105 protein-coding genes, 2 tRNA genes and 4 pseudogenes (1 of these 111 cut by a window edge) are annotated in these 112,846 nt (G+C 70.4%); 28 read left to right on the top strand and 83 right to left on the bottom strand.

The annotated features are described in order from the left end of the window. Positions 1–860, bottom strand: partial view of a cation:proton antiporter gene (locus ACWDUZ_RS09900; RefSeq protein WP_451631304.1) — the 5' portion only. It extends 361 nt beyond the left edge of the window; only the first 860 of its 1,221 coding nucleotides appear in the window; it begins with the start codon at positions 858–860; its stop codon lies off the left edge, out of view. Positions 861–1,540: 680 nt separating this feature from the next. Further along, positions 1,541–2,092: a MarR family winged helix-turn-helix transcriptional regulator gene (locus ACWDUZ_RS09895; protein WP_451631433.1), complete on the bottom strand. Its 552-nt coding sequence runs from the start codon at positions 2,090–2,092 to the stop codon at positions 1,541–1,543. Between the two features lie 13 nt (positions 2,093–2,105). On the opposite strand from ACWDUZ_RS09895, the gene ACWDUZ_RS09890 reads away from it, so the two are divergent. Beyond that, on the top strand, positions 2,106–2,615 hold the full coding sequence (locus ACWDUZ_RS09890; protein ID WP_451631303.1) for a carboxymuconolactone decarboxylase family protein: 510 nt from the start codon (positions 2,106–2,108) through the stop codon (positions 2,613–2,615). A 31-nt stretch (positions 2,616–2,646) separates the two neighbouring features. Here ACWDUZ_RS09890 and ACWDUZ_RS09885 read toward each other — a convergent pair whose 3' ends face one another. The 3 genes from ACWDUZ_RS09885 to ACWDUZ_RS09875 form a co-directional block, all read right to left on the bottom strand. Then, positions 2,647–3,204: a DoxX family membrane protein gene (locus tag ACWDUZ_RS09885; RefSeq protein ID WP_451631302.1), complete on the bottom strand. Its 558-nt coding sequence runs from the start codon at positions 3,202–3,204 to the stop codon at positions 2,647–2,649. A 211-nt stretch (positions 3,205–3,415) separates the two neighbouring features. After that, positions 3,416–3,646, bottom strand: coding sequence for a hypothetical protein (locus ACWDUZ_RS09880; protein ID WP_451631301.1), 231 nt, complete (start codon positions 3,644–3,646; stop codon positions 3,416–3,418). A 529-nt stretch (positions 3,647–4,175) separates the two neighbouring features. Continuing rightward, the gene (locus tag ACWDUZ_RS09875) at positions 4,176–4,346 is read right to left on the bottom strand and encodes a hypothetical protein (protein ID WP_451631300.1); all 171 of its coding nucleotides are present in this window, start codon (positions 4,344–4,346) and stop codon (positions 4,176–4,178) included. A gap of 54 nt (positions 4,347–4,400) precedes the next feature. Between ACWDUZ_RS09875 and ACWDUZ_RS09870 the strand changes: the two genes are divergently transcribed. Both ACWDUZ_RS09870 and ACWDUZ_RS09865 read left to right on the top strand, forming a co-directional pair. Next, positions 4,401–6,398 carry an ABC transporter ATP-binding protein gene (locus tag ACWDUZ_RS09870; protein ID WP_451631299.1) on the top strand — a complete coding sequence of 666 codons (1,998 nt, stop codon included), beginning with the start codon at positions 4,401–4,403 and terminating at the stop codon, positions 6,396–6,398. Next, positions 6,395–7,294: a serine/threonine-protein kinase gene (locus tag ACWDUZ_RS09865; protein ID WP_451631298.1), complete on the top strand. Its 900-nt coding sequence runs from the start codon at positions 6,395–6,397 to the stop codon at positions 7,292–7,294. The genes ACWDUZ_RS09870 and ACWDUZ_RS09865 overlap by 4 nt, the downstream gene beginning before the upstream one ends. 108 nt (positions 7,295–7,402) lie before the next feature. Here ACWDUZ_RS09865 and ACWDUZ_RS09860 read toward each other — a convergent pair whose 3' ends face one another. The 3 genes from ACWDUZ_RS09860 to ACWDUZ_RS09850 all read right to left on the bottom strand — a co-directional run bounded on the left by ACWDUZ_RS09860 (position 7,403) and on the right by ACWDUZ_RS09850 (position 9,745). Continuing rightward, on the bottom strand, positions 7,403–8,173 hold the full coding sequence (locus tag ACWDUZ_RS09860; protein ID WP_451631297.1) for a hypothetical protein: 771 nt from the start codon (positions 8,171–8,173) through the stop codon (positions 7,403–7,405). Next, positions 8,163–8,753 carry an RNA polymerase sigma factor gene (locus ACWDUZ_RS09855; RefSeq protein WP_451631296.1) on the bottom strand — a complete coding sequence of 197 codons (591 nt, stop codon included), beginning with the start codon at positions 8,751–8,753 and terminating at the stop codon, positions 8,163–8,165. Before ACWDUZ_RS09855 ends, ACWDUZ_RS09860 begins: the two co-directional genes overlap by 11 nt. A 146-nt stretch (positions 8,754–8,899) precedes the next feature. Next, positions 8,900–9,745 carry an LLM class flavin-dependent oxidoreductase gene (locus ACWDUZ_RS09850; protein WP_451631295.1) on the bottom strand — a complete coding sequence of 282 codons (846 nt, stop codon included), beginning with the start codon at positions 9,743–9,745 and terminating at the stop codon, positions 8,900–8,902. Positions 9,746–10,113: 368 nt separating this feature from the next. Between ACWDUZ_RS09850 and ACWDUZ_RS09845 the strand changes: the two genes are divergently transcribed. Beyond that, positions 10,114–12,084, top strand: a complete 1,971-nt coding sequence (locus ACWDUZ_RS09845; protein WP_451631294.1) for an NAD-binding protein — start codon at positions 10,114–10,116, stop codon at positions 12,082–12,084. Positions 12,085–12,327: 243 nt separating this feature from the next. On the opposite strand, the gene ACWDUZ_RS09840 is transcribed toward ACWDUZ_RS09845, so the two are convergent. Then, the gene (locus tag ACWDUZ_RS09840) at positions 12,328–14,190 is read right to left on the bottom strand and encodes a prolyl oligopeptidase family serine peptidase (protein ID WP_451631293.1); all 1,863 of its coding nucleotides are present in this window, start codon (positions 14,188–14,190) and stop codon (positions 12,328–12,330) included. Between the two features lie 155 nt (positions 14,191–14,345). Here ACWDUZ_RS09840 and ACWDUZ_RS09835 point away from each other — a divergent pair, with 155 nt between their 5' ends. Then, complete coding sequence (locus ACWDUZ_RS09835) at positions 14,346–15,137, top strand: SURF1 family protein (RefSeq protein WP_451631292.1); 792 nt, start codon at positions 14,346–14,348, stop codon at positions 15,135–15,137. 42 nt (positions 15,138–15,179) lie between these two features. On the opposite strand, the gene ACWDUZ_RS09830 is transcribed toward ACWDUZ_RS09835, so the two are convergent. The 7 genes from ACWDUZ_RS09830 to ACWDUZ_RS09800 all read right to left on the bottom strand — a co-directional run bounded on the left by ACWDUZ_RS09830 (position 15,180) and on the right by ACWDUZ_RS09800 (position 21,797). Then, positions 15,180–16,364 carry a hypothetical protein gene (locus ACWDUZ_RS09830; RefSeq protein ID WP_451631291.1) on the bottom strand — a complete coding sequence of 395 codons (1,185 nt, stop codon included), beginning with the start codon at positions 16,362–16,364 and terminating at the stop codon, positions 15,180–15,182. Beyond that, the gene (locus ACWDUZ_RS09825; RefSeq protein ID WP_451631432.1) at positions 16,361–16,936 is read right to left on the bottom strand and encodes a SigE family RNA polymerase sigma factor; all 576 of its coding nucleotides are present in this window, start codon (positions 16,934–16,936) and stop codon (positions 16,361–16,363) included. Before ACWDUZ_RS09825 ends, ACWDUZ_RS09830 begins: the two co-directional genes overlap by 4 nt. A 500-nt stretch (positions 16,937–17,436) precedes the next feature. After that, a complete protein-coding gene (locus tag ACWDUZ_RS09820) occupies positions 17,437–18,489 on the bottom strand; it encodes an aspartate-semialdehyde dehydrogenase (RefSeq protein ID WP_451631290.1) in 1,053 nt (350 codons plus the stop codon). Between the two features lie 70 nt (positions 18,490–18,559). Further along, complete coding sequence (locus ACWDUZ_RS09815) at positions 18,560–19,837, bottom strand: aspartate kinase (RefSeq protein WP_451631289.1); 1,278 nt, start codon at positions 19,835–19,837, stop codon at positions 18,560–18,562. A 279-nt stretch (positions 19,838–20,116) separates the two neighbouring features. Continuing rightward, entirely contained in the window at positions 20,117–20,776 is a 660-nt protein-coding gene (locus ACWDUZ_RS09810; RefSeq protein WP_451631288.1) for a DUF5063 domain-containing protein, read from the bottom strand. Next, entirely contained in the window at positions 20,769–21,368 is a 600-nt protein-coding gene (gene recR / locus ACWDUZ_RS09805) for a recombination mediator RecR (RefSeq protein ID WP_451631287.1), read from the bottom strand. Before recR ends, ACWDUZ_RS09810 begins: the two co-directional genes overlap by 8 nt. 84 nt (positions 21,369–21,452) lie before the next feature. Then, positions 21,453–21,797, bottom strand: a complete 345-nt coding sequence (locus tag ACWDUZ_RS09800) for a YbaB/EbfC family nucleoid-associated protein (RefSeq protein ID WP_451631286.1) — start codon at positions 21,795–21,797, stop codon at positions 21,453–21,455. 252 nt (positions 21,798–22,049) lie between these two features. Between ACWDUZ_RS09800 and ACWDUZ_RS09795 the strand changes: the two genes are divergently transcribed. Further along, on the top strand, positions 22,050–22,799 hold the full coding sequence (locus ACWDUZ_RS09795; protein WP_451631285.1) for an SLATT domain-containing protein: 750 nt from the start codon (positions 22,050–22,052) through the stop codon (positions 22,797–22,799). A gap of 39 nt (positions 22,800–22,838) precedes the next feature. On the opposite strand, the gene ACWDUZ_RS09790 is transcribed toward ACWDUZ_RS09795, so the two are convergent. Beyond that, a complete protein-coding gene (locus ACWDUZ_RS09790; protein WP_451631284.1) occupies positions 22,839–25,283 on the bottom strand; it encodes a serine/threonine-protein kinase in 2,445 nt (814 codons plus the stop codon). 320 nt (positions 25,284–25,603) lie between these two features. Here ACWDUZ_RS09790 and ACWDUZ_RS09785 point away from each other — a divergent pair, with 320 nt between their 5' ends. The 4 genes from ACWDUZ_RS09785 (at position 25,604) to ACWDUZ_RS09770 (ending at position 31,054) form a co-directional block, all read left to right on the top strand. Further along, positions 25,604–26,959, top strand: a complete 1,356-nt coding sequence (locus tag ACWDUZ_RS09785; protein ID WP_451631431.1) for an aminotransferase class III-fold pyridoxal phosphate-dependent enzyme — start codon at positions 25,604–25,606, stop codon at positions 26,957–26,959. 163 nt (positions 26,960–27,122) lie between these two features. Next, positions 27,123–27,824, top strand: coding sequence for a GntR family transcriptional regulator (locus ACWDUZ_RS09780; protein ID WP_451631283.1), 702 nt, complete (start codon positions 27,123–27,125; stop codon positions 27,822–27,824). Next, complete coding sequence (locus tag ACWDUZ_RS09775; RefSeq protein WP_451631282.1) at positions 27,821–30,322, top strand: dolichyl-phosphate beta-glucosyltransferase; 2,502 nt, start codon at positions 27,821–27,823, stop codon at positions 30,320–30,322. The genes ACWDUZ_RS09780 and ACWDUZ_RS09775 overlap by 4 nt, the downstream gene beginning before the upstream one ends. Positions 30,323–30,403: 81 nt before the next feature. Then, complete coding sequence (locus ACWDUZ_RS09770; protein WP_451631281.1) at positions 30,404–31,054, top strand: hypothetical protein; 651 nt, start codon at positions 30,404–30,406, stop codon at positions 31,052–31,054. Positions 31,055–31,120: 66 nt separating this feature from the next. Here ACWDUZ_RS09770 and ACWDUZ_RS09765 read toward each other — a convergent pair whose 3' ends face one another. The 3 genes from ACWDUZ_RS09765 to ACWDUZ_RS09755 all read right to left on the bottom strand — a co-directional run bounded on the left by ACWDUZ_RS09765 (position 31,121) and on the right by ACWDUZ_RS09755 (position 34,334). Then, positions 31,121–31,297, bottom strand: coding sequence for a hypothetical protein (locus tag ACWDUZ_RS09765; protein ID WP_451631280.1), 177 nt, complete (start codon positions 31,295–31,297; stop codon positions 31,121–31,123). Between the two features lie 401 nt (positions 31,298–31,698). Then, a complete protein-coding gene (locus tag ACWDUZ_RS09760; protein ID WP_451631279.1) occupies positions 31,699–32,799 on the bottom strand; it encodes a hypothetical protein in 1,101 nt (366 codons plus the stop codon). Positions 32,800–33,050: 251 nt separating this feature from the next. Beyond that, positions 33,051–34,334, bottom strand: a complete 1,284-nt coding sequence (locus ACWDUZ_RS09755) for an adenylosuccinate synthase (RefSeq protein ID WP_451631278.1) — start codon at positions 34,332–34,334, stop codon at positions 33,051–33,053. Positions 34,335–34,530: 196 nt separating this feature from the next. Here ACWDUZ_RS09755 and ACWDUZ_RS09750 point away from each other — a divergent pair, with 196 nt between their 5' ends. Continuing rightward, the gene (locus tag ACWDUZ_RS09750) at positions 34,531–35,400 is read left to right on the top strand and encodes a diacylglycerol kinase family protein (protein WP_451631277.1); all 870 of its coding nucleotides are present in this window, start codon (positions 34,531–34,533) and stop codon (positions 35,398–35,400) included. 1 nt (position 35,401) lies between these two features. Here the strand turns inward: ACWDUZ_RS09750 and ACWDUZ_RS09745 are convergent, their stop codons facing one another. Together ACWDUZ_RS09745 and ACWDUZ_RS09740 are read right to left on the bottom strand one after the other, a co-directional pair. Next, positions 35,402–35,986 carry a Uma2 family endonuclease gene (locus ACWDUZ_RS09745; RefSeq protein ID WP_451631276.1) on the bottom strand — a complete coding sequence of 195 codons (585 nt, stop codon included), beginning with the start codon at positions 35,984–35,986 and terminating at the stop codon, positions 35,402–35,404. Between the two features lie 99 nt (positions 35,987–36,085). After that, complete coding sequence (locus tag ACWDUZ_RS09740) at positions 36,086–36,583, bottom strand: GbsR/MarR family transcriptional regulator (protein ID WP_451631275.1); 498 nt, start codon at positions 36,581–36,583, stop codon at positions 36,086–36,088. 92 nt (positions 36,584–36,675) lie between these two features. Between ACWDUZ_RS09740 and ACWDUZ_RS09735 the strand changes: the two genes are divergently transcribed. Both ACWDUZ_RS09735 and ACWDUZ_RS09730 read left to right on the top strand, forming a co-directional pair. Then, positions 36,676–37,578, top strand: coding sequence for an ABC transporter ATP-binding protein (locus ACWDUZ_RS09735; RefSeq protein ID WP_451631274.1), 903 nt, complete (start codon positions 36,676–36,678; stop codon positions 37,576–37,578). Beyond that, positions 37,575–39,176, top strand: coding sequence for an ABC transporter permease (locus ACWDUZ_RS09730; protein WP_451631273.1), 1,602 nt, complete (start codon positions 37,575–37,577; stop codon positions 39,174–39,176). The genes ACWDUZ_RS09735 and ACWDUZ_RS09730 overlap by 4 nt, the downstream gene beginning before the upstream one ends. Before the next feature lie 57 nt (positions 39,177–39,233). Here ACWDUZ_RS09730 and ACWDUZ_RS09725 read toward each other — a convergent pair whose 3' ends face one another. From ACWDUZ_RS09725 to ACWDUZ_RS09710, 4 genes are all read right to left on the bottom strand, one after another. Further along, on the bottom strand, positions 39,234–40,472 hold the full coding sequence (locus ACWDUZ_RS09725) for a cytochrome P450 (protein WP_451631272.1): 1,239 nt from the start codon (positions 40,470–40,472) through the stop codon (positions 39,234–39,236). Between the two features lie 106 nt (positions 40,473–40,578). Beyond that, positions 40,579–41,244, bottom strand: a complete 666-nt coding sequence (locus ACWDUZ_RS09720) for a response regulator (RefSeq protein ID WP_451631271.1) — start codon at positions 41,242–41,244, stop codon at positions 40,579–40,581. Next, positions 41,241–42,587 (bottom strand): sensor histidine kinase, encoded by a 1,347-nt coding sequence (locus ACWDUZ_RS09715; protein ID WP_451631270.1) that lies wholly within the window; start codon positions 42,585–42,587, stop codon positions 41,241–41,243. Before ACWDUZ_RS09715 ends, ACWDUZ_RS09720 begins: the two co-directional genes overlap by 4 nt. Positions 42,588–42,729: 142 nt before the next feature. After that, positions 42,730–43,404 (bottom strand): response regulator, encoded by a 675-nt coding sequence (locus ACWDUZ_RS09710; protein ID WP_451631269.1) that lies wholly within the window; start codon positions 43,402–43,404, stop codon positions 42,730–42,732. A gap of 154 nt (positions 43,405–43,558) precedes the next feature. Between ACWDUZ_RS09710 and ACWDUZ_RS09705 the strand changes: the two genes are divergently transcribed. Further along, positions 43,559–44,755 carry an RNA-guided endonuclease InsQ/TnpB family protein gene (locus ACWDUZ_RS09705; protein ID WP_451631268.1) on the top strand — a complete coding sequence of 399 codons (1,197 nt, stop codon included), beginning with the start codon at positions 43,559–43,561 and terminating at the stop codon, positions 44,753–44,755. Positions 44,756–44,785: 30 nt separating this feature from the next. Here the strand turns inward: ACWDUZ_RS09705 and ACWDUZ_RS09700 are convergent, their stop codons facing one another. From ACWDUZ_RS09700 to ACWDUZ_RS09620, 17 genes and pseudogenes are all read right to left on the bottom strand, one after another. Continuing rightward, positions 44,786–46,276, bottom strand: coding sequence for a sensor histidine kinase (locus ACWDUZ_RS09700; RefSeq protein WP_451631267.1), 1,491 nt, complete (start codon positions 46,274–46,276; stop codon positions 44,786–44,788). Beyond that, a complete protein-coding gene (locus ACWDUZ_RS09695; RefSeq protein WP_451631266.1) occupies positions 46,276–47,481 on the bottom strand; it encodes an acyltransferase family protein in 1,206 nt (401 codons plus the stop codon). The genes ACWDUZ_RS09700 and ACWDUZ_RS09695 overlap by 1 nt, the downstream gene beginning before the upstream one ends. Beyond that, positions 47,474–48,601 carry an alpha/beta hydrolase gene (locus ACWDUZ_RS09690; RefSeq protein ID WP_451631265.1) on the bottom strand — a complete coding sequence of 376 codons (1,128 nt, stop codon included), beginning with the start codon at positions 48,599–48,601 and terminating at the stop codon, positions 47,474–47,476. Before ACWDUZ_RS09690 ends, ACWDUZ_RS09695 begins: the two co-directional genes overlap by 8 nt. Positions 48,602–48,750: 149 nt before the next feature. Beyond that, complete coding sequence (locus ACWDUZ_RS09685; RefSeq protein ID WP_451631264.1) at positions 48,751–49,626, bottom strand: alpha/beta hydrolase; 876 nt, start codon at positions 49,624–49,626, stop codon at positions 48,751–48,753. 165 nt (positions 49,627–49,791) lie between these two features. Further along, positions 49,792–50,982 carry a kynureninase gene (gene kynU, locus ACWDUZ_RS09680; RefSeq protein WP_451631263.1) on the bottom strand — a complete coding sequence of 397 codons (1,191 nt, stop codon included), beginning with the start codon at positions 50,980–50,982 and terminating at the stop codon, positions 49,792–49,794. Continuing rightward, the gene (locus ACWDUZ_RS09675; RefSeq protein ID WP_451631262.1) at positions 50,975–51,832 is read right to left on the bottom strand and encodes a tryptophan 2,3-dioxygenase family protein; all 858 of its coding nucleotides are present in this window, start codon (positions 51,830–51,832) and stop codon (positions 50,975–50,977) included. Before ACWDUZ_RS09675 ends, kynU begins: the two co-directional genes overlap by 8 nt. Positions 51,833–52,077: 245 nt before the next feature. Beyond that, positions 52,078–52,491, bottom strand: coding sequence for a DUF3151 domain-containing protein (locus ACWDUZ_RS09670; RefSeq protein WP_451631261.1), 414 nt, complete (start codon positions 52,489–52,491; stop codon positions 52,078–52,080). Between the two features lie 56 nt (positions 52,492–52,547). Next, positions 52,548–54,050, bottom strand: a complete 1,503-nt coding sequence (locus tag ACWDUZ_RS09665; protein ID WP_451631260.1) for an MFS transporter — start codon at positions 54,048–54,050, stop codon at positions 52,548–52,550. Between the two features lie 119 nt (positions 54,051–54,169). Continuing rightward, positions 54,170–55,201 carry a class II fructose-bisphosphate aldolase gene (gene fbaA / locus ACWDUZ_RS09660; RefSeq protein WP_451631259.1) on the bottom strand — a complete coding sequence of 344 codons (1,032 nt, stop codon included), beginning with the start codon at positions 55,199–55,201 and terminating at the stop codon, positions 54,170–54,172. A gap of 204 nt (positions 55,202–55,405) precedes the next feature. Then, positions 55,406–55,954, bottom strand: a complete 549-nt coding sequence (gene pyrE, locus ACWDUZ_RS09655; RefSeq protein ID WP_451631258.1) for an orotate phosphoribosyltransferase — start codon at positions 55,952–55,954, stop codon at positions 55,406–55,408. Positions 55,955–55,964: 10 nt separating this feature from the next. Continuing rightward, positions 55,965–56,762: an aldose epimerase family protein gene (locus ACWDUZ_RS09650; protein WP_451631257.1), complete on the bottom strand. Its 798-nt coding sequence runs from the start codon at positions 56,760–56,762 to the stop codon at positions 55,965–55,967. Between the two features lie 73 nt (positions 56,763–56,835). Further along, positions 56,836–57,870: an SRPBCC domain-containing protein gene (locus ACWDUZ_RS09645; RefSeq protein ID WP_451631256.1), complete on the bottom strand. Its 1,035-nt coding sequence runs from the start codon at positions 57,868–57,870 to the stop codon at positions 56,836–56,838. Between the two features lie 155 nt (positions 57,871–58,025). Continuing rightward, positions 58,026–58,703, bottom strand: coding sequence for a response regulator (locus ACWDUZ_RS09640; protein ID WP_451631255.1), 678 nt, complete (start codon positions 58,701–58,703; stop codon positions 58,026–58,028). Further along, the gene (locus ACWDUZ_RS09635; RefSeq protein WP_451631254.1) at positions 58,700–59,887 is read right to left on the bottom strand and encodes a sensor histidine kinase; all 1,188 of its coding nucleotides are present in this window, start codon (positions 59,885–59,887) and stop codon (positions 58,700–58,702) included. The genes ACWDUZ_RS09640 and ACWDUZ_RS09635 overlap by 4 nt, the downstream gene beginning before the upstream one ends. A gap of 323 nt (positions 59,888–60,210) precedes the next feature. Continuing rightward, a complete protein-coding gene (locus tag ACWDUZ_RS09630) occupies positions 60,211–61,866 on the bottom strand; it encodes a polyamine aminopropyltransferase (protein ID WP_451631253.1) in 1,656 nt (551 codons plus the stop codon). Positions 61,867–62,104: 238 nt separating this feature from the next. Next, positions 62,105–62,632, bottom strand: coding sequence for a DUF2617 family protein (locus ACWDUZ_RS09625; RefSeq protein ID WP_451631252.1), 528 nt, complete (start codon positions 62,630–62,632; stop codon positions 62,105–62,107). A 949-nt stretch (positions 62,633–63,581) separates the two neighbouring features. Then, positions 63,582–63,977: pseudogene (locus tag ACWDUZ_RS09620) on the bottom strand (tyrosine-type recombinase/integrase); the annotation flags it as partial. A gap of 549 nt (positions 63,978–64,526) precedes the next feature. On the opposite strand from ACWDUZ_RS09620, the gene ACWDUZ_RS09615 reads away from it, so the two are divergent. Together ACWDUZ_RS09615 and ACWDUZ_RS09610 are read left to right on the top strand one after the other, a co-directional pair. Continuing rightward, on the top strand, positions 64,527–64,748 hold the full coding sequence (locus tag ACWDUZ_RS09615; protein ID WP_451631251.1) for a hypothetical protein: 222 nt from the start codon (positions 64,527–64,529) through the stop codon (positions 64,746–64,748). A gap of 654 nt (positions 64,749–65,402) precedes the next feature. Continuing rightward, the gene (locus ACWDUZ_RS09610; RefSeq protein ID WP_451631250.1) at positions 65,403–66,605 is read left to right on the top strand and encodes a pyridoxal phosphate-dependent aminotransferase; all 1,203 of its coding nucleotides are present in this window, start codon (positions 65,403–65,405) and stop codon (positions 66,603–66,605) included. Positions 66,606–66,728: 123 nt separating this feature from the next. Here ACWDUZ_RS09610 and ACWDUZ_RS09605 read toward each other — a convergent pair whose 3' ends face one another. Continuing rightward, positions 66,729–67,274, bottom strand: a complete 546-nt coding sequence (locus tag ACWDUZ_RS09605; protein WP_451631249.1) for a YbjN domain-containing protein — start codon at positions 67,272–67,274, stop codon at positions 66,729–66,731. Positions 67,275–67,411: 137 nt separating this feature from the next. On the opposite strand from ACWDUZ_RS09605, the gene ACWDUZ_RS09600 reads away from it, so the two are divergent. Beyond that, positions 67,412–67,933, top strand: a complete 522-nt coding sequence (locus tag ACWDUZ_RS09600) for a hypothetical protein (RefSeq protein WP_451631248.1) — start codon at positions 67,412–67,414, stop codon at positions 67,931–67,933. Positions 67,934–67,988: 55 nt separating this feature from the next. Here ACWDUZ_RS09600 and clpB read toward each other — a convergent pair whose 3' ends face one another. Beyond that, positions 67,989–70,586, bottom strand: coding sequence for an ATP-dependent chaperone ClpB (gene clpB, locus ACWDUZ_RS09595; RefSeq protein ID WP_451631247.1), 2,598 nt, complete (start codon positions 70,584–70,586; stop codon positions 67,989–67,991). A 147-nt stretch (positions 70,587–70,733) separates the two neighbouring features. On the opposite strand from clpB, the gene ACWDUZ_RS09590 reads away from it, so the two are divergent. Further along, a complete protein-coding gene (locus ACWDUZ_RS09590) occupies positions 70,734–71,150 on the top strand; it encodes a pyridoxamine 5'-phosphate oxidase family protein (protein WP_451631246.1) in 417 nt (138 codons plus the stop codon). 196 nt (positions 71,151–71,346) lie between these two features. Here ACWDUZ_RS09590 and ACWDUZ_RS09585 read toward each other — a convergent pair whose 3' ends face one another. Continuing rightward, complete coding sequence (locus tag ACWDUZ_RS09585) at positions 71,347–71,682, bottom strand: hypothetical protein (RefSeq protein WP_451631245.1); 336 nt, start codon at positions 71,680–71,682, stop codon at positions 71,347–71,349. Between the two features lie 297 nt (positions 71,683–71,979). On the opposite strand from ACWDUZ_RS09585, the gene ACWDUZ_RS09580 reads away from it, so the two are divergent. After that, positions 71,980–72,993, top strand: coding sequence for a helix-turn-helix transcriptional regulator (locus ACWDUZ_RS09580; protein ID WP_451631244.1), 1,014 nt, complete (start codon positions 71,980–71,982; stop codon positions 72,991–72,993). A gap of 270 nt (positions 72,994–73,263) precedes the next feature. On the opposite strand, the gene ACWDUZ_RS09575 is transcribed toward ACWDUZ_RS09580, so the two are convergent. The 7 genes from ACWDUZ_RS09575 to ACWDUZ_RS09545 all read right to left on the bottom strand — a co-directional run bounded on the left by ACWDUZ_RS09575 (position 73,264) and on the right by ACWDUZ_RS09545 (position 81,915). Further along, complete coding sequence (locus tag ACWDUZ_RS09575) at positions 73,264–74,307, bottom strand: LuxR C-terminal-related transcriptional regulator (protein ID WP_451631243.1); 1,044 nt, start codon at positions 74,305–74,307, stop codon at positions 73,264–73,266. Positions 74,308–74,488: 181 nt separating this feature from the next. Further along, positions 74,489–75,595: a sugar ABC transporter substrate-binding protein gene (locus tag ACWDUZ_RS09570; RefSeq protein WP_451631430.1), complete on the bottom strand. Its 1,107-nt coding sequence runs from the start codon at positions 75,593–75,595 to the stop codon at positions 74,489–74,491. Between the two features lie 463 nt (positions 75,596–76,058). Next, entirely contained in the window at positions 76,059–76,508 is a 450-nt protein-coding gene (locus tag ACWDUZ_RS09565; RefSeq protein ID WP_451631429.1) for a heat shock protein transcriptional repressor HspR, read from the bottom strand. Between the two features lie 5 nt (positions 76,509–76,513). Next, positions 76,514–77,686 carry a molecular chaperone DnaJ gene (gene dnaJ / locus ACWDUZ_RS09560; RefSeq protein WP_451631242.1) on the bottom strand — a complete coding sequence of 391 codons (1,173 nt, stop codon included), beginning with the start codon at positions 77,684–77,686 and terminating at the stop codon, positions 76,514–76,516. Between the two features lie 93 nt (positions 77,687–77,779). Next, positions 77,780–78,484, bottom strand: coding sequence for a nucleotide exchange factor GrpE (grpE, locus tag ACWDUZ_RS09555; RefSeq protein WP_451631241.1), 705 nt, complete (start codon positions 78,482–78,484; stop codon positions 77,780–77,782). After that, positions 78,481–80,328: a molecular chaperone DnaK gene (gene dnaK, locus ACWDUZ_RS09550; protein WP_451631240.1), complete on the bottom strand. Its 1,848-nt coding sequence runs from the start codon at positions 80,326–80,328 to the stop codon at positions 78,481–78,483. Before dnaK ends, grpE begins: the two co-directional genes overlap by 4 nt. A gap of 93 nt (positions 80,329–80,421) precedes the next feature. After that, the gene (locus ACWDUZ_RS09545; protein ID WP_451631239.1) at positions 80,422–81,915 is read right to left on the bottom strand and encodes an undecaprenyl/decaprenyl-phosphate alpha-N-acetylglucosaminyl 1-phosphate transferase; all 1,494 of its coding nucleotides are present in this window, start codon (positions 81,913–81,915) and stop codon (positions 80,422–80,424) included. A gap of 205 nt (positions 81,916–82,120) precedes the next feature. Here ACWDUZ_RS09545 and ACWDUZ_RS09540 point away from each other — a divergent pair, with 205 nt between their 5' ends. After that, positions 82,121–84,403: a (Fe-S)-binding protein gene (locus tag ACWDUZ_RS09540; protein WP_451631238.1), complete on the top strand. Its 2,283-nt coding sequence runs from the start codon at positions 82,121–82,123 to the stop codon at positions 84,401–84,403. 124 nt (positions 84,404–84,527) lie between these two features. Here the strand turns inward: ACWDUZ_RS09540 and ACWDUZ_RS09535 are convergent, their stop codons facing one another. Next, the gene (locus ACWDUZ_RS09535) at positions 84,528–84,857 is read right to left on the bottom strand and encodes an antibiotic biosynthesis monooxygenase family protein (RefSeq protein WP_451631237.1); all 330 of its coding nucleotides are present in this window, start codon (positions 84,855–84,857) and stop codon (positions 84,528–84,530) included. 156 nt (positions 84,858–85,013) lie between these two features. Between ACWDUZ_RS09535 and ACWDUZ_RS09530 the strand changes: the two genes are divergently transcribed. Continuing rightward, complete coding sequence (locus tag ACWDUZ_RS09530) at positions 85,014–86,009, top strand: YIP1 family protein (protein WP_451631236.1); 996 nt, start codon at positions 85,014–85,016, stop codon at positions 86,007–86,009. 133 nt (positions 86,010–86,142) lie between these two features. Here the strand turns inward: ACWDUZ_RS09530 and ACWDUZ_RS09525 are convergent, their stop codons facing one another. The 4 genes from ACWDUZ_RS09525 to dcd all read right to left on the bottom strand — a co-directional run bounded on the left by ACWDUZ_RS09525 (position 86,143) and on the right by dcd (position 88,208). Beyond that, entirely contained in the window at positions 86,143–86,331 is a 189-nt protein-coding gene (locus ACWDUZ_RS09525; RefSeq protein ID WP_451631235.1) for a hypothetical protein, read from the bottom strand. Between the two features lie 39 nt (positions 86,332–86,370). Next, on the bottom strand, positions 86,371–86,667 hold the full coding sequence (locus ACWDUZ_RS09520) for a hypothetical protein (protein WP_451631234.1): 297 nt from the start codon (positions 86,665–86,667) through the stop codon (positions 86,371–86,373). A gap of 441 nt (positions 86,668–87,108) precedes the next feature. Further along, positions 87,109–87,618 carry a phosphoribosyltransferase gene (locus tag ACWDUZ_RS09515; protein ID WP_451631233.1) on the bottom strand — a complete coding sequence of 170 codons (510 nt, stop codon included), beginning with the start codon at positions 87,616–87,618 and terminating at the stop codon, positions 87,109–87,111. Positions 87,619–87,632: 14 nt separating this feature from the next. Then, positions 87,633–88,208 (bottom strand): dCTP deaminase, encoded by a 576-nt coding sequence (gene dcd, locus ACWDUZ_RS09510; RefSeq protein ID WP_451631232.1) that lies wholly within the window; start codon positions 88,206–88,208, stop codon positions 87,633–87,635. A gap of 528 nt (positions 88,209–88,736) precedes the next feature. On the opposite strand from dcd, the gene ACWDUZ_RS09505 reads away from it, so the two are divergent. Next, positions 88,737–88,810: transfer RNA gene (locus ACWDUZ_RS09505), tRNA-Gly, on the top strand. A gap of 49 nt (positions 88,811–88,859) precedes the next feature. Here the strand turns inward: ACWDUZ_RS09505 and ACWDUZ_RS09500 are convergent. The 14 genes from ACWDUZ_RS09500 to ACWDUZ_RS09435 form a co-directional block, all read right to left on the bottom strand. Continuing rightward, complete coding sequence (locus ACWDUZ_RS09500) at positions 88,860–90,029, bottom strand: tyrosine-type recombinase/integrase (RefSeq protein WP_451631231.1); 1,170 nt, start codon at positions 90,027–90,029, stop codon at positions 88,860–88,862. Then, positions 90,029–90,241 (bottom strand): excisionase family DNA-binding protein, encoded by a 213-nt coding sequence (locus ACWDUZ_RS09495; RefSeq protein ID WP_451631230.1) that lies wholly within the window; start codon positions 90,239–90,241, stop codon positions 90,029–90,031. The genes ACWDUZ_RS09500 and ACWDUZ_RS09495 overlap by 1 nt, the downstream gene beginning before the upstream one ends. Next, positions 90,238–91,539, bottom strand: a complete 1,302-nt coding sequence (locus ACWDUZ_RS09490; protein ID WP_451631229.1) for a replication initiator — start codon at positions 91,537–91,539, stop codon at positions 90,238–90,240. Before ACWDUZ_RS09490 ends, ACWDUZ_RS09495 begins: the two co-directional genes overlap by 4 nt. Before the next feature lie 131 nt (positions 91,540–91,670). Continuing rightward, positions 91,671–91,928 (bottom strand): SpdD protein, encoded by a 258-nt coding sequence (locus ACWDUZ_RS09485; RefSeq protein WP_451631228.1) that lies wholly within the window; start codon positions 91,926–91,928, stop codon positions 91,671–91,673. 14 nt (positions 91,929–91,942) lie between these two features. After that, a complete protein-coding gene (locus tag ACWDUZ_RS09480) occupies positions 91,943–92,137 on the bottom strand; it encodes a hypothetical protein (protein WP_451631227.1) in 195 nt (64 codons plus the stop codon). Between the two features lie 10 nt (positions 92,138–92,147). Further along, positions 92,148–92,339 (bottom strand): mobile element transfer protein, encoded by a 192-nt coding sequence (locus ACWDUZ_RS09475; RefSeq protein ID WP_451631226.1) that lies wholly within the window; start codon positions 92,337–92,339, stop codon positions 92,148–92,150. Then, positions 92,339–92,530 (bottom strand): hypothetical protein, encoded by a 192-nt coding sequence (locus ACWDUZ_RS09470; RefSeq protein ID WP_451631225.1) that lies wholly within the window; start codon positions 92,528–92,530, stop codon positions 92,339–92,341. Before ACWDUZ_RS09470 ends, ACWDUZ_RS09475 begins: the two co-directional genes overlap by 1 nt. A gap of 20 nt (positions 92,531–92,550) precedes the next feature. After that, positions 92,551–93,168, bottom strand: a complete 618-nt coding sequence (locus ACWDUZ_RS09465; RefSeq protein WP_451631224.1) for a DUF2637 domain-containing protein — start codon at positions 93,166–93,168, stop codon at positions 92,551–92,553. Further along, complete coding sequence (locus tag ACWDUZ_RS09460) at positions 93,165–93,425, bottom strand: hypothetical protein (RefSeq protein ID WP_451631223.1); 261 nt, start codon at positions 93,423–93,425, stop codon at positions 93,165–93,167. The genes ACWDUZ_RS09465 and ACWDUZ_RS09460 overlap by 4 nt, the downstream gene beginning before the upstream one ends. 83 nt (positions 93,426–93,508) lie before the next feature. Continuing rightward, positions 93,509–94,888 (bottom strand): FtsK/SpoIIIE domain-containing protein, encoded by a 1,380-nt coding sequence (locus tag ACWDUZ_RS09455; RefSeq protein WP_451631222.1) that lies wholly within the window; start codon positions 94,886–94,888, stop codon positions 93,509–93,511. A gap of 5 nt (positions 94,889–94,893) precedes the next feature. Then, positions 94,894–95,244 carry an SCO3933 family regulatory protein gene (locus ACWDUZ_RS09450; RefSeq protein ID WP_451631221.1) on the bottom strand — a complete coding sequence of 117 codons (351 nt, stop codon included), beginning with the start codon at positions 95,242–95,244 and terminating at the stop codon, positions 94,894–94,896. A 125-nt stretch (positions 95,245–95,369) separates the two neighbouring features. Next, on the bottom strand, positions 95,370–96,098 hold the full coding sequence (locus ACWDUZ_RS09445; protein ID WP_451631220.1) for a GntR family transcriptional regulator: 729 nt from the start codon (positions 96,096–96,098) through the stop codon (positions 95,370–95,372). 86 nt (positions 96,099–96,184) lie between these two features. Continuing rightward, a complete protein-coding gene (locus tag ACWDUZ_RS09440; RefSeq protein ID WP_451631219.1) occupies positions 96,185–96,622 on the bottom strand; it encodes an ATP-binding protein in 438 nt (145 codons plus the stop codon). A 276-nt stretch (positions 96,623–96,898) separates the two neighbouring features. Beyond that, positions 96,899–97,639 carry a GntR family transcriptional regulator gene (locus ACWDUZ_RS09435; protein WP_451631218.1) on the bottom strand — a complete coding sequence of 247 codons (741 nt, stop codon included), beginning with the start codon at positions 97,637–97,639 and terminating at the stop codon, positions 96,899–96,901. An 80-nt stretch (positions 97,640–97,719) separates the two neighbouring features. Here ACWDUZ_RS09435 and ACWDUZ_RS09430 point away from each other — a divergent pair, with 80 nt between their 5' ends. Beyond that, positions 97,720–98,814 (top strand): DUF1152 domain-containing protein, encoded by a 1,095-nt coding sequence (locus tag ACWDUZ_RS09430; protein ID WP_451631217.1) that lies wholly within the window; start codon positions 97,720–97,722, stop codon positions 98,812–98,814. 447 nt (positions 98,815–99,261) lie between these two features. After that, positions 99,262–99,708 carry a hypothetical protein gene (locus ACWDUZ_RS09425; RefSeq protein WP_451631216.1) on the top strand — a complete coding sequence of 149 codons (447 nt, stop codon included), beginning with the start codon at positions 99,262–99,264 and terminating at the stop codon, positions 99,706–99,708. Here ACWDUZ_RS09425 and ACWDUZ_RS09420 read toward each other — a convergent pair. Further along, positions 99,698–100,132 (bottom strand): HIT family protein, encoded by a 435-nt coding sequence (locus tag ACWDUZ_RS09420; RefSeq protein WP_451631215.1) that lies wholly within the window; start codon positions 100,130–100,132, stop codon positions 99,698–99,700. The two genes, ACWDUZ_RS09425 and ACWDUZ_RS09420, sit on opposite strands and share 11 nt — an antisense overlap. Next, positions 100,119–100,559 (bottom strand): TIR domain-containing protein, encoded by a 441-nt coding sequence (locus tag ACWDUZ_RS09415; protein WP_451631214.1) that lies wholly within the window; start codon positions 100,557–100,559, stop codon positions 100,119–100,121. Before ACWDUZ_RS09415 ends, ACWDUZ_RS09420 begins: the two co-directional genes overlap by 14 nt. Positions 100,560–101,094: 535 nt before the next feature. Here ACWDUZ_RS09415 and ACWDUZ_RS09410 point away from each other — a divergent pair. Beyond that, entirely contained in the window at positions 101,095–104,064 is a 2,970-nt protein-coding gene (locus ACWDUZ_RS09410) for a TIR domain-containing protein (protein WP_451631213.1), read from the top strand. A gap of 758 nt (positions 104,065–104,822) precedes the next feature. Here ACWDUZ_RS09410 and ACWDUZ_RS09405 read toward each other — a convergent pair. Beyond that, a pseudogene (locus ACWDUZ_RS09405) lies at positions 104,823–105,392 on the bottom strand (helix-turn-helix domain-containing protein); the annotation flags it as partial. A 308-nt stretch (positions 105,393–105,700) separates the two neighbouring features. Between ACWDUZ_RS09405 and ACWDUZ_RS09400 the strand changes: the two are divergent. Further along, the gene (locus ACWDUZ_RS09400) at positions 105,701–106,423 is read left to right on the top strand and encodes an SMI1/KNR4 family protein (RefSeq protein WP_451631212.1); all 723 of its coding nucleotides are present in this window, start codon (positions 105,701–105,703) and stop codon (positions 106,421–106,423) included. Positions 106,424–106,852: 429 nt separating this feature from the next. Here ACWDUZ_RS09400 and ACWDUZ_RS09395 read toward each other — a convergent pair whose 3' ends face one another. Both ACWDUZ_RS09395 and ACWDUZ_RS09390 read right to left on the bottom strand, forming a co-directional pair. Continuing rightward, entirely contained in the window at positions 106,853–107,386 is a 534-nt protein-coding gene (locus ACWDUZ_RS09395; protein ID WP_451631211.1) for a hypothetical protein, read from the bottom strand. Positions 107,387–107,394: 8 nt separating this feature from the next. Then, positions 107,395–108,198 (bottom strand): Hachiman antiphage defense system protein HamA, encoded by an 804-nt coding sequence (locus ACWDUZ_RS09390; RefSeq protein WP_451631210.1) that lies wholly within the window; start codon positions 108,196–108,198, stop codon positions 107,395–107,397. A 525-nt stretch (positions 108,199–108,723) separates the two neighbouring features. On the opposite strand from ACWDUZ_RS09390, the gene ACWDUZ_RS09385 reads away from it, so the two are divergent. Then, positions 108,724–109,050, top strand: a complete 327-nt coding sequence (locus ACWDUZ_RS09385) for a hypothetical protein (protein WP_451631209.1) — start codon at positions 108,724–108,726, stop codon at positions 109,048–109,050. Positions 109,051–109,210: 160 nt separating this feature from the next. On the opposite strand, the gene ACWDUZ_RS09380 is transcribed toward ACWDUZ_RS09385, so the two are convergent. The 4 genes and pseudogenes from ACWDUZ_RS09380 to ACWDUZ_RS09365 all read right to left on the bottom strand — a co-directional run bounded on the left by ACWDUZ_RS09380 (position 109,211) and on the right by ACWDUZ_RS09365 (position 111,267). Next, positions 109,211–109,516 carry a hypothetical protein gene (locus ACWDUZ_RS09380; RefSeq protein ID WP_451631208.1) on the bottom strand — a complete coding sequence of 102 codons (306 nt, stop codon included), beginning with the start codon at positions 109,514–109,516 and terminating at the stop codon, positions 109,211–109,213. Further along, positions 109,513–110,243, bottom strand: a pseudogene (locus ACWDUZ_RS09375) (GntR family transcriptional regulator). Before ACWDUZ_RS09375 ends, ACWDUZ_RS09380 begins: the two are co-directional and overlap by 4 nt. Then, positions 110,212–110,508: a hypothetical protein gene (locus ACWDUZ_RS09370; protein ID WP_451631207.1), complete on the bottom strand. Its 297-nt coding sequence runs from the start codon at positions 110,506–110,508 to the stop codon at positions 110,212–110,214. Before ACWDUZ_RS09370 ends, ACWDUZ_RS09375 begins: the two are co-directional and overlap by 32 nt. Positions 110,509–110,989: 481 nt before the next feature. Further along, positions 110,990–111,267, bottom strand: a pseudogene (locus tag ACWDUZ_RS09365) (hypothetical protein). 80 nt (positions 111,268–111,347) lie between these two features. Here ACWDUZ_RS09365 and ACWDUZ_RS09360 point away from each other — a divergent pair. After that, a complete protein-coding gene (locus ACWDUZ_RS09360; RefSeq protein WP_451631206.1) occupies positions 111,348–112,103 on the top strand; it encodes a GntR family transcriptional regulator in 756 nt (251 codons plus the stop codon). A gap of 132 nt (positions 112,104–112,235) precedes the next feature. Here the strand turns inward: ACWDUZ_RS09360 and ACWDUZ_RS09355 are convergent. Further along, positions 112,236–112,323, bottom strand: a tRNA-OTHER gene (locus tag ACWDUZ_RS09355). A gap of 13 nt (positions 112,324–112,336) precedes the next feature. Next, the gene (locus tag ACWDUZ_RS09350) at positions 112,337–112,708 is read right to left on the bottom strand and encodes a hypothetical protein (RefSeq protein WP_451631205.1); all 372 of its coding nucleotides are present in this window, start codon (positions 112,706–112,708) and stop codon (positions 112,337–112,339) included. Positions 112,709–112,846 lie beyond the last annotated feature (138 nt).

Raw genomic sequence — 112,846 nt, 5'->3', positions numbered from 1 at the left:
ATGTCCGAGGGGTCGGTGGACAGGCCGAAGAAGACGAAGAAGACGGCGGCGAACAGGTCCCGCAGCGGGGTGAGGAGGTTGCTGGCGCCTTCGGCGACCTCGCCGGACAGGGCGATCCCGACGAGGAAGGCGCCGACGGCCGCGGAGACCTGGAGTTCCTGAGCGATGCCGGCGATGAGGAGGGTGAGCCCGAGGACGACCAGCAGGAGCATTTCGGCGCTCTCGGAGGAGACGGCGCGGCTGATCAGCCGTCCGTGGCGCAGGGCCAGGTAGAGGACGGCGCCGACCGTGCCCAGGGAGATCAGCAGGGTGACGCCGCCGCCGGCCAGGCCGACGCCGGCGAGCAGAGCCGTGAGGATCGGCAGGTAGACGGCCATGGCGAGGTCCTCGATGACGAGGACGCCGAGGACGACGGGGGTTTCGCGGTTGCCGAGCCGGCGCAGGTCTCCGAGGACCTTGGCGATGACGCCGGAGGAGGAGATCCAGGTGACGCCGGCCAGCGCGACGGCGGCCACCGGGCCCCAGCCCAGAAGGAGTGCGGCGACGGCACCGGGTACGGAGTTGAGGACGAAGTCGACCGCACCGGAGGGGTATTGGGTCTTGAGGTTGGTGACGAGTTCGGAGGCGCTGTACTCCAGGCCGAGCAGGAGCAGCAGGAGGATGACGCCGATCTCGGCGCCGGTGGCGGTGAACTCCTCGCTGGCTTGCAGGGGGAGGATGCCGCCCTGGCCGAAGGCGAGTCCGGCCAGGAGGTAGAGGGGTATGGGAGAGAAGCCCACTCGTCCGGCGAGGCGGCCCAGCAGGCCCAGGGCGAGGATGATGGCCCCGAGTTCGATGAGCATGGCGGTGGTGTCGTGCACGGGCGTCTGTCCTCCCGTTCGGTTCGGCGACGGCGTCGAGTGCCTTCTTGGCTGGGGCGGCGCGCGGGCGCTGCCGGTGGGGTCGGCGACACGGCCCGGCACAGGCGGTGCCGGTCGGGCCGAGTGGGCGTGCCCGGCCGGGGCTTGGCGTACTGGTGCGCCTCGGGACACAAGCAGGTCGGTGTCCGACCGGTCGGCGGTCCGCGCACGGTCGCGCGACACCTGGTGCGGGCGTCGGACCGCGGGATCAGACGCCGAGAACGACGCGGCCCGGTTCAGGCACGCTGTCACGAGCGGTTGCGGGCACTTCAACGGCCCGGACGACTCGATCCATGTCACGCCCCCCGCCGCATCTAGATCCAGAAGTTCTGGATGACAACTCCTCTGAATGAGCGGACTGCCACTCAACGGAGCGTCAAGGCTCGGTAAAGAAGCATACCGTACGACAAATTACGCATAGTCGAACATTCATTGACGTACCATCCGCAAAGGGGCGGAGATCGAGGCGATCGACCGAGCGTCGTACGGTCCGTGCCGCGGTGACGGCTGACACGCACCGCGTACACGCCCTGTCCCGGCTCGGCCGGTGCGTGTGACGTACGAGGCCGGTTTATGGGGGCTGACCATGCGGCGGGCCACGGCCCCAGGTGGTCAGCCACGCGGAGCACCCGCCGGTTGCTTCAGGACGTGCCGCCCATCCAGCCCGCCGCGTCCAGTCGGAACGCGCCCGGCGCCACCACGGTGCTCAGGTCGTCCTCGATGGCGCTCAGGCGGTCCTCGCCCAGCCGGGCCGCCCACTCGGTGCGTAGCCGCTCGAAGATCGCGGCCGAGCGGGACAGGACGTCGAAGCCGCGTGCGGTCAGGCGCACCACCTTGCGGCGGGCGTCGGTGGGATCCTCCGCGCGCTCGGCGTAACCGAGGGCGACCAGGCGGTCGACGGTTTTACCGGCGGCCTGTTTGGAGATGCCCAGGCGGCGTGCGATGTCGCTGGCGGCGCTGCCCTGCGGGCCGATCGCCTGGAGGGCGAACCCGTACGCCGGGCGCACCTGCGGGTGTCCCTGCTCGGCGAGTTCGGTGTGCAGCGCGTCGATGAGCGTCCGGAAGCCGGCGAACAGCAGCAGCGGCAGCTCGTAGCCGGCCCTCGGCCGGTCCGCGTCGCCGCCGTGTGCTTCCGCACCCTTTCCTGAACGGACAACCTGGTTTACCATCTCATCGTCAACCATGTTGACCATCTTAGGAGGTGCCATGTTCACCGCACACACCATGGAGAGCGCCCCGCAGGCGTCGCGACCGGCGATGCGGTCCGTCGCCGACCGCTTCGGAGGGACGCTGCCGGACGCCGTGGCCCGGCTGGCCACGTCCCCCGAACTGCTCGACGGGTTCCTGTCGCTGAGCGCCAGTTTCGAGCGCTGCACCCTGGACCCGCTCGCCAGGGAGGCCGTCATCATGACCGTCGCCGTCCGCAACCGGTGCCACGTCTGCATCGCCCTGCACACCGGCGAGCTCCGCAAGCTCGGCGCGGACCCCGAACTCGTCGCCGCCCTGCGCGAGGGGCACGCCCCGACCGACGAACGGCTCGCCGCGATCCGTACGTTCACCCTCGACGTCCTGACCCGTGCGGGCGCGGTGGACGACGACGCGGTCGAGGCGCTGTTGGCCCACGGCTACACGGAGCGCAACGCCCTGGAAGTCGTCCTCGGCATCGGCGCCTACACGATGTCGACCTTCGCCAACCGCCTCGTCCGGGCGGCATAGGTCCGGGGCCCGGCCGCGGAGGACCGGACCCTCAGGCGATGAGGCTGATCGCGGCCCCGATGCCGCCCAGGACGAGGGCGACGGCCGCTTCGGGCCAGCCGCCCGAGCCCCAGCGGAAGAACCGGTCGACGGCCAGCCGGCCCGGGCCGATGGCGGCGACGGCCAGGGCGACCACGGCGATGCAGACGTTGTACTCGACCCCTTGTTCCGTGATCCACAGGCCGTTCGCGCCACCGACCGTCACCATGGCGTTGATCATCACGCCGATGAGTGCGGCGGCGGCCAAGGGGGTGAGCAGGCCGAGAGCCAGGCCGATGCCTCCGAGGAGCTCGGAGGCACCACCGATCACCGCGAAGACCGTTCCCGGGCGGTAGCCGAGGCTCTCGAGATAGCGGCCGGTCCCCGTCAGGCCGTTGCCCCCGAAGAGACCGAACAGCTTCTGTGCGCCGTGCCCGGCCATCAGCAGTCCGAAGGTCAGCCTGAGGAGCAGCAGGCCCGCGTCGGCCGCGGACGTGACAGGGGCGGCGGCGCCGGGCGCGGCCGTGTCCGTGGGGCGCGCGGGACGGGCCAGGATGCGCTTGGTAACCATGAGACGCTCCGGACGGTCCGGATTCCCCGATGCTTCCGATACCCGGGGATGTCCAGGTTTTCGATGCCCGGACATCCCGGGTGCTTCCGGTTCTTGGTTGCTTCCGATCCTTGCGCAGCCGGCAGCGTCGTGCATCTGGGGCGCGGCACGAAGGGCCGGCCCGGAGGGTTTCCTCCCGGGCCGGCCCTTCGGCCGTCCGAAGCCGCGCGGATCAGAACGAGACGGCCACCCCGACCTGGCGGTACTGGCCGAGGGTGCCCAGTGCGGTGCCGAGCGCTCCGGCCGTGACGTCCTGGGCCTGGCCCAAGACGTCGGAGTCGCTGATCGCGGTGGGGCCGGCGACGACACCGGCGTGCGGGCTCAGACCGCCCAGACCACCGGAGACGTCGTCGAGTTCGGCGTCGGAGATCTCGGTGGTCCGGATCCGGGGAGCGGAGTTCATGGGGGACTTCCCTTCGCATGGGGTGGGGCACCTGGGGCGGTCCCGCTGGGGACGGCGAGCCGCCGCGGCCGCAGGCGTGCGGCATCCGTTCCCGGACGCCCTCGCGTCACCGGCGGCGCAACGGATCAAACCACGGACCGCGCCGCGCATCTACGCAACGGCCCTGCGCGCCGGGCACGTGGAACGCTCCGGTCACGCATCTGTGCACACGCCGCGACGACGCGGGAGCGGCTTCTCCACATGCTCCACGACATGGTCGTCGAATCCTGGCGCGAGAAGTGTTGCCGGTGTGGGTCTGAACGGGACACGCCGCACCGTCCGGCACGCTCCCGCGCTCTCGCGCCGCCTCCCGTGCCGCCGTTGCGCGATCGCCGTGAAGATTCGCGGCAGCCGGGTCCGCGGCCCCCCGGCGGACCCCGCGGCCCGCAACCCAGCGAACACCATCGGACACAGAAACAGGAAACTTCATGATTTTACGGACAACAGCCATCCCATTCGCGTCCTGCACCGTATCCAGTGAAAGACCCGCTCAAAGAAGAGCGGACAGGAGAGGAAGCACGCTATGGCGATCTTCAAGGATCTCTTCCCGGCCAGGGGTCACGGCGGTCATGGAGGCCACGGTGGCCATGGCGGTCACGGTGGCCACGGCGGCCACGGCGGCAGTGGCCGCGGGTACGGACACGGACACGGATCCGGTCACGGCCGCTCCTGGGGCGGACGCGGGCGCGGTTCGGGTCACGGCCACTACTGATACATGAGGTTCACCACCACTGACAAAGGGCCGAAAGGCCCGAGCGGACCGGCTCGTGAAGGAGCCGGTCCGCTCCGTCGGCATGCCCGGCGACATGCCGGACGGCGACTGCTCCAGGCACGCGAGCTGCTGCGCGGGCGCCGACTGCTGCGCGGTCTGCTGTCGGTCGACGCGGACCCGGACGCCGTGGTCGCGGCCGCCCCGCCGCTGTCCGTGCGCGAGGTGTTCCGGCGGTTCTGGCCGTACACCCGCGGCCGGCGTGGACGCCTGGTGCCGCTGGCGCTGTTCAGCGTGCTCGAACCGCTCGTCGAGGGCGGGGAGCTGTGGCTGTTCAAGACGGTGGTGGACGAGGTCCTCGTCCCGAGGGACCTGGCGCCGTTCCTCTGGATCGCACCCGCCTACCTGGGGCTCATGGTCGTCTCCGGGATTCTGCAGTGCGTCGACGACGTGCTGTCGGCCTACGTCAGCGAGAGTTTTCTGCGGGCACTGCGCTCCGATGTCTTCCGGCACGTCCAGGGGCTGTCGCTGGGGTTCTTCGAACGGCGGCGGCTCGGGGACCTGCTGTCCCGGGTCACCGGCGACGTGGACGCCGTCGAGACGTTCCTGCTGTCCGGTGTGGCGGACGTGCTGTACTACGTCATCCAGCTGGGCGTCTTCCTCGGTCTGCTGTTCTATCTGAGCTGGGACCTCACCCTCCTCGCCCTCGTCATCGTGCCGCTGTTCTGGGGCGCCGCCCGGCACTTCTCCCGGCTGGTCAAGGACGCGTCCCGGGAGCGCAGGCGGCGCAGCGGCTCGCTCACCGCGGTCGCCGAGGAGTCGCTGGGCAATGTGGCCCTGGTCCAGGCGTACAACCGGCAGGCCTGGGAGGGCCACCGCTTCGAGCGTGAGAACCTGGGCAAGTTCCACGCCGCGATGGCCTCGGCGCGGATCCGCGCCGTCTACCGGCCGCTGGTCGAGCTCATCGAGGTGTGCGGCGCCCTCGCCGTCATCGGTCTCGGCACCTGGAAGCTGGCCCAGGGGCAGCTCACGCTGGGCGGCCTGCTGGTCTTCCTGGCACTGATCAGCAAGCTCTACGGCCCGGTCCGCGACCTCTCCCGGCTCGGCACCACCTTCTTCGCCGCCTCCGCCTCCGCGGAACGGATCGCCGAACTGCTCGACCAGCGGCCCGAGGTCACCCAGGCCCCCGACGTCCGGCGGATCCGGCGGGCGCGCGGCGAGATCGAGTTCGACGCGGTCTCCTTCCGCTACCCCGGCACCACCCGCCCCGCCCTGTCCGACGTCTCCTTCCACGTCTCCCCCGGCGAGACGCTGGCACTGGTCGGCGCCAGCGGGGCCGGCAAGTCCACCGTCGCCAAGCTGCAACTGCGCTTCTACGACCCCGACCTGGGCGCCGTCCGCCTCGACGGGACCGATCTGCGCCGCCTCGACCTGACCGACGTGCGCGAGAGCGTCGCGGTCGTCCTCCAGGAGACGCTCGTCCTGCACGGCACGGTCCGGGAGAACATCGCCTACGGCCGGCCCGACGCCACCGAGGCCGAGATCGTGGCGGCGGCACGCGCCGCCGACGCCGACGACTTCATCCGGCTGCTGCCGGACGGGTACGACACGGTGGTCGGTCAGCGCGGCCGGACACTGTCCGGTGGGCAGCGCCAGCGCCTGGCGATCGCCCGCGCGATGATCAGGGACGCGCCCGTGCTGCTCCTGGACGAGCCCACCACCGGCCTCGACGCCCAGTCCGGCCATCGGATCATGGATCCGCTGCGCCGCCTCATGGCCGGCCGTACGACCGTCGTCATCTCGCACAACCTGCTCACCGTCCGCGACGCCACCCGGGTGGTGGTCCTCGACCACGGCCGGGTCGTCGAGTCCGGCAACCACGACGAGTTGTTCCTCCGCGACGGCGCCTACGCCCACCTCCACCGGCTGCACGCCGCGACGAGCGGCCCGGCGGGCACCATGACCGGCCCCCAGGGCAACGGATCGGGGAGGATGCGGCCGTGACCGGGACCCAGGTGCGCGCCCCGGCCGCCCCCGCTCCGCCGCTGCCACCGGGCACCCGGCCGGTCCCCGGATACGTGCTCCTCGCGCATCTCACGCGCACCGGATGGCTGGACCTGTACGACTCCTGGAGCGAGGAACGCGACTGCCGGTGCGTCGTCAAGGTGGTGCGCCCGGACCGCCGCGGCGAGCCGGACCTGACCGAACGGCTGCTGCGCGAGGGGCGGTGGCTGCTCGACTTCACCCACCCGCACCTGGTCCGCGCCTACGAGTTCTTCGTGGAGCCCGAGCCGCTCGTCGTCCTGGAGACACTGAGCGGGGAGACCCTGTCCCACCTCGTCCACCGGCTGAAGCGGCGGCCGGCCGCCACCGACGTGGCCGTGCTCGGTGCACAGATGTGCTCCGCGGCCCACTACCTGCATGGCCAGGGCCTGCTGCACCTGGACCTCAAGCCCGCGAACATCGTGGTGGAACGCGGCCACGTCAAGGTGCTGGACCTGAGCCTGGCCCGCCCGCCGGGCCTGGCCCCGCCCGGGATCGGCACCTTCGCCTATCTCGCTCCCGAGCAGGCGCGCGGCGAGCCGCTCACGGCCGCGACCGACGTGTGGGGCATCGGCGTCACGCTGTACGAGACGGCCTGCGGAAGCCTTCCCTTCCTGCCGCCCGGCGACCACTGCGCGAGCTCGTACGGCTACGGCTCCGGCTCCGGCTTTGAGGACGAGCGATACCCGCAGCTGGAGGAGACCGCCCCGCCGGTCGCGGCACGGCGGCGGCTGCCGCGCGAGTTCGCCGCGCTCATCGACGGCTGTCTGCGGGCCAAACCGCGGGAACGGCCCACGGTCCCGGACCTGGCGACGGCCCTGCGCGCGCTGTTCCCCGCCCCCGGGACACGCGAGTGAGCGGCTTCGGCCCGGACGGCGGGACGCGGCACGGGTGGGAACCGCGGCGGGCGGGTGTGCCGCGGCGCACGCGGGCAACCCTCGCGCGGGCACGCGGGCGGGGAGGCCTCAGGTCTCCGCGCCCGTGGCGAAGTGGGTGGTGGCCAACACCGTGCCGTCGAGTGCCGTCAGCCGCAGGCCGCTGAGCCCGTCGCGGTCGGCACCGGCCGGAGTGGGGGCTCCCCACGAGCCCTGACCCTTGTGAAGGCTGAAGGTGCCGACCCGGACGGTACTGCCGTCCTTGTGCACCAGCAGGCAGGAGACCCGGCCGCTGTAGGGGGTGCCCGCTCCGGCGAGGTCGACGGTCATGAAGATCCAGCCGGGGGTGCCCGCGTGCGCGTAGACCTCCCCGGCCGGCTTTCCCGCCTGGGCCTGGGCGGACATCAGCCCGCCCCACAGCATGTCCGTGTCGCGGTTGGCGGTGGGCTGTGCGGGGCGGGCCACGGTGCCCTGGATGGCCGTGCCGACCGACCAGCCCCCGAACCCGACGGCCAGGACGAGCAGCGTGGCGACGGCGGCGACCCCCGGGCGTATCCGCCGGGCGAACCGGGCCGACCGGGGCGGGGCGAGCGTCCGTCCCTCGTGCGCCGCCGCGCCCGACGCCGCGTCCTGCGTCAGCATCTGCGCAACCCGGGTCTCGAACCCGACCGGCGGCTCGCTGCCCGGCAGCAGCCCGATCAGCCGGTCGCCGACCTGGGTCAGCTGCCGGATGAGCTCGCGGCAGTCGGCGCACCGCTCGAGATGTGCGACGGCGCCGGCCCGCTCACGGCCGGGCAGCACACCGAGAGCGAGCTCGGCGCCGATCTCGCGCAGCCTGTCGCACATCACGTCATTGGGCATGGTCGTCGCCTCGGCACTCGGACGCGAGGGTGGTCCGCAGCTTGCCCATGGCCGCCCGGACCCGGGTCTTGGCCGTGCCCAGCGGGATCTGCTCCCGGTCGGCGATCTGCTGGGCGGTCATGCCGTAGATGCCCGCCATCACCAGCGCCCGGCCCTGCTCGCGTGGCAGTTCCGCGACGGCCGCCCGGAGCCGGGTCGACGCCTCGTCGGCCAGGGCGTGCTGCTCCGGGGTCTCGCTGACGACTCCCAGGACGGCGTCCAGGTCCTCGGGCGGCACCGGCTCCGTTCTGCGGGACCGGACGGCGTCGATGGCGAGGTTGTGGGCGATGGTGGTCAGCCAGGTCGTCACGGACCCGCGCCGCGAGTCGTAGATCTGCGCGTGCCGCCACGCCCGCTCGAACGTCTGCTGGGCGATGTCCTCGGCGAGTTGCGGGTCTCCGGTGACGGCGATCGCGACACCGAAGACGCGATGCTGGAACCTCCTCACGAAACTCACCGCGAGCTCCGGGTCACCAAGGGCCAGCCCGGACAGCAGAGCCTCGTCCGGCAGGCGGCCCACGGTCAACCGGAACCTTGACATATCCCTATATACGGGCCGAAAGCGCCAAGGGATCTCCCGACCGATATGGAATCCCATATTCCGATTCTCCTCCGGGCCGGCCCGCCCGCATGTTCTCCGACGGACCGGCCCGGCACGGCTGCCCTGCCGCCCGGGGGCCGGGTCGGTCAGAGCGCGTCGGCCAGGCGGTCGACCTGATCGGGGTCGAGGCCGTAGCAGTAGAGCATGACCTCGTCGGCGCCCAGGTCTCCGTAGGCGGCGACGGCCTCCCGGACGGCCCGCGCGGTCGTGAGCATGCCGGAGACCATGCGGTCGGGCATGCCGGTGAAGGCGTAGTACGCGTACATGGCGGACCGCGCGTCCTCGACGACCCGCTCCGGACCCAGCGCCACGTTCACCTGCGCCACCAGGCGCGGGGCGCCCTCGCGGCCGTGCTCCTTCCACTGGCCGCGCACCGTGTCGAACAGGCCGCCCGCCCCAGACGGCGGCGCGGCCGCGAGGAAGCCGTCGCCCCAGCGGGCCACGCGCTCCAGCGCGACGGGCTTGAAGCCGCCGAAGAGCACCTCGGGACCGCCGGGGCGGAACGCGGCCGGGCCGACGGGACCCACGCCGTCGCCGTACGGTTCACCGGACCACAGGCGGCGCAGCACCGGCATCTGTTCGTCCAGGCGGCGGCCCCGGGTGCGGATGTCGACGCCCGCGGCCCGGTGGTCGTCCTCGCGGCCGCCGATGCCGAGACCGAGGACCAGGCGGCCGCCGGTCATCCGGTCCAGGGTGGCCGCCTGCTTGGCGAGCAGGACGGTGTCCCGCAGCGGGGCCAGCAGCACCTCGGTCTGGACGCGGATCCTCGAGGTGGCCCCGGCGAGGACGGCGAGGGCCACCAGCGGTTCGGGGTTGTCGTGGACCAGCCGGTCGAGCAGGCCGAGGGTGGTGAAGGGGCCCGCCTCGGCGCGCCGGGCCCAGGTGAGCAGGGCGGCGGGGTCGCCGATGGGAAGACCGATTCCGACGTTCATGAAGAGCCTCCGTGGAGAGGAAACGCGCGACAGGGAGAAGGACGGGTCGACAAGGACAGCTGCCGCCCTCTCCTGCGCCTCGGCCGATGTCTCGGGGAGGCGGGGCGCTCCCGCTCTGCGGCGTACTTCCGGGGAGGTCTCTTCGAAGTGCCGCCAGTCTAGGCGGCGTCCGGCCACGCGAGCCACCGCGTTTCTCACCGGTCCCGTGTCTCGTCGTACGGGCCGTGCGGGTCGTACGGGGCCCGGCGGAGCGGACCGGTCGGGCGGTGTCCGCCGGTGGAACCACCCGTCCCGGTGCGGCAGTCTGTCCTCTCGTGGGGAGCGTTCCGAATCAGGGTGGTGCGCCCGGTGACGCGGGCGGTGCGCACATGGTGGTCTGTGGTGACGACGGCCTGGCGTACCGGCTGGCCACCGAGCTGCGCGGTGTGTACGGCGAGCAGGTGACGCTGGTCGTGCCGCCCTCCGGGCGCTCGGTACGGCCGCCGGTGGTGGGCCGCGTCCGCGTGGCCTCGGCACTGCTGGACCGCGTGGTGAGCGCGGCCGTGAGCCGGGCCGGCGGCGGCAACGGCAACCGGGACGGCGACACCGGCCAGGACGGTCAAGGGCTCGCCGCCGACCGGGTGTTGGAGGCAGCCGAGCCGACCGAGGCCGTGTTCGCGGAGGCGGGCGTGGACCGGGCGACCGCGATGGCGCTGGTGTACGACGACGACGAGACCAACATCCGTGCCGCGCTGACCGTGCGCCGGCTCAACCCGCGGCTGCGGCTCGTGCTGCGCCTGTACAACCGGCGGCTGGGGCAGCACATCGAGGAACTCCTCGACCAGGCGGCGGCGTTGGCGACCGGCGACGACGGCACCTGGCTGGGCGCCGACGCCTCCACGACCGTGCTGTCCGACGCCGACACCGCCGCGCCCGCGCTCGCCGCCAGCGCGGCCGTGGGCACCACCAAGGTGGTGCAGACGGACGGGTTGCTGCTGCGCGCGGTGGAGCGGCCGCAGCCCGCGCCGGGACAGGTCGCCGATCCCGGACTGTGCACGCTCGCGCTGCTGTCGGCGTCCAACGGTGATCCGGCGGGCGCGGACGGGTCCGAGGGCGGCGACCAGCCGCCCCACCTGCTGCCGGACGAGACGGCGGTACGGGAGGCCGCCGGCCGCGGAACCGTGGTGCTGGAGCAGGTGTCGTACTCCGCCGGCCGGGGAGCCGCCGGGCGTGGGGTGGGGGTCGGGATCGTTCCGCCGCTGACCTCGCTGTTCTCACGGCGGCTGCGCTGGTCGCTGGCGGGGCTGGTGGCGTGTGTGTTCGCGCTCGCGGTGGCGCTGTGGCTGGTGACCGGCATCCATCCGCTCGGCGCGCTCTATCTGACGCTGCTGGACCTGTTCGCCATCGACGATCCGGCGATCGGGGCGCCGACCGGGCGGCAGGTGCTGCAACTGCTGTCGGGGCTGGTCGGGTTGCTGCTGCTGCCGGTGCTGCTGGCGGCGGTGCTGGAGGCGCTGGGCACGTTCCGGTCGGCGTCCGCGCTGCGCAAGCCGCCGCGCGGGCTCGGCGGGCATGTGGTGCTGCTGGGACTGGGCAAGATCGGCACCCGGGTGTTGACGCGCCTGCGGGAACTGGGCGTACCGGTGGTGTGCGTGGAGTCGGACCCCGAGGCGCGGGGGATGGCGACGGCACGGCGGCTGCGGGTCCCGGTGGTGCTCGGGGACGTCACGCAGGAGGGGGTGCTGGAGGCCGCGAAGATCCACCGCGCCAAGGCGCTGCTCGCGGTGACCAGCGCGGACACCACGAACCTGGAGGCCGTGCTGTACGCCCGGTCGGTGCGGTCAGATCTGCGGGTGGTGCTGCGGCTGTACGACGACGACTTCGCTACCGCGGTGTACCGCACCCTGCGGGCCGCGCACCCGCACGCGCAGACGCGAAGCCGGAGCGTGTCGCACCTGGCGGCGCCCTCGTTCGCCGGGGCGATGTTCGGTCGGCAGATCCTGGGCGCGATTCCGGTCGAGCGGCGGGTGCTGCTGTTCGCGGCGGTGGACGTCGACGGGCATCCGCAGCTGGAGGGCAGGACGGTCGCGGAGGCCTTCCGAGCCGGGTACTGGCGGGTGCTGGCGCTGGACGCGGACGCCGCCGCGGCCGCGGACGCGGGGCCGGGGGCGGCGGCGCAGGACCGCCGTGAGCCGGCCGCCCAGCAGGCGGCCGAGGACGTGCGACGCACCTCGGGCCTGGTCTGGAACCTGCCCGCCACGTACGTCCTCCGCAAGGAGGACCGCGTGGTGCTCGCCGCGACGCGACGCGGCCTCGCGGAACTCCTCGGCCGCCGGTCCCGGGCACGAGCGGGGACGTAGCGGGGGTGCCGGGGGCCCGGGGTGCGCGGCGTGCGCGGACCTCGGGTTCCGTCCCGTCGCCCCCGCCCGTCCCTTTCTGGCCCCGCTCCGTCGTCCCCGCCAGTCGTTCCGCCCTGGGCCCCGGGCAGGCCCGCTCCCCCGGGTCCGGGGACAGCGGACGGCCGCGCGGGAGGAGGCGCGTGGCCCGCGCCTCCTCCCCGGCGCGTCGGCGTCTCCACCCCGCGCCCGCGCAGGCCCCTCGCGCTACCGCGGCAGGTGACGCTCGGCGAAGTCGAGTTCCAGGCGGAGCTGCTTGATGCGTTCGTCCACGACGAGGGATCCGTGGCCGGCGTCATAGCGGTAGACCTCGTGGACGGCGCCGCGGGCCTGGAGACGATTGACGTAGTTCTCGATCTGGCGGATGGGGCAGCGGGGGTCGTTGACGCCGGCGGAGATGTAGACCGGGGCCTTGACCTGGTCCACGTAGGTGAGCGGGGAGGACGCCTCGAAGCGTTCGGGGACCTCCTCGGGGGTGCCGCCCAGCAGGGTGCGGTCCATGGCCTTCAGGGCTTCCATCTCGTCGTGGTACGCCGTCACGTAGTCGGCGACCGGTACCGCCGCGATGCCCAGCGTCCAGGCCTCCGGCTGGGTGCCCAGGCCCAGCAGCGTGAGGTAGCCGCCCCAGGAGCCGCCGGTGAGGATCAGCCGCTCGGGGTCGGCCAGGCCCGAGTCGATCGCCCACTGCCGGACCGCCGCGATGTCCTCCAGCTCGATCAGGCCGACCCGGTGCTTCAGGGCGTCCGTCCAGGCACGGCCGTAGCCCGTGGAGCCGCGGTAGTTGACGCGGACCACCGCGTAGCCGTGGTCCACCCAGGCGGCCGGGCCCGCGGCGAAGGAGTCGCTGTCGTGCCAGGTGGGGCCGCCGTGGATGTCGAAGACCGTGGGCAGCGGGCCCGTCACGCCCGCCGGCCGTTGGACCAGGGCGTGGATGCGGCCGCCGGGGCCGTCCACCCAGACGTCCTCCACCGGGACCGAGCCCGGGGACTTCATCCCGGGCGGATCCAGGACCACCCCGCCGTCCGTGGAGCGGACGGCGGACGGCTCGGCCGCCGACGACCACAGGTACTCCACACTGCCGTCCGGACGGGCCGTCGCCCCCGAGACCGTGCCCGGCAGGGTGGGGATCCGCGTCAGTTCGCGGCCCGCCAGGTCGTAGCGGAACAGCTCGCTGCGGGCCTCGAAGCTGTGCGCGACGAGCAGCCCGCTGCCGTCCGGGTACCACTCGGCGCTCACGTCGCCGGGCAGGTCCAGCTCCAGGTCCGTCTCCTCGCCCGTCGCCACGTCCCACACCAGCGGCTCCCAGCGGCCCCGCCGCTGGTGACCGACGAGCAGCCGGGTGTCGCCGTCGACGGGCGCGAAGCCCAGCACCTCGAGGCCGAGCTCCAGCGTCCCGCCCTTGGTGTCGTCCAGCTCGGCCACCTGCGTGCCGTCCGGGCGCAGCACGCGCAGCGCCGAGTGCATGGCGTCGCCGTGCTCGGTGTGCTCGACCGCGATCAGCGAGCCGTCGTGGGACAGGTCCCCGACACCCGCGGACTCCCGGTGCCGGTAGATCTCCACCGGGTCCTCGCCGGAGCCCGGGCGCGCGAGGTGGATCGTCGTACCGTCCTCGTCCGTCGAGCGGCCCACGACCGCCGTACGCCCGTCCCGGCCGAGCGCGAGGCCCGCGGGGTAGGACGGCTCCAGCGCGGGCACGGCCGCCTCGTCGGGACCGCCGCTGAACGGCTGGCGGCGCCAGACGCCGAACTCGTCGCCGTCCTTGTCGTCGAACCACCAGATCCACTCGCCGTCCGGGGACAGCACGCCCTCCGTGGTGCCGTTCGGCCGGTCCGTCGCCTGGCGCTGCTCGCCGCTCCCGCGATCCCAGGCGTACAGCTCGTACGTCCCCGTCGCGTTCGACACGAACAGGGAACGGTCCGGCGCGTCCTCCGCCCAGTCGGGCAGCGAGACCCGGGGCGCCCGGAAGCGCTTCTCCCAGTCCGGCATCCGCTCCTGCCGGTCCCGCCCGGCCGCAGCCTGGCCCTGATCGTCCCGCTGGTCACGCACCGCGGACCCGTTGCTCTCAGTCATGGCCCCATAGTGCCTGGCCGGACCGACAGTGCGCCGCCCCCGCTCCCCAGCCTGTGGACAACGGGCCCGTCCGGCCCCACGCAGCCTGTGGAAAACCTCGCACCACCCCGACCCCGCGACCGGTCCGCCCGGCCGGGGGCCGTACCGTTGAGGGCGTGTACCGGTTCCTGCTGACGCCCCGCTGGTGGGGCATCAACCTCTTCGTGCTGCTGGCCGTCCCCTTCTGCGTCTTCATGGGGTCCTGGCAGCTGAGCCGGTTCGACGCGCGGGTGCAGGAGCACCGGACCGCGTCCGCGCAGGCCGCGTCGGACCGCGCGGAGGCCCCCCGCCCGCTGGCCCGGCTGCTACCCGTCGACAAGCGGACCTCCGGCATGCGGGCCACCGCGACCGGCCGGTACGGCGAGCAGCTGCTGGTCCCCGGCCGTGAGCTGGACGGCAAGCGCGGCTTCTACGTGCTGACGCTGCTGCGCACCCACTCCGGCAAGGCGCTCCCGGTCGTCCGGGGCTGGCTGCCGGGCGACGCGAACGCGGCCAAGGCCCCCGCGCCCCCCGCGGGCGAGGTCACGGTCACCGGTGCGCTCCAGGCGTCCGAGACGCCCGGTGACAACGGGGTCAGCGCACGGGGTGGCCTGCCGGCCGGACAGACCTCGGTGATCAGCGCCGCCTCGCTGGTCAACCTCGTGCCGTACGACGTGTACGACGCATGGGTGACACTCGACAAGGCGGACTCCGGGATGAAGGCGGTGCCGGCCAAGGCCCCCGACAACACCGGGCTGGACCTGAAGGCCTTCCAGAACCTCGGCTACACCGGCGAGTGGTTCGTCTTCGCCGGGTTCGTGGTCTTCATGTGGTTCCGGCTCGTACGGCGCGAGGTGGAGACCGTGCGGGACGCGGAGCTGGGGCTGGTGCCGGAGGAGCGGAAGGGCGAGCAGGCCGCCGCCGTGTGACCGCTCGCGGTCGGCGCGCCTGCGCGGGCCCGCCGCCGCGCCCTACGACGCGGCCAGCACCCCCGTGTGGTAGACGGTGCCCGCGCACGCTTTCGGCACCGTCGCCGAGACCGCCGGTGAGCCCGCCTCCGGCGTGTGGGTGACCACGACGCTGCCGTCGGCCGTGCCGCCGTCCTCCGTCATCAGCTGGGTCTTGGTGTCGGGGACGGTGCCCGTGCCGGTGGACGTGCCACCCGTCGCGCCGGAGTCCGGGCTGGAGGACGGATCGGGTGAGGGCGCGCCGGTCGGCGTGCCGCCGCTGCCGGCGCCGCCGCTGGTGGTGGGGCAGGTCTCGGAGGGCACCCAGGCGAACTTCATCTCGTACGCCGAGCCCGGCGTCAGTACCAGCCCGGCGACCTCGGTGGAGGGGTTGGGCAGGGCGGTGGCCGGATCGCCGGCGATGTGCTGCGTGACGGTGATCTTGCTGGTGTCGGCGGCGCCCTGCGCGAGCGTGGTCACCGTGCCGGGCCCGCCGACGGTACAGCTGCCCTTGGAGACGTTGGTGACGCGGAAGGTGCCGTAGACGGCGCCCGAGGTGTCGGGCGCGCCGATCGTCGCGGTGGCGGAGCCCAGCTGGGGCGCCTTGCACACGGGGGCCTCGGTGTCGGCGGAGGCCGAGGGACCTCCCGTGTCGGCGCCCGCGTTTCCGCCGCCAGGAGTGGCGCTCTTGCCGTCGCCCCTGTGGTCGTCGGGCCTTCCGCTGCTGCCCTTGCCGGGGGTCCGGCCGGAGGCGCCGCTCGCGGTGCCGTCGCCGCCGTCCGGGTCCTTGCCCTGACCGGTGCCGCCCTGGGCCTGGGAAGCCTGGCCGGCGATGGCCGGGTCGACGCCGGAGCCGCCGGCGTCGGAGACGTGCACGAGTGCGGGGATGGCAGTGCCGATGAACAGGGCGGCGGCGGCCATCCCGACGGCGGCCTGCCGCTTGCGGGCGCGTCGTGCCGGAACCGCGTGCCGGAGGTGGTCCAGCGCGCCCTCACGCGGCTCGACCTCCTGGACCGCCTGGTGCAGCATCCTGCGCAGCGCCAGCTCGTCCGGGTCGAGCCCCTCGGGGTCCGTTTCGTCGGGGCTGTGCTTCACGTGTCCGTTCCCAGCGTGCGATTGCGTGTCGTCCTGCGCCGGCCGCGTCGGCTCGTGCCACGCGTACGGCTCGTGGCGCTCGTGCGACTCGCGTCCCTCGGCGTTCTCGCTCATGCCCGCGCCTCCATGGCGATCCTGAGCGCCGCGATGCCGCGTGAGCCGTACGCCTTGACCGAGCCGAGCGATATCCCGAGGGTCTCGGCGACCTGCGCCTCGGTCATGTCCGCGAAGTAGCGCAGCACCAGCACCTCGCGCTGGCGGCGCTGGAGGCCCTTCATGGCCTTGATAAGGGAGTCGCGCTCCAACTGGTCGTAGGCGCCCTCCTCGGCGCTCGCCATGTCCGGCATCGGCTTGGAGAGCAGCTTCAGACCGAGGATGCGGCGGCGCAGGGCCGAGCGCGAGAGATTGACGACGGTCTGCCGCAGGTAGGCGAGCGTCTTCTCGGGGTCGCGGACCCGCTTGCGGGCGGAGTGGACGCGGATGAAGGCCTCCTGGACGACGTCCTCGCAGGAGGCGGTGTCGTCGAGGAGGAGCGCGGCCAGGCCCAGCAGCGAGCGGTAGTGGGCGCGGTAGGTCTCGGTGAGATGGTCGACGGTGGTGCCGGCCGCCACGGTCTCCTCGGCGCCGTCACGCTGGTTCGGTATGCGGGCGGGCCGCGCTGCGGGCATGGGGGCGATCACCGGCAGGCCACCGGACGAGCCGGACATTCCAGGCGTGAGCGGTCGGAGCGCCGCACCGCCCGGCCGCAGGCCGCCGCGGGTCGCCGCTTGGAAGTCGAGTACCTCTGCCACGCCAGTTGGACACGCCGCCCCCCTCGGGGGTTGTACGTGCCGAGCGTCACTTTCGCACCGAGTGTGCCGAGCGACGCGGCCGACCACGTTCTCGCGTCAGGCAGCACCCCGTCCGGTGCCCCACATGCCCTCATGCGTCCCGCTCTTCCCTCTGTGTCAGATGACGAGAGCGCCCCACGCCCTCGCGGCGTCCCCACGCCCCCGTAGGGCGATCGCAAAGACGCTCCCCGCCCTGCGCGCGGTTGCGGAGGGCGGGGAGGGAAATCTTCGGACGCCGAGGCAGCACGGTTCAAGCGGTACGGATCATTGATCCGACCACATTTCTTACACCGATCCTACGCAGGTGCGGAGCCGTGGCCGGGTGTTTCCCCCGGGTAACAGGTGCCGGTGCGGCCTCAGTCGGCCTCGGCCGCCACCAACTCCGCGATCTGCGCCGTGTTCAGCGCGGCGCCCTTGCGCAGATTGTCACCGCAGACGAAGAGCTCCAGCGCGGTCGGATCGTCCAGCGCCCGCCGCACCCGGCCCACCCACGTCGGGTCGGTGCCCACCACGTCGGCCGGCGTCGGGAACTCGCCCGCGGCCGGGTCGTCGCACAACACCACACCGGGTGCCGTGGCCATGATCTCCCGCGCCTTGCCCACGGTGACCTCGCCCTCGAAACGGGCGTGCACGGTGAGGGAGTGGGTGGTGACCACCGGGACGCGCACACAGGTCACGGCGACCGGCAGGTGCGGCAGCCCGAGGATCTTGCGGGTCTCGTCCCGCACCTTCATCTCCTCCGACGACCAGCCGTCGTCGCACAGCGACCCGGCCCACGGCACCACGTTCAGCGCCACCGGCTCCGGGAACGGACCGGTGTCGTCGCCCACGGCGCGCCGTACGTCGCCGGGGCTGGTCCCCAGTTCCGTGCCCGCCACCAGGGACAGCTGACGACGCAGCGTCTCCACGCCCGCGCGGCCGGCCCCGCTCACCGCCTGGTACGAGGAGACCACCAGCTCGCGCAGCCCGAACTCGGCGTGCAGCGCGCCCAGCGCCACGATCATGGTCAGGGTGGTGCAGTTGGGGCTGGAGACGATCCCGCGCGGGCGCCGCCGTGCCGCGTGCGGATTCACCTCGGGCACGACCAGCGGCACGTCCGGGTCCGCGCGGAAGGCCCCGGAGTTGTCCACCACGACCGCGCCCTTGGCGGCGGCGACCGGCGCCCACCGGGCGGCGACCTCGTCGGGGACGTCGAACAGGGCGATGTCCACCCCGTCGAAGGCCTCCTCGGCGAGCGCGGCCACCTCGACCTCCTCGCCGCGCACGGCCAGCTTGCGGCCGGCCGAGCGCGGCGAGGCGACCAGGCGGATGTCGCCCCAGATGTCCGCGCGCTGGGACAGGATCCGGAGCAGGACCGAGCCGACGGCTCCGGTCGCTCCCACGACCGCGAGCGTCGGTCGACCGGTCATCGTCGTACGCCTCCGTCGCGTCCGTGAAACGACTCGCGCCCCTGCGGCGGAACGGCGGCCGGGAGGACGGTCATCGCCCGGTGCCGCCGTAGACGACGGCCTCGTCGCTGTCGGAGTCGAGTCCGAAGGCGGTGTGCACGGCGCGCACGGCCTCCGGAACGTCGTCCTTGCGGGTGACGACCGAGATGCGGATCTCGGATGTCGAGATGAGCTCGATGTTCACGCCCGCGTCGGACAGCGCGGTGAAGAAGTCCGCGGTGACCCCGGGGTTGGTCTTCATACCCGCGCCGACCAGGGAGATCTTGCCGATCTGGTCGTCGTAGCGCAGGGAGTCGAAGCCGATGCCGGCGCGGTTCTTCTCCAGCGCGTCGATGGCCTTGCGGCCCTCCGCCTTCGGCAGCGTGAAGGAGATGTCCGTCAGACCGGTCGAGGCGGCCGACACGTTCTGCACGACCATGTCGATGTTGATCTCGGCATCGGCGATCGTACGGAAGATGGAGGCGGCCTCGCCGGGCTTGTCGGGCACGCCGACCACCGTGATCTTGGCCTCGGAGGTGTCGTGCGCGACACCGGAGATGATGGCCTGCTCCACCTTCTTGTCCCCTTGCTCGATCGGCTCGCTGCTGACCCACGTGCCCTGGAGTCCACTGAAGCTGGACCGCACGTGGATCGGGATGTTGTAGCGCCGGGCGTACTCCACACACCGGTGGAGCAGCACCTTCGACCCGGACGAGGCCAGCTCCAGCATGTCCTCGAAGGAGATCCAGTCGATCTTCCGGGCCTTCGTCACCACCCGCGGGTCGGCGGTGAACACGCCGTCGACGTCGGTGTAGATCTCGCACACCCCGGCGTCGAGGGCGGCGGCCAGCGCGACAGCGGTGGTGTCGGAGCCGCCACGCCCCAGCGTGGTGATGTCCTTCTTGTCCTGGCTGACGCCCTGGAAACCGGCGACGATCGCGATGTTGCCCTCGTCCAGGGCGGTCCGGATACGGCCCGGCGTGACGTCGATGATCCGGGCCTTGTTGTGGACCGAGTCGGTGATGACACCTGCCTGGCTGCCCGTGAACGACTGGGCCTTGTGACCCAGGTTTTTGATCGCCATCGCCAGCAGGGCCATGGAGATCCGCTCTCCGGCGGTCAGCAGCATGTCGAGCTCGCGCCCGGCAGGCATCGGGGAAACCTGCTCGGCGAGATCGATCAGCTCGTCCGTCGTGTCGCCCATCGCGGAAACGACCACGACAACGTCGTTGCCGTTCTTCTTCGCTTCCACGATTCGCTTGGCGACGCGCTTGATGCCCTCGGCATCGGCTACGGAGGAGCCTCCGTACTTCTGCACGACAAGGCCCACGTGCGCTCCTCGCTCAGTCCGTGTGTATCGCACTTACGCAATGCAGTGCGGTCGGCTCAGTCTATCGAGCGTCCGAATTTCCCCCCTGCGATATCGCATGGTGAGATCTTCGGCGCCCCTCTGTTCAGGACGGCTCATGCCCAGGGGACGCGACCGCACTCGGAACGTGGCCGGGGTCACAGCGCCGGGAGACATCACGGGAGGACCGGGGACGACGCGGAGGGACACGGGGCGACGACGTCCGGGCGGGACGGTCCGTCCTCCGGCGACGACGTCGGGTCAGCGCCGTCCGCGCAGGCCCAGCGGGGCCGCGATCTCCTCCGCCATGACCTTGCCCGCCTCGAACTCCAGGGTCTCGTCGCCCATGCCCTGGTCGGTGTCGAGACCGTCCAGCTCCTCCAGGGGCTGGTTGAGGCGGACGTGGTTGACGATGGACTGGAGAGCGCGCAGCACGGCGGAGGCCGTCGAACCCCAGTTGGAGAAGTAGGAGAACTGCCACCACCACAGGGCCTCGGTGGTGCGGCCCGCGCGGTAGTGGGCCATGCCGTGGCCCAGGTCGGTGATGACGTCGGCGAGGTCGTCGGAGATCCGGGCCGGGACCGGGGCCCGGCGCGGCTCGTAGGGGTCGAAGACCTCGGAGTAGACGTCGATCGGCTCCAGGAGGCGGGCGAGGTTCTCGCGCAGGGTGTCTGCGTCCTGCTCCGGGCCGGAGTCGGGCTCGTAGCGCTCGTCGGGGACGAAGTCCTCGTGCGCGCCGAGCCGGCCGCCGGCCAGCAGCAGCTGGGAGACCTCCAGCAGGAGGAACGGCACCACCGAGTCGGGCTCGTCGCCCCTGGCGACCTCGGCGACCGCGACCAGGAAGCTCTCGACCTGGTCGGCGATCTGGACCGCGAAGTCGTCCGGATTCTGGCTGGTCGCGTGCAGCGTGGCGTCAGACATCTAGGAGTCGTCTCCCCTCGAAGGCGCGGCCGAGGGTCACCTCGTCCGCGTATTCCAGGTCGCCACCCACCGGGAGGCCGCTGGCCAGGCGGGTGACCTTCAGGCCCATGGGCTTGATCATGCGGGCGAGGTACGTCGCGGTCGCCTCGCCTTCCAGATTCGGGTCCGTGGCCAGGATGAGCTCCGTGACCGTGCCGTCCGCGAGACGGGCGAGGAGTTCCCGTATCCGCAGGTCGTCCGGGCCCACGCCCTCGATCGGGCTGATCGCGCCGCCCAGGACGTGGTACCGGCCGCGGAACTCACGCGTGCGCTCGATGGCGACGACGTCCTTCGGCTCCTCGACCACGCAGATGACGGACGGGTCGCGGCGGCTGTCGCGGCAGACGGCGCACAGCTCCTCCTGCGCCACGTTGCCGCAGGTCGCGCAGAAGCGGACCTTCGCCTTCACCTCCATCAGGGCCTGGGCGAGCCGCCGTACGTCCGTCGGCTCCGCCTGGAGGATGTGGAAGGCGATCCGCTGGGCGCTCTTGGGACCGACGCCGGGCAGCCGCCCCAGCTCGTCGATGAGGTCCTGGACCACGCCTTCGTACACCGGACTGCCGTCCCTTCCCGCCTGCTGCTTCGCTCTTCGTAACCGTAGTGGCCGGGCGGCCCCTCAGAAAGGCACCCCGAGGGGTCAGAAAGGCAGCCCGGGGATTCCGCTGCCGCCGCCCAGGCCCTGGGCCAGCGGGCCGAGCTTCTGCTGCTGGAGCGCCTGGGCGTTCTCGTTGGCCGCCTGGACGGCCGCGACGATCAGGTCGGCGAGGGTCTCGGTGTCCTCCGGGTCCACCGCCTTGGGGTCGATCTTCAGCGCGCGCAGCTCGCCGGCGCCGGTGACGGTGGCCCGCACCAGGCCGCCGCCCGCCTGTCCGTCGACCTCGGTCCGCGCCAGTTCCTCCTGGGCCCGCTGAAGGTCCTGCTGCATCTTCTGCGCCTGCTGGAGCAGCTGCTGCATGTTGGGCTGGCCACCACCGGGAATCACGATCAGCTCCTGCTTTCGTACGCCGTGTCTGGATGCCGGGCGGAGTATCCCCGCTGGCATGAGCCTACGTGGTCCAGGGAGGTGGCGCCCCGCCACTCTTTCGAGTGAGTCACGGGTGGGCCCTATACCTGATCAAGGCCCCCTTCCGGGCGGTTAAGCGACGCTTCCCGCCTCTTCGCCACCCATTGGGGGGTAGGAAGGGGGCCGGCGCGTCAGCCAGCGTCACAGACCGTGATCAGTAGGGAGTGCCGGGTGGGTCAGCCGGAGATGCAGCCCGAGGATTCGCGACGGGACGGGCGCGGCGACGGGGCGGCCAGGCTGCGGCCGGGCGACCTGACCGGGCGGCCGTTCCCGCTCGGCGACTGGGGCGAGCCGGCCGAGCGGCTGGACGAGCTGTACCGGTGGGTGGAGCGGGGCGCGCTCGAGACCGCGTCCTGGTACCTCACCGAGCGGGTGTGGAAGCGGCGCGGGGCGCGGGTGCTGCGGTGCGGGGCGACGGCGGGGGCGGTGGCCGGGGCGGCGCTGCCGCTGCTGGATCTGACGCGGGCCGTCGACGGGGTGGCGCCCTGGGGATATCTGGCGCTGCTGCTGTCCGTGGCGTGCGTCGGCATCGACCGGTACTTCGGGGTGACCTCCGGCTGGATGAGGGACGTGGCGACCGCGCAGGCCGTGCAGCGGCGGTTGCAGGCGCTCCAGTTCGACTGGGCGTCCGAGAACGTGCGGGAGGTGCTGGGACCCGCCGAGGGCACGGCGAGCGAGGCCGCCGAGCGGTGCCTGACGGTGCTGCGGCGGTTCTCGGAGGACGTGACCGAGCTGGTGCGGACGGAGACGGCCGACTGGATGGTGGAGTTCCGGATCGGCTCCGCGCCGATGGGCCTCCGGTCGGCGGTGTCCGGCCCCGGCCGGCCGGAGGCGAGCACCGCCGGAGGCGGGCGTGTGCCGCTGCCGCCGGGGGGTGCGCGGCCCAACATGCCCCGGCAACGGCCGCCGGAGCCGCGCTGACCGCCCGCCGCCGTCGCCCCCGTCACTCTTTGGCGCCTGTCACTCCTTGGTGTAGGTCAGCTGCTCCCCTGTGCTGGTGTTCACGCGCCGCAGCCTGCCGTCCGACAGAAGGCTGACCTGCGTGGCCGCGCCCGGAGAGCAGCCCTGCGTGCCCTGGCCGACGGTGAGCGAGGACGGCCCGATCTCCAGCGGACCGCCGTCGACCGGCCTCCGGGTCAGGTCGGCCCGGAACACACAGTGGTAGGTGCCGCCGCCCTGCAGCGGGCCGTCGGCGACGAGCGTGAGGACCGTGTCGCCCACCTCGCCCTGACTGATGGTCAGGCGGCGGGGGTTGGCTCCGTAGACGTTGTCGATCGTCGTCGCCCAGGTGCCTAGGTAGGCGACCGGGACGACACCGTCCGAGGGGGTGGGCGAGTCGGGCGACGACGTCTCCGGCGACGCGCCGGGGCCTGTCGCGTCGGCCGGGGTGGTGGGCGCGGTGGCGGTCGGGCCGGGGCCGGGGCCGCCCTTGGCGTCGTGGTCGCCGCCGCTGCGCATCAGGGCGTACACCGAACCGCCCGCGACGAGCGCGACGACCAGCGCCATCGCGACCAGCGCGGCGGTGGAGCGGCCGCCGCCGCCCCGGCGCGGTCCGTGCTGCGCGGGAAGCGGGCTCGGTCCGTACGGCGGCGTGGAACCGACCGGCGGCGGCCCGTACGGCGGGGTCGCGCCCAGGCCGCCGTAGGGGTTGTGCGCCCCGGCCGGCGCCCAGCCGCCGGGCTGCTGCGGAGGGCCGTAGGGGCCGGGGGCCTGCTGCTGCGGGTAACCGTAGCCCGGAGGCGCCGGCGCCGGCCCGGGCGTTGGCGGCCGGCCCGCGACCATGGTGGGCAGGTGATCGACGGGCGGCTGCGCCCCGCCGGCGCCCGGCTGCCCGGGCACGGGCGGGGTGGAGACGGGGGCGGCGGGAGCCCCGGCAACGACGCCGGGAGCGGCGTGAGTTCCGGCAACGCCGCCCGGAACAGGCGGAGTTCCGGCAACGGCCCCGGGAGCGACCGGGGCACCGGAGGCGCCGGGAACGGGGGGCGTTCCGGCACCGGCAGCGGCACCGGGGGCGGCGGGGACCTCAGCAGCTCCAGGAACGGGCGAGGTCCCGGCAGCGGCGGTGGGAACGGCTGGAACACCGCCGGCGGCGGGAGCGGCAGGAGCCGCCGGGGATCCGGCAGCGACGGCGGGAGCGGCGGGAACCCCGGCGGCGCCGGGAGACGCCGGGGGCCCGGCTGCGGCCGGCGCAGTCGGAGATCCGGGGGCGGCGGCGCCCGGCAGGGCCGGAGGTCCGGCAGCGGCGGGGTAAGCCGTCCCCGCCGCTCCGGCAGCGGCTCCCGCGCCGGCACTCGCTCCGGCTCCGGCGCTGCCGGGCTCCCCCTGGTCGGCAGCGGCCGCCGCTGCCGGACCCGCCTGCACATCCTTTGTCGGCTCGGGACTCCCGGCCCCCGCGACGGCCCCGGCGACGGCAGCGACACCCTCCGAACCTGCTGCACCCGCCGCGCCCGCCGCACCCCCCGGCGTCCCCTGCGGCTCCCGTTCCTCCGGGTTCTCCGCGTCCAGGAGCCGCACCGCGTGGCGGCCGAGCTGGGCCACCAGGGCGCTCGGCAGCCAGGGGTCGCGGAAGCGGCCGTCGGCCAAAGTGTCCTCGGCGCCGGTGCGGTCGAGGATCCAGTCGAGTGTGGGCCGCACCGCCGGGTCCTTCCTCAGGCAGGCGCGGACCAGGTCGGAGATGCCCTCGGGCAGCGCATCGAGGTCGGGTTCCTGCTCGGCGATGCGGTACATCAGCGCGTGCACACCGCTGTCGGAGGTGCCGAACGGCAGCGTGCCGGTCGCCGCGTAGGCGAGCACGGAGCCGAGGCAGAAGACGTCCGCCGCGGGCGTGACCCGGTCGCCGCGCACCTGCTCGGGCGCCATGAACCCGGGCGAGCCGACCAGCGCGCCGGTCCGGGTGAGGCCGCCGTCGGTGACGGTCTCCAGGGCCCGCGCGATGCCGAAGTCGATGACGCGCGGGCCGTCGATGGTGACCAGCACGTTGGAGGGCTTGAGGTCGCGGTGGACGAGCCCGGCCGCGTGGATGTCCTTCAGGGCGCCCGCGAGACCCGTCCCGAGGATCCGTACCGAACGCTCGGGCAGCGCGCCGTGATCGTGCCCGACCACCTGTTGCAGGCTGGGTCCGGCGACGTACCCGGTGGCGACCCACGGCACGGCGGCCTCGGTGTCCGCGTCCAGCACGGGCGCCGTCCAGTGACCGCCGACCCTCCGGGCGGCCCGCACCTCCTGCCGGAAGCGCGCCCGGAACTCCTCCCGCTGCGCCAGCTCCCGCCGGACCAGCTTCACGGCGACCGTCCGACCCCGGTCCGACCGGGCCAGATACACCTGCCCCATGCCGCCGGCCCCGAGCCGCGCGAGCAGCCGGTACGCGCCGATCTGCTGCGGATCGCCGGGCCCCAGCTCCTCCATGGCTCAGCGCCTCCCCCCGATGCCCGACCGATGTCCGACATCCCCCCGATACGTCCCTGCTCGACAGCCCGAGGATAGTGCCGCCACCGGGAGTGACGGAGCGGCCCGTGTCTACGGTTCCGTAACGGCGGCCGGCCGTACCGGCACCCCGCGCCCCACCACCCCACGCCGCGCCACCACGCCCCACGCCGCCCCCCACCACGTCGCTCCCCGACAACCTGTCGCTAAATCCCCCGGAGCGCAGACAGGACGCCCATGCCGGGTCCGTGTCCCGGACATCTACGCTCGCGGCCATGACCCCTCAGTCCTCTCAGCCCCCGCTGAGCCCCGAGCCGAACCCCGAGGCCGGTGCCGCCGTGAAGGCCGCCGACCGGGCGCACGTGTTCCACTCCTGGTCCGCGCAGGAGCTCATCGACCCGCCGGCCGTGGCCGGCGCCGAAGGGTCGTACTTCTGGGACTACGACGGCAGGCGCTACCTGGACTTCGCCAGCGGGCTCGTCTACACGAACATCGGCTACCAGCACCCGAAGGTCGTCGCCGCGATCCAGGAGCAGGCCGCACGGCTGACCACGTTCGCGCCGGCGTTCGCTCTGGAGGCGCGCTCGGAGGCGGCCCGGCTGATCGCCGAGCGGACCCCGGGCGACCTGGACAAGATCTTCTTCACCAACGGCGGTGCCGACGCCGTCGAGCACGCCGTGCGCATGGCCCGGCTGCACACCGGGCGGCCGAAGGTGCTCTCGGCGTACCGCTCGTACCACGGCGGCACGCAGCAGGCCATGAACATCACCGGCGACCCGCGCCGCTGGCCCTCCGACAGCGGCACCTCGGGGGTCGTGCGCTTCTGGGCCCCCTTCCGCTACCGCTCCCGCTTCTACGCCGAGACCGAGGAGCAGGAGTGCGCGCGGGCCCTGGAGCACCTGGAGACGACGATCGCCTTCGAGGGGCCGTCGACCATCGCCGCGATCATCCTGGAGACGATCCCGGGGACGGCCGGGATCATGGTGCCGCCGCCCGGCTATCTCGCCGGGGTGCGCGAGCTGTGCGACAAGTACGGGATCGTGTTCGTCCTGGACGAGGTGATGGCCGGGTTCGGGCGGACCGGTGAGTGGTTCGCGGCGCAGCTCTTCGACGTCGTGCCGGACCTGATGACCTTCGCCAAGGGGGTGAACTCGGGGTACGTGCCGCTGGGCGGTGTGGCGATCTCCGGGAAGATCGCCGAGACCTTCGGCAAGCGGGCCTATCCCGGCGGTCTGACGTACTCGGGGCACCCGCTGGCGTGCGCTGCGGCGGTCGCGACGATCAACGTGATGGCCGAGGAGGGCGTCGTGGAGAATGCGCGGCGGCTCGGCACCGAGGTCGTGGAGCCGGCGCTGCGCGAGCTGGCCGAACGGCACAGCAGCGTCGGCGACGTACGCGGTGTCGGCATGTTCTGGGCGCTGGAGCTGGTCAAGGACCGCGAGACCCGCGAGCCGCTGGTGCCGTACAACGCGGCCGGGGAGGCGAACGCGCCGATGGCGGCCTTCGCCGCCGCCGCGAAGGCGCACGGCCTGTGGCCCTTCGTGAACATGAACCGCACCCACGTGGTGCCGCCGTGCAACGTCACGGAGGCCGAGCTGAAGGAGGGTCTGGCCGCCCTGGACGCCGCCCTGTCGGTGGCGGACGAGTACACGAGGTAGCCCGCCGGATCGGGACACTCCTGTTCCCGCCTCACCGGGCGGTCGAGGCAACCCGAACGCGTAAGGTGGCGTGCTCGTAGACATACGTACGTACGCGACCCCGTGGACGTACGTTCGAGGACGACGAGCACGCCACCTCACGCGTAAGGGAGACGCCCCGATCATGCCCGGCATCAGCGGCACCCCGGCCGTGACGCGCAGCACCCTGCGGCAGCAGATCGCGGAGGCGCTCCGGGACGAGGTGCTGGCGGGGCGCCTTCAGCCTGGGCAGGAGTTCACGGTGAAGGAGATCGCCGAGCAGTACGGGGTGTCCGCGACCCCGGTGCGCGAGGCGCTCGTCGATCTGTCCGCACAGGGCCTGCTGGAGGCGGACCAGCACCGCGGGTTCCATGTGCATCAGTACTCGCCGGCCGACTTCCGCGAGATGATCGAGGCTCGCAGCCTGGTCACGGACGGCATGTTCCAGGCCGTGGCCGACGGCAGGGCGGCCCTGCGCGACCCGCTGGACCCGCGGACGGCGGCCGCCCTCGCGGGGGTGCGCCGGCGCGGCGAGGAGGCCCAGCGAGCGGCCCGCGCCGGTGACCTGACCGTGCTGATCGGCTACGACCTGCGTTTCTGGCGCGAGCTGGGCCTGCTGTTCGGCAACCCCCATCTCGCCGACTTCCTCAACCGGCTGCGCGTGCAGTCCTGGGTGTGCGCGGTGCAGCACCTGCGCCGGCGCGACGATCTGCGCGAAATGCTGTGGTGCGGACATACCGAACTCGCCGAGGCGCTGGTGAGACGTGACGTTCCGGCGGCCCGGGCGATCGTTGCCGCGTACAACGCGCACTCCCTCGTCATGGCCGACCGGATGGCGGGAGCATGAGCCGATCCGCCCCCGGGGCCGAGGAGCCGCCCGCCCCCGACGCGCACTTCGCCGACCGGAACGCCGCTGCGCCGCCCGCCGACGCGCCGCCGGTCGAGTTGTCGGTCGTCATACCCGCCTACAACGAGCACGAGCGCCTCGGCCCCACCCTGGACGCCGTCACCGCCTACCTCGGCGACAACGAGGGCCGCTTCGGCAGTTGGGAGATCGTCGTCGCCGACGACGGCTCCACCGACGGCACCGGCGGCCTCGTCACCGTCCGCCGGGACCCGCGGGTCCGGCTCGTCGGCGGCGGGCGCAACCGCGGCAAGGGCCACGCCCTCCGTCTGGGCGTCGCCGCCACCCGGGGCCGGCGCGTGCTGGTCACCGACGCCGACCTCGCCGCCCCCATCGAGGAGCTGGAGCGGCTGGACAAGGCGATGAGCGAGGGCGGCGCCGCCGCCATCGGGTCCCGCTCGGTGCCCGGCGCGACGATAGGCAGCCACCAGCACCGGGTGCGCGAGCTGATGGGCCGTGCCGGGAACGTCCTCATACGCCGGGTCGCGGTGCCCGGCATACGCGACACCCAGTGCGGCTTCAAACTCTTCGACGGCGAGCGGGCCCGCACCGCCTTCGCCGCCTCCCGGCTCAACGGCTGGGGCATCGACGTGGAGGTGCTCCAGCACTTCCGGCGCGCCGACTGGCCCGTCGCCGAGGTCCCGGTCCGCTGGTCCCACCAGGCCGGCTCCAAGGTCGGCCCGCTCGACTACGGTCGGGTCCTCGCCGAGCTCGCCCGGCTCAAGGCGCGCACCGCCCGGCCCGCCGACGTCCTCGCGGTCCTCGCCTTCCTGGTGATGGCGGTGGTGCTGTACTCCGGCCGCCTGAGCGACCCCGGCCACCGCTACCTGCCGGACTCGCTCCAGGACCAGAACCAGTGGGAGTGGTTCTTCGCGGTCACCGCCGACAGCCTGGCCCATCTGCGCAACCCCCTCTTCACCGACCTCCAGAACTTCCCCGACGGCGTGAACCTCATGGCCAACACGGTCATGCTGGGCCTGTCCGTCCCCTTCGCCCCGATCACGCTCGCCTTCGGCCCCGCGGTCTCGCTCAGCGTCTGCATGACCCTGGGCCTGGCCGCCACCGCCGCCACCTGGTACTGGCTGATCGTCAAACGGGTCGTACGGCACCGGGGAGCGGCCTTCACGGGCGCCTCACTGGCCGCGTTCGCCCCGCCGATGGTCAGCCACGCCAACGCGCACCCGAACTTCGTGATCCTGTTCATGATCCCGCTGATCATCGACCGGGCGCTGCGCCTGTGCGAGGGCGACCGGGTCCGCCGGGACGGGATCGTGCTGGGGCTGCTCACGACGTACCAGATCTTCCTGGGCGAGGAACCGCTGCTGCTCGCGGCGATCGGCATGACGCTGTTCGCCGCCGCCTACGGGGTGGCGGACCGGGAGGCGGCGAAAGCGGCCTGGCGGCCGCTGCTGAGGGGCCTGCTGATCGGCGGCGCGGTCTGCCTGCCGATCGTCGCCTTCCCCCTGTACTGGCAGTTCGCGGGCCCGCAGAGCTACCAGAGCGTGCTGCACGGCGACAACGCGGGCAACAGCCCCCTGGCCCTGCTGTCCTTCGCCGAGCGCTCCCTGTTCGCGGGCGACGCGGCACAGGCCGACGCCCTGTCCCTCAACCCCACCGAGCAGAACGCCTTCTACGGCTGGCCACTGGTCCTGCTCGCCCTCGGCATCACCGTACGGCTGTGGGAGCGGACCCTGGTGAAGGCGCTGGCGGTGACGGCGGTCGGCGCGGCGTTCCTCTCCCTGGGCCCGAAGTTCCGCCTGCCGATGACCGACACGGTCTACCCCGGCCCCTGGGCACTGCTCGCCCACAAGCCGCTGTTCGAGTCGGTCATCGAGGGCCGGGTCGCGATGATCTGCGCCCCCGCGCTCGGCATGCTGCTCGCGCTCGCCCTGGCCCGGCTGTCGGGGGCCCGCAAGGTCAGCACGCTCTACGCCGTTCTGACGGCCGTCGCCCTCGCCCTGCTGCCGGTGGTGCCCGCCCCGCTGAAGTCGGCGGACCGCGCCCCGGTGCCGGCGTTCATCGCGGACGGCATGTGGAAGCCGTACGTCCGCGACGGCGAGTCACTCGTTCCGGTGCCGCTGCCGGACCCGGGCGCGGCCGAGGCCCTGCACTGGCAGACGGCGGCCCACCTCGGCTTCAAGCTTCCCGGCGGCTACTTCAACGGCCCCTGGGGCCCCGACCGCATCGGCATCTACGGCGCCTCCCCGCGCTACACCTCCAACCTGCTGCGGGACGTGCGCTACACCGGCAAGGTGCCGGCCATCGGCGAGAACTGGCGGGCGCAGGCCCGGCAGGACTTCGCCTACTGGCACGCGGGCGCCCTGGTCCTCGCCCCGCAGCCCAACGACGGCCCGCTGCGCAAGGCGGTCACCGCACTGGTGGGCCACCCGGGGAAGTGGACGGGCGGGGTGTGGGTATGGGACCTGCACGAGGGGAGCTGACGGGGACCCGCACCGACTACCCTTCTCTGACCGCGTTTTCCCGACCGTGTCGTGTGCTTCGCACCGGATGAGGAGCCCTCTTTGGCCTGTGACCTGTGGCTGGTACCGCTCGTGGACGTGTTGTGCCACACCCCCGACAACCCGTTCGCCGAGGAACTCGCGCAGTACAACAAGGTGCTGGCCGAGAACGGGCTCCCGCCGGTGCCGGTGTACCAGTACATGCCGGGCCTGTCCGGGGAGGTCGCGCCGGTGGCCGGCTTCGACTACGACGCGCTGCACTTCCTGCGCCGTTCCTACCTCCTCCAGGTCTGCGGCCTGCCGCTGACCCCGGTCGACGAACTGGGCGGCGACTACGAGCAGCTGCTGGAGATGTTCGAGTCCACGGCACAGCAGTCCCACCTGGTCTGGCACTACGACCACGCCGGCGCGTACGTCCCGCTGGACTTCCCCCATCCGCTGTCCAACGACGAACTCCTGGCGAGCGGCGGCCCACTGGGCTCCTCGCAGGCCCTGCTGCGCGAGCTGGAGCACGTCGCCCCGGCCATCGGGATCGACCCGGCCAACCCACCGGCGGCCCCGGAACCCCCGTCCGCTCCCACCGAACTCGAACAGCCGGCCGCTCCCGCCCCCTACGACCCCAGCCCCTTCGCCCGCGAACGCCACGTGTGGCTCGGCCTGCACGCGGCCGCGACCCGGAGCCTCGCCCAGGGTTCGATGATCGTCTTCAGCTGAGCCCGGCGCCACGGGTCCGGGCGGTCACCCGGGCTCCGTGGCGGCGGGCAGCGAGGAGACGACGGCCTAGGCCGTTTCGGCACGGCGCGCCTCGGAGGTGTCGCGTGGGGCGTGGGCCAGGAACTCCCGGGTGCGTCCGGTGAAGGCGATCCGCCCGTGCTGCAGGACGGTGACCTGGTCGGCCTCCTCCGCGAGATCGGCGACGTCAACGCGACGAGACCCACCCAGACGGGCGCGGTCCACGCGGCGGGGCTGGTACGCAGTCGGGTACGGAGGTTCACGAGTCTTCGAGCCGCCTTCCCCCGTAGCGAACCTGTCGCACCCGTTGCCGGTCGACGCATGCGGCGGCGGATCGGTCACATCCGCCGAGCACGCTGGTCACGATAGACACATGGCACCCGAGCGGATCAAGGGCCGTCCGGGGGCACCGGCGCACTGCGGCAACGAGCGTGACGGGAAAGCGACTTCAGCGACGGCGAACCGGCACATGAGGGCCGGCGGGACGGCTTTCGAGTGTCCTGTGCCGTCCCGGTGAAGCGGAGGAGCCACGAGGCGGAGCCGGGAGACGGAGGGGTGGCCGGAAATCACCTTCATACATGCTGAAGTGAGAGCTGAACCACAGCACACACGCGGCGTGCGGAAGTTCAGGCTTCGGGGTCGTTCAGGCTCCAGCGGTCGGTGGTCTCGACGCGCAGCAGGCAGCGGTCGGGGACCGGGACGGTCAGCCGGGCCCTGCCGCGTCCGGCGGCCAGGACAGGGCCCGCGTGGAGCGAACGGCTGACCGTGAGAAGGCGGAACGGGCCGTCACCGTGGTGCTCGAACCGCAGGGACGGCAGGCCCGCCGCCTTGACCACGCTCTCGATGCCCCGGCCCGTCAGCCGGGTGCCGCGGCGCAGTTGCCGTGTCTCGCCGGCGGGGCGCAGCGTCAGCCGCCACGGACCGGGGACCGTCACCTCCAGCAGCATCACCGCGCCCCGCTGCGGCGGCACCAGAACCCGGGCGCGGGTGACGTCCCTGCCGCACACGCCCTTCACCAGTTCGGTCGCGCGACCGAACCCCGTGCCGGACACCGCGTAGGCGTCGTGCTCCCGGCCTTCCGACTCGAAGACCAGGAGGACCCGGCCGCCCGTCCCGGGCCTGTGCACGCGGACCCGGGCCGGCCCGGAGCCGTGGGTCCAGGTGAGGCCCTGCCCGTCGGCGCGGGCGGCGACGTCCAGCCGTTCCAGGGCCGCCCGCCCCCGCTCCAGGATTTCCGGAACCCGGTCGGGGGTGCTCGCCTTGGCGTCCTCGTACGCCTGGAGGGCCGTGGCGTAGTCCGCCAGGTCGTCCGGGGTGCTCGCGGGCCGAGGCGTGTAGGGGTGGTCGGTCAGCAGCTCGCCGTACTCGGTGACGGCCTGCTCGGCGGCGCGGACGGCGTCCGCCCTCCGCTCCGGTCCGGGTCGTGACGCGGGTTCGAGCCGTGACCCCGGTCCGCGTGACTCGGGTTCGCGTCCCGGTGAGGGCTCGCGTCCTGACGCATGCGCGGATCGCAGCGCGGGCTTCGCGGCGGGCCCGGGTCCGAGTGCCCGTCCGGCCACCGGTCTCCTCGTCGGCCCGGACGCGAACCGGCGGGCCATCAGCGCCGGCGGCACGACGAGGGCCGCGTACATCAGAAGGGCGGCCCCGCCGTCGCCGACCGGCAGCAGCCCCACCGCGACGACCAGTACGGCGAAGGTGACCGTGCCGCTGATCAACCCGTACGCCACGCACCTGCCCCAGGACGCCCTGACCGGCTTCACCTGGCCACCCCCCGGTCGGTCCCGACGGCTCACCGCACTGTCCGTGAACCATCGTGCACCGGGCAATCACGGGCGAACAGAGGTGGACCCGGGCAAGTGGAACGGGTCCCCGTTGCCGGTCACCGGCAATGTGGGGGACGAGGGCGGACACGGGCCCACGGCGGCCGACGCGCGCGGCGGCGGCCGCCGTTCCCGGCAGGTCTACGGCACCGGCCGGGTCACAGGAACGAGTTGATCTCGATCGTCTCGTCGCGGCCCGGGCCGACGCCGATCGCGGAGATCGGGGCGCCGGACATCTCCTCCAGGGCCTTGACGTAGGCCTGGGCGTTCTTCGGCAGGTCGGAGAAGGTCTTGGCCTTCGAGATGTTCTCCTGCCAGCCGGGCAGGTACTCGTAGACCGGCTTCGCGTGGTGGAAGTCGGTCTGGGAGTACGGGAGCTCCTCGACCCGCTTGCCGTCGATCTCGTAGGCCACGCAGACCGGAATCTGCTCCCAGCCGGTGAGGACGTCGAGCTTGGTGAGGAAGAAGTCCGTGAGGCCGTTGACCCGGGTCGCGTAGCGGGCGATCACCGCGTCGAACCAGCCGCAGCGGCGGTCACGACCGGTCGTCACACCGCGCTCGCCACCGATCCGGCGCAGCGCCTCGCCGTCCTCGTCGAACAGCTCGGTCGGGAACGGGCCCGAGCCGACACGGGTCGTGTAGGCCTTCAGGATGCCGATGACCCGGCTGATCTTCGTCGGGCCGACGCCGGCGCCGGTGCAGGCACCGCCCGCCGTCGGGTTGGAGGAGGTGACGAAGGGGTACGTGCCGTGGTCGATGTCCAGGAGGGTGCCCTGGCCGCCCTCGAACAGCACGACCTTGTTCTCCTCCAGGGCCTGGTTGAGGACCAGCACCGTGTCGGCGACGTACGGCCTGATCTGCTCGGCGTAGCCCAGCAGCTCCTCGACGACCTGGCCCACGGCGATCGCGCGCCGGTTGTACAGCTTGGTCAGGATCTGGTTCTTGACGTCGAGCGCCGCCTCGACCTTCTGGGTGAGGATCGACTCGTCGTACAGGTCCTGCACGCGGATGCCGACACGGTTGATCTTGTCCGCGTAGGTCGGACCGATGCCGCGTCCGGTGGTGCCGATCTTGCGCTTGCCGAGGAACCGTTCCGTCACCTTGTCCATGGTGACGTTGTACGGCGTGATGATGTGGGCGTTTCCGCTGATCAGGAGCTTCGACGTGTCGACGCCGCGCTCGTTCAGACCGCTCAGCTCGGAGAGCAGGACCGACGGATCGACGACGACGCCGTTGCCGATGACGGGAGTACATCCGGGGGAGAGGATTCCGGAAGGGAGGAGATGCAGTGCATACTTCTGGTCGCCGACGACGACCGTGTGGCCGGCGTTGTTGCCGCCCTGGTAACGCACCACATAGTCCACGGAGCCGCCGAGCAGGTCGGTGGCCTTTCCCTTGCCCTCGTCACCCCACTGAGCACCGAGCAGCACAAGTGCGGGCACGCGCGTACACCCCTTCCGGGCGGGGCATGTCCAAGGTCAGGGGCGTACGCGGGTTCACCGCCGCGTACACCGCGCGACCGTCGTCGGCCGCACAAACCGTCGGACCGGATGCCCCGGAATAGACGAAGCCCCTGGCGCAATAGCGCAAGGGGCTCTTGCACAAAGATGCTACCCGAGGAAGTGAGGCAGGACCGAGGTGGCGACCTTCGCGACGTCCGATCAGCTGCTGGTGGTCATCGACCCGGTCGCCAGGCGGACGGACGGGGAGTCCGTACGGATCGCGAAAGACGTGCTCAGCGCGGGTGCGGCCACCAAGGTGTGCCTGCCGGACGGGCCGGAGGAGTTCGCCCGGGCGCTGGCGCGGCGCGGCTCGCGGCGACCGGTGGTGGTCGGTGACGACCGGGCGCTGCTGCGGGCGGTGTCCCTGCTGCACCGGCAGCGGGAGCTGGCCGCCTGCGCGCTGTCGGTCGTACCGGTCGGAGATGTCATGTCCCTGGCCCGCTCGCTGGGTGTGCCAGCGGGGCCGGTGGCGGCGGCGCGGGCCGTGCTGGACGGGGCCGTACGGCGTCTGGACCTGCTCGTCGACGACAGCGACGGGGTGGTGCTGGGGACGCTGCGCATCCCGCCGCTCGCTCCGCACGAGGTGCCTGCGGGCGCGACGGCATCGCCCGCCGAGGCGCCCTCCACGCCGGGCCACCCCTGGCTGCGGACCTGCCAGTCCCTCGTACGGACCCTGGTGGCCCGCCCGGCCCGGACGGCGTCCGACGCCGGTCCCGAGCCCTCCCGGCTCCGGGTGGAGGTCGACGGGGAGCTGGTGGTGGACCTGGACCAGCCCGTGGAGGCGGTGTCGGTCGTGCCGGGAGCCGCCGGAGTGGCCGAGGTGGAGGTACGGCCGCTCTCCGTGGGCGCCGCGGGATCCCCGGTGCGGGCGGAGGGACGCACGGTGACCGTCTCGGGGGCGCACTTCCGGTACCGGGCGGACGCGCTGGTGTCCGGGCCGGTGCGGACCCGGACGTGGACGGTACGGGAGGGGGCCTGGGGACTGGTGGTGCCCCCGGCGGGGTGAGTCAGGCCTGGTCCTCGGGCGGACGGAACCCGCTCGTGTCGAGGGTGCAGTCGAAGGGTTCCGGGATGGGGAGCTTCTCGCCGAACGGCTTGCTGATCCGGAACTCGTACCCCGCCGCCGACGGGGCCCCGTAGGCCGTCGCCTCCTGTTTCTGCATGTCGAGCACCAGGTACACGGGAACGCCCGCCCTGCCGTACACCTCGACCTTGCCGATCAGGTCGTCCTTCCGGGTGGCGGTGGACGTCAGCTCGGCGACGAAGGAGAGGGCTTCGCCGTCCAGGTGGTAGCTGTCCGATTCAAGGACTCGCTCATGCGCCGCCCAGACGTCCGGGCCGTACGCGCTCTCGTCTCCAGGAAATACGAACAGGTTCGGGGTCCGGTCGATGACGTGTCCTTCGGGGAGGTGCGGCGTCAGCTGTTCGGAAACGATGCGCATGATGCGGGTGCAATACCCCTTCGACCACGGCGACAAGACGATGCTCCCCCTGACGATCTCGGCTTTGAAGCCTGTGGGTGCGACGGCTTCATCCACCGCAACGAGTGCGTCCAGCAACGCCTCGAAGCCTTCGGGCTCGATGCCGCTCATCGTCGGTCGCTCAGTCATCAACGTCATGATGCGCCCGCCTCCGGATGCAGACCAGCCCACCACACGGAGTAGTGGATCGACTACATCCACAGGGTGTGATCACGAAGGCCCGAACAGCTCCTCCCGGCGCACCCGCCAGCGCTCCATCATCGCCGCGACCTCACCGTCGACGAACTCGAAGAAGGCCAGCGTCTCGGCCAGCCGCCGCCCGGCGGGGGTCTCGGCGCCCAGGCTCTCGACGCCCTCGCGCAGCGCGTGTTCCCAGCGCTTGATGACCGCCTCGCGATTGGTGAGCGCCTCGTACCACTGGCCGGCGTGGACCCGGTAGCGCTCGCGGCGCGAGCCGGGCTCCCGCTCGCGCGAGACCATGTGGACCTGCGCCAGGTAGCGCACCGCGCCGGAGACCGCGGCCGGGCTGATCTTCAGCTGCTCGCTCAGTTCGCTGGAGGTGAGCGAGCCGGTGTCGGAGGAGAGCAGTGCGGCGAAGACGCGGGCCGGCATCCGCTGCAGCCCGGCCTCGACCAGCTGGGCCGCGAAGCCTTCGACGAACGTCGACACCGCCTCCGGGTCCCGCTCCGGCGCCTTCTCGTCCGCCATGCCCGCGTCCTCTCCCCTCGTCCCGATGCGCCCCCGAGTTTACATGCTTCTTTAACTTCACAATTTTCTGAAAGTAGCGTAACTTCCGAAGCATGACGAAGGCAATCACCGTCTCCGGCCTCCACAAGGCGTTCGGCGCCGCCCACGCGCTGGACGGACTCGACCTGGACGTGGAGCGGGGCGAGGTCCACGGCTTCCTCGGCCCCAACGGCGCCGGGAAGTCCACCACCATCCGGGTCCTGCTCGGACTGCTGCGCGCCGACTCGGGCGCCGCCCAGGTGCTGGGCCGCGACCCGTGGACCGACGCGGTCGAGGTGCACCGCCGGATCGCGTACGTCCCCGGCGACGTCACCCTGTGGCGCAACCTCTCCGGCGGCGAGGTCATCGACCTGTACGGCCGGCTGCGCGGGGGCCTCGACCAGCAGCGCCGCGCCGAGCTGATCGAACGGTTCGAACTGGATACGACGAAGAAGGGCCGGACCTACTCCAAGGGCAACCGGCAGAAGGTGGCCCTGGTCGCCGCCTTCGCCTCCGACGTCGACCTGCTCATCCTGGACGAGCCCACCTCGGGCCTCGACCCGTTGATGGAGGAGGTCTTCCAGCGCTGCGTGGCCGAGGAACGCGACCGCGGCCGCACCGTCCTGCTCTCCTCCCACATCCTCAGCGAGGTGGAGGAGCTGTGCGACCGGGTGAGCATCATCCGCAAGGGGCGCACCGTCGAGAGCGGTTCGCTGGCCGACCTGCGTCACCTCACCCGCACCAGCGTCACCGCCGAACTCGCCGGCCCGCCCGACGGCCTGGCCCACCTGCCCGGCGTGCACGACCTCGACGTGCGGGGCCGTCACGTCCGCCTCCAGGTCGACACCGACGACCTCGACGCCGTCCTCCGGCAGTTGAGCACGACCGGTGTGCGCTCGCTGAGGTCGACACCCCCGACGCTGGAGGAACTGTTCCTGCGGCACTACCAGGACGACGTCGCCGAGGTGTCCCGATGACCGCCCTCGCGACCGCCACGCCGCGCGGTACACGCCAACTCGCCGGCACCGGGACCCTGTTGCGCTTCGCCCTGCGCCGCGACCGGGTGCTGATCCCCGCCTGGACCGCGGTGAACGCACTCATGGTGCTCTCCATGCCGAACACCCTGAAGGGCCTGTACGGCACCGCGGCCGAACGCGCCGACCTGGTGCGCCAGATGGAGACCAACGCCGCCTTCCGCGCCCTGATCGGCCCGGTCTTCGACACCTCGATCGGCGCGCTGACCGCCTGGCGGGTGGGCGTGTTCGCCGCCGCGCTCGCCGCCGTGACGAGCCTGCTGGTCGTCGTACGGCACACCCGGGACGAGGAGGAGAGCGGCCGCCAGGAACTGGTGGCCTCGGGCATGGTCGGCCGCCGCGCCTCCCTCACGGCGGCGCTGCTGGCGGCGGCCGTGGCGAACGCCCTGACGGCCCTGCTGGTCACAGTCGGCCTGGCCGGGCAGGGGGCCTCGGGTGCCCTGTCCTTCGGGCTCGGCCTCGCCGGAGTCGGCATGGTCTTCGCCACGACGGCGGCCATCGCCGCCCAGCTCACCGAGAGCGCGCGCCTGGCCCGCGGGATGACGGCGGCGGTCCTGGGAGCGGCCTTCGTGCTGCGCGCGGCCGGCGACTCCGCCGCCGACGACGGGTCTTCGGTGCTGACCTGGCTGTCGCCGCTGGGCTGGCTGGAGAACCAGCGGTCCTTCGCCGGCGAACGCTGGTGGGTGCTGCTGCTGTTCGCGGCGGCCACGGCCGTGCAGGGCGCGCTGGCGTACGGGCTGGCGGGGCGCCGGGACGTGGGCATGAGTTTCCTGCCCACCCGGCCGGGACCGGCCGCCGGCCGCCTCGGCACCGCCGCCGCGCTGGCCTGGCGGCTCCAGCGCGGCGGCGTGCTCGGCTGGAGCATCGGGTTCTTCGTGGCGGGGATCGTCTACGGCGGACTGACGGACGGGGCGGCCGACCTGGTCCGCGACAACGACAACGCCCGTGAGATCTTCCAGCGGATGGGCGGCCAGTCGGGGCTGACGGACGCCTTCCTCGCCTCGATGGTGGGGATGCTCGGACTGATCGCCGCACTGTACGTCGTGGCCTCGGTGCTGCGGCTGTACGGCGAGGAGACCTCCGGCCGGGCGGAACCCCTGCTCGCGAACGCGGTCGGCCGGCTGCGCTGGGCCGCCGGACACCTCGCCGTCGCCTTCGGCGGCTCGGTGTGGATCATGCTCCTCGCCGGCCTCGGCTTCGCCGTCGGCTACGGCGAGCGGGTCGGGCCGATCCTGGGTGCCTGCCTGGTCCAGGTCCCCGCGATCTGGGTGATCGGAGGCCTCGCGGTGCTGCTGTACGGCGTGCTCCCGCGAGCCGCGGTGGCGGCGTGGGGCGTGGCCGGCGCCGTGCTCCTGCTGGGCTGGGTCGGCCCGGCCCTGGACGTGCCGCAGCCGATTTTGGACATCTCTCCCTTCGGCCACCTCCCGAAGCTGCCGGGCGGGGGGATGGCCTGGGGGCCGGTGGTGATGCTGACCGTGGTCGCTCTCGCCCTGGTGGCGGTGGGGCTGGTGGGACTGCGCCGGCGCGACATGACGACCTGACCTCCAAGGCGGCCCCGGACACGTCCCTGACCGCACGGCCCGGGCAGGCCGTGCTCCTCAGCCCACCGCCACGCTCAGCCCCCTCAGCCCCCGGATCACGAAGTTCGGCTTGCGCTCCGGCTCGGCCGCCAGGGTGAGGGCCGGAGCCCGCTCCAGCAGGGCCGCCATGGAGGCCGCCAGCTCGATCCGGGCCAGCGGGGCGCCGATGCAGTAGTGGATGCCCGCGCTGAAGGAGATGTGCGGGTTGTCCCGCCGGGTCAAATCCAGCCGCTCGGGATCGGTGAAGACCTCGGCGTCGTGGTTGGCCGAACCGAACAGCATGGCGATCTCCGCACCCCGCGGGATCGTGGTGCCGTCGATCTCGATCTCGTCCAGCACCCACCGCTCGAAGAGCTGGAGCGGAGTGTCGTAGCGCATCAGCTCCTCGACGGCGGACGGGATCAGGGAGTGGTCCGCGCGCAGGGCGGCCAGCTGGTCCGGGTTGCGGAAGAGCGCCCACCAGCCGTTGACCGTCGCGTTCACCGTGGCCTCGTGACCGGCGTTGAGGAGCAGCACGGCCGTGGAGATCATCTCCTGCTCCGTGAGCCGGTCGCCCTCGTCGTGGGCGGCGATCAGCCCCGAGATCAGGTCCTCGCCCGGTTCCCGGCGGCGGGCCGCGATCAGCTCCCGTAGGTAGTCCGAGAACTCCACCGAGGCCCGCACCGCCCTCCTCGCCGTCTCCTCGGACGGGTTCAGCTCGTACATCCCGCAGATGTCCGCCGACCAGGGCCGCAACTGCGAGCGGTCCGACTCGGGGATGCCGAGCATCTCGGCGATCACGGCGACGGGCAGCGGTTCGGCGACGTCCGTCAGCAGATCACCGCCGCCCGCCTCCACCAGCGCGGCGACCAGATCGTTCGCCAGCCGGTGGACGTACGGCTTCAGGCGTTCCACCGTCCGCGGGGTGAACGCCTTCGACACCAGGCGCCGGATCCGGGTGTGGTCCGGTGGCTCCAGGTCGAGCATCCCGTGGTCGTTGAGGACGTGGAACGGCTCGTGCTCCGGCGGAGGCGGCGTATGGCCGAAGTCCTCGTGCGAGAACCGGTGCTGGTAGGTCCGGCCCAGCCGGCGGTCCCGCAGCAGCGCCGACACGTCCGCGTGGTGCGGCACGAGCCACTGGTCGCTCGGCTCGTAGTAGAGCACACGGCCCCGGGCACGCAGTTCGGCGTAGGCGGGACAGGGGTCCGAGACGAAGGCCGGGTCCCAGGGGTCGAACGGGAGACCGGACGAAGCGGAGGGGGCGGAAGGAGCGGCCATACACGGACGCTAGCCCGGCGTCCCCCGTCCTGACCAGGGGCCCCGTGACCGGGGACTCCCGACCGGAGGCACCCCCTGACCAGGTGGGTCCCTCTCCCCCGGCGCCCTATCCCGGCGTCACCAGTCTCGCCTCGTAGGCGAACACCGCCGCCTGCGTCCGGTCCCTGAGGCCCAGCTTCACCAGGATCCGGCTGACATGGGTCTTGATCGTCGACTCGGCCACCACCAGGCGCCCGGCTATCTCCGCGTTGGACAGGCCCTGCGCGATGAGCACCAGCACCTCCGTCTCCCGCTCGGTCAGATCGCCGTACGCCGCCTGCGCGGACGGCATGAGCCGAGGGGCCTCGGGCAGCTTCGAGAACTCCGTGATCAGCCGCTTGGTCACCGAGGGCGCGAGAAGCGCCTCGCCGGCGGCCACCACTCTGACGCCCTCGGCCAGTTGGCGTGCGGAGGCGTCCTTCAGCAGGAAGCCCGAAGCACCCGCGCGCAGGGCCTGGTAGACGTACTCGTCCAGGTCGAAGGTGGTGAGCACCAGCACCTTCGACGCCCCGCCGGCGGCCACGATCTCCTTCGTCGCCTCGATGCCGTTCAGCTCCGGCATGCGGATGTCCATCAGGACCACGTCCGGGGCGAGTTCACGGACGCGGTCCACTGCCTGACGGCCGTTGACCGCCTCCCCGACGACCTCGATGCCCGGCATCGCGTTCAGCAGGACCGAGAAGCCCTCGCGCACCATCATCTGGTCGTCCGCGATCAGCACACGGATGGTCATGCCTCGCCCTCGATCACCGTCGGAACCGGCAGGAACACCGCCACCTCGTACCCCCCGCCGTCCACCGGGCCGGCCGTCATCTCGCCGCTCAGCATGGAGACGCGCTCCCGCATGCCGGTGATGCCGTGCCCCGCTCCGGGCGAGGGCTGGATCCGGGACGGCTCGGGCGGCGGACCGTTGACTATGCGCAGGCCCAGGCCGCCGAGCACATAGCCGATCTCGACCCGGGCGCTCGCGCCGGGTGCGTGCCGCAGGCTGTTGCTCAGGGCCTCCTGGACGATCCGGTACGCCGACAGCTCCACGCCCTGCGGAAGCTCCCGCACCGCACCCGTCACCGCCTTCTCCACCTTCAGGCCTGCCTCCCGGACGTTGGCCAGCAGCGTGTCGAGGTCGGCGAGGGTGGGCTGCGGGGCCTCCGGAGCCTCGTAGTCCTCCGCCCGGACGACTCCGAGGACGCGGCGCAGTTCGGTGAGGGCCGCCACCGCGTTCTCCCGGATCGTGGCGAAGGCCTTCTCCAGTTCCGGCGGAGGATCCTGCACCCGGTAGGGCGCCGCTTCGGCCTGGATGGCGACCACGGACATGTGGTGAGCCACCACGTCGTGCAGTTCGCGGGCGATCGTGGTGCGCTCCTCCAGCAGCGTGCGGCGGGACCGCTCGTGAGCGGTCACTGTCTGCTGGGCGGTCACCGTCTGCTCGGCCTCCCGGCGTATGTGCCAGACGGTGACGGCCAGCAGGGCCACGGCGGACACGACCAGCATGGGCGCGGAGTCGTTGCTGAAGTGGTAGCCGAACACGCCCTCGACGACGACGGCGTACAGAGCGGTGAGCAGCCACATCCATCCCGCTGTGCGCGGCCGGGTGCGTATCGCCACGACCGTGAGCACCGTCAGGTGCGAGAGGAAGCTGCCGGGCTGCCACGGCCAGTCGCCGAAGGTGTCGGCGGCCACCGATGTGACGGCTCCCGCCGCCAACGACAGCCAGAACGCGCCGACCGGGCGGACCAGGGTGAGAAGCACCGGCACCAGGGCCAGCAGGGCGGCCATCGGCGCCCACAGGCCGTCGTCGGCGCTGATCCAGGCGGTGAGCATGGCCAGCACGCCGACGCCCGCGACCAGCAGGTGCGGAGCCCAGGCCGCGTACTCCCGGGTGCGGCCGGACAACCACCCGGCCAGGCGGCCGTCGACACTCCTGCGGTGCAGAGGGCGGTAGGCGAAGGCGTCGTGGAACAGGTCCTGCCGCAGCCCGCTCAGCGCGTTCACGACCAACCGGTACTCGGGGCTGCGCCCCTCGTGCGGGTCGAACGCGCCGTCCGGCGCCGTCTGCGTGTGCGTCTTCTCGGTCACGCTGAGAACGGTAGGCGTCCGCGGGTGTCGCGGTCGTCCCCAGTGAGGGGGGTCCTTCGGCCTCCCTCTCAGGTACTACGGGTGCTCCCGAGCCCGTCCAAGTCCGTCCGTGTCCGTCCGCGGCCCGAGGCCGCCCCCGCGTTCAGTACCCGGAGGGGCGCACCAGTCCCGACTCGTAGGCGAAGACCGCGGCCTGGGTGCGGTCCCTCAGGCCCAGCTTCACCAGGATGCGGCCGACGTGCGTCTTCACGGTCTGCTCGGCGACGACGAGGTGCTCGGCGATCTCCGCGTTCGACAGGCCGTGCGCGATCAGCGTCAGCACTTCCGTCTCACGCTCGGTCAGGTCGCCGACCCGCTCCTTCAGCGGGGCGCGGGGTCTGTCGTTCATCCGGGAGAACTCGGCGATCAGCTTGCGGGTGATCGCCGGCGCCAGCAGGGCGTCACCGGCGGCGACCACCCGCACGGCCTCCGCCAGCTGGTCGGCGGAGGCGTCCTTCAGCAGGAAGCCGGAGGCCCCGGCGCACAGCGCGTCGTACACGTACTCGTCGAGGTCGAAGGTGGTGAGCACCAGGACCCTGGTGCCCGGCGTCTCGGTGGTGACGCGGCGGGTGGCCTCGATGCCGCTGAGCTCGGGCATGCGGATGTCCATCAGCACGACGTCCGGCGCGAGTTCGGCGACCTGGGCGACGGCGTCCAGACCGTGCACGGCCTGACCGACCACCTCGATGTCCGGCTGGGTGTTGAGCAGCACGGTGAAGCCCTGCCGGACCATCTGCTGGTCGTCGGCGATGAGTACGCGGATGCTGCCACTCGTCATCGGAATTCCTCCGTGGATACCCCCGCCTTCAGGCGGGGGAGGAAACGGACTCCTGCGGAGCAGGGCAGGAAGGCCGGTTCGCCCTCCGGGCGGATCGGTGTCCACCATCAACTACCCCACCATGGTCACAAGTTGCCGTGCTAGTTTGTGAGCCATGGCCACTCACGTGAAGCGGGCGTTCAAGTACCGCTTCTATCCGACCGATGCGCAGGCAGCCGAGCTGTCGCGCACGTTCGGATGCGTGCGCAAGGTCTACAACATGGCGCTCGCGGCCCGTACCGAGGCCTGGGTGCGGCAGGAGCGGGTCAACTACAACCAGACCTCGGCCATGCTGACCGCGTGGAAGAAGACCGAGGAGCTGGCCTTTCTCAACGACGTCTCCTCCGTTCCACTGCAGCAGGCGCTGCGGCACCTGCAGGCCGCCTTCGCGCACTTCTTCGCCAAACGCGCCAAGTACCCGCGTTTCAAGGCGAAGAAGAAGTCCCGTGCGAGCGCGGAGTACACCTCCTCGGCGTTCCGGTACCGTGACGGCTCTCTGAGGCTGGCGAAGATGACCGACCCGCTGAACATCGTCTGGTCCCGCCCCCTGCCCGACGGGGCATCGCCGAGCACGGTGACCGTGAGCCGCGATGGCGCGGGACGCTGGTTCGTCTCGCTGCTGTGCGAGGATGCGCGGGTGAAGCCGCTCGCGGCCACCGATACGGCCGTCGGCATCGACGTCGGCCTGGACCACCTGCTCACCCTCTCGACCGGGGAGAAGATCGCCAACCCCCGACACGAGCGCCGTGACCGCGAGCGCCTGGCCAAGGCCCAGCGGGAGTTGTCCCGCAAAGCCAAAGGGGAAGGCGCCAACCGGCGCAAGGCCCGGGCGAAGGTCGCAAAGATCCACGCTCGGATCGCCGACCGCAGGCGCGATGTGCTGCACAAACTGACCACTAGACTCGTGCGTGAGAACCAAACGCTCGTGATCGAGGATCTGACCGTGCGCACCATGGTCAAGAACCAAAGCCTGGCCCGCGCCATCAGCGATGCCGCGTGGTCGCAGTTCCGGAGCATGCTGGAGTACAAGGCCGGCTGGTACGGGCGGGAAGTGGTCGCGGTGGACCGCTTCTTCCCCTCCTCCAAGCTGTGCTCCCACTGCGGCGCCCTCCAGCTGGAGATGCCGCTGAACGTCCGCACGTGGACGTGTGACAGCTGTGGCACGGCCCATGACCGGGACGTGAACGCGGCGAAGAACCTTCTGGCCGCCGGGCGGGCGGTGTCTGTCTGTGGAGCCGGTGTAAGACCTCAACGGAGAACTCCGGGCGGGCAGTCGGCAGTGAAGCAGAAAACCCCACGGCGCGAGCCGTAGGAATCCCCCTCGTTCACGAGGGGGAGGAAGTCAAGGGTGGTCTTCTCCTGTCGGATGGGGTGGACCGGGAGCGCGTGGGCCGAGGGCCGGCGGAGCCGGCGAATCCTCGGGGCTCCCGGGCACGGCCTGTGGTTCGACGTCGACGACGGGTGCGTTGCCCGGGGTGGTGAAGTCGGTGTGCAGGACGGGCAGGGCGCGCGCGTCGGCCGCGGCGGCGAGCGGGGCAGTGCCGTCACGGGGCAGGAAGGCCGACACCGCGAAACCGCCGTGCAGCGTCCTGGCGGCGGTGACATGGCCGCCCAGCATCGCCGCCCGTTCGCGCATCCCGAGCAGCCCGTGCCCGGCGCCCGGCGAGGGCGGCGCCGGGTGCCGCGGACGGGAGTTGACCACGCTCAGGAACAGGCCGTCGGGGACATGGGTGACCTCCACGCGGACCGCCGAGCCCGGAGCGTGCCGCAGGGCGTTGCTGAGCGCCTCCTGCACGATGCGGTACGCCGACAGCTCCACGCCGGGCGGATACGGCTGGGTCTCCCGTCGGGTGTCCTCGACGTCCAGGGTGACCGCCAGGCCGGCGGTGCGGGTGTTCTCGACGAGGGCGTCCAGGCGGTCGAGGGTGGGCTGCGGGGCCTGCGGCGCGGCCCGGCCGCCGGACTCGCCGAGACCGTAGGGGTCCTCGGGGTTCTCCGAGCGCAGCACGCCGAGCACCCGTCTCAGTTCGGCCAGTGCCTCCAGCGCGTTCTGCCGGATCCCGGCGAGGTTCTCCTTCAGCTCCTCGGACGGGTTCTCCGTCAGATGCGGGGCCACCTGGGCCTGGATGGAGATGACCGACATGTGATGGGCGACCACGTCGTGCAGCTCGCGGGCGATGCGACTGCGTTCCTCCAGCAGAGTGCGGCGGGCCCGTTCCTCGGCGGTGAGCGTGGTCTGCTGCACCAGTTCCGCACGGGCCACGCGGCGGCCGCGCAGCGCGGTGCCCAGCACCACCACGACCGCGGACAGGACCACACCGAGCACCCCGGTGGACGCGTAGTTCGCCGCGCCCCACAGGCCCTGGAGGGCGTAGGTGACCAGCATGGTCAACCCCAAAGCCTCCGCGGCGACGCGGGTGCGGACCCGCAGGGAGAGCAGCAGCAGGACGAACAGGTGGGCGACGATCCCCGCGGCCGTCCACGGCCACTGGAAGTCTCTCGCCCGCCCCGACAACAGCGGCCCGTGGACCGCGACCGCTCCCAGCAGCATCGCCGCCGTCGACAGCCACCACGCCGGAACGGGCCGCCACAGGGCCAGCACCATCGCACCGCTCTGGCCGAGCGCGATCAGGAACGCCGTCCCGGGGGCCACATGGCCGTTGTCCTGGAGCTGGGCCGTGGCACCGATCAGGACGCCGAGCGCGGCCACCCACACGATCCCGTGCGGCAGCCAGCGCAGCCACACCGAGGGGGGCAGTGGATCCGCCCGCACGGTCCACAGGTCCTCACGCAGCACCCGCAGCCCTCGCCGGACGAGGTTCCCCCTTCGCATCACGCGTCCACCCTAGGGCCGGACGGGTGAGCCGTCCCGGGACGACGGGACCGCACCACCAGGGAACGACGCCGGCCGCCGGCCCGCTCGTATCCGCGGAACGCCGCCCAGCACACGGCCAGGACCAGCGCGAACACCGGGAGCCAGGCCAGCCGGGCCACCACCCAGCCCAGGGAGTCGGGAAGGGTGTGCAGGCCGGGGAGGCGGCCCGCGAGCAGGCCCGTGGCCGTGGTCGCCATCAGCGCCGTCTGGTGCCACAGGAAGATCGTCATCGCGGAGAGGTTGACCAGGGCCACGGCCGCCCAGGCGAGCGGACGCCGCATCGCGCGGCCCAGATGCTCGCGCACCAGCAGCGCCAGGCCGCACTGGGCCAGCCCGAAGGTGACGGCGGCCAGGGTCGGCGGGTCGAGGTTGGAGACCGTGGCGCCCGGCACGCCGACCATCGACGCCGGATAGCCCGCCCAGGCGACGAGGCCCGCCGTGGCCGCCGCCCCACAGGTCAGCAGGAGCCAGCCGGCGCGGCGGCGCCGGAGTTCGCCACGGGTCCAGGCCGCGCCGAGCGTGTACGGCACGAGCCAGCCCGCGGGCAGGTTCAGCCAGCCGAGCCAGCCGGGCGCCCCGAAGCCGAAACGAAGGAGGTCCACATGCAGAACGACCACCAGAGGCCACAACGGGTTGAGCCGGGTCAGCAGCGGAGTCGCCGCCGTCAGTACGGCGAAGACCAGGAGGAACCACATGGGGGACAGGGCCAGCTTGACGAGGGTGCGCACGGTGCCCGGGTCCGCCCCGGTCAGGAGGAGGGCGGCCGCGGCGACCGTCCAGAGGCCCAGGACGGCGGCGACCGGCTTGAACAGGCGGGACAGCCGGGCGTGGAGCCATCGCGGGTAGCCGGTGCCGCGGGCGCGGGCCGACGCGTAGCCGCGGGTCGCCACATGCCCGCCGACGAGGAAGAACACGGCGAGGGTCTGGAAGACCCAGGAGACGGGGGCCAGCCAGGGCATGCGCTGGAGGGGGCTGGCGGTGTGCAGCGCGCGGTGCGCTCCGCCGCCGGTGTCCGCGACCAGCGCCGTGACCAGCCAGTGCCCGAGGACCACGCCGAGGATGGCCAGCGCCCGCAGCGCGTCCACGGCCCGGTCGCGGTGCGCGGGAGTGGCGGCGTCGGCGTGCCGGGCCGCGTCTCGCGCACGGGTCAGCACGTCAGTCACCTCGCACCTCCTTCGTGGCGCCCAGGACGATCCGGGTCAGGTTGGTCAGGGACGGGGAGCCGGGGGTGAAGTAGGCGCTGTGACCGCCCTGTCCGGCCGGGAAGGTACGGGCACCGAAGGCCGGGTCCATGGGGTCGGTGCCGAAGCCGACGGTCGTACCGAGGAGGTCCACGTCGACATGCGGCACGTGCGCCACCCAGTCGTCGGCGCCGCGCGCCGCCCAGACCCGGGCCCGGGTGTGCAGCGCCCGCACGGAGTCGGCACCGGTGCCGGGGCTGCCGAGGAGGACGATGTCGTTCACGTCCAGACCGGCGGCGGCTCGTCCGCACACCACCGTGCCGTAGGAGTGGCACACCAGCGTGACGCGCGGGCCGCGGCCCGTCACGCCCCGCAGCTCGCGTACGAACCGGCGCAGAGGCGGGGCCGCCTGCTTCGCGCGGCCGGTGGTGAGGACCGTGGTGCTGATCGTGCCCGGCGTCCGGTAGCCGAGCCAGGCGACGACCGCCGTGCGCGTCGCGGCGCGGGCCTCCCGGCTGAGCTCGCGGGAGAGCGCCGACGCGCCCGCGCGGAAGCGGTCGTAGGTGTCCAGCGAGGTGTCCGAGCCGGGGACGAGGACCGCGACGCGGTCCGCGTGCGCCAGGTCGCCGATCACCTCCACGGCACGGCCCGGGCCCCGGCCGTCGAAGAAGAGCAGCCGGTGCGAGGGCGCCGCCAGCTCCCGGTCCACGGCCGCGCGGTGCGCGTCCCCGTGCGCCGCGGCCATGCGGGCCGCCTGCTCGGCGTTCGCCCGGTTGGCCGCGTAGGCCGCGTCCAGGCCGGCCCGCGTCGGGGCGGGAAGGACGGCCGGGGCCGGGGCAGGGATCCGGGGGCGGGCCGCGGCCGAGAGCGGCACCACCACGGCCGCGGCGACGAGGCCCGCGAGGAGGGCACGGAGCCCCCGGCCCCACCGCCGAGCGCGCCCTGGGGCGGGGTCGACAGCCCGGCCCGCGCAACCGTCCCCCCGCTCCCGCGCTACCGGCTCCCGCTCACTCTCTTCCCCCTGCTCCCGCTCACTCTCTTCCCCCTGCTCCCACCCCTGCCCCTGCTTCTGCTCGACGACGGTCGTCCGCCCAAGCCCCATGGCTGGTCTCCCCCTCCGCTCCGCCCGCCCGTCGGGCTCGTCCAGAGGGGAAATTACGGATCCGGCCGCGTCGTCCGCGTCCCGCCCGAGAGCTGTTCCGTGCCGTAGCTCTCAGGTACTACGGGTCTGACACCCCCGGGTTCGGCGGCTCACCACGCCAGCTGCGCGATCTCCTCCGCCACCACCGCGCACGCGTCCGCCGCCGGGTCGATCAGCGGGAAGTGGCCGACGTCCTCCAGCAGGGTCAGCCCGACGACCTCGCCTGCCTTGGCCGCCGCCTCCGTGTACGACTCGGCCACCTCCTCCGGAACGTCCACGTCCGCACGCCCCTGCACCAGCGTGGTCGCGATGCCCGTCGGCAGCAGCAGGGCCGGGTCGGCATACGGCCGCCGTACGTCGAACTCGTCCGCGCCTCCGAGCAGTTGCAGCGCCGCACCGCCGCACACGTTCAGCTTCCCGGCGACCGCGAAGTCCGCGATCGGCGCGAGCGCCACCACGCCCCGCAGCGGCGCGGGCCGGTCGGTGCGCCAGGGCGCGTCGGCGGGCAGGACGTGCCGGGCCGCCGCCCACAGGGCCAGGTGACCGCCCGCGGAGTGGCCGGTGATCACCGTGCGCCGCGTGTCCGCCTGCGGCAGCACCTTCCGTACGAGCGCGGGCAGCGCGTCCAGCGCGGCCGCCACGTCGTCGAACGTCTCCGGCCAGCGGCCCGCCACCGCGTCCTGCACCGCGCCGTCCGGGCCGGCGCCGCCACGCCGGTACTCGACGTTGGCCACGGCAAAGCCCCGACGGGCGAGGAAGGCCGCGAACGGGGTGATGTGCCGACGGTCGTACGGCGCCCGCCAGGCCCCGCCGTGCAGGACGACGACCAGCGGGGACAGGGCGGGTGCGGTGGCACGAGGGGCGTAGAAGTCGATCACCTGGTCGGGGTGGGCGCCGTACGCGGCGGTGCCGTCGGGGTCCACGATCGCGTGCGAGAAGGCGGACTCCTCTTCGGCGGCGGCTCTGGCAGCGGCGGCGTCCGGCATGCTCCAACCTCTCAGCGGTGTAACGGGGTTCGGCGGACCAGGTGAGATGGCGGTGACGGTATCAGGACGATGACGTGGGTGTTCGTCCGTGGGGGTGCCGCCGCGACGGCGGCACCCCGCACCGCTTCACGCCCCGGACCGTCCCGGCGTCCCGGCGTCCGGCTCTCACGCCGGGTGCAGCACCTCCCCCAGCACTCTCGCGGCCCGCTCCGCGTCCCCGAAACCCACATACAGCGGGGTGAAACCGAACCTGAGCACGTCCGGGTAGCGGAAGTCGCCCACCACTCCCCGGTCGATCAGGCGTTTCATCACCTCACCCGCGTCCCGGCAGCGCAGCGCCACCTGACTGCCACGCTCCGCGTGCGCCCGCGGGGTCAGGGACTCCACCAGGCCCTTTGGCACGTACGCCTCGACGCACTCCAGGAAGAAGTCCGTCAGGGCGAGGGACTTGGCGCGGACCGCCGTCACCGTCACGCCCTCCCAGACTTCGAGCGCCGCCTCCAGGGCGAGCATGGAGAGGATGTCCGGGGTGCCGACCCGGCCGCGGAGCGCGCCCGCCGCCGGCTCGAAGGACGGCCGCATGCCGAAGGGTTCCACGTGCGAGTTCCAGCCCGGCAGCGGGGAGTCGAAACGGTCCTGCAGGTCGCGGCGGACGTACAGGTACGCCGGTGCGCCCGGGCCCCCGTTCAAGTACTTGTAGGTGCAGCCCACCGCGAGGTCGACTCCGTGCTCGTCCAGCCCCACCGGCAGCGCACCCGCCGTGTGGCACAGGTCCCACACCGACACGGCGCCCACCGCCCGCACCGCCGCCGTGAGCGACGGCAGGTCGTGCAGCCGGCCGGTGCGGTAGTCGGCGTGGTTGAGCAGCACGGCCGCCGTGCGGTCGCTCACCGCCTCCGGCACCTCGACCGGGGCCACCGGGCGCAGCGCGCACCCCGTCATCCGGGCCGCCGACTCGGCGATGTACCCGTCCGTGGGGAACGTCGTGGCGTCCACCAGGATCTCGTCCCGGCCCCCGCCCGCGAGCCGTACGGCGCCCACGAGCGCCTTGAACACGTTGACACTCGTGGAGTCGCCGACCACGATCTGGCCCGGTGCCGCGCCGACCAGCCCGGCGATCGTGTCACCGATCCGCTCGGGCGCCGTCCACCAGCCGCTCTCCTCCCAGGAGCGGATGCGCAGCTCGCCCCACTCACGGCGGACCACGTCGGCGACCCGGCCGGGGACGTTCGCGGGCAGCGCGCCGAGCGAGTTGCCGTCCAGGTACACCACGTCGTCCAGCACGAACCGCGAACGCACCGACGCCAGTTCGTCGGCGGCGTCCAGCTTCTCCGCGCGCAGTGCCGGTTCAGACATGGGACCTCGCCGTCCACAGCTCGGGGAACACGTTCTTCTGCGCCCGCTTCTCCAGCCAGGCCACCCCGGCGGAGCCGCCGGTGCCCTGCTTGGCGCCCATCGCGCGGCGGGTGGCGACCAGGTGGTCGTTGCGCCAGCGCCACACCAGTTCCGCCACGTCCGTCAAGGCCTCGCCGAGCCGGGCGGGTTCGGCGTCCTCGTCGCCGGCGTAGAGCTCCGTCCAGACGGCCTCCACCTGCTCGGACGGCTCGTAGCGCAGCGACACGTCGCGGTGCAGGACGGTGTCCGGGACCGCGTGCCCGCGCCGGGCGAGCAGCCGCAGCACCTCGTCGTAGAGGCTCGGCTCGTGCAGCGCCTTCTCCAGTTCGGCGTGGGCGCGGGGCGCGCCCCGGTGCGGGACGAGCATCGACGCGGACTTCTCACCGAGCAGGAACTCCATCCGGCGGTACATCGCCGACTGGAATCCGGAGCCCTCGCCGAGGGCGCCGCGGTAGCTGTTGAACTGGGCCGGGGTGAGCTGTCCGAGCGGCTTCCAGGAGGCGTTCAGCGCCTCCAGCTCGCGTACGGACCGCTTCAGCGCGGCGATCGCCGACGGCACGTCGTCGGCGCGCAGGGCTGCGGCCGCGGTCTCCCACTCATGGACGATGACGGTGAACCACAGCTCCATGACCTGGGTGGTGACCAGGAAGACCATCTCTCCGGGATCGTCGGAGAGGGTGTGCTGGAGGTGGGTGAGCACGTCCGCCTTGACGTAGTCCTCGTACGGCGTCGTGCCCTCGAAGTCGAGATGCGGGGTCTCGGGCTCAGCGGTCTCGTCGGGCCGAGGGGTCGGGTGAGCCTGGTGGGACATCGCTGTCTCCTGCATGTACTCCGGGTAGCGGTCCGCCCCTGCCGATGCCGGCACGGGGGCCCCGGTCCCCACCCGCATCCTGCGCAACACCCACGGAGATCGCAAGGCCCGTCTGATCACACAGACGGGCCAGGTCACGCAGGCGGACCGGTGACGCACGAGGCCGGGTCACGGGCGGCGCGGTCCACCTGCGTCCTGCGTCCCGCGTGTCGCCGCGTGTCCCCGCGTACGTCCCGGCGTGCGGCTCAGCCCAGAGTCTGAGCGGCCGTCTCGGAGGAGTCCTTCAGGAACTGCGAGCAGCGCATGTACTCCTCCTGCTCGCCGATCGCCTGCGCGGCGCGGGCGAGGGCGTGCAGGGCGCGCAGGAAACCGCGGTTGGGCTCGTGCTCCCAGGGGATCGGGCCGTGGCCCTTCCACCCGTTGCGCCGCAGGGCGTCCAGACCGCGGTGGTAGCCGGTACGGGCGTACGCGTACGACTCCACGGCCGCGCCCCGCTCGAAGGCGTCGTCGGCCAGCTGTGCCCAGGCCAGCGAGGACGCCGGGTACCGCGCCGCGACGTCGGCGGGCGAGGTGCCCTGCGCGAGGAGCTCGCGGGGCTCCGGGTCGTCGGGCAGATGGGTGGGGGGCGGACCGCCGAGAAGGTTCTCGTGAATACTCATGGCTTCAGTCTGCGGCATCCCGGCGGGCGTGGTGCGCCCGCCCGGCAGCCCTCGGCTCAGGCCCGCGGGTCCGGTTCCAGCGGCGGGGTCGTCACGAGGCCGTGGGTGCGGCACTCGGGGCGGCGGCACGCGGGGCCGGGGCGGCGCACGGTCGCGAAGGCGAGGATCGCCCCGGCCACCAGCACCGCCGCGATGATCGGCATCGCCCGCCGGAACGCGGCGTCGAAGGCGTCGGCCGAGCGGTACGCCTCCGGGCCCATCCCGGCCAGCAGCGGCAGCGCGGCCACCGCGATCAGGCCGGCCGCGCGGGCCGCCGCGTTGTTGATGCCGCTGGCCAGGCCCGCCCGGGAGGTGTCGACCGAGGCGAGGACGGTGGCGGTCAGCGGGGCGACCAGGACGACCATGCCGGCGCCCATGACCAGCAGGGCGGGCAGGACGTCGGTGACGTAGTCCGCGTCCTTCCCGACGCGCAGCATCAGCAGCATCGCGCCCGCGCACAGCAGTGGGCCGACGGTGAGCGGGACACGCGGCCCGATCCGGTCGGCGAGGGCGCCCGAGCCGGCCGAGAACAGCAGCATGAGCACGGTCGTGGGCAGCAGGGCGGTGCCCGCCTGCAGCGGCGAGTAGCCGGCCACGACCTGGAGCTGGAGCGTGGTGAGGAAGAAGAAGCCGCCAAAGGCCGCGTAGACGCACAGGGTGACCAGGTTGACCGCCGTGAACTGGCGGGAGGCGAAGATGCCGAGCGGCATCATCGGGTCGGGCACCCGCTTCTCGACCTGGACGAAGGCGACGGCGGCGGCCACTCCGGCGATGGCGGTCAGCGCGACGGCCAGTGAGCCGCCGCGGGCCTCGATCAGGGCGTACGTCACCAGGGCGAGGGAGACGGCGCCGAGGGTGGCGCCCAGCACGTCGAAGTGACCGTGGGCGCGGGCCTTCCCGGCCGCCGCGCCGGCTCCGCCGGGCCCGGCCGGGGCGACGCCGCCGGTCGACTCGGGGACGTGCCGCAGGGCGACGGGGACGCAGAGCAGGGCGAGCGGGACGTTGAGCAGGAAGACCCAGCGCCAGCCCGGGCCGTCCACCAGCCAGCCGCCGAGGAAGGGGCCGACCGCCGCGCCGATGCCACCGAACCCGGACCACAGGCCCACGGCCCGGCCCCGGTCGTCGGGGTGGAAGGAGGCCTGGATCAGGGCGAGGGAGCCGGGGGTCAGCAGGGCGCCGCCGATGCCCTGCAGGGCGCGGGCGGCCACGAGCAGGGTGGAGCCGGGGGCGATGCCGCACAGCAGGGACGCCACGGCGAACCAGACCACGCCGAGCACGAAGATCCTGCGGCGGCCGTACAGGTCGCCGAGGGAGCCGCCGAGGAGGATCAGGCCCGCCAGGGTGACCATGTAGGCGTTGACCGTCCACTGGAGGGTGGCGAGGCTCGTGTTCAGGTCGTGGCCGATGCGGGGCAGGGCCACGTTGACGACGGTCGAGTCCAGCATCGCCATGCTGGAGCCGAGCACTGTCGTGAACAGGATCCACTTGCCCTGTGCGGACGACAGCCGGATGTCGGGCATGGTGGGATCATCCCGCGTCAGCCGCCACGGGGCCAGACGAGCGACGGACCCGGCGCTCGGCGCACCGGATCCGTCACGGACAGATGAAGACGGGCGAGGCCCCGGGAGGGCCGGCCGCGTTACTTGATCTTCGTGCCCGTCGAGCGCAGGTTGCCGCAGGCCTCCACGACGCGGGCCGCCATGGACGCCTCGGCCAGCTTGCCCCAGGTGCGCGGGTCGTAGGTCTTCTTGGAGCCGACCTCGCCGTCGACCTTCAGGACGCCGTCGTAGTTCTTGAACATGTGGTCGGCGACCGGACGCGTGAAGGCGTACTGGGTGTCGGTGTCGATGTTCATCTTCACCACGCCGTTCTCCAGCGCGGTGCGGATCTCCTCCTCCGTGGAGCCGGAGCCGCCGTGGAAGACGAAGTCGAACGGCTTGCTGTCGGCGGGACGGCCGAACTTGGCCGCGACACCCTCGTTGAGCTCCTTCAGCAGGTCGGGCCGGAGCACGACGTTGCCCGGCTTGTAGACGCCGTGGACGTTGCCGAAGGACGCGGCCAGCAGGTAGCGGCCCTTCTCGCCCAGGCCGAGGGCCTCGGCGGTGCGGATCGCGTCGTCGACCGTGGTGTACAGCTTGTCGTTGATCTCGTGGGTGACGCCGTCCTCCTCACCACCGGTCGGGGTGATCTCGACCTCGAGGATGATCTTGGCGGCGGCGGTGCGGACCAGCAGCTCCTGCGCGATGGCGAGGTTGTCGGCGAGGGTCTCCGCGGAGCCGTCCCACATGTGGGACTGGAACAGCGGGTTGCGGCCGGCCTTGACGCGCTCCTCGGAGACCGCGAGCAGCGGACGCACGTACCCGTCGAGCTTGCCCTGCGGGCAGTGGTCCGTGTGCAGCGCGATGTTGACCGGGTACTTCTCGGCGAGCACGTGCGCGTACTCGGCCAGGGCCACGGCGCCGGTGACCATGTCCTTGCTGTACTGGCCGCCGAGGAACTCGGCGCCACCGGTGGAGATCTGGACGATGCCGTCGCTCTCCGCCTCCGCGAACCCGCGCAGTGCCGCGTTCAGGGTCTGGGAGGACGTCACGTTGATGGCCGGGTAGGCGAACTTGCCTGCCTTCGCCCGGTCGAGCATCTCGTTGTAGACCTCGGGGGTTGCGATGGGCATCTGTCCGCTCCTTGTATGTGCGGGGTGCGTTCTGCGTGTTTACGGCCCTGACCTAGGGAGTGACGTCATCGTCGGCCCCATCTTCGCAGAAGATGCCGGTTGCTTCGGACACCCTTCCAACCTGTGGATGCCGGGTCGCGGACCGCCCGTGGGGGTGGGTCGTGCGGCCCGGATCCCGCTCCGGACCACGCCACCACCCGTGCCTCAGTCCAGGCCCAGGTCGTCCTTCGAGTACGCGAACACGTACGGCACGCCCGCCTTCTCGGCGATCGTCTCGGCGGCGCCCGTCGCCCGGTCCACGATCGTGGCGACGCCGACGACCTCGGCGCCGGCCTCCCGCAGCGCCTCGACGGCGGTGAGGACCGAACCGCCGGTGGTGGAGGTGTCCTCGACGGCGAGGACCCTGCGGCCCGCGACCTCGGCGCCCTCGATACGACGCTGCAAGCCGTGCGCCTTGCCCGCCTTGCGCACGACGAACGCGTCCAGCGTCCTGCCGCGCGCGGCGGAGGCGTGCAGCATCGCGGTGGCCACCGGGTCGGCGCCCAGGGTGAGGCCGCCGACCGCCTCGTAGTCCAGGTCGGCGGTCAGGTCGAGCATGACCTGACCCACCAGCGGGGCGGCCACCCCGTCGAGGGTGATGCGACGCAGGTCGACGTAGTAGTCGGCCTCCTTGCCCGACGACAGCGTCACCTTGCCGTGCACCACGGCCTTGTCCTTGATCTGCTGCAGCAGCTCGCCGCGAACGTCACTCATGGCAGTCAGCTTAAGCGCGGCGCCAGCTCCAGGTCGTCGTGGCCTCCAGCGGTTCCAGGGGCGTGACCAGGTGCGGGTGGGTGTTGAGCCCGTCGGGCGGTCCGGTCTGCGGTTCCACGCAGACCGCGACCTCCTGCTCGTCGTAGACGACGACCCACTTCTCGGGGCTGGTCACCTTCAGCTCCAGCTGCCCGGGCCAGGTGAGCGTGACGTCGACGCCGTCGGGCATGCCGAAGCAGTCGTCCCACGGGCCGGGCCCCGGGTCGACGCGGTGACCGGTGGGCAGGTGGTCGTCGCCGCGCTCCTCCTGCCAGGCCGGGGTGAAGTCCAGCCGCACGTCCTGGGCGCCGGGTCCGCCGAGGTTGCGGTGGAACCACGGGTGCCAGCCGATCTGCGCCGGGAAGGAGGAGGCGTACGTCTCCACGGACATCGTCAGCGTCAGGGAGTCCTCGGTGAGGGCGACCACCTGGGTGACCCGGCCGGGGTAGGGCCAGGGGTCGACCAGGTCGTACGTGATCACCGCCTCGTCCGCCGAGACGCGGGCCGTGTGCCAGGCACCGTCACGGGCGGTGCCGTGGATGGCGTGCGGCGGGGAGTTGAGCGGCATCTGGTGGACGGTGGCGCCGTCCCGGAACCGGCCCTCCCGGATCCGGCCGCACCAGGGAACCATCGGGAAGCAGCCGAACCTCTCGCCCTGGCGGAGCAGTTCGAGCCCGCCCACCCGGAGCCCTCCGATGCGGCCGCCGTTGCCCGGCTGCACGGTCGCTTCCGCGTCGCCCGCGGTCAGCGTGATGTCTTCGTTACTCACGCGACGAGGCTACTGGCACGGCCGACAGGGCGTTCCGCGCGCCGCCCCGCACGCGGTGGCGAGTGCCGCGTCGTCACCGGCGGCGTCTGAGAGCCCGGCCCACGACGATCGCCGAGGCCACGACCAGCGCGGCGGCGGGAGCCGCCCAGCGCAGGGTGGGCGTGGCCGAGACGGTGAGCGGTGCGGGCACGGGTGCGTAGCGGCCGCGCGGCGGGGCGTGGTCCACCTCCTCCGCGCTGCGCCCGATCATCGTCCGCCGTGCGTGCGCCGCCTCGGCGGGGGGCTCGGCGGCCTCGTCGAAGCCCTCGGCGAGGGACATGTCCTCGTCGTCACGGTCCGGTTCGTCTTCCCCGTCGTCCGCGTCGCCGGCCTCGGCTGCGCCGTCGGCTTCCTCTCTCTCGTCCGACTCTTCTGCCGCGGCCTCGTGGTCGTCGTCCTCGGCGAGGGGGTCGAGGGAGGACGGCGGGACCTCGGTGTCGAAGACGGAGACGTGCTCGACGGGACCGGGTTCGGAAAGGTGCGGCCAGGGGGCGTCCTCCGGGGGCGGTACGGGCGCGTCGTCCGCGTCCGGTGACGCCTCGAAGTCGCCCGTCGCCAGCGGGGCGAAGTCCTCCGTCGCCAGGGCCTCGGCGGACTCGACATGCTCGGGGGATGCGGTGGGCTCCACCGGTTCCGCCGCCTCTGCCTCTGCCTCTGCCGCCAGATTCTCCGCGAAACGGTTCACCAGCCGGATCACCGCGGCGCGTACGGCGTCCGGGGCTAGTTCGGTGAGCCGGCCACCGGCCGAGGCGGTGCCGTCGAAGACGAGGGCCGAACCGTCGTCGGTGTCGCGCAGCCGGATGACGAGCGCGATCTCCGCCGAGCCCGTGCCACGGGACTCCGTGGCGGCGCCCTCGACACCGTACGACCCGTCGTCGCGGGCGAGGACGCGCAGGGTGCCGCGGTAGGTGACGGAGTGGCTGCCGACGCGCACCTTGAGCCGGCCGGCGAGGGGCTCGGCGCCCGGGTCCTGCTGGAGTCCGGGCACCGCCCGGGCGACCCGTGCGGGGTCGGCGAGCGCCGCCCGCAGCCGCCGGGCCGGAACCGCAACGAACACCTCGTGCTCCATGTCAGCCGAGCGTACCCAGTGCGGGCCGGGAATACCCTCTCCTCGCCCGCAACGCCCACACGCCCTGCTCGCCTCTGCCCCACCCCCACTCGGTCCCCGCCCCCACGCCCTGCTCCCCCGCCCCGCGCGTGCTCGCGCCGCGGGGCCGGCGTCGGTCAGTGCTCGCCGCCGGGGCGGACCAGGCCCGACTCGTAGGCCAGTACCACCGCCTGGGCCCGGCTGGCCACGCTCAGTTTGGCCATGGCGCGGTTGAGGTGGGTCTTCACCGTCGCCTCGCTGATGAAGAGGCGGTCGGCGGCCTCGGCGTTGGTCAGGCCCCGGGCGACCAGCCGGAGGACCTCCAGCTCGCGGCTCGTCAGCGCGCGCAGTCCGGCCGGCGCCTTCGCGGCCGCCGAAGGGGTCTCCGCCCGCTGTGTGAACGCCTCCACCAGCCGCCGGGTGACCACCGGGGCGAACAGGGAGTCCCCGCCGTGCACGGCGGTCACCGCCGCCAGCAGCCGCTCCGGGCCCGCGTCCTTGAGGAGGAAACCGGCCGCGCCGGCCCGCAGGGCGCCGTAGACGTACTCGTCGAGATCGAAGGTGGTGAGGATCAGGACGCGGGGCGCCGGGTCCGCCGCCTCGGCGAGGATCCGCCGGGTCGCCTCGATCCCGGTCATCCCGGGCATGCGGATGTCCATGAGGATCACGTCCGGCCGCGTCTTCGCGGCCAGGGTCACCGACTCCGCCCCGTCGGCGGCCTCCCCGACGACCTCCATGCCGGGGGCGGCGCGCAGCAGCGCGACCAGCCCGCTGCGCACGAGGAACTGGTCGTCGACCACCAGCACTCTGATCATCCCGTGACGGAGTCTCCCCGGCGTGCCGTCCGTTCCGACGTCGGCAGGGTCAGATGCACGCCGAATCCACCCTCGCGCCGCGGGCCGACGACGATCGTCCCCCCATAGAGCTTGGCCCGCTCGCGCATGCCGATCAACCCATGGCCGCCAGGTCCGGGCATTGTGTCCTGATCCGCCCCCCTTCCGTGTTCCTCCGACCGCCCGTCGTCGGTGACCGACACCGCCATCTCGCCTGCCCGATAGGTGAGTTCGACGGTGGCGGCGGCGCCGGGTGCGTGCTTGAGCACGTTCGTCAGGGCCTCCTGGACCACCCGGTAGACGCACAGTTGTACTCCGGGTGGCAGCGATCTCGGCCGGCCCTGCACCCTCAGGTCGACCGGGACGCCGCCCGCGCGGACCCGCTCCGCCATCTCCTCCAGCCGGTCGAGGCCGGGTGTCGGCTCGGTGGCGGCACCGTGTTCCCCCGAGCCGTCCGCGCCGTCCGCGCGCAGCAGACCCAGCATGCGTCTGAGCTCGACCAGCGCCTCGCCGCCGGTGTCGGCGATGGTGGCGAGCGCCTCGCGCGCGGTGCGGGCGTCGGAGTCGAAGACGAACCGGGCGAGGCCCGCCTGGACGTTGATCACCGCCATGTGGTGGGCGACCACGTCGTGCAGCTCGCGCGCGATCCGCACGCGTTCCTCCGCGACCTCGCGCCGGGCCCGCTCGGCCTGTTCGGCGCGGAGACGCACGGTCAGCCCGGCGGTCCTGCGGGCGACGTACCCGAACCGCCACAGCACGAGCGGGTATCCGATCGCCTGGCCCACGACGGACGCCATCGCGTCCGAGTCGCTGATCGCTCCGGCGTAGATCCACACACCGCCCATCAGCGCGGCGCACGCCCCGGTGACCCGGTTGGACCGGGTGGCGGCCACCGCGTACAGGGCGACCATCGCGGCGGGCGAGTTCACCACCGGCCAATACCCGGAGGTGACGTAGAGGGTCCAGCACAGGTGGACGACGGCGAAGACGGTGAGCGGGGCGCGGCCGCGCAGCGCGAGCGGCAGGTTGGCCAGGGCGACCAGCGTCCAGGCGAACACGTCCAGCGGCGGCCATCCCTGTGTGGCGGCCTCGGCGCCGAGCAGGCACGCGACGGTCGTCGGCACGAGGGCCGTCAGCCCGTCGACCGTGAGGGGGTGGATCCGCATCGCCGCAGGGTAGACCCGCGCGTGGGCCGCGACGTCAGCCTTTCGCGGTACCGCGAAAGACGCAGGAACCGCGCGGCTGCCGCGCAGGGTGGGCAGGAGATCCACCCGATGACGGATTCCGCCGCTTCCGGAGCGCCCGTACGTTCGTGGGGCGACGGTGGCAGGGGGCCGCCGAAGCGGGGGAAGCACGGGGGATCACGGGGGACGCTTGGGAGAGACGGCCCGTTCCGCCCCTGTGTGAAGGGGGAACGGGCCGCCCAGGCGACCCCGACAGCACCTCGGCGGCCCTGTTCACGCCTCAGGCCGCCTACAGGAACGTTGCCTCAGTCGCTGTAGCGCGGGGCGACGAGGGTCGAGGGCGCGAGGCCGGGGACGCGGGTGCCGGCGGCGGCGCGGACGGCCGCGACGAGGGTGGCCGTGGTGAGCGTGCGCGGACGCGGGGCGCGGGGATCCAGGGCCAGGACCGGCGGGGTGCGGGAGGCCAGGACGAAACCCCAGTCGCGGGGCGCTCGGGCGGCACCGGTCGTCCGGTCGGGTCCGGCGGCGGAACCGGAGTCGCCGCCGCGCACACGGTAGGCGACCGTCCGCAGGCCGGCCGCCCGGATCGTCGCCTCCACCGTCCAGAAGGTGCGCGGGCGCGAGCCCACCGGCCCCGCGTGCACCACCAGCCGCCCGCCGGGCGCCAGGGCGCGCCGGGCCAGCCCGTAGAACTCCTGCGCGTACAGCTTGGTGCTCGCCGTGATGCCCGGGTCGGGCAGGTCCTCGATGACCACGTCGTACGCCCCTGTCGGCGCCCCGCGCAGCCGGCCGAAGGCGTCGGCCACGGTCACATGGACGCGGCGGTCGCCGTAGACGTGCCCGTTCAGCCGGGCGAGTCCCGGGTCGGTGCGCGCCAGACGGACGACGGCCGGGTCCAGTTCGACGATGTCCACGCGGCGTACACCGGGGTGGCGCAGCACCTCGCGGGCGGCGAGGCCGTCGCCACCGCCGAGGATCAGCACGCGCGCGTGCGGGCCGGTCATCGCGGGGTGCACCAGCGCCTCCTGGTACCGGCGCTCGTCCTGGCCGGCGACCCGCAGCCGCCCGTCCAGGAACAGGTCCAACGGCCGGCCGTGGGTGCCGCCGGTGAGCACGAGTTCCTGGACGCCGGTCCGCTCGGCCACGCGGACGTCGCCGCCGTACACGGCCTGCCGTGCCGCGCGCTCGAAGTCGCCGACCAGGGCGGCGGCCGAGGCGAGCAGGCCGAGCACGACGAGGTTGGCCACGAGCAGCAGCCAGCGTCCGCGCCGGGTCAGGTCCCGCCGGAACAGGCCGAGCACCAGTGTCCCGCCGGCCACCGCGTTGACCGCGCCGGTGAGCAGCGCCCCGGTCAGCTGGCCCAGCAGCGGCAGCAGGAGGAACGGGAAGGCGAGACCGCCGACGAGGGCACCGACGTAGTCGGCGGCGAACAGGTCGGCGACCGCGCCGCCCGCGTCCTGCCGGCGGATGCGCTGGATCAGCTCCATCAGCAGCGGCACCTCGGCGCCGATCAGCAGACCGATGGCGAGCGAGAAGGCGACCAGGAGGCACCGCGGGCCGTTCGCCCACAGGCCGCCCCAGTCCCCGGTCCAGGCGAAGACGGCGTACAGCGCCATGGCGCTGCATCCGCCGACGAGCGCGAGCGTGGCCTCGACCGCGCCGAAGGCGACGGCGGCACGCCGGCGCAGCCGCTTCGCGGCGAGCGAGCCGATGCCCATCGCGAACACCATGACGGACAGCACGACGGACGCCTGGGTGACCGAGTCGCCGATCAGGTAGGAGGCGAGCGCGACCAGTTCGAGTTCGTACACGAGTCCGCAGGCCGCACAGACGAAGACGCCCACCAGGACGAGGAACCGGCCGGTTCCCGGCCGGACGGGCAACCTCGCGGGGCCGCGCCGGGATGACACCGGGAAGGACGGGACCGTGCCGGGCGGGGCCGGGGCGTGCGGATCGATCACGACTGCGACGTTACGTCACGGGTGTGGCACGCTTCGTCACCCACACGTGTGGAAAATGAGGCCCTTGAGGCATCTGTGGTTTGAGACCACGGAGTTGGCGTCAACCCGCGCACAGACGCCGATGGACGGGAACTGGCGCGGGGGACACCCGCTCGGCGGCGACACCCCCCACAGAGGCAGGCGTTCGACGGCCGACCGCGCGCAGGGCGTACGTCGTCGAATTCGGTTTCGTCGCCGGTCAGTTGACGGGGACGCGCGCACGCGGCCGCACGCCCACCCGGGTGCGGGTCGCCACCAACTGGCCGTCCTGCGGGTATGCGTGCCAGGTCCGCCAGTGCACCTGCCCCTCCCTCTCCTGCGCGAGCAGCGCGGTGAACGCGTGCGGGCTGCCCGGGAACACGCCGGCGAGCCCGTGCGGATGGTCGGAGACGAGGGCCAGCAGTTCCTGGGCACGGCCGGCGAACGAACCCGGCGGCAGTTCCTCGACTCGCGCCGCGAACTCGTACTCCCAGTCGCCGACGCGTTTGGCGACGCCGAGCGGCAGGGGCGTGCTGGAGCCCGCGATGCACGCCACCGTCTCCGAGCAGATGCCCCGCTCTTCCTCGAGCAGCACCTGGTGGGAGGCGCCGAGCAGTCTCAACTGCACTTTCTTCCCCGACAGTTCGAGATCGAGGGTGGCCAGCGCAGGCAGCGGCTCGCGCCCCAGGGCCCAGGCGAGGTCGGCCGCACGCGTGTCGGTGTAGGAGGTGTTGAGGGTCGTGAGCATGGATCGGCTCCGCAAGCACGCAAAGAACGAAGAAGAAAAGGGGACTTGGGCCGGCACGCCCCGGTCCACAGGGCGGTGATGGCCCGGTCAGCCCGGTTCGAAGAGGTGTGAGCAGGACGTCCTGGGGGCTGCGTCGGCGTGTGAGAAGGGAATCATGAACGGTGGCGCCGCCACAGCGTTTTTACCCAAGTTCGTAGGCTTTCCATCCCTCAGAGGGCCTACCTGCTCAACTGTTCAACCACGGCGCACGCCGGGGCGCGCACGACGGCGCCCGACGCGCCGACAGGCCCAGGCGAGTCCCGCCGGGCCTGCCAGACCTGCCGGTCCGGTGCCGGAATCCGGCCACCCCCAAGCCCGGCCGCCCGAACCCTGCCACCCGAAGCCCGGCGGCCCGAAGCCGACGGCCGGTGTCAGCTGCCTCCGCCGCAGCCGCCTCCGCCACCGCACGACGAACCGCCACCGCACGACGAACCGCCGCCGCAGGAGGAGGACCCACCGCACGAGGAGTGCCCTCCACAGGAGTGGTGCCCGCCCGAGTGATGTCCACCCGAGTGGTGCCCGCCGGACGACGAGCCGCCGTCCCCCGCCACCCACCAGCCTCCACCGCCGCCGCTCGCGCTCCCCCCGTAGGCCCGTACGCGCCGGCCGCTCTTGGACAGCCGTACGTTCCGGCCGCCTCTTGACCGGCCGCGCGCCCCGGAGGCCATCGAGACCACGAACAGCACCGCGATCACCGCCAGAACGATGCCGAAGACCATGGCGTCACGCTCCTTCCGCTCCCCCCGGGAACCCTCCCCGGAACGCCCCCCGTGGGCGCCTGCACTCGGTGCGTGATGCGGGGATGCCCGGCCGCCGCACCGGCCAAAGCACACTTGAGGAACTTCTGAGGGTCAACGCAAAGAAAAGGCCCCTGACCTGCAAGAAGAGCAGATCAGGGGCCGTGGGAGTCTCACTGGGCCGCCTGTGGGCCGTCATCTCCCCGGGAAGCACGCTCAAACACGTTGTCGATGGCACGCCGGGCGCGCTCACGGCTGTCGGGCATCAGGTGGGCGTAGACCCGTAGCGTCGACGCCGGGTCGGCATGCCCCGTGTACTCGCTGACGGCCTTGATGTTCTCGCCCGCGTCCAAGAGCGCGGAGGCGTAGAAGTGCCGGAGGGCGTGCATGCCGTGCTCGCGCGCCGACTCGTCCTTGCCGTCATCGTCCGCTTCCGGGATGAGGCCCGCGACCGCGAGAGCGGGCTTCCACTCCCTGCCGTTGAAGTTGCTCCGCCACACCATGCCCCCTTGCTCAGCCGTGAAGACCAGCCGGGCGGACACCTTCGGCCCCTCCGGCACGTCCCAAGGAGCGCCTCCGCGCCAACCTGTACGGCGAAGCCGACGAGTCGACGACACCAGGCGAGGACGCGATCGCAGCACCACAAGCGCACCAGACAGAACGGGGAACAGCGGGGAATCACGGGGAAAGCGGCCAAGGGCGATGAGACCCGTTACCGGGCGATCGCCCAGCTCGGCAGCCGTACCCGCCCCGAATGCTCGCAGCTTCCCAGGCTGAGGGCTTTGCGAGGCGATCAACTCTGCTCCGTCCCCACGGCCCGTCGGCGCGGCTTGCTCCCCTCGACGGCACTGCATCGTGGTTGGGGCCCGTGGGGGTGCAGCGAGACATCGCCTGGTCGCTCGGCGCACCCGCCGTCGTGGCTGGCTGTCGTCGGCTGAAGTTCGTGCCACAACCGTGCCAGATGCAAGGGCCAGCCACGGTCAGTAAGAGGGATTTTCCGTCCAGTTTCGCCTCACCAGGGTTCAGAAACCCCAGGTCAATGACATGAACCGGTTGTCCCGTCCGGATCTGTGCCGACGGCCACAGCGAACGGGATACAGGTAGGCGCATACTGAGTCATGACAAAGCCTGCTGCGCCGAAGCGTCATCTGCCCACCAGCCCCTTCAAGCCCCCGGTCACGCCGGCTGCCAAGCACTTCGCCGTGGGCGACCAGGTCACACACGACATGTACGGCCTCGGTCGAGTAATCGGCGTAGAGGACGGAGTCGCGGCGCTCGTGGATTTCGGCCCGGCGCAAATGCGGATCTTGAGCCCGTACGCCAAGATGACCAAGCTGTAGGACCGCTGTGGCCGGTCACGGCACACCCGGGCCCCTGCAGGGACCTGTAACGAAAGAGAGTCCTCTCATCGAACTGACATCGCTGTTCTCCGCCCTGGAAGGCCAACCCCGCTGCGCCACTGCAGCATCGCCGCCCCCGGCGACCAACCCCTTCCAGGCCCCTCACTTCGAGGAAGACGAGACCTTGCCGCTGGAGGACGCACAGGAACCCGCCTCGGGCGTACGTGCGGCGGCCAAAGCAGCCTAGCTCCACGAATGACGGCGGCTCCGGCAACGGGCCGCGGGCCGTCTCCCGTGCTGCGGTCAGGGGTGCGGCCGTCTCAGTTTCCGTCCCCGCCGTACGCGTACCCCGCCTGACGTGCCGCTTGAACGTCTACGGACACCCCTGGACGGTCGGGCGGACAGGTGGAAAGCGTGCGCCCGCGAGGCCGGGTACCGTACGGCTCGCGTCAGCCGAACAAGACGTACTGACAACGGAGGTCACCCAGTCCGCCTGCCAGCTGGGTCGTCGCTGGGCCGTGCGGGGGTGCTCGACGACGACAGACGACGACAGTCGGCGACGGCTCTTTCCCTGCTCGGAGACGGTGCTTCGGGTACCGGCGCAGGTGCCGATCAGCGAAGCAGTGTTGAGGAACCCCAGAGCTTCGGCGCAGGATGGCCGGCATGACCTCCAGTGCACGCCCCTTCCTCAATCGCCGGCTCGCCGAGTTCGGGACGACGATCTTCGCCGAGATGTCCGCCCTGGCCGCCCGGACCGGGGCGATCAACCTGGGGCAGGGCTTCCCCGACACCGACGGGCCCGAGGAGATCCGGGAGGCGGCGGTGCGGGCGCTGCGCGAGGGACGCGGCAACCAGTACCCGCCGGGCCCGGGCGTTCCCGAGCTGCGTACCGCCGTCGCGGCCCACCAGCTGCGGCGGTACGGGCTGTCGTACGACCCGGACACCGAGGTGCTCGTCACCGCGGGTGCCACCGAGGCCATCGCGGCCGCGTTGCTGGCGCTGCTGGAGCCCGGGGACGAGGTGGTCGCCCTGGAGCCGTACTACGACTCCTACGCGGCCTGCATCGCGATGGCGGGCGGACGGCGGGTGCCGGTGACGCTGCGCCCGCACCACGGCGAGGACGGCCCGTCGTTCCGGCTGGACCTGGACGAGCTGCGGGCCGCGGTGACCGCCCGGACCCGGCTGCTGCTGATCAACACCCCGCACAACCCGACGGGCACGGTGCTCACCCGCGAGGAGCTGACCGCGATCGCCGAACTGGCCGTCGAACGGGACCTTCTGGTGGTCACGGACGAGGTGTACGAGCACCTGGTCTTCGACGACGCCGAGCACGTCCCGCTCGCCTGCCTGCCCGGGATGCGCGAGCGGACGGTGACGATCGGCTCGGCCGGCAAGACCTTCTCGTTCACCGGCTGGAAGGTCGGCTGGGTCACGGCGGCGCCCTCCCTGGTGACGGCGGTGCGATCGGCGAAGCAGTACCTGACGTACGTGGCCTCGGGGCCGTTCCAGTACGCGGTCGCCGAGGCGCTGGCGTCCCCGGAGTCGTACTTCGCGGCCTTCCGCGAGGACATGCGGGCCAAGCGGGAGGTGCTGGCGGCGGGGCTGGCGGATGCGGGCTTCACCGTGTTCCGGCCCGCGGGCACCTACTTCGTCACCACCGACATCCGCCCGCTGGGCGAGACGGACGGCTTCGCCTTCTGCCGGTCGCTCCCCGAGCGGGCCGGCGTGGTCGCCATCCCGAACGCCGTCTTCTACGACCACCGCGATGAGGGCGCGCCGTTCGTCCGGTTCGCCTTCTACAAGCAGATCCCGGTGCTGGAAGAGGCGGCCCGGCGGCTGAAGGCGCTGGCGGGCTGAGGCGGCGGAGCACCGCTCGGACGCTCACGCGCTCATGGCGAGAGCCCGGCCCGGGCACACGGTCTCGGTGACCTGTGCCCTGGCCGGGCTCTCACTCGCCTGGGGGCGTGCGGGACGGCGGGATCAGGCCTCGTCGTTCCCGGACGCGCCGTCCTCGGGGCCCTCCGCCCCGTTGATCTCCTGCTCCAGGCCGAGCTGCTCGACGAGCCACCGGTCGAACTCCAGCGCGGCCCGCACCCAGCTGACCGTGGAGGAGACGAAGTGCTCCAGGCTCACGCCCATGCCGATCAGCATCTGCGCCTCGCCGATGAGGCGGACGGTGCCGTCGTCGTGGGTGTGGGTGTAGACCTTCGGCCACAGGGTGCGCCGGTTCCAGTCGTCGATGGACTCCAGCAGCTGCGGCTTCTCGTCGATCTTGTGCGGCCGGTCGTAGAACGTCCGCACCGAGAAGACCTGCTGGTCGGCCTCGCCGCGGAACATGAAGTACGTGCGGAACTGCTCCCACGGCGCGACGAGGTCACCCTCCTCGTCGACGAGGTGCTTGAGCTCCATCTGGTCCAGGAGCTGCTTCACAAGATCCTGATCCGGGACGACGGGGCCCGCCGGTCCTTGGGGCTGCGGCTCGGGCTGGCCCCCGAAGTTCGGAATCGAGGACGGGTCGATGCTCACCGTGTTTTTCCCTTCGTACGGATCCCGCCATCCTCCCCCATGCGGGGAGGGGCGTGGCAAGCCCGCCGGGCGGTTGTCAGCCCTGGGCTGACATGATCCGGCCGACAGGTGGACGTCGGGCGGGTGGGGCGGGGGTCATGGCACGGACACGGACCGGGAGGGCCGAGCAGCCCGGCGCCAGTGCGGTGCCGCGGGGCCGGACCCGGTGCTGGTTGGTCGCGGCGGTCGCGGTGCTGCCGGCCATGGCCCTGCTCGCCTTCCTCGTCGCCTTCGTGGGCATGGCCTTCTCGGACTCCGAGTACCCACTCGGCGGCGGGGCCAAGGCGGTCTCCTGCGCTCAGGCTCTGGCCTTCGGCGGGGCGGCCCTTCCGGACGGCGGCACACCGGTCGGGGAGTGCGTGGAGCGCAGCCGGCAGGACGTCTCCTACGACGCCGACTTCCGGATGCCACGGGCCGGTGTCCGCGACTGGCTGCGCCGGACCTGTCCGGACGCACCGGCGCCGGAGACGGAGTTCTGCACCGACGACGCGGATCTGTGTCCGGAACTCGGCCACCGGCGAGGGCTGCCGAAGGGCGTGGGCGCCGACGCGGTACGGATCGGCGTGGTGTACGAGGACGCGGGCGCCGCCCTGGTGCGGATCGCGGCGTTCACGCTATGAACGCCGCGGCCCGTCACCCGGCTGCCGAGTGACGGGCCGCGTCAGCGCGCGGGCGTTACAGCGTCTTGCCGGTCGCCGGGCCCACGAGCAGGCCCTCGCCGAACCGGTCGACGCGGACCGTGTCGCCGTCCTTGATCTCGCCGGACAGGATCTCCCTGGCGAGCCGGTCGCCGATGGCGGTCTGCACCAGGCGGCGCAGCGGGCGGGCGCCGTAGGCCGGGTCCATGCCCTCGTCCGCCAGCCAGGCCAGGGCCTCCGGCGTGACCTCCAGGGTCAGGCGGCGCTCGGTGAGGCGGCGCGCCAGCCGGTCGATCGCCAGCCGGGCGATCCGGCTCAGCTCGTCCTTGGTCAGGGCCGAGAAGACCACCAGGTCGTCCAGCCGGTTGAGGAACTCCGGCTTGAAGGAGGCCCGGACCAACTCCAGGACCTGCTCCTTCTTCTGCTCCTCGCTGGTGATCGGGTCGATCAGGAACTGGCTGCCCAGGTTGGACGTGAGGATCAGGATCGTGTTGCGGAAGTCGACCGTGCGCCCCTGGCCGTCGGTCAGGCGGCCGTCGTCGAGCACCTGGAGCAGGATGTCGAAGACCTCGGGGTGGGCCTTCTCCACCTCGTCCAGCAGGACCACGCTGTACGGGCGGCGGCGCACCGCCTCCGTGAGCTGCCCGCCCTCCTCGTAGCCGACGTAGCCGGGCGGGGCGCCGACCAGCCGGGCCACGCTGTGCTTCTCGCTGTACTCCGACATGTCGATGCGGACCATCGCCCGCTCGTCGTCGAAGAGGAAGTCCGCGAGCGCCTTGGCCAGCTCGGTCTTGCCGACACCGGTGGGGCCCAGGAAGAGGAAGGAGCCCGTGGGCCGGTCGGGGTCGGAGATGCCCGCGCGGCTGCGGCGCACGGCGTCGGAGACGGCGCGCACGGCCTCGGACTGGCCGATCAGCCGCTTGCCGATCTCCTCCTCCATCCGCAGCAGCTTCTGCGTCTCGCCCTCCAGCAGGCGGCCCGCCGGGATGCCGGTCCAGGAGGCGACCACGTCGGCGATGTCGTCCGGGCCGACCTCCTCCTTGACCATGGTGTCCTTGGCGGCCTCCTCCTCGGCGCGCGAGGCGGCCTCCAGTTCCTTCTCCAGGGTCGGGATCTCCCCGTACAGCAGCTTGGAGGCGGTGTCGAAGTCGCCGTCGCGCTGGGCGCGCTCGGCCTGTCCGCGCAGGTCGTCCAGGCGCTCCTTGAGCTCACCGACGCGGTTGAGGGACTGCTTCTCCTTCTCCCAGCGGGCGGTCAGGCCGCGCAGCTCCTCCTCCTTGTCGGCGAGGTCGCGGCGCAGCTTCTCCAGCCGCTCGCGCGAGGCGGCGTCGGTCTCCTTCTCGAGCGCCAGCTCCTCCATGCGCAGCCGGTCGACGGCGCGCTGGAGCTCGTCGATCTCCACGGGCGAGGAGTCGATCTCCATGCGCAGCCGGGAGGCGGCCTCGTCGACCAGGTCGATCGCCTTGTCGGGCAGGAAGCGGGAGGTGATGTAGCGGTCGGACAGGGTCGCGGCGGCCACCAGGGCGGAGTCGTTGATCTGCACCTTGTGGTGGGCCTCGTAGCGGCCCTTGAGCCCGCGCAGGATCGCGATGGAGTCCTCCACACTGGGCTCGGCGACCAGCACCTGCTGGAAGCGCCGCTCCAGCGCCGGGTCCTTCTCGATCCGCTCCCGGTACTCGTCGAGCGTGGTCGCGCCGACCATCCGCAGCTCACCGCGCGCCAGCATCGGCTTGAGCATGTTGCCGGCGTCCATCGCCGAGTCGCCGCCGGCGCCCGCGCCGACGACGGTGTGGAGTTCGTCGATGAAGGTGATGATCTGGCCGTCGGACTCCTTGATCTCGGCCAGGACGGTCTTCAGCCGCTCCTCGAACTCGCCGCGGTACTTCGCGCCCGCGACCATCGCGCTGATGTCGAGGGCCACCAGCCGCTTGTCCTTCAGCGACTCGGGCACGTCGCCCTTGACGATCCGCTGGGCGAGGCCCTCGACGACGGCGGTCTTGCCGACGCCGGGCTCGCCGATGAGGACCGGGTTGTTCTTGGTGCGGCGCGAGAGCACCTGCACGACACGGCGGATCTCCTGGTCCCGGCCGATGACCGGGTCCAGCTTGCCCTCGCGCGCCGCCGCGGTGAAGTCGGTGCCGAACTTCTCCAGGGCCTTGTACTGGCCCTCGGGGTCGGGTGTGCTCACCCGGCGCCCTCCCCTCGCCTTCTGGAAAGCCTCTTGCAGCTTCTTCGCACTGGCGCCCTGCCGGGCGAGCACCTCGCCGGCCGCGCCGCCCTTGGCGGCGATTCCGATGAGCAGGTGCTCGGTGGACAGGTACTCGTCGCCCAGTTCCTTCGCCCGGCTCTGCGCGTCCGCGATCACGGCCAGCAGCTCGCGGTTGGGCTGCGGCGGTGCGACGGTCGAGCCGGTCACACTCGGCAGCGAGGCGAGCACGCGCTCCGCGCCGGCGCGCACGGACGCCTGGTCGGCGTCGACGGCCGACAGCAGGTCGATGATGTTCTCGTTGTCCTGGCCCTCGAGCAGGGCGAGGAGCAGGTGGGCAGGGGTCAGGTCGGGGTGCCCCTCGGTCACGGCCCGGTTCCCGGCCGCGTTGATCGCGTCCCGGCTCCTGTTGGTCAGCTCGGCGTCCACGGTCGCTTCTCTCCTCCCGGCGTCAGCGCTCTGCCACGTCTCCCAGTGCTGACTCAATCAACGTGCACAAAGTTGAGTCTATTCCACTCAAGGCAGCACTCAAGAGGCAGGGCGGGCCGGTCGTCGGTTTCGGGTTAGGTTCCTTCCATGGCCTCCACCCACACCCTCGACCCGGGCACCCCCGACCCCGCCTATCTCGGTTTCTGGCAGGAGCGGCACCTGTGCACCCTGACGACGCTGCGCCCCGACGGCACCCCGCACGTGGTGCCGGTGGGAGTGACCTACGACCCCCAGGCGCGACTGGCCCGCGTGATCACCAACAAGGCGAGCGCGAAGGTGGGACACGTGCTCACGGCCGGGGAGCAGGGGGCGCCGGTCGCGGTGTGCCAGGTGGACGGCCGGCGCTGGGCCACGCTGGAGGGGCGCGCCTTCGTCCGCACGGAACCGGAGCGGGTCGCGGAGGCGGTACGGCGCTACGCCGAACGCTACGGCCGCACGCCGGGCCCGAACCCGTGCCGCGTGGTGATCGAGATCGAGCTGACCCGGGCGCTGGGACGGGGCTGAAAGCGGCGAGTGCGGCGACGGACCCCGTGAGAAGCCCGCGACGAGGGCCGGTGACCGGCGTTTTCCGGCCATGGACCGGATTTACCCGTTTCCGGAGATACCGGCGAAAACTGCAGCGGCGTCACCGTGTTCAGGTCACGGTGACGCCGCTGCGGGGGGAAGCACCTGAGCGATCTGTTGCGACGGGGGAATCGCGTCAGGCACTGCGGGGGGTGGCTGATGCAGTCCGTAGGGTGGCGGGCTCCGGCGCCACCTGCCGGTGGTCCCGCTGGTCCAGGTTCACGAAGATCATTCCGTACCGGACGGCGCACCGTACGGGCTGCGGCGCCCCACGGGGCCGCCGCAGGCACCGATAGGCCCGTACGTCTCCGTCATCGTCCCGCGTGACGACGACCGGCTCACCGAAGACCGTCACCATCAACGAGTCACCACTGTGCGGAAGTGCGGTGACCAGGTCGATGAAGTGCCAGCCCGAACGGTAGGCCGTAGCCATCTCACGGCGGAACGAGCGGTCGTCGGGAGGAGTCGTCACGTCATCCCCTCACGTCGCCATCCGCGGGAGCGATCGGCCAACTCGTGTCGTTTACGGTCGACTCGGCTACTGCCGGCCAGCTGGTGTCCGCCCGAACGTCGCCCTTCTCGCCTGAGAAGCCGGCCCACAGTCCCATGGCCGCAGTGGCGGAGAAGGCGGCAACAAGTACCGAGCGAAGCATTCTCTTGCCCATAGTCGGCTTCGTCCTCACTTGAAGGTCCCCTCTTCCCCCGTCGAGTACGACGATGGCTCATTCGGGCACGTCATGGCCACATAATCGATGCATCATGTTCCTGCATGTTCAGGACCCTGGGGGGTGGAGATTTGGCGACGAATCAGACTAAAAACACACATCCCCATGCGGCCACCGAGATGTGTGAGGAAGGTGCTCGCCTCTACGCGAACGCTCTACGAGCAGGGCGCATCGCCCGCACCGAGGCCGAACCCGCCCCCTGCCTCATGGAGTTCGCACTGCTCCACCCGGACCCGGACGATCCGAACTGGCTGCGCCCGGTTCCGGCGTCCGTGGCGCTGGCCCAGCGACTGACCCCGCTGGAGCGCGAGATCGCCGAACGCAGACGCATGTCGATCCAACTGGCCGACGCCTTCGAGCCGTTCATGACCCTCAGCGCGCACATGACGGCCAGCACGGACTCCCTCACCGTGCTGGAGGGCGGGGACCGCATCAACGCGGCCCTGAACCTGGCCACCTCCCAGTGCCGGACCGAGGTCCTCACGATCCAGCCGAGCGACCGCTACACCGAGCGCAGCCTGCTGAGAGGGCTGGAACGCGACCGGCCCCTGATCGACCGGGGCGTACGGATCCGCACCCTGTACCAGCACACGGCGAGGTACAACCCGGAGAAGCTGGCCTACGTGGCGCAGCTCGCCGACGGCAAGGTGGAGTACCGCACCATCGACGAACTGGTGGAACGGCTCATCATCTGCGACGAGACGGTGGCCTTCATCCCCACCCGGGACGACCAGCAGGTGGCCCTGGAACTGCGCCACCCCGGCCTCGTGCGCTATCTGATCAAGGTGTTCGAATTCATGTGGGACCGCGCCGTGCCCCTGACCGCGGGCGCCCCCTACGAGACCGCCGCCGACGGCATCACCAGCATCCAGCACTCCATCGCCAAACTGCTCGTCGAGGGCCACGTCGACGAGGCCATCGCCCGCCGTCTGGGCATGAACGTGCGCACCTGCCGGGCCCACATAGCCAAGCTCGCGGGCGCCCTGGGCAGCGGCAGCCGCGCCCAGCTCGGCTACCTCATCGCCCGGTCCGGGATCCTGAAGCAGGACGAGCCCTGAACGGCGGGGAGGCGGGCGCGACCGACGCGGCGGGGACGGCGGACGCGGCGGACACCGCGCGCGCGGGCGCGGCGGACCACGAGCACCCTCCGGCACGCCCGGGATGCGGATCCTCAGCCGTACCGCGCGCATCAACCTGGCCATCGCCTCGACCACGGTCGAGGCGAACCGGGAGAGGCATGAACGTACGCACCGCAGGCGTCACGCGGGAGCACATCGCCAAGCCCGCCGCCCGGCTGGGCGGCACGAGCAGGGCTCGGCTCGGCCGTCTCACCGCGCGATCCGGGATCCTTGGCCAGGAACACCGAGCGGGACGGGACCGGAGGTGCCCGGCGGGCCGTCCAGGCCGGCCTGCGCGATGCGGACGCCCAGCTGCGTACGGCTGGCCGCGCCCAGCGTCTCCGACAGACGGGCGATGTGCGCGCGGCAGGTGCGCACGCTGATGCCCAGCCGCTCGGCGATCACCGCGTCCTGGTGGCCCTCGGCCAGCAGCGCGGCGATGGACCGCTCGCGGTGGGAGATGCCCTCGATACCGGTGTCGGGCAGCGGCGCGGTCAGCGGGATCGCCAGCCGCCACAGCCGTTCGAAGACCGTCACCAGGTACTCCACCAGCGCCGGATGGCGCAGCTCCAGCGCCATCGTGCGGTCGGCGTTGGCGGGCACGAAGGCGACCGTGCGGTCGAACAGGATCAGCCGGTCGATCACCTCGTCCAGCGTGCGCGCCTCGACCGCGCCGCCCATCAGCTCCAGGTAGTTCAGCAACCCCTGGCCGTGCCGGGCCACATGTGTGTACAGGTCGCGCATGCGCACGCCCCGGCCGCGCAGTGCCAGTGCGCGGTGCAGACCCTCCGACAGCTCGTGCTCCCGGCGGATGCCGCCGGGCTGGACGGTCAGCACCTCCGTCCGGCACGCCTCCGTCGCCTCGTCCATGGCGGCCTGGATGCGGGACAGGCCGTCCAGGACGCGGATCGCCGTGCCCTCGGGCGCGGCCTGGGGCTGCGGGGCCCGGCTGCCCAGCCCCGCGTACCGCTCGAAGGCCGTCACCACCGAGCCCACCCGCCGGTGGCTCTCGCTGATCTCCTCGTACATCCCGCGCAGCAGGCGGGTCATGACCTCCTGCGGCGCGGTCGGCACCAGGTAGTCCATGTCGTCGGGGTCCGGGTGCAGCAGGCCCAGTTCGAGCAGGCAGGGCACCGGATCGGCGTCCCGGCGCGGCACCCGTCCGCGCCGTACGGCCCGGGAATACACACGGTCCCCGGCCTCGCACAATCGGTCGGCCCCGTGTGGATGCTCCTGAGTCCCGCGCCCGGCCATGCCCCATCACACCCCCGGCTTCCGCGTCTTCGCAGCGCAACTATGCGCGGCCGGGACCCGCTGTGCAACACGGCTCCCCCTACCCCGGACACCGGGAACGACCGGTTTCGACCCGTGTGCACAGCCCCTCGGAGGGGGCGTCGCGGACAACCGCCCAGGACGCGGCCGGGGCGACCGGACCCTACTGCAGCTTCGCGGCCGAGCAGGCCGACTTGTACGCGGGGGTGCAGATGTCGGACACCTTGTAGATGCCGTCGGCCAGCACCGTCTCCTTGATGTTGTCCTTGGTCAGGGCGACGACGGGCACCAGCTGCGCGGGGATGCCCTTCCGGCCGGCGTTGTCGACCCGGTCGCGGGTCAGGGCGTCGAACTGGATGTCCTTGCCCTGGACCTTGGCGATGGCGATCTCGGCGGCGTTCTCCGCCTCCGTCGGGTAGGACTTGTACACGCTCATGTACTGCTCGCCGGTCAGGATGCGCTGCACGGCGTCGAGTTCGGCGTCCTGGCCGGTGACCGGGGGCAGCTTGGTGACGCCGGCGTCCTTGAGGGCCTTGATGACGCCGCCCGCGAGACCGTCGTTGGCGGAGTAGACGCCGGCGATGTTGTCCTTGCCGATCTGGCTGATCGCCTTGGCCATGTTGGCCTGGGCGATCTCCGGCTTCCACTTCGTGGTGTCGTAGGACTTGGCGATCGTCACCTTGCCGTTCAGCTGGTTGAGGGCGCCCTGCTTGAACTGCTTGGCGTTCGGGTCGGTCAGCGAGCCGTTCATCATGACGATCTTGTCGGAGCTGTCCGCCTTGGAGCCCAGCGCCTCCAGCAGCGAGCGGCCCTGCACCTCGCCGACCAGCTCGTTGTCGAAGGAGATGTACGCGTCGATCGGGCCCTCGGCGAGCCGGTCGTAAGCGATGACCGGGATGCCGGCGTCCTTGGCCTTCTTCACCATGGGGGCGATGGCGTGGGAGTCGACGGCGTCGAGCAGGATGACGTCGACCTTCTCGTCGATCATCCGCTGCATCTGGTCGGCCTGCTTGGAGGGGTTCGCCCCGGCGTTGGCGTAGTCGACGACGCCCTGCTTCTTGGTCAGCTCGGCGACCTTGCTCCTGATGATGGGTGCGTCGAACTTGTCGTAGCGCGTGTTGGCGGTCTCCGGCAGCAGCAGACCCACCTTCACATCGTCGCCCTTGGTCGGGCTCGCGTCGGCGCTGCTCCCCGAACCACCGAGCGCCCCGCAGGCGGCGAGCGAGAAGGTCAGCGTGGGCGCGGCCACGGCTATGGCGATACGACGCATCGAGGTGCTCACTTCTGGTGCCTTCCGGACGAGGACGCAGCATTGCGACCCAGGTGACTGAAAAGCCAACGCGGAGGCGACCACCGCCGTCAAGCGGAACCACTTAACGAGATGACAACACCACGCTCCGCTTCCTGCGTGAAGAGCCTGCGAAGCCTCACCGAACCCTCTCCAAACGCCCTTTACGGACCCTCCACTCAACGAAGATTCATCGACCGGTAAAGATCCGTCCAATCGGCCGAGTGCGCGAACGGAACGCACAACCGACCGAGCGAACTCGGCCATGCACCGGTCGTGCGGGGCCGTCCCCGGACACGGCGAACGCCGATGGGCGGTCAGGTTCCCGTCGACGGCGGCACTCCCGGAGGGCAGCCGTGCCCCGGCACGGCGAGGGGCCGGGAGACTGTCCGCCTCCCGGCCCCTGAATCCGCGTGTGTGCGCCCCGCGTACGCCGCCCGGGCCGTCAGTCCGACTGCTGCCGCTTGGGCCGCCAGACGACCAGCGCGCTGGTCTGCTGGACCTCCTGGTAGGGGACCAGGTCGCGGCGGTAGGAGGCGTGGACGGCGGCCTCACGCTGGCGCATCGTGGCAGCGGCGCCCTCCACGGCCGCCTGCAGTTCCGCCACCCGTGACTGCAACGCGGCGACCTGGTTCTCCAGTTCGATGATCCGCTTGATGCCCGCCAGGTTGATGCCCTCGTCCTGCGACAACTGCTGCACCTGGCGGAGCAGTTCGATGTCGCGGGCCGAGTAGCGGCGGCCCCGTCCGGCGGTGCGGTCCGGGGACACCAGGCCCAGCCTGTCGTACTGACGGAGGGTCTGCGGGTGCAGTCCGGACAGCTGAGCGGCCACGGAGATGACGTACACCGGTGTGTCTTCCGTCAGTTCGTACGGGTTGCGACGGCGGCCGTCCATCTCCCTCATGCTCCCTTCGCGGCCTCGAACAGCTCCGCCCGCGGGTCCTCGCCCGCGGTCGCCTCGCGATACGCCTCCAGCGCGTCACGAGCCTTCCCCGACAGGTCCTTGGGAACACGCACCTCGACGGTGACCAGCAGGTCCCCGCGGGTGCCGTCCTTGCGGACCGCGCCCTTGCCACGGGCCCGCATCGTGCGGCCGTTCGGCGTGCCCGGGGGCAGCTTCAGCGTCACCGGCGGTCCGCCGAGCGTCGGCACCCGCACCTCGCCGCCGAGCGCCGCCTCGTCGAACGTGACCGGCACGGTGACGGTGAGGTTGTCGCCCTTGCGCCCGAAGACCGGGTGCTCGCCGACGTGCACCACGACGTACAGGTCGCCGGCCGGCCCGCCGCGCTCGCCCGGTGCGCCCTTGCCGCGCAGCCGGATGCGCTGCCCGTCGTTGACGCCGGCCGGGATGCGGACCTGCATCGTCCGGGACGACTTGGCACGTCCCGAGCCGTGGCAGACCTCGCAGGGGTTCTCCGCGATCAGGCCGCGGCCCTTGCAGTCCGGGCACGGGTCGGTCAGCGAGAAGCCGCCGCCCGAGCCGCGCGCCACCTGCCCGGTCCCGACGCACGTCGGGCACACCCGCGGTGTGCCGTTCTTGTCGCCGGTGCCCGAACACGCCTTGCACGGCTGCTGGCTGGACATCCGCAGCGGCACCGTGGCGCCCTCGATGGCCTCCGTGAAGCTCAGCGTGACCTCGGACTCGATGTCCTGGCCGCGCCGCGGCTGCGTGCGCGTCCCGGCGCCCGCGCCGCCCCGGTTGAACAGGCCCCCGAAGACGTCACCGATTCCGCCGCCGAAGCCGCCCCCGCCCTGGGCGCCCCCACCGAAGAGGTCGCCCAGGTCGAAGTTGAAGGAGCCGCCGCTCGCCCCCGGCCCGGGGCGGAAGCCGCCGTTGCCGAACAGGGAGCGGGCCTCGTCGTACTCCTTGCGCTTCTTGGGGTCACCGAGCACGTCGTTCGCCTCGGAGATCTCCTTGAAGCGCTCCTCGGCCTTGGCGTTGCCCTTGTTGGCGTCCGGGTGGAACTCGCGGGCGAGCTTCCGGTACGCCTTCTTGATCTCGGCCTCGGTGGCGTCCTTGGGGACGCCGAGGACCTTGTAGTAGTCCTTCTCGATGAAGTCCTTGGTGCTCATCCCCGACGTCCCTCCTTTCCTGCGTCGTCACTCACCACGCCCGGGGCGACCACGGCACCCGCGGGTGCCGTGGTGCCTATGGCGCCTTCGCCGTCAGCCCTCCTCGGGGCCACCGCTGTCCTTGCCCTCGCCGGCGTCGCCGGCCTCACCCTGCGCGTCGCCCTTGGCCGTGCCGGACTCCTCGGCCGGCTTGACCGTCTGGGCGCCCGGCTGCGGCTCGGCCACCGCCACCCGCGCGGGGCGGATGGTGCGCTCGCCGATGCGGTACCCGGGTTGCAGGATCGCCACGCACGTCGTCTCGGTGACGTCCGGGGCGTAGGAGTGCATCAGCGCCTCGTGGACCGTCGGGTCGAAGGGCTCGCCCTCCTTGCCGAACTGCTGCAGTCCCATCTTGGCCGCCACGCTCTCCAGCGACTCGGCGACGGACTTGAAACCGCCCACCAGTTCGCCGTGTTCCCGCGCGCGCCCGATGTCGTCGAGCACGGGCAGGAGCTCGGTCAGGAGGTTCGCGATGGCGATCTCCCTGACCGCGACCCGGTCGCGCTCGACCCGGCGGCGGTAGTTCTGGTACTCGGCCTGGAGCCGCTGGAGGTCCGCCGTGCGCTCGCCGAGCGCCGTACGCACCTGGTCCAGCTGGGCCGTCAGACCGGCCGACTGAGCGGCGTCCCCGGCCGGGGCCGCCCCCTCCTCCTTGGCGGAGGAGGCGGCCTTCGGCTCGGCGTCGTCGGAGGTGGCGCCGGAGGGGACGTCGGGCTGCTGCGGCTGCTGCTCGTCGAAGCCCGGGGTCTCCTCCGTCACGCGGCACCGTCCTTGCGCTCGTCGTCGACGATCTCGGCGTCCACCACGTCGTCGTCGGCCTTCGCCTGGCCGGCACCGGCGTCACCGGCACCGCCCGCGGCCTGCGCGGCCTGGGCGTCGGCGTACATCGCCTGGCCGAGCTTCTGGGAGACGGCGGCGACCTTCTCCGTGGCGGTGCGGATCTCGGCGGTGTCCTCGCCCTTCAGCTTCTCCTTGAGCTCGCTGACGGCGGACTCCACCTCGGTCTTGATCTCGCCCGGGACCTTGTCCTCGTTGTCCTTGAGGAACTTCTCGGTCTGGTAGACGAGCTGCTCGCCCTGGTTGCGGGTCTCGGCGGCCTCGCGGCGCTTGTGGTCCTCCTCCGCGTAGCGCTCGGCCTCCTCGCGCATGCGGTCGACCTCGTCCTTCGGCAGCGAGGAGCCGCCGGTGACGGTCATCTTCTGCTCCTTGCCCGTGCCCAGGTCCTTGGCGGTCACGTGCATGATGCCGTTGGCGTCGATGTCGAAGGAGACCTCGATCTGCGGGACCCCGCGCGGGGCCGGCGGCAGGCCGGTCAGCTCGAACATGCCGAGCTTCTTGTTGTACGCGGCGATCTCGCGCTCACCCTGGTAGACCTGGATCTGCACCGACGGCTGGTTGTCCTCGGCCGTGGTGAAGATCTCCGAGCGCTTGGTCGGGATCGTGGTGTTGCGCTCGATCAGCTTGGTCATGATGCCGCCCTTGGTCTCGATGCCGAGGGACAGCGGGGTGACGTCGAGCAGCAGGACGTCCTTGACCTCGCCCTTGAGGACGCCGGCCTGGAGCGAGGCGCCGATGGCGACGACCTCGTCCGGGTTCACGCCCTTGTTGGCCTCCTTGCCGCCGGTCAGCTCCTTGACGAGCTCGGCGACGGCGGGCATACGGGTGGAGCCGCCGACGAGGACGACGTGGTCGATCTCGCCGAGCTGGATGCCGGCGTCCTTGATGACGTTGTGGAACGGCGTCTTGCAGCGCTCCAGGAGGTCCGCGGTCAGCTGCTGGAACTGAGCCCGGGTGAGCTTCTCGTCCAGGTGCAGCGGGCCCTCGGCGGAGGCCGTGATGTAGGGCAGGTTGATCGAGGTCTCGGTGGACGAGGACAGCTCGATCTTGGCCTTCTCCGCCGCCTCACGCAGACGCTGGAGGGCCATCTTGTCCTTGGACAGGTCGACGCCGTGGCCGGACTGGAACTGCTTGACCAGGTAGTCGACGACACGCTGGTCCCAGTCGTCACCACCGAGGTGGTTGTCGCCGTTGGTGGCCTTCACCTCGACCACGCCGTCGCCGATCTCCAGCAGCGAGACGTCGAAGGTGCCGCCACCGAGGTCGAAGACCAGGATGGTCTGGTCGTCCTTGTCGAGGCCGTACGCCAGGGCGGCGGCCGTCGGCTCGTTGACGATCCGGAGCACGTTCAGACCGGCGATCTCACCGGCCTCCTTGGTGGCCTGGCGCTCGGCGTCGTTGAAGTAGGCCGGGACGGTGATGACCGCGTCGGTCACCTTCTCGCCCAGGTAGGCCTCGGCGTCCCGCTTCAGCTTCTGCAGCACGAACGCGCTGATCTGCTGCGGGTTGAAGTCCTTGCCGTCGAGGTTGATCTTCCAGTCGGTGCCCATGTGGCGCTTGACCGACCGGATGGTCCTGTCGACGTTGGTGACGGCCTGGCGCTTGGCCACCTCGCCGACCAGCACCTCGCCGTTCTTCGCGAAGGCGACGACGGACGGCGTGGTCCTGGCGCCCTCTGCGTTGGTGATGACGGTGGGCTCGCCGCCCTCCAGAACGCTGACGACGGAGTTAGTCGTGCCCAGGTCGATGCCGACCGCACGTGCCATGGTGAATTCCTCCAGCGACTTGAGTGGAACGGACTCAAGTGTGCACGACCCATCCATCAGGGTCAACAGACCTGAGCCAGACCGACTCAACTCTTATCCATCCCTTACACGCAAGACCCCTCTGACCTGGGAAAACGTGGACAGCCGAGGCGATGCGGCGGGATATTCAGGTTGACGAGCGGGGCCTGGAGGGAGGATCCGCGAGGCGAAGGCGCGTCGACTTCGGGCGATATGAGCGGTTCGCGAATCCCCGGGGATCTGGGGGGACTGAAGCGCACCGGCGGTGCGCAGCCCCTCGGAAGGGGACACGACCACCGGGGTGCGCGAGGTTCCCGCGTCGACGGCGGACCGCACCGCGGTGCCGTACGGATCGGCGGGACGGGGACCGGACCGGGCGGCCGTGCCGTACCCGCCGTACCCCTCGACCGTACGCGAGCGGGTGGCCGTGCCGTAGCCCCCGGCCGCCGGCCGCGACCGCGCGCCGGCGCCCTGGCTCTCCGCCCCCGCGCGCGCTCGGGTGGCCGTGGCGTACGACCCCGTCGTGGCGGACCTGGTGGCCGTGGCGTACGTCCCCGTCGCACCGGGCCTGGTGGCCGTGGGGTGCGGTTCGGCGAGGCGGCGCGGACCGTACACCTTGACCGACAACAGGCCGAGGACGGCCGCCAGGACCGCGCCCGCCAGCCACAGCCCGCCCACCGGTGCCAGCCAGCTCGCGTGGATCAGCGCGCCGACCAGCACCGCGGCGAACGTCCCGGCGCCGAGCACGATCGTCGCGCCCGGTGGGGTGAGCCCCAGCCGGCGCAGCCGGTGGGCGAGGTGGTCGGGGCCGGGCCGGTGCACCGGACGCCCCGCCAGCCGCCGGGAGAGGACGACGAGGACGGCGTCCGCGGTGGCCATGGCGGTGAGCGCGAACAGCACGGCGCAAGTGGACCCGGCCTCGTACCCGGTACGGACCAGCACCCCCGCGGCGGCCAGCACGAAGCCCGTGAACAGGGAGCCGCACGCGCCGAAGGCGATCCGCGCCGGATGCCAGTTGTGCATCAGGAAGCCGGTGAGGGCGGCGGCCAGCACGCTCAGCAGCACCGCGAGGTCGTCCATCATCTCGGCCGCCGCGCACACGCCCGCGCCGAACGCGGTGAGCACGCCCACCGTGCCCGCGAGGCCGTCCGCGTGGTCCAGCCCCCGGAAGGCGGCGGTCACACAGGCGATCCAGGCCACCGCGGCGAGCCCCGCCGGCAGCCCGGTCTCGTCGTACGGCACCACGCAGGCCGCCGCGACGGCCGTGCCGACGAGCAGGAACCGCGTCTTCAGCCGCCAGACGTCCGCGGCCAGCCCGAGCACGCCCACCCCCGCGCCCGCCGCCAGCAACCTGCTCACGTCGTCGCTCAGCGGTGCCGCACCCGTCCAGCCGCCCGCCGCCGCGACCAGACAGGTGCTGACCACCACGGCCGCCCCGCCGAGCAGCGGCACCGGCCGGACCCTGCGCCGGTCGACCATCCCCAGGCGCAGCGCGGGCACCCGGAGCAGGGCCGAGAGCACGGCGGCGAGGAGGAGAGCGGAGGTGGCGGTCGCGATCCCGTAGAGCACGGTTCTTAAATTAGAGGTATATCGATCGATTGGGTGTGAATAACACGATCAGGACAGAATTGGATCAACAGGGCCCTCTCAGGTGACCCTCAGCGACCCAGATCACCCCGCACCCCGCTACATTGCGACGGAGGATGAAGGTAGTCTCAGACGGACTGCATAAGTTACCGCTTAGTAATTTCGAGGCCGCCTCACAGGAGCCCCAATGCAACTCGCCGCGATCATCGTGTCGCTGGTCCTGATCGTGGTCGGCGTGGCACTGTTCGGCCGCGCCCTCCTGCAGATCTACAACTTCATGCGGCTGGGCCAGTCGGTACCGGCCGGAACGCGGACCAACGATCCCGCACAGCGCACCATCACCGTGGCCCGGGAGTTCCTCGGCCACACCCGGATGAACCGCTGGGGCGTCGTCGGGGTGGCGCACTGGTTCGTGGCGGTGGGCTTCTTCACCCTGCTGCTGACGATCGTCAACGCGATCGGGCAGCTGTTCCAGGCGGACTGGATCCTGCCGGTCATCGGCGAGTGGGCACCGTACAACGTCTATGTCGAGTTCATCGGCACCATGACGGTCCTCGGCATCCTCGTCCTGATCGCGATCCGCCAGTTGAGCCACCCGCGCACGCCGGGGCGCAAGTCCCGCTTCGCGGGCTCCAACTTCGGCCAGGCGTACTTCGTCGAGGCCGTCATCCTCATCGTCGGCGTCTGCATCTTCATGCTGCACGCCCTCGAGGGCGCCCAGCACCACGTCGACTCCTACGAGGCCTCCTTCTTCATCTCGTACCCGGTCGTGTCGGGGCTGAAGGGCATGGACGTCTCCACGCTCCAGAACCTCACCTACTTCTTCGCCGGCCTGAAGATCGCGACCTCCTTCATCTGGATGATCGTGGTCGGCCTCAAGACCGACATGGGTGTGGCCTGGCACCGCTTCCTGGCGTTCCCGAACATCTTCTTCAAGCGCAACGCCGACGGTGAGACCTCCCTCGGCGCGCTGCTGCCGATGACCTCCGGCGGCAAGACGATCGACTTCACCGACCCGGGCGACGACGACGTCTTCGGTGTCTCCCAGGTCGAGCACTTCTCCTGGAAGGGCCTGCTGGACTTCTCCACCTGCACCGAGTGCGGCCGCTGCCAGTCGCAGTGCCCGGCGTGGAACACCGGCAAGCCGCTCTCCCCCAAGCTGCTGATCATGTCGCTGCGGGACCACGCGCACGCCAAGGCCCCGTACCTGCTGGCCGGCGGCGGCAAGACGATGGAGGGCGAGGAGAAGGCGAGCGAGGAGCAGCTGGCGGGCGTGCCCGCGACCGCCCTCGCGGAGGCCGAGCGCCCGCTGATCGGCACCGCCGAGGAGAACGGCGTCATCGACCCGGACGTGCTGTGGTCCTGCACCACCTGCGGCGCCTGCGTGGAGCAGTGTCCGGTGGACATCGAGCACGTCGACCACATCGTCGACATGCGCCGCTACCAGGTCATGATCGAGTCCGCGTTCCCGTCCGAGGCGGGCACGATGCTCAAGAACCTGGAGAAGAAGGGCAACCCCTGGGGCCTGGCCAAGAAGCAGCGCCTTGAGTGGACCAAGGAGGTCGACTTCGAGGTCCCGGTCGTCGGCAAGGACATCGAGGACCTCTCCGAGGTCGAGTACCTGTACTGGGTCGGCTGCGCGGGCGCCCTGGAGGACCGCGCCAAGAAGACCACCAAGGCCTTCGCCGAGCTGCTGCACATCGCGGGCGTGAAGTTCGCGATCATGGGCGGCGACGAGAAGTGCACCGGTGACTCCGCCCGCCGCCTGGGCAACGAGCCCCTGTTCCAGGAGCTCGGCATGGAGAACGTGATGGCCCTGAACACGGCGTTCGGCGAGGAGCTGGACGACGAGGGCAAGGTCACGCCCGAGTCGAAGAAGCCGAAGTCGGCGAAGAAGATCGTCGCCACCTGCCCGCACTGCCTGAACACGCTCGGCAACGAATACCCGCAGCTCGGCGGCGACTACGAGGTCATCCACCACACCCAGCTGCTCCAGCACCTGGTCGACGAGGGCAAGCTGATCCCGGTCACCCCGGTCGAGGGCCTCATCACCTACCACGACCCGTGCTACCTGGGCCGCCACAACAAGATCTACACGCCCCCGCGCGAGATCATCGGCAAGGTCCCGGGCCTGCGCAACGAGGAGATGCACCGCCACAAGGAGCGGGGCTTCTGCTGCGGCGCCGGCGGCGCCCGGATGTGGATGGAGGAGCGGATCGGCAAGCGCATCAACAACGAGCGCGTCGAGGAGGCCCTGTCCCTGAACCCGGACATCGTCTCCACCGCCTGCCCCTTCTGCCTGGTGATGCTGACCGACTCGGTCAACGGCAAGAAGAACGAGGGCGCGGCGAAGGAGTCCGTCCAGGTCGTGGACGTCGCCCAACTCCTGCTGGACTCCGTCAGGACCCCGGTCGACCCGGCCGGCGACTCGGCGAGCGAGAGCGCCCCGGAACCGGAGCCGGTGAAGTAGGAGCCGATGGGGCGGGAGCCGGTGAGCCGGGCCGCCCGCCCGGTCGACGACCGACGCCCCCCTGCCCGTCGTACGCGTACGGGCAGGGGGGCGTCGTCCTGTACCGGCACCGGCGGGTCCGGGCCTACGCGCTCTTGGGCGCGGCCTGCTGCACCACCTCGAAGGACCACAGGGTCGAGCCGGAGGCGGCGGGCTGCGGCCGCTCCTGGCCCTCACCCGAACGCCCCTGATGAGCGGCCTTCATCGGCCCCTCCATCCAGGCCTGGAACGACTCCTCGTCCCGCCACCGGGTGTAGACGAGGTAGGTGTCGGTGCCCTCCACGGGACGCAGCAGTTCGAACCACTCGAACCCGTCGGAGTTCTCCACGGCGTGCGCACGCGAGGCGAACCGCTTCTCCAGGGTCTCCCGCTGCTCGGCGGCCACCGTCAGCACGTTGATCTTGACTACGCTCATGGGGCCACCCTGCCCGCTGCGCTGCCGCAGCGGCCCGGGGATACCCCGCCCACCCGCTGCCCAGCCCTCGACGGCACCACTTCCCGGCCCCTGACCGCGTCCCCGACACCGCCCCGGTACCCAGGTAGGAGAGCCGTCCGGCCCTCCCCTTAGGGGATGTCACAGCTCGGCCGCAAAGCCGGCCCCGAACCCCCGGACCCGGCACGCGGCCGTACCGGACCAGGTACGTTCGAGGACGTGGCTGGATTCAGGATCGGACACGGCGGCCGGGACGACCGGGCCCCGCAAGCGCGCCCCCAACGCCCCGCCTACGGACAGCGGGCGCCCCACCAGGCGCCGCCGTACGGCTACCCGCAGGCGTCGCAGCCGTACCCGCAGCAGCAACCGCACTACGGAGGCGGCGCGCCGGCCGCGGGCCCCTGGCCCCAGGCGAACGGCGGCGGCCACGGCGAGCCCGAGTACTTCGGTGACGGCGGCGCCCATCCGCAGGGCGGCCCCGACCCGTACGCGGCCAACAACCCCGGGCACACCCAGGCGTTCGCGATCGGCGAGGACCCCTACAGCCAGGGCGAGATGTACCGCGCGGGCTCGGCCCCGGCGGGCCCGATCGGCCCGCGCCTGCGCTGGAAGGACCTCCTGCGGGGCATAGTCCTGTCCCCGCGGCAGACCTTCCTCCAGATGCGCGACTACACGATGTGGGGTCCCGCCCTCATCGTGACGTTCCTCTACGGCCTGCTGGCGGTCTTCGGCTTCGACGGCGCCCGGCAGGACGCGATCAACGCCACGCTCTCCAACGCGATCCCGATCGTCCTGGTCACGGCCGTGGCCATGGTGATCAGCGCCTTCGTCCTGGGCGTGGTCACCCACACCCTGGCCCGCCAGCTCGGCGGCGACGGCGCCTGGCAGCCCACGGTCGGCCTGTCCATGCTGATCATGTCCCTCACGGACGCGCCGCGCCTGCTCGTCGCCCTGTTCCTCGGTGGCGACGCGGGCTTCGTCCAGCTGCTCGGCTGGGCCACCTGGGTGGCCGGCGGCGCCCTGCTGACCCTCATGGTCAGCCGGTCCCACGACCTGCCCTGGCCGAAGGCCCTGGGCGCTTCGGCGATCCAGCTGATCGCACTGCTGTCGATCGTCAAACTGGGCACGTTCTGACGGGTGCGCGGCGCGTAAGCCGTGGCGCGTACGGGTGCAGGACGGCGCGGACGCGCGGACGTGGAGGAACGCGGCCGAACCGCCGGTCATGCGGCGGATCACGACTTCCCCCGTGATCCGCCGGACGGTGTCCTCAGTCGTCCCCGCCGCTCTGCCGCGGGCGGGAATTCCGGTTCGCGCTGCGAACCAGCTCGCTGCCGAGCAGCGTCGCCCTGGCCACACCACGTGCCCAGCGAGGAGCGTCGCCCCGGGCCGACCAGTAGACACAGACACAGCCGCCGATGACGAGCAGGACGACGACGGACAATATGAGCACGAGCATGCTCCACCCCTCATTGGTGTGACGGCCCGCGCCATCCTCTCAGGAGGCGCCCTCACCTCCAGGAACGCCCTCGGGGCATCGGCGCAGCCGCGCGGCTTCCGCGATGACGTGCCGGATTCCCCGCCGCTCGCCCGCTCGCCGCGAATCTACGTGCTGGGCCGTCGGTGCGCCGGGCAGCTCCTCCCTCAGGACGCGTTCCGCCTCCTCGAGTGCCCGATCGCAGTCGGCGTCCGAGCTGTCGGACGGCAGGCACGCCTCCATCCCCCGGGACAAGCCCATGTCGTTGCCCCCGATCGTCAGAGTCACGAGCGTGGTGGCCCGGGAGAGCAACGGCACCTGATATCGCAACCTCAGCGGTGGTCGCACCGCTGCATGCGACGAACTCGAACTCGCTCGGGCGGTGCGCCGCGGCCCAGAGGGCGGGGTACGCACCGGGGCTGCGGGAGCACGCACCACTGGACGCGATGTATTCACCGGCGCCGACGCCGGACGCGAACGAGTCACCGAGTGCGACGTAACGTGGCTCGCTCAGGCCTCCACGGGCGTCCGCCGACGGGCCGACGTGTGCGGGGGACGCGCCCAGCGCGAGGGGAAGAGCCAGAGCACTGGCGATGACCGACTTCCATGCCGGTCTTTCCATGCGGACCGTCCACCATGCCACTGCCGTTACCGTCAGCCACACGACGACCACTGTACGTCAATATGGCCGCATTCACCTTTTGCGGCGAACTCGGAGACGCACGCGTGAACGATCCGGCACACCGCCGGCCGACGGCCCTACAGCGCCTCCGTGTTCACCTTGGGCGCCGCACCCAGCCTGTGGACCGGGGGCAGGACACTCCACGGGAAGTTGATCCAGTCATCGGTGCGCTTCCAGACGTACTCGCACTTCACCAGCGAGTGGGACTTCTCGTAGATGACGGCGCTGCGCACCTCGGCGACGGTGTCCAGGCAGAAGTCGCGGACCAGCTTGAGCGTCTTGCCGGTGTCGGCGACGTCGTCGGTGATCAGCACCTTCTTGTCGGAGAAGTCGATCACGTTGGGCACGGGCGCGAGCATGACGGGCATCTCGAGAGTGGTCCCGACGCCGGTGTAGAACTCGACGTTCACCAGGTGGATGTTCTTGCAGTCGAGGGCGTAGGCGAGCCCACCGGCGACGAACACACCGCCCCGCGCGATGCTGAGCACTATGTCCGGCTCGTACCCGTCGTCGGCGATGGTCTGCGCGAGTTCGCGGACGGCGGTGCCGAACTGCTCGTAGGTGAGGTTCTCTCGTACGTCGCTCATGTCGGTGGTGCCCCTCAGACCTGGGTCCGGTGGAAGTTGAGGTAGGAACGCGAAGCCGTGGGTCCGCGCTGCCCCTGGTAACGGGAGCCGTAGCGCTCACTGCCGTAGGGGGCCTCGGCGGGCGAGCTGAGCCGGAACATGCACAGCTGCCCGATCTTCATCCCCGGCCACAGCTTGATCGGCAGGGTGGCCAGATTGGACAGTTCGAGCGTGACATGCCCGGAGAACCCGGGGTCGATGAACCCGGCGGTGGAATGCGTCACGAGCCCGAGCCGCCCGAGCGAGCTCTTCCCCTCCAGCCGGAAGGCGAGGTCGTCGGGAACCGTGATGACCTCGTACGTACTGGCGAGCACGAACTCCCCGGGGTGCAGGATGAACGGCTCCTCCCCCTGGGGCTCGACGAGCCGGGTGAGGTCCGGCTGCTCCACGGAGGGGTCGATGTGGGGGTAGCGGTGGTTCTCGAACACCCGGAAATAGCGGTCGAGGCGCACGTCGATGCTGGACGGCTGCACCATGGATTCGTCGAAGGGATCGATCCGTACCCGCCCGGCATCGATCTCGGCCCGGATGTCCTTGTCTGAGAGAAGCACGCCCCGAGGATACGCAAGGCGCGCGGAGCCCCCACAATCAGGACGACCCCACGCGCCGCATCGCACGGCTGCTGCCGCGCCGATCGCTCCTGCGCCGCTCCTACCGCTTCTGCAAGGTCACCGGCACCGCACTGCGGAGCCGGGCACACCGCGGACACCTCACGAGCCGACCGGGACCGAGCCGCTCGGCCTGCTGCATCGGGAACGAAGCGGTGCTGAACACGTGCCCCTCGGCACAACGGACGACGGTGCGCTCCATCAAGCCCTCAAGTCCCTTCCCCAGAACCGCGCCTGGCCTTCTGCCACCTGACGACAAAAGCCACACTACGGGATCAAAGAGACGACCCTCCAGGCGGCACTCCGCCCCCACGAACACCCTCCCCCACCCCTCCACCGTACGCCCCAACTCCGTTCACCCGCAGCCGTCGTACCCCGCGAAACAAGACAGGCCCGACGGCGATCAACGCCGGGGGCCACGGATGAGGTAGAGTGAGCGAGCACCGGACACCGACCACGTCGGTGTCTTACGCGGGTGTAGTTTAATGGTAGAACATCAGCTTCCCAAGCTGAGAGCGCGAGTTCGATTCTCGTCACCCGCTCCATGGAGAAGGCCCAGGTCAGAGACCCGGGCCTTTTTGCTGTGCACGGTGATCACTCGTCGCGTGCCAGATTCGTGCCAGAAGACTTCTCGGTCGCCTTCTTGGCAGCCTCAGCACGAGCCTTCCGGACGGTGGCGTCGAGGCCGGCGGCGACCTCTTCCTGTCGCTCCTCGTCGGAGTGCTGGTAGATCAGCGCGGCCTTCTCGGAGGACTGCCCGGCGCGCACCATCGTGTCCTTGAGCGTGGCGCCCGACCGCGTGGACAGTGTGTGCCCGGTGTGCCGGAGGTCGTAGAACCGGAAGCCCTCGGGCATGCCGACGATCTCCCGCGCCCGTCGCCACTTCCGCCCGAAGGTGCTGCGCCGGAACGGAGCCCCTTTCTCGCCGACGAAGATCAGCCCGTCCGGGCCAGGCTCGGCGTAGCTCTCCAGGTGCCAGCGGAGCTCCCGGCGGAGGAACGCGGGAAGAATCACAGTCCGGGTGCCTGCCTCGGTTTTGGTGTCGCCCTGGACTCGCCGCCCGTTCATCCGTTCCGGCTCGGCGAGACGGACCCGGATGCGTAAGTTGTCGAGGTCGACGTCCCGACGACGGAGGCCGGCCAGTTCCTCCGGACGCATCGGACCGTACGCGCCGAGGTAGACCATGAGCCGCCACCGCATCCCCACGGCGTCGGCCAACGCGTCGACCTGGGCGACGGTCGCGATGCGCCGCTCAGCCGCCCTCTCCTTCCCCGCGCCCTTGATCCGGCACGGGTTGCGCGTGATCAGCTCATCATCCACCGCCGTTTCCATGATGGCCTTGAGCAGTCGGTACGCCTTGGCCGTCATTGTCCTGGCGTTGGCGTTCCGCAGCCGATCGGCCCGCCACTCACGGACGCGCGGAGCGGTGATCTCGTCCAGGTCCGACTCGGCGAAGGCGAGCAGGTGCTTGTCGAGGAGGTAGCGGTACAGGTCACGGGTGAGCGGCGCGAGCTCCCGTTCGTCGACCCACTTGTCGGTGTAGGCCCGGAAACTCACCGCGCCTGCCTCAGGGTCGCGCCACTCACCCCGGCGGATCTCCGTCTGTTTCTCGGCAAGCCAGTCGTCCGCGTCGGCGGTCGTTTCGAAAGTGAAGGGAGCCGGGCGCATGACGCCGTCCGGGCCCGGATAGCGCGCCTGGTACCGGCCGGAGGAAAGCCGCCGGATCGCACCGAAGCGGCGCCGCCGCCCCTTGTCGTTCGCCATCAGGCAGCCCCCCCGAAGCGCGCCCGGGGACGCCTCAACGGCTGGACCGTGTGGGAGTCGATGAACTCCGCAACCGCGCTCTCAGGGATGCGGACGTGCCGACCGACCTTCACGTAGCGGATGCGCCGTTCCTCGATGAGCCGCCGCGGGAAGCGGGGCGAGGTGCCGAGCAGTTCGGCGACCTGGTCGACGGACAGGCAACGGTCGTTCATGCGGTCGGCTCTCCTTCCGTTCCGGAAGCGGGTTCAAGGGTGGCGGCGAGCCAGCTTTCGGCACCGGAGAGGCCGGTTCCGGCGAACATCCAGTGCGCGAGGACGAGCGTGGTTTCGCCGTCCTGCGGGACGGGCGCGGCGGCTTGGGCGCGGCGCCAGTCGGCGCGGGCGTCGCGCAGGGCGCCGAGGGTGGTCGAGTAGCGGCGGGACTTTGTGGAGAAGTGGCCGCGGAAGCCGAGCATGTGGGACCAGGCCCGCAGGCGGAGGTGCGCCAGCTCGGGGCGGGCGCCAAGTGCCCAGGCGGTGCGGATCATGCGGCGGGGGTGGTCCGTGATGCGAGCGTGTGCCAGCTCGGCGAGGAAGCGGATCGGCCGGTCCAGGGTGCCCGTCGCGGTCTCGGCGCCCTTGGTAGCGTACTTGGCGATGTACGCGGCGACGGCCCGCTCGGTCAGCTCCTGACCGTCGTCGAAGTCCGCCGAGCGGATCGTGCGGACGTCGAGTTGACGGCCGAAGGTGAAGGTGTGGGCCCGACCGTCGATCTCCGGACCGTCGACCCGGGCGGCGAGGGTGGCCGCACGGATGGCGTCGGCGAGCAGTTCGGCCGTCGCCCAAGCCGGGGGCGGGGTGTCGCCGCCTTCCGGGCCGTCGAGGCGGATGACCGCATGGAAGTGCACAGCGCCCCGCTTCTGGTACTCGGCCACCTTGGCGAACGAGACGCGGGCATGGTCGCGGAAGGACCGCTGGGTGAGTCCGGCCCTCTTGGCGACCTCCCGACGGAGGTAGATGGAGAAGCGCCGCCACAGATCCCCGGCGTGCGCGTTCCAGAGCACGGCCGCTTCGTAGTCGTAGGTGTCCGGGTCCAGCGGCGTGCCCAGGGCTGGGTCCTGCTCGTCGTGGCGGTTCCCGCAGCGGCAGGCCCGGCCGCTGGACGGGCGGTTGTGGACCGGGCCGAAGCTCGGGGCGGTGAAGGTGGCGAAGACCCGCGGGTGAGTCGCCACTTGTTCGGGCGTGCCCTTGCCGCCCCGGAGTCCGGCGGTGATCAGGTGGTAGGTGTCGCGGCGGTAGGTCTCGGCGCAGGCCGCACACCGGGTTGCCCGGCGGTTGTTGCACCGGACGAGGAGGTGACCGGCGGGGAGGGCGGCGGAGTCCAGATGGTGCAGGACGCGCCCGATCTCGCCGGTGCTCTTGTCGACCGCGTACGCGGTGCGGTGGCCGTCGAGTCGTACGGGGCGGGTGCAGCCGCCCAGACCGGAGAGTTGGCGGCCCAGCTCGGGCAGGGTGCCCAGCGAGGCCAGCATGGAGAGTTCCGCCAGCGGGGGCGGAGTCTGCCGGGTGATGATGGGACTTCCTTTCGACTGCGTTCGGCGGTTGAGAGGGACGGCCCCGGGGCGGCGGGATGATTGGCGGCGTTTGCCGCCCCGGCGGCCGGTCAGTGCTTGTGCGCTTTGCTGACGAGGGAGCGCAGGACGACGGCGGCGATGGCCACGGACACGGCCGAGACGGCTACCGCCGCCAGGAGCGCGGTCAGGACGATGCCGACGACGACCACGGCGGCGACCGCACCGACCCCGACACCCACGAACGGGGCCACCGGGCGGCCGGCGGAAGGGGCAGGAGCCTGCATCGGCTGGGGCGTGACGGTCGTGGTGGGCAGGGTCGGGACGTCGGACAGCTTGGGGCGGGACATGGCGGACCTCCTTGTCACTTCTGCGTGCCGTCGACGACGCCGACCCCGGAACGGGTGCCGGACTCGATGGCGGGGGCGAGGAAGGTGTGCGAGAGCCAGAAGCCGAACAGCGCGATCACGACGGCGATCCAGAGCCGGACGCCGAGGAACTTGATCGCGGCCCAGGCGATGACGCCCAGGACGAAGACGAGCGGAAGCGAGACGGTCACGGGAGCTCCCTCAGCGGACGGCGCAGCGGTGCGTGCGGGCGGCCAGCTCGGCGGCGGCGCGGCTGTCGTAGTCCGTCGAGAAGCCGCAGCGCGGCGCCGTGCAGGCGGCGGTGTGCTTCTCCCGGCCCCGGCCGTCGTAGTACGTGCCGACCTGGACGGGACCGATGCGGACGACGTGGCGGAAGCGGCGGTTGGCGGACATCAGCGGGTCTCCTTCGGGTCGTCGCCGGTGAAGTCGGTGACGTGGTCGGCGAGCCAGCGAAGGATCTCGTCGCCCTCGTAGCTGTCGGCGGCGATGATCACCGGCTCGGCGATCAGTACGGCTTCGGTGAGGCGGTTCTGTCGGGTCAGCTCGGCGGCGCGTTTCAGCGCGCGGAGCGTGGACGGGCGCATGTGAGGGCGTTCCTCCGGGTTCAGGTGAGGTGGGTTGCGATGGCTTCGGCGAGCGGCAGCGGGACGCCGAGCCGGGCGCGGAGTGTCGAGGTGTCGATGGCGGTTCCGGTGCGGGCGCGGTGTTCGTCGGCGACCTTGCGAGCGAGGGCAACGAGGGCGGGCGGGACGGGGGTTGTCGAGGGCGGAGCCGGTTCCGGTTCCACAGCGGGCAACTCAGGGGCCGAGGGAGGAACCGGGGCCCTGCCTTCGGTCGAGGCCGGCGGATCTTCCGGCTTCGGGGGGCCGTGGACGAGCAGGGTTCCGCCGAGGAAGGCCACCGCAGGCCATCCCGCGACGAGGATGCGTAGCCAGGCCGGTACCGCGCCCAGGTCGAGCAGCCCGGCCGTGGCGACGTTGGCGCCCAGCGACGCGGTCAACGCGACCAGGAACCAGCACCACCCGGCCGCTTTCGCCCCGCCGGAACGCAGCCGCCGCCAGGCCGCCACCAACAGCAGGTCTACGGACACCGGGTAGGCCCACGCCTTCCAGCCGTGCTGCCCGGCGGCCGAGGCCAGGTCGTGAAGGTGGGCGAAGGACAGCGCGGCGGCGATCAGGGCTTGCACGACCACGGCGTCCGGGCGGACGGTCAGCCGCTTCACGATTCCGCGCCCTGTTCCTTCTCGCGGTCGGCCAGGGCAGCGGCGTAGGTCTCCAACGCCTTGACGTACTCCGCGCACGCAGCCGACAGCTCACGGGCGACGGCCAGGTGATCGGCGACGGGCACCCTGGCGAAGGCCGAGACGGCCAGGGTGTGGCCCTCACCGTCCAGGGTGAGGATCGGTGGACGGGCCGTGCCGTACTGGTTGAGGCGGATGGTGGTGTTGCCGTCCGCGTAGAAGGCCATCGAGGCAGTCACGAGCGTTCCTCTCCGTTTTCGGGCATGGCGGGGTAGGGACTTGGCGCGGGACGGCCGCGCGGCCGTTGGATCGGGTGTGGTGGCTACTCGGCGACCGGGTGCGGAGCGGTCACCGGCCCGGGGCCCTCTACGGGCATGGGTACGGGCGGGACGTAGGGCCGGAACGGCGTGAGCGCCGGTACCTCCGGGGCGAGGTGCGCCGACTCCCGGCAGGTCGCCGCAGCGTCGGCCAGGGGCAGGTACGGGGTGCGGATGCGGGACCAGCCGCCGGAGGTGTCGCCCGCGACAGCCAGGCCGGGCCGCTCGGCGGCGATGGCACAGGCGGCGAGCGCTGCGTCAGGGGCGATGTCGCCAAGCGCCATCTTGGCCGAGGGCTCGTCGTTGACGCGGTGGCAGACACGGCCGGTGAGCTGGGCCCGGAGCATGGTGGCGCCCTTGCCCAATTCGGCGCCGAAGCGCTGCCCGCACACCTCCAGGTAGATGCCGGCGGCGCGGCCGAGCTGGGCGAGCCGGATGAGCTGGGTGACCATCTCGTCCCGCCGTTCTTCCTCCTTCCGCGTGGCGACGAGGAAGAGTTCGGCCACCTCGTCGATGAACAGGACGATGGGCGCGGGCCGTTCACTCTCGGGCAGGCCCCAGATGTCGGAGGTGACCTCCTCGTCCGGGGTACCGGGGGCGATGCCCTGCCGGGCCTTGACCAGGTCGTAACGGTCCTCCATCTCCTTCACGAGCACGGGCAGCAGCTCGGCCGCCTGCTCTGGGTCGGTCGCCAGCGCGGAGAGCCGGGCGGCGAACGGCGCCAACTCGACCCCGCGCTTGCAGTCGATGCCGACGAGGACAACGGGCTGAGCCGCCAGCCCGGTGAGCAGGCTCCGCAGGTACATGGACTTGCCGGACAGCGTGGCGCCCAGGACGAGTTCATGCGGTACGGCCCGGTAGTCGCGGACGAACGCGGTCGCGTCCTCACGCAGAGCCACCGGCACCCGCAGTAGCCCGCCGCCAATCCGACGCGGCATCCGTACCTTGCTCAGGACGTCGAAGCCGACGAGCCGGAGTTCGACGACGCCGGGCTTGACGTCCTTCACGTACACGGCGTGCACACCCCAGGCGTGCCGGAGCCGTTCGGTCGAGGCCACCACGTCCGCCGGTTCCTGCCCCGGAGCCAGCCGCAGCCGGACCCGGACACCGGTCGAGGTGGGCCGGATCAGGCCCCGGCGGGGCGGGACGGGCCGGACCTCACGGCGAGTGGTCGCCTTGACGGCCAGTGCACGCCACCGGGACGGTTGGACGGTCAGGCCGCAGGCGTCCATGGTCGAGGAGTACGAGGCCACCAGCCGGGCCACCGAGACCGGCAGTCCGACCGTGGCCCAGTACGCCGCCGGGTGAGCGTGCCGGACGTAGGCCGCGCCGCCTATCGCAGCGAGCGACCCGCCCAGCTCCGCCACCGTCACCAGGTCCGTCACGTCGATCAGCCCGCCTCGGCCATCGGGAAGGCGCCCGGCGCAACGGCGGTGGCCCGGTAGGCGATGCCGTGCCGCTGCTGCCCGTTGAACACGCTCTCCCAGGGCCGAGCCACCAGCCCCGGAAGCGAAACGGGGGCGCCGACGGTCAGGCCCTCCGTCACGCCGCTCTCGGGGACGGTGACCTGGAGGAGCGACGACTCGCCCTCGTCGATGTAGACGACGCCGACGGTCATCAGCGCCTCACCGGTCACGGCGTCCTTGGCGACCTCACCGGTCTGCCGGTCGCGCACCTTCGGCGCGGGAGCCTCGGTCAGCAGGATCGTGGCGGACGAGGCGTCAATGCGGATCACACGCACAGGGATTTCTCTCCTTCTGAGTCGACCAACCCATCACCTGACAGGTTGACTTAGCAAGTTCGAAGCCAGAAATGCCAGGTTGACTTGTCAAGTGCGAACTGGACAGAACTGGCCCCGAAGTGGGCTCAGTTCAAGCGGTAGGTGTCTTCGAGTTCCTGCCGGCCGGCAGGCAGCAGCACGTCAGAGACCTGCAATGCCTGCCCCGCGGCATCGCAGGCGATGACCAGGACACTGAGGACGGGCACCCCTTCGGGCAGCCCCAGCAAGCCAGCTTCGCTCGCGTCGGGCAGTCGAGCCGAGACCCGTTCCGTCGCATGGTCGAACCGGACCTTCTTCCGCGCTTCCATGTGGTCACGGAAGCTGCCGCTCAGTGCGTCACCGCTCGCCAGATCGGTCCCGTCGACCAGGCCGGCGGGGAAGTAGGACGCGACCAGCTCGACGGCTTCGCCCTCTTCTTCGACCAGGAACCGACGCATGAGGGCCTTGGCGCGCTTCGGCAGTCCGAGCGCGGAGGCGACACGAGAAGGCACGGGAACTTCGCCGACCTCGACGAGGCGTCCCGGAGTACGGGACTCGTCGCGCTCCAGCGCCTCGCGCCCGCGCCGGTCCTTCTGCTCGACGACGGCCGGGCGCCCGCGCACGATGGTGCCGTACCCCTGACGGGACTCCAGCCAGCCGTCCCGCTTCAGCAACTCCAGGGCTCGCACGACGGTCGGCCGGGACATCCCGAACGCCTGCACCAGCTGATTCTCACTGGGAACGCGCGTGCCGGGCGGATACGTGCCGTCCTCGATGCGGCGCTGAATCGTCTGGGCGAGGCGTACGTACTTCGGTGCCTGCACTTCATACGCCATGCGCGCCGCCTGTCGGGATTGGCCAAGTCAACTGGTCAACCAGACTAACGACACTCCGAGCGTCAGAACAGACGGGGTTCCGCATCTCATGACGGCCAGGCGTCGGCCACCAAGAACGTCACGACCGTCCCGCCGAAGCGGCTCGGACCCGAGTGCCACGAGTCGGCAATGGAGTCGACCAGGAGCAGCCCGCGCCCGTGAGCGTCGTTGGCGTCGGGCCGGCGCATCCGCACGTTGGCCGGGAATCCCGGATTGTGCACCTCGACGCGGAGCGAGGTCCCCTCACGGAACCACTCCACCCGGACATGCCACGGGTCATCCGCCCTGCCGTAGGCGATGGCGTTGGTGACCAGTTCCGAGATCATCAGCGCGCAGTCGTCGACGGAGCAGGCCGGGTTGTACGGGGCGATGAACTTCCGGAACCAGCGCCGGGCCCGGGGGACGGACTCCGCGGTCGGATGCAAGGTCATCGCCCCGAGCCGCGGCGAGTCCGGACTGGGGTAGCGGTCGATCGAGTAGGTCATCCGTGCTCACTCCTTGCCGGTGCCGTCGCAGTCGAGGCACCGTCGCTTCGATGTGGCACGGGTACGGTCGTTGCCGGCGGAGAGCGCCAGTGCAGTACGCGAACTGACGCGCTTCCAACCACGCCCCCGGCACCCCCGGCAGGCTAAGCGCGTCCCCTGTTCCGGCTGCCGATCCGTCACACCGTGCCCCCTTCCAGTAAGTGGCCTTAGCCACTTACTGGATAGTGGCATTGGCCACTTGCGGCCCGCAAGCACTTCAGCGGAACTGACGGTCGATCAGGTCAGCGGGTAGCCCTGTTCGAACGCCCAGCGGTGGGGCGGGTAGGTGGCTTCGGCGAACTCCAACGGCCGGTCCTGGAGGTCGAAGACCACGTGATGAACGATCAACACAGCAGAGCCAGGCGTAAGTCGGAGGTCCGACGCTTCCTCGTCGGTCGCCGCCCGAGCGCACATGCGGTCTTCGGCATAGCTCCCTTTACGGCCCGTCATGTTCTCGACATACATCAGGGTGCCTTCCTGAATCCTCTCGGCATCCAGGAGCTTGGGCCCCCTGTGACCGACGTCCGGAGCGAACCACGAGGTAGACAGCGTGATGGGCCCGTCCTGGTTGTTGGTCACGCGCCGGCGATGGACAGCACGCCGCTCCTTCACCAGCCCCAAGGCCTCAGCGACGTAATCGGGTGCCTCCAGCCACCCTGCCGACGTGATGACCGCGTACTCGCCGGGGGTGTAGATCTTTCCCGTCTGCCGAGCGCGCCCGTACAACTCGCGTGCCCGACGGTTGACTTCCAGGCTCCTCACGTACGTGCCGGACCCCTGCCGCTTCTCGACGAGACCCTGATTGCTCAGCGCCTCCAGCGAGCGGGCCGCCGTGGGCCGGGACACCTTCCAGTCCGTCGCGAGCTGCCGTTCCGAGGGAACCTCGTCGCCCGGCCGCAGGTCTCCCCGAAGGATCTGGTCCCGGATGAAGTGGGCGATCTGGAGATACTTCGGCTGAGCCTCCTCAATCTGAGGCATGCTCCCTCCCTATCCAAGTGGCTATGGCCTCTGGCCACTATAGAGTGAGTGGCTAATCCTCGAACCCGTACGCTGTCCGCATGACGCGGTTGATCGTCGCAGCAGGAGGAGGGGGCGACGCAGTCGCCGCCGCAATGCTTGACGCCGCCCTGTACGGCGACGGGGACCAGGCGGTAATCCTCACGTACGCGTGGGACCGCTTGCTCATCGATCCGGTGCCAGGTCCGCGAGGTGCGGACAACTTCACCGGCCTCGAACCCCTCACCCAGGCAGTATGGGCAGTGCCGGTGCAGGCCCGCCCCATCGCCCCCGCAGGGTCCACGCTCCCCCGCCTCGCGGCAGAGCTCCCGAACACCTTCGCGCTACTCGACCCACACCGAGGCGTCGAGGGCGTCACGCTCCAACTGGAAGAGCTGGTCAGCCACCTGGAACCAGCGTCGATCGATCTCCTGGATGTCGGAGGCGACATCCTCGCCCGAGGCGACGAGCCGACGCTGAAAAGCCCACTGGCCGACGCCCTCACCCTGGCAGCCGCATGCCAGGTGAACGCGCCCATCCGACTGCTGATCGCAGGACCGGGCCTGGACGGCGAACTCCCGGCGGACGACCTACGCCCGCTGCTCGGCCCGGCCGTCCACACGCTCACCGCGGAGGACGTGGAGCCGATCAGTACGGTCCTGGAATGGCACCCCTCCGAGGCCACCGCGATGCTCGCAGCAACCGCCCGAGGAGTCCGCGGCACCTGCGAGGTCCGGGACGCCGGCCTCCCCGTCCCGCTCACCGACGAGGGACCCAGAATCCATTCAGTCGACCTGGACGACGCCCTGAGCCGCAACAACCTGGCCCGCGCCATCACGACGACCACCAGCCTGGACGAGGTCGAGGCCCACAGCCGCGAAGTCTGCGGATTCTCCGAGATCGACTACGAGCGCAACAAGGCCGCATGGCTCAAGAATCAACCGCCGGGAAAGCTCGACCCCGAGTCCGTCCTGTCGCAGCTCAACCAGTTCGAGGCCGAGGCCCGAAGCCGCAGAGTCACCCACACGACGTTCCGCCACATCACAGAGGCCCTGAACCTCGACGGCTCTCAGCGCGGCCCCCTGCGCCAGCTGCTCATCAACAGCCGACCGGAGCAGTACCAGGCCCCACTCTGGCACATCCCAGACGCCACCTGAGTTACAACCTTCTTCACGGGTTCAAGGCGGCTCGCGTCGCTCGCCGCGCGCGGCACGGCCCCCGGCCGGGCCTGCGCTCCGTCTCCGCCCCGCTCCAGCCCGGCCGGCGCCCGTGCCGCGCTCACAGCAGTCAGTCGCCCGACGTCAGGGGGTACGTCGTGGCTGGGGCCGGTCGGCTCCACGGCTTTAGCCACCTCCCCGGTCCGGGTCCCGCGTCGAGCAAGACCAGGGGGCCACTCGTGCACATTGCGGGCAGGTCCAAAGCCTGCCCGAGTTGCCAACCAGCGTACGGCCCCCTGATCATGCTCGACCCCAGACCGGGCAGGCCACCGGCCAAACCCGCTCCGCCGACCTTCTCCTCTGCTGCTCTCAACGCGGCCGATCTTGTGCTTGTAGCGTTCCATGCGCTACCTATTGGGCATTACTGCCGTACAGGGAGGGGGCCCTATGACATCGCACGGAGCCGACGTACCTTCGATTTCGCAAGAAGAAATCAAGCACCTTGAATTCATCCAGGCCATAGTAAGCCGCCTGGGCAACGGATCCTTCCTAATTAAAGGATGGACGATGACGGTCGCAGGAGTGTTCTTCGGCTTCTTGGTAAGTAATCTCGACTGGAAGATCGCAGCCGCTGGTTTTATTCCCATCGTCGGCTTCTGGCTTCTCGACAGTTACTTTCTTAGACAAGAGCGCTTGTTTCGGAAGCTCTACGATGACGTGCGAAAGCCCACTGTCACAGTCGAACTATTCTCGATGAACGTGCAGACCTACCATGCTGCGGTGCCCTGGGGAAGGGTCGTGAGGTCGCATACGATGTTGAACTTCTATGGCACGCTTGGCCTGCTAGACATTGTCTTCCTCGTCGGCGCGATCATCAGCGCTACTAGGGGTTAAGCGCGGCCCGCACCAACTCCGCAATCTCCTCTTTCCTTTCGCTCACCTGTAGATCGCTTGAGGGCCAGATATCACCAAATCGGTCACCATCCCATCGGGGCACTAGATGGACATGAGCATGGAACACTGATTGAGACGCCGCCTCGCCGGCCGAGTGGATGATATTCATTCCATCTGGACGAAGAGCCGCCTTCAATCCGCGGCCGACATAAGCCGTTGCATGCATCAAACGCGAAAGTGCCGACTCAGGCATACCAAAGAGATCTTCATAGTGAACCTTCGGGATCAGCAGTGTGTGGCCAGCCGCGGCAGGGCGAAGAGGAAAGAACGCCAAGCTTGAATCGTCTTGCCAGACGACAACTGCTGGAGCCCTTTCTGCCACAATAACACAAAAGTCACATTGTGTTTGCTCATCTTTCGCCATAGGCAGATTCCACCCATTTACTTAGGTTGTTGTATCCATCATCATTCACCCAGTCATAGGTCGCACACTGCGGCGGAAGCGGGTTGAGACCGCGAACGACTCTGTCTCCGTACTGATCCCGGATGTTATGGATGTAGATACCGAACAAGCCGTTGCCCCGAGCCACACTTTGGGAGATTTCGTATTTTACCCAGCGCCGCTTGTACGTCTCGGCTCCGATTAGCACTGCTGTGACAGTCGTTCCGTAGAGAGCCCCATTAATCAACTTGCGCAGAGCATCATCGCCCTTGAGTTTAGACTCCTCCCATAGAGACGCGTCAATGAACTGTGAGGCGATGTCCGTTTTAAGGGCGGCGCTTTTTCGAACTACTGCCGAACGCCAAACATCACGCTCGTAATGAAAACTGAAGAATGTGCGGCGAGCCACGAGATCCCCATTCGCTACTTGCCCAGCACCAGCTGATCGAGTCGTGCGAGACTGCTGTAGCGTACTCCGGTCCAGTGCCAGAGGGATAGGAACCACTCAGTCGGCTGACGCCCCCTCATGACGGAACAGGGGCGCTCGCTAAGGCGACGTTGTCTAGGCCGTCGGCCACGGTCCTTGTGACCAACGATCTTGTCAGGCAAGCCGTTTGGTCAGCGCCAGGCAGTCAGAGGTACTGGTCCTACTGACCCCAGGTTCCGACCGGCGAGCTGCCCCCACGCCCAACCTGCCGCTGAATTGGGCGTTTGAGCCCCGCACGCAAGGTCCTCTTCCTACGCTAGTGCTCTAGGCCGATGTTGTGCCGACCCGGCCCGACGGTGCTTACAACGAGCCAGGTGGGAGCGGCGGTAGGGGCCGTACAGCAACACAGAGGTAGTCAAGCGACCATGACGGGGAGCTGCCAGTGAAGATGCCAGAGCCCAAGCACCGGGTCTCCTTCAGCAAGAAGATCTTGGCGTGCGCCTGGTCTCCAGACGGATTGAAGCTGGCCACCACTCTCTCAGACGGCGAGCTTTGCATAGTCAATATCGAGACTCAGGCCCGGAAAACCTACAGGGTCAAGGGAACCAGGGGCGTATGGAGTCCCGACAGCACCCTATTCGCATCCATCGATAAAGGCGACCTGCATATTTGGGACCTATGTCGCGAAGTAGAACAAGGAGCACTCTCTTTCCCGGAGGCGATTTTCGATATCGCATGGTCTCCGGACGTCACGATGCTTGCCCTTGGCTTTTCGACGGGAGCCGTTGAGGTCTTAGACCTGGAGACCATGAATCAAGTGGCATGGTCGGATTCCCATTCGCAACACGTTTTTGTGGAGTGGGGTGATAGTAACCGTATTGTCAGCGTGTCGGACGATGCATTGGCCATCTGGAACCAGGTCGAGCGAGGACCTGAATTCGAGCCGGACCTGAGCGACGACATATTGGATCAACACGCGGATTTCACGAACGCAGGCCCTGAATCGTTTGACTTCGACCGCGACGCATCGATGTTCCCCGAAGCGTCGATCCAAATTCAACTACCTAGACCACACAACGAATTCTCCGTACTCGATGTAGCGCGCTTGCATGACGGAAGGATAGTAACCAGCGGCCTGGATGGAACGCTGCGGATCTGGAGTAGCACGGGCGGCATTGAAAATATCTACGAAAACCCGACTGGTGATGTGTTCTCTGCGGTATCTACCACAGTCACTGGCGATTATGTCGTAGCATCGGATGAAGACAGTACGATACATGTCATCGATGTGCGCACCTTTTCAATGCTAGGTACCTATAATCCTGACTCTGACTCTAAAGAGTGGCATCGAACTGAATTTGCCGGACTTCGTCCACATAGTTTTGATGCAACTTTCGTTTGCCACTCCGTTAGAGAAGTACGCACATACGGCCTTTCCAGTTCTCTTCTGTTCCCGGAGCCCGGATCTATATCGCACTATCGCAACGCAAAGGTCGTCCTTGTTGGGGATAGTGGCGTCGGGAAATCTGGGCTATCTCTTGCTGTGTCAGGAAAGGAGTTCCATCCCACCGAATCCACGCATGCGCGAAATGTATGGGCTCTGGACTCTGAAGAACTTGTGGGTAGGGTAGAGCACGGAGAAAAAAGGGAGCTACTGCTATGGGATTTGGCCGGCCAGCCAGGCTATCGCCTCTTCCATAAACTCTCGCTCAGGGACGTATCGGTAGGACTAATCGTTTTCGATGCGAGGAGTGAGAGCGAGCCGTTTCGGGGAGTCTCATACTGGTCAAAGGCCCTTGATGAAGCTGCTGTACCGGGTGCTCCCTTGATCAAAATTCTCGTATCCGCCCGAAGTGATCGAGGGGGCATTTCAGTCAGTAAGGAAAGAATATCTGAAGTTCTTGCAAGATATGGAATGGATGCGTTTCACGAGACAAGCGCTAAGAGTGGAGCTGGCGTAGGTGATCTAATCACGACCATTCGTAGGTCCATCCCTTGGCAATCCCTTCCGGTCATTGCTGCACCTCATGTATTCACAGAGATCAGAAAGTACCTAATCTCTGAAAAGCAGCGTGGAGTGATGCTAGTCACTCAACCAGAACTGGAGCAGGGATTCATCGATGCATACCCTGAAAGCTCCGTATCACGCGAGATGCTGGAGCTTTGTCTCGGTAGACTCGAAGCAACGGGCCTGGTAGCTCGCATTTCTTTCGGCGATCGGTGGCTCCTTCAACCAGAGCTCCTGGACTCATATGTGGCCTGGTTGGCGCACGCTGCAAGAAGCGAACCAGATGGCTTGGGAGCCATCGAGGAAGGTCGTGCGCAGCGAGGCGAGTATGACCATGAGGCGCTGCCCCGCGCCAGCGATGAGCAGGCCATGCTAGTCACAGCGGTCGAGGAAGTTGTCGGACGGGGCTTGGCTCTTCGAGTCCCAACCGAGCAGGGGCAAATGATCGTTTTCCCATCCGAACTTCGGACCGATCTTCCTGACTACCCGGATGGATATACCATCGAGGTAGTATTTAAATTCGAAGGTCATGTCTCCGCGATCTACTCAACGGTGACAGTCCTTCTTGTTAATTCATTGGGATTTGGATCCAACTACAAACTCTTTAAGAACGCGGCAATATTTGATTTTGACACAGATAGCTTTTGCGGTCTCGCCGCTCACTATGAAGCCAACAAGGATGACGTCGCCGGGAGAATTGTAGTCTTTTTCGGTTCCGGAGTGTCGCCGGAGCAGAAGCTGTCATTTCTTCGGTATGTCGACTTCCAGCTACGTAAGTTGGCTCTTTCCGGGAGTGTGGTGCGCGAGCGCATCTATACCTGCTATTCATGCAATTATCAACTGCCTCCGGAAGTGGTCGAGCGCAGACAGGAAATGGGTCACGAAACTTTGATCTGTCCTGTTTGTGGCGTAACAATGATGATGGATAGTCTCCTGCGAGATTCGGCAATCAAAGATGGAAAGACCTCACGTTTGGTTCGACAGGCAGTGCAAGAGCAAGCACGGCAACAGCGACTCACCAGCTACAGCTTGCGCAAGGAAATAGATCAATACCACGTATTCATGTGCTATAACAGCGTAGACCGCGGAATCGTTCAGGCGTTGAATCAGAATCTCAGAAGCCAGGGAGTGATCACATGGATTGATGAAGCTGAGGTGGCCGCTGGGGACCAGCACACCCGAGAAATCGAGTCGATCATCGATTCGGTGCCTTGCGCGATTGTGGCTATCGGGCCTAACTCGATGGGGCCGTGGCAAGAGCAAGAATACTACGCTCTGCTTCAGCAAGCTGTCACGCGAAGGAAAAAGGGTGCACATCTGCGAGTGATTCCGGTTCTGCTTCCGGGAGCCGGATCGATCGAGATTCCCGCCTTTCTCGGAGTTAATTCGATCATTGATATGCGAGGGCATGACCCAGGCGGGGAAAATTTGCGAAAGTTGGTTGAAGCAATTCTTTTGCCAGTCCGCGTCCAGGGATAGGCCAGATGAGCCCAGATCAACGCCGGCCTCGCAGCACCGGCCGGTGGCGGTCCGCACCAACGTCTATTGGGACCGCAACGGCGGCTTTTACGTCGTCTCCTGGTGCCTGACGAAGGCACCGGAGACCGCCGACGCCCAGAACCCCGGGCGTACGCAGTGCACCAGACTCCGATACGCCCGTTGAGCTAAGTGCAGCGAGCTGGCAGCAAGGGAGTTGCGGTACAGCAGCGAAGTACAGCAACTCCAGCAACCAGCAGGCCCCCACACCGACCCTCATGAGCTTCCCGGCAGCCTGTATGACCTTCAATGACCGATCTCTGTAGAGCTACGGATCAGAAGGTTGTGAGGGGGGTGGGTGCGGAGCCATTCGGCGTCCCGGGACCCAGTGGTCCGGGGACCCCTATCCGGCCCCCCCTTGGCCGCCGTGTTCTTCAGCGAGAACATCGAACCGGCTCATCTCTGGCACCGAAGCTAACAGCCCTCACTGACAACGCCCTTGTCCCTGCGGCCGGCACCTCGGCAGACGTGCCAGAACCGTGCCAGGTCGTGCGGGAAACCACGGGGAACACCGGGGAACGCAAGCCGCGGACGTCAGGCGTCGATACCGTTGCGCCGCAGGTCAGCAGGTTTCCCGCCCCTGAAGCACCCAAGCTTCCCAAGCTGAGAGCGCGAGTTCGATTCTCGTCACCCGCTCCATGAAGAAGGCCCAGGTCAGGGACCCGGGCCTTTTTGCTGTCCTCGGTGATCACTCACCGCGTGGCCGCGCAGACTGCCCACCCGGTCGCCCGCTCGACGACCGACGCGATCACGCAGTACCGGGAATGGTCGTCCACCCCGGTCACGACCTTGGCCTCGGTCAGCTCACCCGTGACCGGATCGACCAGCATCACACCGCCGACGATGTCCATCTGCCACAACTGCATCGGACGCGCCCGCTGCCAGCGCTTGTAATCCGACCGCTTCCTCCGCCGCACCCCCGGCTCCACCAGCCCGTGACGGACCAGGATCCGATACACGGTCATCCGCGACGGCACCCGGCTCACCGCCCCGGACCGCTCCAGCACATGCGCGATCCGCCGCGGCCCCCAGCGAGGGTGCTTGCGCCGCAGCTCACACACCGCCGCCTCCACCTCAGCAGAAGCCTGATGCGGACACGACGCCGGCCTGCGCGAACGATCAGCCAGACCCGCCAGACCGGCCGCCTCATACCTCGACTTCCACCCACTGACCGTCTGCCGCGACACCCCCAACGACGCGGCGACCTCGGTCACCGTCGCACCCGCCAGCACCGCAAGCACAGCCCGGTATCTCTGCTCGACAACCGACAACTCCACCAGCGGCAATCCCGGCCTCCCCACACGCACCGCAACGACGCGCACAGAAAAGCCGAACACGGCCACTGTCAACCATCAGCTGGGACCGAACTGTCAAGCATCTACCGGGATCGGACAAAGCAGCTCATCCCTGTCGAGTCTCAGTTGATGGTTGACGGGTTGGCGTCGGGTGATGCTTGGCGTCTGCCCTAGACATCTCATGTCGTCGGTGGGTCAAGTCGAGGTGCGAACGATCACGAGGCCGGGCCGCTTATGCCTCCCCGCACGGTCGGGTGGTCGAGGGAGGCGGTAGCGTCCTCGGCATGCTGGACGGCCCTGACGTGTCGGTGGTGCTGCGGGGCGGGGTGCAAACTCGCTGCCAGGCATGGGACTTCGTGCGCTGGTTCGCCGATGCATGGATGGGTTGCCGTCTGCGATTGGATGACGGTTGCGCCGAGGACGAGTTGGCGGCTGCGGAGGCTGATCTGGGCTTCGAGCTTCCGGCTGCCTTGCGTGAAGGGTTTGAGCTCTTCGGCCGGCGAGACGACCTGACCCGACAGCAGGACCCTCTGGTCCGGTCGACTGGGCTCTACGTCGATGATGCCTTGAACGGTGTTCTGGTCTTCCGGCGCGAGAACCAGGACTGCGCGAACTGGGGGATTCCGCTGGACGAGATCGAGCAGGAGGATCCGCCGGTAGTGGTGGAATCGCGCGAGGGTTGGATCCCCTTCTTCGATCGAATGTCCTTGGCCTGGGTGGAACTCGTGCTGAGCGAGTCGCTCTTTGGGGCGGACAGCCTCTACGACGCTTGCGAACTCCCGGACGCGCTGGTGCCGAGCCTCCACGCTCGCTATGCGCGGGTGGACCTGCCTGACCATCCGATGTGGGCGAGCACGGACGACTCGCCGGTGCGCTGGTATGCGGCTCCCGGCCGACTGGTGCGCCGGGACGGCATCGAGGACCAGTCCTGGATTCACGCGCGTGGACGTACGCCTGCCGATCTCGAAACCATTCGGGCAGAGCTCCCTGGGCCGTGGGTCTACTGACCCCAAGCCGAGACAAGCGGTGTCAAGCATCAGGTGAAGCCACAACGTCAAGCATCAACCGAGACAAGACACAAAGCAGCTCATCCCAGCGGGATAAAACTTTCCCTACTTCATCAAGGCCCGCGCACGGCGCGGGCTCGCGCCGCCGGGCGCGGCCTGCCTCCTTTCTCCGCCCCGGCTGGCCGCGCCCGGCGGCGCGCTCGGCGGCTGCGGGCACGAAGTGGGGAGAAACCCTCTGTGGCTGGGGCGGTCGGCTCCACGGCTTTAGCCAGCCACTTTGGGGCGAGCCTCTAAGATCAGGGCCCCAACGTCGTCCTTTACCGGGCAGGTCCACAGACTGCCCGACTCGCCATCAGCTTACGGGGCCAAGATCACTCGCCCCAAAGCAGCTCCAGCCCAAAGCCGCTCCACCGACCTCTCTGTATTACATCAGGCAGTGGATCCCCCAACCGCTTCCCAAACAGTCCTCAATGTATCTGCAGAAAAATTTCTATTGGATGGACCCATCCAAGCCGACTCAGGCTGCGCGCTAACCCATTCCCGAGCTTCCCGGAACGACGAGAAACGCGGAGCTCGTTCACCAAATGCCTTTGCGGCCGCCCTTGGCACACCAACCATCCGAAGGGGAAGGGAGTCAATACTATCGACCCCGTAAAATGCCATGGCGGGAACATGAAAGGCCGCTGAAGTGGCCTCCGAATTAGCACCGGATAGCTCCACCAACTGGAGAGCTCCAATACCCCACGGCAGATATCCCGCCACGTCTTTGAACAGGTAACGCCCCGTAAAAGTCAGCGGCTTATCCATGTGAGAGAACCAACTATCGGCAATCTCGGGCAGAGTCTTTCCGGAAACCCAATCACGCAACACGCCAGCGACTCGTCGCGCATTCAACCCGCCAGCTTCATCAGTGGGCGACAAAGACATCTCAGGTACATCTGCCAGAACTTCAATAACCTGCACCAGAGGATTTAGGCTGTCTCCGAATAGATTCTCGGGCGACCAAAATTCAGGCCCTCGACTACTATACTAACCCACCTAATCGGATGCCCGAAATTATCGGGATCCGTCTTGAAGGCCCCAGGGTCATCTTCATGGTGCGTATCCACAGTGCGAACCAGTAGTGGCGCTAGTACAAACTGAAGATGGTCTCTTCTTAGGACGAACGATGTGTGGATTCGTGAACACACGCTTACAAATTCCTCGTCAGCGTAGTCTCGGAGCCAGCACAGTTCTTGTAGCAGGGCGCGGCGAGAGCCAACCAGTTCGAGGAGTTTCGCCTCCATTCCAGAAACGACTCCCGGAGGTGTTTTTTGAGCCTGAGAACCCTTCACTTCGCCAAGCACAAGGGTCACAACCTGTTGATTCTCATTTTCCAGCCCAATTACGTCGGCACCTCGGGTCTGCTGATCAGGAATCTCCTTGTGCTTGATCCTTGAAGCTGGAATCGAGGTCCCGAAAACTTGCTTTAGTGCCTCGGCGGCTAGAATTTCGCCGAATTCGCTTCGCTGTACATCAAAGTGTTTACCGCGGTCGCCCCTCCACGCTGCTGGCAACAGCGCGTCTCTCTCCTCGGTTAGGGCGGCCTGGATTTCGTCCTCGCTGATCGTGAAGGACTCGCCACTGAATAGCGTCAGCTCTTCGGCTGATCGCAGAAGCCGGGTCCGGGCATCTACTTCATCGAAGTAGTGTGCCGTGATTAGAGGAGCAAGTGCACGAGCGAAGGCACTCGGATCGTGTGGCGTTATGTGGACATACCTGTGACCATCAACCACATTGTCCGAAATGACCCTAAATAAGCCAGTCAATGTTCCCCCCCCATCCCCGCCCCCACGGTTACACACGGCCCATCCGGGAGTGGACCCACACCCACCGTGATTAATTTACGGACGCAGAGGGCGGCTGTGAACCATGCGTCGCGATCTGTAACTCATCCGTGCGACGGCGTAGCAGGCACCTCGACTCGCCTTCCAGTACAGCCCGGTCACAGGGGGCAACTCGTGGGGGAACGCTGGCTGCCTGTCAGCTCCTTGGAACCTCTGACGGCGCGGATCGACACTGCGAACGGTTGGTGCAATAGCGCCGGCCGTAGTGGTGAGTGTCTACGTAACTGCGTGACAACCGCGACGCACAACCGCGAACAATCGTGGACGTCAGCGGACCATCAGCGCAGGTGGTAGGCGCAGCAGCCCAAGGACAGCGAGCATGCCGGGTAGCTTGGTGCGAAGAGGTCGTGCCACCAACTCCCGTTGATTCCGGCGAAGCAGGCGATGTCAGAGCTCGATGAGAATGTCTCCGCCATGGAGACACCCAGTGCCCCGGACAGCGGGGGCGACGAGCACGCCGTGATCGCCCACTTCCGACTTGCCGCTGACGGTTTCGGCGACGCCAACCAGCGAGAGCAGGTCTATGCCGCTGGGGAGGTGGTGGCCACAGCGATCGATGAGGCCGGGGTCGGGGAGTTCGACGGTAACGAGTTCGGTGCGGGCGAGGCCGTCCTCTACGCCTACGGACCGGATGGAGACGCTCTCTTCAAGGTCATGGAGCCGACGCTGCGCGGTCTGCCGTTCCGGCCGGCACACGTTGTCGTCAGGCGCGGCGGCAGTGCGTCCCGCATGGACCTATAAGCCCGCGAGACAGCTACGAGGACGGTCCACGGTCCGGCGAAGCCGGGGCCGTCCCGGGCCCGTCCCGGGGCCGTCCGAGGTCACCCGATGCCGGCCAACAACGACAGAGGCCCACGGCATCCGACCAGGTCAGAGCCGTGGGCTTCGTCAGGTCCGCTGGTCAGCGGGACCGGTGATCAGTAGACCGGCTGTTCAGGCGGTGACCCCGGCTGGTCGCCACGCGGAGCGTGTCCCTCAGGGCTCCGGTCAGGTTCTTCGCCAGAAGCCGCATGTCGTCCGGGGCCGTGTCGGCGGCGAGCATGTCGATCGCTTGGTTCAGTAGTTCGGTTGCCGTACCGATTTGTACTGACTCGATGTTGTCGGCCAGGCGGGACATGTAGCCGCCGCTGTCATCGGTGTTGAGAAAGCACGGCTTGCCATCGGGCCCCGTCCAAGGGAGGAGCCGCAGTTCGTTTGACGTCGTCATACTTTCGTCGGCCTCTCGTCGATCACGTAGTGAGTGGTGAACACCGCGTCGGCGCAGTCTCCCGGCAGCACCAGGAGGGCCGCCTCGACCACGCGTCCAGCGGTGTCGGCCGTCTGGCGGGTAATGGCGAGGACTGCCAAGGCAGAGCTGATCCGGAGAGTGGATGCCTCCTCCGGTGTCGGGAGGCGAATGCTGATCTCCTCCCGAACCTCAGCCGGCGGCGGGCGGAGTTCCGTCAGTCGCGTCACTACCGCCTCGTACGCAGTGGATCGCGGAGCACGGTGGCCGGCGCCAGGTCGCAGGGGACGTAGATGCGCGCCAGGCTGTGAGGTCTCTCGTCTTCATGGCCGAGACAGGAAATTTCAGTCAGGGGGCTGCCAGTCGGTATCTTCAGCAGGGCCGCGAGATGCCCGCGGGCCCGCACTCTGGTGGTGTGGACGGTGAGGCTCAGGGGTGCAAGATCCATGCTGTGCGCATCCGGGGTTCGTCTCCCGCCGACGTACGTGATCCTGTGGAGCGGACGGCGGACGAAGTTCCCCTTACCGTGGGTCTTCTCGACGAGGCCTTCCGCCTGGAGTACGGCGAGGGCGTTCCGCAGCGTCGGTGTGCTGACCATGTATTGCGCGGCCAAATGCGCCTCAGAAGGCAGGCGTTCGCCAGGCTTGAGCCGACCCGTGACGATCCGCTCCCGGAGGTCATCGGCGATGGTGTCGCGACGCGAGGGCACGGGCGGGCTCACCGCCTCTCACTCGCACGAGCCGCAGGGCGACGAGCCGGGTCCCCGTGTGGATGGTCAGCAACTCGCCCGAGTCGAAAGCGAGTCGTTTGGCTCCGCCGGGCAGTTGGAAGAGGTCGGTCACCCGGCACTGCTGGCCCCCGACTTGGATGACGTCGCCGAGCTGCACGCTGGTCGAGGTGATCTCGATGAGGGAGAGCACCGCGCCGCTGAGTGCCGACCCCCTCACCGTGCTGCCTCTGTCGGTACTGGGCACTTGGCAGTGGTGTGACACGAGCAGTCGCAGGCTTCATAGATCACCGGCACGTCGACCGGTGCAGTGACTGGGGACGACTCTGCGCAGGCATGGTGTGTGCCGATGCGGCAGGAAGTCGACCGGTAGGAGTCGGGCCCGGGTTGGGTGCTGTGGGGTTGTTGGCAGGAAGGCATCAGCGGTCACCCGCCGGGGCGTACCAAGGACCGGCGAGGGGAGCGCACCTCACGGCCGCCGAGCGGTGCCGTGCTCGCGCCTCACTGGCCAGGACGTACGGGCGGACGAGCGACGTCTCCTCCCCCACGAGAACGCCCGTGTGCTCGCGGTGCCGACGCAGGAACAGCACTGCGCCGTAAGCGACTTCCGGGGACACGGCCACCGGCCGCGGAGGCGTTTCGGAGCGGCGGTGCCGGCCCTTGTGGAGATACCGCTCCCTGAAGCGCGAGGCGGTACGGCGGATACGATTGAGCACGGTGTTCAGCCCCTATCGCTGATGACCCGGTCCCCAGACATAGCCCGTCGCGGGGACCGTTTGTGTACGACCGCCCAGAGGGTGCGGTCGTTCGAACTGGTGGCGAGGAGTCCGAAGCGGTCGGCGTCGGCCACCGCGTCCAGGACCTCCCGCCATGACTCCGCGGAGAGTGGTTGCGGCACCTCCGCCTCGATGGCCGTGCAGTCGTCGCGCTCCTCCACGCGCGTGGCGAGCCCGACGGCCGATAACCGGGCTGCGATGGCCTCCGCGCGCACCTTGGAAGCAGGCACAGGGCAGCCCTCCAGTTAGCGGCGATCACTTTCAGTGAAGCTAGTTAACTAGATTAGGGCTAGTGGACTAGATTTTCCATATGCCTGAGCAGCCGCCCTATCTCCGCATCGCCGACGAGCTACGGCGACGGATCGCGGAGCACGAGTGGGAGCCGGGGGACCGACTTCCCTCCCGCGCCCAGATCGGCCAGGAGTACGGCGTCGGCGACAACGTGGTGCGCCGAGCACAGGAGTTGCTGATCTCCCAAGGTGTGTTGGAAGGCCGCGCCGGTTCCGGCACCTACGTCGCCGAGCCACGGCAGCGCGTACGGGTGGTCCGGTCATCGGCGCGCGAGCAGCCCAGCGGCTCCCCGTTCCGGGCGGACATGAAGGCCGTGGGCAGGCAGGGCGACTGGGAGAGCCGGACCGAGGCCAAGGTCCCGGCACCGGCGGAGATCGCCACGCGCCTCGGTATCGCCGAGGGTGAGCTGTGCGTGCGGACGGCGTACGAGTTCCTCGCCGACGGCCGGCCGGTTCAGCTGTCGACGAGCTGGGAGCCGTACGACCTCACCGCCGGCACGCTCGTCGTCCTCCCCGAGGGAGGGCCGCGCGCCGGGGCAGGAGTCGTGAACCGCATGGCGGAGATCGGCATTACCGTCAGCCACGCCGTGGAGCAGCCGGAGCCGAGGCAGGCGACCGCCGAGGAAGCCTCACTCCTGGGCGTTCAGAAGGGCGCGCTCGTCACGCACATCCGGCGGACGTACTACAGCGACCAGGGGCGGCCCGTGGAGACCGCGGACATCGTCGTGCCCGCTGCACTCTGCGAGATCGTCTACGAGATTCCGATCCCTCGATAGCTGTGCGCGCGCCCCGCCCGTGCTCGATCGAGCGGGAAACCACAGGAAACGCCGGGCAGCCACAGAACCCAGGCATGAGAACGGCCTCCGACCAACTACCCAGGTCAGGGGCCATTCTCACTGCTCATCGCGCGGAGGCGGTGGGATTTGAACCCACGGTGGCATCACTGCCACGACGGTTTTTAAGATCGCTCAGGGTGGGAATCGCCATTGCGCCTCCACCAATGTGTGGTTCAGCTACTCACAAGACGATCACCGTGCAGTCGTGCCGCTCGTCGCCAATCGCAAGCCGTGCACCGTTCCAGCCAGACGTATGGTGACGCGTCCTTGGCCTTGTTCTCGGGCATGTCTGCAAAGTTGCGCCGGTCGCGAACTCGTCCGCACGGCTTGTCAGCTGAGTGATACACGGTGAGATCAGGGCCCGGCGTCTTCCGGACAAGACAGGGCAGATTCACGTCACTGTTGCCCAGCTCAGCGATCTTGCGGCTAACATCTCGCACCTTCAGATCGACCGCCACTCGAAGGCGCTGCACCTCCTTGTAATGATCATCGAGCAACTTCAGCTTCTGTAGGCGCAGCTCATTGATTTTTTCTTGCGTGCTCACGGGTCAGCCTCTCCTGAACAACTACTCAAGTCCGTAGCACTTCTTAGCCTCGATCTTGCATGACGGTCCGCCGACGGAGTCGGTGGACTGTTTCGCTTTCTGTGGCTGATGGTGGGCATGCTGGCGGCCCGGGTGTCG

It is taken from the genome of Streptomyces sp. NPDC003393 (assembly GCF_053589015.1).
Note: the sequence above shows the minus strand (reverse complement) of the source record. Positions and strands in the feature narration are given on the sequence as shown.

Coding starts and splice junctions, on each gene's coding strand:
- ACWDUZ_RS09475 (WP_451631226.1), bottom strand. CDS start 92,339: ATGTCCGCCAACCGCCGCTTCCGCCACGTCGTCCGCATCGGTCCCGTC.
- fbaA (WP_451631259.1), bottom strand. CDS start 55,201: ATGCCCATCGCAACCCCCGAGGTCTACAACGAGATGCTCGACCGGGCG.
- dnaK (WP_451631240.1), bottom strand. CDS start 80,328: ATGGCACGTGCGGTCGGCATCGACCTGGGCACGACTAACTCCGTCGTC.
- ACWDUZ_RS09575 (WP_451631243.1), bottom strand. CDS start 74,307: ATGGCCGGGCGCGGGACTCAGGAGCATCCACACGGGGCCGACCGATTG.
- ACWDUZ_RS09860 (WP_451631297.1), bottom strand. CDS start 8,173: ATGCCCAATGACGTGATGTGCGACAGGCTGCGCGAGATCGGCGCCGAG.
- ACWDUZ_RS09720 (WP_451631271.1), bottom strand. CDS start 41,244: ATGACCATCCGTGTGCTGATCGCGGACGACCAGATGATGGTGCGCGAG.
- ACWDUZ_RS09855 (WP_451631296.1), bottom strand. CDS start 8,753: ATGTCAAGGTTCCGGTTGACCGTGGGCCGCCTGCCGGACGAGGCTCTG.
- ACWDUZ_RS09635 (WP_451631254.1), bottom strand. CDS start 59,887: ATGCGGATCCACCCCCTCACGGTCGACGGGCTGACGGCCCTCGTGCCG.
- ACWDUZ_RS09645 (WP_451631256.1), bottom strand. CDS start 57,870: ATGGAGCACGAGGTGTTCGTTGCGGTTCCGGCCCGGCGGCTGCGGGCG.
- ACWDUZ_RS09380 (WP_451631208.1), bottom strand. CDS start 109,516: ATGACGACGTCAAACGAACTGCGGCTCCTCCCTTGGACGGGGCCCGAT.
- ACWDUZ_RS09735 (WP_451631274.1), top strand. CDS start 36,676: ATGACGAAGGCAATCACCGTCTCCGGCCTCCACAAGGCGTTCGGCGCC.
- ACWDUZ_RS09850 (WP_451631295.1), bottom strand. CDS start 9,745: ATGAACGTCGGAATCGGTCTTCCCATCGGCGACCCCGCCGCCCTGCTC.
- ACWDUZ_RS09535 (WP_451631237.1), bottom strand. CDS start 84,857: ATGAGCGTAGTCAAGATCAACGTGCTGACGGTGGCCGCCGAGCAGCGG.
- ACWDUZ_RS09615 (WP_451631251.1), top strand. CDS start 64,527: ATGACAAAGCCTGCTGCGCCGAAGCGTCATCTGCCCACCAGCCCCTTC.
- ACWDUZ_RS09525 (WP_451631235.1), bottom strand. CDS start 86,331: ATGCTCGTGCTCATATTGTCCGTCGTCGTCCTGCTCGTCATCGGCGGC.
- ACWDUZ_RS09880 (WP_451631301.1), bottom strand. CDS start 3,646: ATGAACTCCGCTCCCCGGATCCGGACCACCGAGATCTCCGACGCCGAA.
- ACWDUZ_RS09840 (WP_451631293.1), bottom strand. CDS start 14,190: ATGACTGAGAGCAACGGGTCCGCGGTGCGTGACCAGCGGGACGATCAG.
- ACWDUZ_RS09890 (WP_451631303.1), top strand. CDS start 2,106: ATGTTCACCGCACACACCATGGAGAGCGCCCCGCAGGCGTCGCGACCG.
- ACWDUZ_RS09565 (WP_451631429.1), bottom strand. CDS start 76,508: ATGGACGGCCGCCGTCGCAACCCGTACGAACTGACGGAAGACACACCG.
- ACWDUZ_RS09435 (WP_451631218.1), bottom strand. CDS start 97,639: ATGCCTCAGATTGAGGAGGCTCAGCCGAAGTATCTCCAGATCGCCCAC.
- ACWDUZ_RS09445 (WP_451631220.1), bottom strand. CDS start 96,098: ATGGCGTATGAAGTGCAGGCACCGAAGTACGTACGCCTCGCCCAGACG.
- ACWDUZ_RS09670 (WP_451631261.1), bottom strand. CDS start 52,491: ATGAGTATTCACGAGAACCTTCTCGGCGGTCCGCCCCCCACCCATCTG.
- ACWDUZ_RS09740 (WP_451631275.1), bottom strand. CDS start 36,583: ATGGCGGACGAGAAGGCGCCGGAGCGGGACCCGGAGGCGGTGTCGACG.
- ACWDUZ_RS09870 (WP_451631299.1), top strand. CDS start 4,401: ATGAGGTTCACCACCACTGACAAAGGGCCGAAAGGCCCGAGCGGACCG.
- ACWDUZ_RS09705 (WP_451631268.1), top strand. CDS start 43,559: ATGGCCACTCACGTGAAGCGGGCGTTCAAGTACCGCTTCTATCCGACC.
- ACWDUZ_RS09470 (WP_451631225.1), bottom strand. CDS start 92,530: ATGCGCCCGTCCACGCTCCGCGCGCTGAAACGCGCCGCCGAGCTGACC.
- ACWDUZ_RS09490 (WP_451631229.1), bottom strand. CDS start 91,539: ATGCTGGCCTCGCTGGGCACCCTGCCCGAGCTGGGCCGCCAACTCTCC.
- ACWDUZ_RS09610 (WP_451631250.1), top strand. CDS start 65,403: ATGGCCGGCATGACCTCCAGTGCACGCCCCTTCCTCAATCGCCGGCTC.
- ACWDUZ_RS09600 (WP_451631248.1), top strand. CDS start 67,412: ATGGCACGGACACGGACCGGGAGGGCCGAGCAGCCCGGCGCCAGTGCG.
- pyrE (WP_451631258.1), bottom strand. CDS start 55,954: ATGAGTGACGTTCGCGGCGAGCTGCTGCAGCAGATCAAGGACAAGGCC.
- ACWDUZ_RS09430 (WP_451631217.1), top strand. CDS start 97,720: ATGACGCGGTTGATCGTCGCAGCAGGAGGAGGGGGCGACGCAGTCGCC.
- ACWDUZ_RS09360 (WP_451631206.1), top strand. CDS start 111,348: ATGCCTGAGCAGCCGCCCTATCTCCGCATCGCCGACGAGCTACGGCGA.
- ACWDUZ_RS09745 (WP_451631276.1), bottom strand. CDS start 35,986: ATGAGCGGCATCGAGCCCGAAGGCTTCGAGGCGTTGCTGGACGCACTC.
- ACWDUZ_RS09420 (WP_451631215.1), bottom strand. CDS start 100,132: ATGGCGAAAGATGAGCAAACACAATGTGACTTTTGTGTTATTGTGGCA.
- ACWDUZ_RS09385 (WP_451631209.1), top strand. CDS start 108,724: ATGGAGACACCCAGTGCCCCGGACAGCGGGGGCGACGAGCACGCCGTG.
- ACWDUZ_RS09570 (WP_451631430.1), bottom strand. CDS start 75,595: ATGCGTCGTATCGCCATAGCCGTGGCCGCGCCCACGCTGACCTTCTCG.
- ACWDUZ_RS09530 (WP_451631236.1), top strand. CDS start 85,014: ATGTCACAGCTCGGCCGCAAAGCCGGCCCCGAACCCCCGGACCCGGCA.
- ACWDUZ_RS09580 (WP_451631244.1), top strand. CDS start 71,980: ATGTTCAGGACCCTGGGGGGTGGAGATTTGGCGACGAATCAGACTAAA.
- ACWDUZ_RS09810 (WP_451631288.1), bottom strand. CDS start 20,776: ATGTCTGACGCCACGCTGCACGCGACCAGCCAGAATCCGGACGACTTC.
- ACWDUZ_RS09830 (WP_451631291.1), bottom strand. CDS start 16,364: ATGAGCGAGAACGCCGAGGGACGCGAGTCGCACGAGCGCCACGAGCCG.
- ACWDUZ_RS09425 (WP_451631216.1), top strand. CDS start 99,262: ATGACATCGCACGGAGCCGACGTACCTTCGATTTCGCAAGAAGAAATC.
- ACWDUZ_RS09485 (WP_451631228.1), bottom strand. CDS start 91,928: ATGTCCCGCCCCAAGCTGTCCGACGTCCCGACCCTGCCCACCACGACC.
- ACWDUZ_RS09710 (WP_451631269.1), bottom strand. CDS start 43,404: ATGACGAGTGGCAGCATCCGCGTACTCATCGCCGACGACCAGCAGATG.
- ACWDUZ_RS09515 (WP_451631233.1), bottom strand. CDS start 87,618: ATGAGCGACGTACGAGAGAACCTCACCTACGAGCAGTTCGGCACCGCC.
- ACWDUZ_RS09625 (WP_451631252.1), bottom strand. CDS start 62,632: ATGCTCACGACCCTCAACACCTCCTACACCGACACGCGTGCGGCCGAC.
- ACWDUZ_RS09665 (WP_451631260.1), bottom strand. CDS start 54,050: ATGCCCGACATCCGGCTGTCGTCCGCACAGGGCAAGTGGATCCTGTTC.
- ACWDUZ_RS09775 (WP_451631282.1), top strand. CDS start 27,821: ATGAGCCGATCCGCCCCCGGGGCCGAGGAGCCGCCCGCCCCCGACGCG.
- ACWDUZ_RS09690 (WP_451631265.1), bottom strand. CDS start 48,601: ATGGGGCTTGGGCGGACGACCGTCGTCGAGCAGAAGCAGGGGCAGGGG.
- ACWDUZ_RS09590 (WP_451631246.1), top strand. CDS start 70,734: ATGGCCTCCACCCACACCCTCGACCCGGGCACCCCCGACCCCGCCTAT.
- ACWDUZ_RS09780 (WP_451631283.1), top strand. CDS start 27,123: ATGCCCGGCATCAGCGGCACCCCGGCCGTGACGCGCAGCACCCTGCGG.
- ACWDUZ_RS09500 (WP_451631231.1), bottom strand. CDS start 90,029: ATGGCGAACGACAAGGGGCGGCGGCGCCGCTTCGGTGCGATCCGGCGG.
- ACWDUZ_RS09440 (WP_451631219.1), bottom strand. CDS start 96,622: ATGACCTACTCGATCGACCGCTACCCCAGTCCGGACTCGCCGCGGCTC.
- ACWDUZ_RS09820 (WP_451631290.1), bottom strand. CDS start 18,489: ATGACCGGTCGACCGACGCTCGCGGTCGTGGGAGCGACCGGAGCCGTC.
- dnaJ (WP_451631242.1), bottom strand. CDS start 77,686: ATGAGCACCAAGGACTTCATCGAGAAGGACTACTACAAGGTCCTCGGC.
- ACWDUZ_RS09700 (WP_451631267.1), bottom strand. CDS start 46,276: ATGCGAAGGGGGAACCTCGTCCGGCGAGGGCTGCGGGTGCTGCGTGAG.
- ACWDUZ_RS09790 (WP_451631284.1), bottom strand. CDS start 25,283: ATGGAGGAGCTGGGGCCCGGCGATCCGCAGCAGATCGGCGCGTACCGG.
- ACWDUZ_RS09845 (WP_451631294.1), top strand. CDS start 10,114: ATGGTGGTCTGTGGTGACGACGGCCTGGCGTACCGGCTGGCCACCGAG.
- ACWDUZ_RS09400 (WP_451631212.1), top strand. CDS start 105,701: ATGCTGGACGGCCCTGACGTGTCGGTGGTGCTGCGGGGCGGGGTGCAA.
- ACWDUZ_RS09640 (WP_451631255.1), bottom strand. CDS start 58,703: ATGATCAGAGTGCTGGTGGTCGACGACCAGTTCCTCGTGCGCAGCGGG.
- ACWDUZ_RS09540 (WP_451631238.1), top strand. CDS start 82,121: ATGCAACTCGCCGCGATCATCGTGTCGCTGGTCCTGATCGTGGTCGGC.
- ACWDUZ_RS09725 (WP_451631272.1), bottom strand. CDS start 40,472: ATGGCCGCTCCTTCCGCCCCCTCCGCTTCGTCCGGTCTCCCGTTCGAC.
- kynU (WP_451631263.1), bottom strand. CDS start 50,982: ATGTCTGAACCGGCACTGCGCGCGGAGAAGCTGGACGCCGCCGACGAA.
- ACWDUZ_RS09675 (WP_451631262.1), bottom strand. CDS start 51,832: ATGTCCCACCAGGCTCACCCGACCCCTCGGCCCGACGAGACCGCTGAG.
- ACWDUZ_RS09895 (WP_451631433.1), bottom strand. CDS start 2,092: ATGGTCAACATGGTTGACGATGAGATGGTAAACCAGGTTGTCCGTTCA.
- ACWDUZ_RS09885 (WP_451631302.1), bottom strand. CDS start 3,204: ATGGTTACCAAGCGCATCCTGGCCCGTCCCGCGCGCCCCACGGACACG.
- ACWDUZ_RS09495 (WP_451631230.1), bottom strand. CDS start 90,241: ATGAACGACCGTTGCCTGTCCGTCGACCAGGTCGCCGAACTGCTCGGC.
- ACWDUZ_RS09730 (WP_451631273.1), top strand. CDS start 37,575: ATGACCGCCCTCGCGACCGCCACGCCGCGCGGTACACGCCAACTCGCC.
- ACWDUZ_RS09685 (WP_451631264.1), bottom strand. CDS start 49,626: ATGCCGGACGCCGCCGCTGCCAGAGCCGCCGCCGAAGAGGAGTCCGCC.